Annotated in this window: 107 protein-coding genes, 2 tRNA genes, 2 other RNA genes, 8 pseudogenes, 3 riboswitches and 1 other annotated feature (1 of these 123 only partly in view); of the genes and pseudogenes, 11 read left to right on the forward strand and 108 right to left on the reverse strand. The window is 39.0% G+C overall.

Features of this window, described 5'->3' with window-relative positions; translation table 11 throughout:
* From KW850_RS06465 to KW850_RS06500, 8 genes are all read right to left on the reverse strand, one after another.
* Positions 1 to 316 carry the 5' end (the start) of an amino acid ABC transporter permease gene (locus KW850_RS06465; RefSeq protein ID WP_218346754.1) on the reverse strand. It extends 392 nt beyond the left edge of the window, so the window shows 316 of its 708 coding nt (coding positions 1-316); its start codon is at positions 314 to 316; the stop codon falls past the left edge of the window.
* A 35-nt stretch (positions 317 to 351) separates the two neighbouring features.
* Positions 352 to 1,182 carry a transporter substrate-binding domain-containing protein gene (locus KW850_RS06470; RefSeq protein ID WP_218346755.1) on the reverse strand — a complete coding sequence of 277 codons (831 nt, stop codon included), beginning with the start codon at positions 1,180 to 1,182 and terminating at the stop codon, positions 352 to 354.
* Positions 1,183 to 1,259: 77 nt separating this feature from the next.
* Positions 1,260 to 1,538: a glutaredoxin family protein gene (locus KW850_RS06475; RefSeq protein WP_218346756.1), complete on the reverse strand. Its 279-nt coding sequence runs from the start codon at positions 1,536 to 1,538 to the stop codon at positions 1,260 to 1,262.
* Between the two features lie 389 nt (positions 1,539 to 1,927).
* Positions 1,928 to 2,686 carry an alpha/beta hydrolase gene (locus KW850_RS06480; RefSeq protein ID WP_218346757.1) on the reverse strand — a complete coding sequence of 253 codons (759 nt, stop codon included), beginning with the start codon at positions 2,684 to 2,686 and terminating at the stop codon, positions 1,928 to 1,930.
* A 244-nt stretch (positions 2,687 to 2,930) separates the two neighbouring features.
* Positions 2,931 to 3,968 (reverse strand): LLM class flavin-dependent oxidoreductase, encoded by a 1,038-nt coding sequence (locus tag KW850_RS06485; protein ID WP_218346758.1) that lies wholly within the window; start codon positions 3,966 to 3,968, stop codon positions 2,931 to 2,933.
* Between the two features lie 175 nt (positions 3,969 to 4,143).
* Positions 4,144 to 4,506, reverse strand: a complete 363-nt coding sequence (locus tag KW850_RS06490; protein ID WP_218346759.1) for a hypothetical protein — start codon at positions 4,504 to 4,506, stop codon at positions 4,144 to 4,146.
* A gap of 183 nt (positions 4,507 to 4,689) precedes the next feature.
* Entirely contained in the window at positions 4,690 to 5,592 is a 903-nt protein-coding gene (locus KW850_RS06495; protein ID WP_218346760.1) for a LysR family transcriptional regulator, read from the reverse strand.
* Positions 5,593 to 6,051: 459 nt separating this feature from the next.
* Positions 6,052 to 6,714 carry a nitroreductase family protein gene (locus tag KW850_RS06500; protein ID WP_218346761.1) on the reverse strand — a complete coding sequence of 221 codons (663 nt, stop codon included), beginning with the start codon at positions 6,712 to 6,714 and terminating at the stop codon, positions 6,052 to 6,054.
* Between the two features lie 596 nt (positions 6,715 to 7,310).
* On the opposite strand from KW850_RS06500, the gene KW850_RS06505 reads away from it, so the two are divergent.
* Positions 7,311 to 7,928: an NUDIX hydrolase gene (locus tag KW850_RS06505; RefSeq protein WP_218346762.1), complete on the forward strand. Its 618-nt coding sequence runs from the start codon at positions 7,311 to 7,313 to the stop codon at positions 7,926 to 7,928.
* Between the two features lie 181 nt (positions 7,929 to 8,109).
* Here the strand turns inward: KW850_RS06505 and KW850_RS06510 are convergent, their stop codons facing one another.
* From KW850_RS06510 to KW850_RS06520, 3 genes are read right to left on the reverse strand one after another with little or no spacing between them, the layout of a single operon-like run.
* Positions 8,110 to 8,607 carry a peptidoglycan recognition protein family protein gene (locus KW850_RS06510; RefSeq protein WP_218346763.1) on the reverse strand — a complete coding sequence of 166 codons (498 nt, stop codon included), beginning with the start codon at positions 8,605 to 8,607 and terminating at the stop codon, positions 8,110 to 8,112.
* A gap of 15 nt (positions 8,608 to 8,622) precedes the next feature.
* Positions 8,623 to 9,435, reverse strand: coding sequence for a protein phosphatase 2C domain-containing protein (locus KW850_RS06515; RefSeq protein WP_218346764.1), 813 nt, complete (start codon positions 9,433 to 9,435; stop codon positions 8,623 to 8,625).
* A gap of 22 nt (positions 9,436 to 9,457) precedes the next feature.
* Positions 9,458 to 9,640, reverse strand: a complete 183-nt coding sequence (locus KW850_RS06520) for a hypothetical protein (RefSeq protein WP_256358121.1) — start codon at positions 9,638 to 9,640, stop codon at positions 9,458 to 9,460.
* Between the two features lie 392 nt (positions 9,641 to 10,032).
* Here KW850_RS06520 and KW850_RS06525 point away from each other — a divergent pair, with 392 nt between their 5' ends.
* The gene (locus KW850_RS06525; protein WP_218346857.1) at positions 10,033 to 10,536 is read left to right on the forward strand and encodes an acyl-CoA thioesterase; all 504 of its coding nucleotides are present in this window, start codon (positions 10,033 to 10,035) and stop codon (positions 10,534 to 10,536) included.
* Between the two features lie 182 nt (positions 10,537 to 10,718).
* Here the strand turns inward: KW850_RS06525 and KW850_RS06530 are convergent, their stop codons facing one another.
* The 61 genes and pseudogenes from KW850_RS06530 to KW850_RS06825 form a co-directional block, all read right to left on the reverse strand.
* On the reverse strand, positions 10,719 to 10,898 hold the full coding sequence (locus KW850_RS06530) for a hypothetical protein (protein WP_218346765.1): 180 nt from the start codon (positions 10,896 to 10,898) through the stop codon (positions 10,719 to 10,721).
* A 129-nt stretch (positions 10,899 to 11,027) separates the two neighbouring features.
* Positions 11,028 to 11,747, reverse strand: a complete 720-nt coding sequence (locus tag KW850_RS06535; RefSeq protein ID WP_218346766.1) for a hypothetical protein — start codon at positions 11,745 to 11,747, stop codon at positions 11,028 to 11,030.
* A 625-nt stretch (positions 11,748 to 12,372) separates the two neighbouring features.
* Positions 12,373 to 12,458: signal recognition particle sRNA small type (gene ffs, locus KW850_RS06540), an RNA gene on the reverse strand.
* Positions 12,458 to 12,529: transfer RNA gene (locus KW850_RS06545), tRNA-Asn, on the reverse strand. The genes ffs and KW850_RS06545 overlap by 1 nt, the downstream gene beginning before the upstream one ends.
* 60 nt (positions 12,530 to 12,589) lie before the next feature.
* Positions 12,590 to 12,951, reverse strand: a transfer-messenger RNA (tmRNA) gene (gene ssrA / locus KW850_RS06550).
* Positions 12,952 to 12,960: 9 nt separating this feature from the next.
* A tRNA-Ser gene (locus tag KW850_RS06555) sits at positions 12,961 to 13,051 on the reverse strand.
* A 216-nt stretch (positions 13,052 to 13,267) separates the two neighbouring features.
* Entirely contained in the window at positions 13,268 to 14,071 is an 804-nt protein-coding gene (fdhD, locus tag KW850_RS06560) for a formate dehydrogenase accessory sulfurtransferase FdhD (protein WP_374226282.1), read from the reverse strand.
* Between the two features lie 27 nt (positions 14,072 to 14,098).
* Positions 14,099 to 14,455, reverse strand: a complete 357-nt coding sequence (locus tag KW850_RS06565) for a Na-translocating system protein MpsC family protein (protein WP_218346768.1) — start codon at positions 14,453 to 14,455, stop codon at positions 14,099 to 14,101.
* A 93-nt stretch (positions 14,456 to 14,548) separates the two neighbouring features.
* Complete coding sequence (locus KW850_RS06570) at positions 14,549 to 15,028, reverse strand: helical membrane plugin domain-containing protein (RefSeq protein WP_218346769.1); 480 nt, start codon at positions 15,026 to 15,028, stop codon at positions 14,549 to 14,551.
* The gene (gene fdhF, locus KW850_RS06575) at positions 15,028 to 18,000 is read right to left on the reverse strand and encodes a formate dehydrogenase subunit alpha (protein WP_218346770.1); all 2,973 of its coding nucleotides are present in this window, start codon (positions 17,998 to 18,000) and stop codon (positions 15,028 to 15,030) included. Before fdhF ends, KW850_RS06570 begins: the two co-directional genes overlap by 1 nt.
* A gap of 153 nt (positions 18,001 to 18,153) precedes the next feature.
* Entirely contained in the window at positions 18,154 to 18,966 is an 813-nt protein-coding gene (locus tag KW850_RS06580; protein ID WP_218346771.1) for a formate/nitrite transporter family protein, read from the reverse strand.
* Positions 18,967 to 19,613: 647 nt separating this feature from the next.
* Positions 19,614 to 19,717: a sequence feature (23S ribosomal RNA rRNA prediction is too short), on the forward strand.
* Between the two features lie 437 nt (positions 19,718 to 20,154).
* Entirely contained in the window at positions 20,155 to 20,490 is a 336-nt protein-coding gene (locus tag KW850_RS06585; protein WP_218346772.1) for an IDEAL domain-containing protein, read from the reverse strand.
* A gap of 74 nt (positions 20,491 to 20,564) precedes the next feature.
* Positions 20,565 to 21,014 (reverse strand): RrF2 family transcriptional regulator, encoded by a 450-nt coding sequence (locus KW850_RS06590; RefSeq protein ID WP_218346773.1) that lies wholly within the window; start codon positions 21,012 to 21,014, stop codon positions 20,565 to 20,567.
* 157 nt (positions 21,015 to 21,171) lie between these two features.
* The gene (locus KW850_RS06595; protein ID WP_218346774.1) at positions 21,172 to 21,306 is read right to left on the reverse strand and encodes a BA3454 family stress response protein; all 135 of its coding nucleotides are present in this window, start codon (positions 21,304 to 21,306) and stop codon (positions 21,172 to 21,174) included.
* Between the two features lie 105 nt (positions 21,307 to 21,411).
* Positions 21,412 to 21,807 (reverse strand): transcriptional regulator SpxA, encoded by a 396-nt coding sequence (spxA, locus tag KW850_RS06600; RefSeq protein WP_218346775.1) that lies wholly within the window; start codon positions 21,805 to 21,807, stop codon positions 21,412 to 21,414.
* Between the two features lie 457 nt (positions 21,808 to 22,264).
* Positions 22,265 to 22,631: pseudogene (locus KW850_RS34020) on the reverse strand (putative zinc-binding protein).
* A 340-nt stretch (positions 22,632 to 22,971) separates the two neighbouring features.
* Entirely contained in the window at positions 22,972 to 23,640 is a 669-nt protein-coding gene (locus KW850_RS06610) for a lysoplasmalogenase (protein WP_308128761.1), read from the reverse strand.
* 134 nt (positions 23,641 to 23,774) lie between these two features.
* Positions 23,775 to 23,894, reverse strand: a complete 120-nt coding sequence (locus KW850_RS34220) for a VOC family protein (RefSeq protein ID WP_218346777.1) — start codon at positions 23,892 to 23,894, stop codon at positions 23,775 to 23,777.
* Positions 23,895 to 24,155: 261 nt separating this feature from the next.
* Positions 24,156 to 24,971: a class D beta-lactamase gene (gene blaOXA, locus KW850_RS06620; protein WP_218346778.1), complete on the reverse strand. Its 816-nt coding sequence runs from the start codon at positions 24,969 to 24,971 to the stop codon at positions 24,156 to 24,158.
* 296 nt (positions 24,972 to 25,267) lie between these two features.
* A pseudogene (locus KW850_RS33210) lies at positions 25,268 to 25,420 on the reverse strand (GNAT family N-acetyltransferase); the annotation flags it as partial.
* Between the two features lie 500 nt (positions 25,421 to 25,920).
* Complete coding sequence (locus KW850_RS06625; RefSeq protein WP_218346779.1) at positions 25,921 to 26,472, reverse strand: NADPH-dependent FMN reductase; 552 nt, start codon at positions 26,470 to 26,472, stop codon at positions 25,921 to 25,923.
* Positions 26,473 to 26,546: 74 nt separating this feature from the next.
* Complete coding sequence (locus KW850_RS06630) at positions 26,547 to 27,575, reverse strand: alpha/beta fold hydrolase (RefSeq protein ID WP_218346780.1); 1,029 nt, start codon at positions 27,573 to 27,575, stop codon at positions 26,547 to 26,549.
* A gap of 279 nt (positions 27,576 to 27,854) precedes the next feature.
* Complete coding sequence (locus KW850_RS06635; protein ID WP_218346781.1) at positions 27,855 to 28,757, reverse strand: RNA polymerase sigma-70 factor; 903 nt, start codon at positions 28,755 to 28,757, stop codon at positions 27,855 to 27,857.
* 17 nt (positions 28,758 to 28,774) lie between these two features.
* On the reverse strand, positions 28,775 to 30,058 hold the full coding sequence (locus tag KW850_RS06640) for a phytoene desaturase family protein (RefSeq protein ID WP_218346782.1): 1,284 nt from the start codon (positions 30,056 to 30,058) through the stop codon (positions 28,775 to 28,777).
* 306 nt (positions 30,059 to 30,364) lie between these two features.
* Positions 30,365 to 30,886: a DinB family protein gene (locus KW850_RS06645; protein ID WP_218346783.1), complete on the reverse strand. Its 522-nt coding sequence runs from the start codon at positions 30,884 to 30,886 to the stop codon at positions 30,365 to 30,367.
* A gap of 615 nt (positions 30,887 to 31,501) precedes the next feature.
* On the reverse strand, positions 31,502 to 32,269 hold the full coding sequence (locus tag KW850_RS06650; protein ID WP_218346784.1) for a TatD family hydrolase: 768 nt from the start codon (positions 32,267 to 32,269) through the stop codon (positions 31,502 to 31,504).
* A complete protein-coding gene (locus tag KW850_RS06655; RefSeq protein WP_218346785.1) occupies positions 32,266 to 33,006 on the reverse strand; it encodes an ABC transporter ATP-binding protein in 741 nt (246 codons plus the stop codon). The genes KW850_RS06650 and KW850_RS06655 overlap by 4 nt, the downstream gene beginning before the upstream one ends.
* Positions 33,003 to 33,770, reverse strand: a complete 768-nt coding sequence (locus tag KW850_RS06660) for an ABC transporter permease (RefSeq protein ID WP_218346786.1) — start codon at positions 33,768 to 33,770, stop codon at positions 33,003 to 33,005. Before KW850_RS06660 ends, KW850_RS06655 begins: the two co-directional genes overlap by 4 nt.
* The gene (locus tag KW850_RS06665) at positions 33,767 to 34,060 is read right to left on the reverse strand and encodes a thiamine-binding protein (protein ID WP_218346787.1); all 294 of its coding nucleotides are present in this window, start codon (positions 34,058 to 34,060) and stop codon (positions 33,767 to 33,769) included. The genes KW850_RS06660 and KW850_RS06665 overlap by 4 nt, the downstream gene beginning before the upstream one ends.
* 13 nt (positions 34,061 to 34,073) lie before the next feature.
* Complete coding sequence (locus KW850_RS06670) at positions 34,074 to 35,069, reverse strand: ABC transporter substrate-binding protein (protein ID WP_218346788.1); 996 nt, start codon at positions 35,067 to 35,069, stop codon at positions 34,074 to 34,076.
* 147 nt (positions 35,070 to 35,216) lie between these two features.
* Positions 35,217 to 35,326: riboswitch (TPP riboswitch) on the reverse strand.
* A gap of 422 nt (positions 35,327 to 35,748) precedes the next feature.
* A complete protein-coding gene (eat, locus tag KW850_RS06675; RefSeq protein ID WP_218346789.1) occupies positions 35,749 to 37,152 on the reverse strand; it encodes an ethanolamine permease in 1,404 nt (467 codons plus the stop codon).
* Between the two features lie 137 nt (positions 37,153 to 37,289).
* On the reverse strand, positions 37,290 to 38,234 hold the full coding sequence (mdh, locus tag KW850_RS06680) for a malate dehydrogenase (RefSeq protein ID WP_218346790.1): 945 nt from the start codon (positions 38,232 to 38,234) through the stop codon (positions 37,290 to 37,292).
* Positions 38,235 to 38,259: 25 nt separating this feature from the next.
* Positions 38,260 to 38,613: a BMC domain-containing protein gene (locus KW850_RS06685; protein WP_218346858.1), complete on the reverse strand. Its 354-nt coding sequence runs from the start codon at positions 38,611 to 38,613 to the stop codon at positions 38,260 to 38,262.
* 3 nt (positions 38,614 to 38,616) lie between these two features.
* Positions 38,617 to 38,892, reverse strand: coding sequence for a EutN/CcmL family microcompartment protein (locus KW850_RS06690; protein WP_214711712.1), 276 nt, complete (start codon positions 38,890 to 38,892; stop codon positions 38,617 to 38,619).
* Between the two features lie 17 nt (positions 38,893 to 38,909).
* A complete protein-coding gene (locus tag KW850_RS06695) occupies positions 38,910 to 39,764 on the reverse strand; it encodes a phosphate propanoyltransferase (RefSeq protein ID WP_218346791.1) in 855 nt (284 codons plus the stop codon).
* A 19-nt stretch (positions 39,765 to 39,783) separates the two neighbouring features.
* The gene (locus KW850_RS06700; RefSeq protein ID WP_026564963.1) at positions 39,784 to 40,077 is read right to left on the reverse strand and encodes a BMC domain-containing protein; all 294 of its coding nucleotides are present in this window, start codon (positions 40,075 to 40,077) and stop codon (positions 39,784 to 39,786) included.
* 15 nt (positions 40,078 to 40,092) lie between these two features.
* Positions 40,093 to 41,616, reverse strand: coding sequence for an aldehyde dehydrogenase family protein (locus KW850_RS06705; RefSeq protein ID WP_218346792.1), 1,524 nt, complete (start codon positions 41,614 to 41,616; stop codon positions 40,093 to 40,095).
* A 166-nt stretch (positions 41,617 to 41,782) separates the two neighbouring features.
* Positions 41,783 to 42,436: an ethanolamine utilization microcompartment protein EutL gene (eutL, locus tag KW850_RS06710; RefSeq protein WP_218346793.1), complete on the reverse strand. Its 654-nt coding sequence runs from the start codon at positions 42,434 to 42,436 to the stop codon at positions 41,783 to 41,785.
* Between the two features lie 15 nt (positions 42,437 to 42,451).
* Positions 42,452 to 43,423 (reverse strand): ethanolamine ammonia-lyase subunit EutC, encoded by a 972-nt coding sequence (gene eutC, locus KW850_RS06715; protein ID WP_218346794.1) that lies wholly within the window; start codon positions 43,421 to 43,423, stop codon positions 42,452 to 42,454.
* Between the two features lie 12 nt (positions 43,424 to 43,435).
* Positions 43,436 to 44,800: an ethanolamine ammonia-lyase subunit EutB gene (locus KW850_RS06720; protein WP_218346795.1), complete on the reverse strand. Its 1,365-nt coding sequence runs from the start codon at positions 44,798 to 44,800 to the stop codon at positions 43,436 to 43,438.
* A gap of 17 nt (positions 44,801 to 44,817) precedes the next feature.
* Positions 44,818 to 46,263: an ethanolamine ammonia-lyase reactivating factor EutA gene (locus KW850_RS06725; protein WP_218346796.1), complete on the reverse strand. Its 1,446-nt coding sequence runs from the start codon at positions 46,261 to 46,263 to the stop codon at positions 44,818 to 44,820.
* A 138-nt stretch (positions 46,264 to 46,401) separates the two neighbouring features.
* Positions 46,402 to 46,902, reverse strand: a complete 501-nt coding sequence (locus KW850_RS06730; RefSeq protein ID WP_218346797.1) for a EutP/PduV family microcompartment system protein — start codon at positions 46,900 to 46,902, stop codon at positions 46,402 to 46,404.
* Between the two features lie 39 nt (positions 46,903 to 46,941).
* Complete coding sequence (eutS, locus tag KW850_RS06735; protein ID WP_218346798.1) at positions 46,942 to 47,283, reverse strand: ethanolamine utilization microcompartment protein EutS; 342 nt, start codon at positions 47,281 to 47,283, stop codon at positions 46,942 to 46,944.
* A gap of 102 nt (positions 47,284 to 47,385) precedes the next feature.
* The gene (locus KW850_RS06740) at positions 47,386 to 47,958 is read right to left on the reverse strand and encodes an ANTAR domain-containing response regulator (RefSeq protein ID WP_218346799.1); all 573 of its coding nucleotides are present in this window, start codon (positions 47,956 to 47,958) and stop codon (positions 47,386 to 47,388) included.
* Positions 47,959 to 47,961: 3 nt separating this feature from the next.
* A complete protein-coding gene (locus KW850_RS06745; protein WP_218346800.1) occupies positions 47,962 to 49,395 on the reverse strand; it encodes a sensor histidine kinase in 1,434 nt (477 codons plus the stop codon).
* A 203-nt stretch (positions 49,396 to 49,598) separates the two neighbouring features.
* A complete protein-coding gene (locus KW850_RS06750; protein ID WP_218346801.1) occupies positions 49,599 to 51,125 on the reverse strand; it encodes an amidase in 1,527 nt (508 codons plus the stop codon).
* Positions 51,126 to 51,245: 120 nt separating this feature from the next.
* On the reverse strand, positions 51,246 to 52,223 hold the full coding sequence (locus KW850_RS06755) for a P1 family peptidase (protein ID WP_218346802.1): 978 nt from the start codon (positions 52,221 to 52,223) through the stop codon (positions 51,246 to 51,248).
* A 3-nt stretch (positions 52,224 to 52,226) separates the two neighbouring features.
* The gene (locus tag KW850_RS06760; protein ID WP_218346803.1) at positions 52,227 to 52,778 is read right to left on the reverse strand and encodes an ECF transporter S component; all 552 of its coding nucleotides are present in this window, start codon (positions 52,776 to 52,778) and stop codon (positions 52,227 to 52,229) included.
* Positions 52,779 to 52,809: 31 nt separating this feature from the next.
* Positions 52,810 to 53,652 carry an energy-coupling factor transporter transmembrane component T family protein gene (locus tag KW850_RS06765; protein WP_218346804.1) on the reverse strand — a complete coding sequence of 281 codons (843 nt, stop codon included), beginning with the start codon at positions 53,650 to 53,652 and terminating at the stop codon, positions 52,810 to 52,812.
* Positions 53,636 to 54,532 (reverse strand): energy-coupling factor transporter ATPase, encoded by an 897-nt coding sequence (locus KW850_RS06770; protein WP_218346805.1) that lies wholly within the window; start codon positions 54,530 to 54,532, stop codon positions 53,636 to 53,638. Before KW850_RS06770 ends, KW850_RS06765 begins: the two co-directional genes overlap by 17 nt.
* The gene (locus KW850_RS06775; protein WP_218346806.1) at positions 54,533 to 55,384 is read right to left on the reverse strand and encodes an energy-coupling factor transporter ATPase; all 852 of its coding nucleotides are present in this window, start codon (positions 55,382 to 55,384) and stop codon (positions 54,533 to 54,535) included.
* Between the two features lie 16 nt (positions 55,385 to 55,400).
* A complete protein-coding gene (locus tag KW850_RS06780) occupies positions 55,401 to 56,165 on the reverse strand; it encodes an SDR family NAD(P)-dependent oxidoreductase (protein WP_218346807.1) in 765 nt (254 codons plus the stop codon).
* A 27-nt stretch (positions 56,166 to 56,192) separates the two neighbouring features.
* Positions 56,193 to 57,281, reverse strand: coding sequence for a tartrate dehydrogenase (locus tag KW850_RS06785; RefSeq protein WP_218346859.1), 1,089 nt, complete (start codon positions 57,279 to 57,281; stop codon positions 56,193 to 56,195).
* Positions 57,282 to 57,315: 34 nt separating this feature from the next.
* A complete protein-coding gene (locus KW850_RS06790) occupies positions 57,316 to 58,770 on the reverse strand; it encodes an aldehyde dehydrogenase family protein (protein ID WP_218346808.1) in 1,455 nt (484 codons plus the stop codon).
* 171 nt (positions 58,771 to 58,941) lie between these two features.
* Positions 58,942 to 60,786 carry a sigma-54 interaction domain-containing protein gene (locus KW850_RS06795; protein WP_218346809.1) on the reverse strand — a complete coding sequence of 615 codons (1,845 nt, stop codon included), beginning with the start codon at positions 60,784 to 60,786 and terminating at the stop codon, positions 58,942 to 58,944.
* Between the two features lie 360 nt (positions 60,787 to 61,146).
* The gene (locus KW850_RS06800) at positions 61,147 to 62,145 is read right to left on the reverse strand and encodes an HAAS signaling domain-containing protein (protein WP_218346810.1); all 999 of its coding nucleotides are present in this window, start codon (positions 62,143 to 62,145) and stop codon (positions 61,147 to 61,149) included.
* Positions 62,132 to 62,479, reverse strand: coding sequence for a PadR family transcriptional regulator (locus KW850_RS06805; RefSeq protein WP_218346811.1), 348 nt, complete (start codon positions 62,477 to 62,479; stop codon positions 62,132 to 62,134). Before KW850_RS06805 ends, KW850_RS06800 begins: the two co-directional genes overlap by 14 nt.
* A 247-nt stretch (positions 62,480 to 62,726) precedes the next feature.
* On the reverse strand, positions 62,727 to 63,194 hold the full coding sequence (locus KW850_RS06810) for a DUF3291 domain-containing protein (RefSeq protein WP_218346812.1): 468 nt from the start codon (positions 63,192 to 63,194) through the stop codon (positions 62,727 to 62,729).
* Between the two features lie 175 nt (positions 63,195 to 63,369).
* The gene (locus KW850_RS06815) at positions 63,370 to 64,194 is read right to left on the reverse strand and encodes an MBL fold metallo-hydrolase (protein ID WP_218346813.1); all 825 of its coding nucleotides are present in this window, start codon (positions 64,192 to 64,194) and stop codon (positions 63,370 to 63,372) included.
* 227 nt (positions 64,195 to 64,421) lie between these two features.
* The gene (locus KW850_RS06820) at positions 64,422 to 64,973 is read right to left on the reverse strand and encodes an NADPH-dependent FMN reductase (RefSeq protein WP_218346814.1); all 552 of its coding nucleotides are present in this window, start codon (positions 64,971 to 64,973) and stop codon (positions 64,422 to 64,424) included.
* Between the two features lie 379 nt (positions 64,974 to 65,352).
* A complete protein-coding gene (locus tag KW850_RS06825) occupies positions 65,353 to 65,787 on the reverse strand; it encodes a DoxX family protein (protein WP_218346815.1) in 435 nt (144 codons plus the stop codon).
* A 116-nt stretch (positions 65,788 to 65,903) separates the two neighbouring features.
* Here KW850_RS06825 and KW850_RS06830 point away from each other — a divergent pair.
* Positions 65,904 to 66,077 (forward strand): annotated as a pseudogene (locus KW850_RS06830) (IS110 family transposase); the annotation flags it as partial.
* Between the two features lie 85 nt (positions 66,078 to 66,162).
* Here KW850_RS06830 and KW850_RS06835 read toward each other — a convergent pair.
* The 22 genes and pseudogenes from KW850_RS06835 to KW850_RS06940 form a co-directional block, all read right to left on the reverse strand.
* Positions 66,163 to 67,038, reverse strand: coding sequence for a GHMP family kinase ATP-binding protein (locus tag KW850_RS06835; RefSeq protein WP_218346816.1), 876 nt, complete (start codon positions 67,036 to 67,038; stop codon positions 66,163 to 66,165).
* An 84-nt stretch (positions 67,039 to 67,122) separates the two neighbouring features.
* Positions 67,123 to 67,611, reverse strand: a pseudogene (locus KW850_RS06840) (cob(I)yrinic acid a,c-diamide adenosyltransferase); the annotation flags it as partial.
* Between the two features lie 7 nt (positions 67,612 to 67,618).
* The gene (cobT, locus tag KW850_RS06845) at positions 67,619 to 68,659 is read right to left on the reverse strand and encodes a nicotinate-nucleotide--dimethylbenzimidazole phosphoribosyltransferase (protein ID WP_218346817.1); all 1,041 of its coding nucleotides are present in this window, start codon (positions 68,657 to 68,659) and stop codon (positions 67,619 to 67,621) included.
* Positions 68,656 to 70,173 (reverse strand): cobyric acid synthase, encoded by a 1,518-nt coding sequence (locus tag KW850_RS06850; protein WP_218346818.1) that lies wholly within the window; start codon positions 70,171 to 70,173, stop codon positions 68,656 to 68,658. The genes cobT and KW850_RS06850 overlap by 4 nt, the downstream gene beginning before the upstream one ends.
* 200 nt (positions 70,174 to 70,373) lie before the next feature.
* Positions 70,374 to 71,579, reverse strand: a complete 1,206-nt coding sequence (locus KW850_RS06855; RefSeq protein WP_218346819.1) for a CbiX/SirB N-terminal domain-containing protein — start codon at positions 71,577 to 71,579, stop codon at positions 70,374 to 70,376.
* A gap of 110 nt (positions 71,580 to 71,689) precedes the next feature.
* On the reverse strand, positions 71,690 to 72,529 hold the full coding sequence (locus tag KW850_RS06860; protein WP_218346820.1) for a methyltransferase domain-containing protein: 840 nt from the start codon (positions 72,527 to 72,529) through the stop codon (positions 71,690 to 71,692).
* Positions 72,530 to 72,623: 94 nt separating this feature from the next.
* Positions 72,624 to 73,163, reverse strand: a complete 540-nt coding sequence (locus KW850_RS06865) for a cob(I)yrinic acid a,c-diamide adenosyltransferase (protein ID WP_218346821.1) — start codon at positions 73,161 to 73,163, stop codon at positions 72,624 to 72,626.
* A gap of 12 nt (positions 73,164 to 73,175) precedes the next feature.
* A complete protein-coding gene (locus KW850_RS06870) occupies positions 73,176 to 73,730 on the reverse strand; it encodes a nitroreductase family protein (protein ID WP_218346822.1) in 555 nt (184 codons plus the stop codon).
* The gene (gene cobA, locus KW850_RS06875; RefSeq protein WP_218346823.1) at positions 73,724 to 74,485 is read right to left on the reverse strand and encodes a uroporphyrinogen-III C-methyltransferase; all 762 of its coding nucleotides are present in this window, start codon (positions 74,483 to 74,485) and stop codon (positions 73,724 to 73,726) included. Before cobA ends, KW850_RS06870 begins: the two co-directional genes overlap by 7 nt.
* Positions 74,482 to 75,111 (reverse strand): precorrin-2 dehydrogenase/sirohydrochlorin ferrochelatase family protein, encoded by a 630-nt coding sequence (locus KW850_RS06880; protein ID WP_218346824.1) that lies wholly within the window; start codon positions 75,109 to 75,111, stop codon positions 74,482 to 74,484. The genes cobA and KW850_RS06880 overlap by 4 nt, the downstream gene beginning before the upstream one ends.
* A complete protein-coding gene (locus tag KW850_RS06885; RefSeq protein WP_218346825.1) occupies positions 75,080 to 76,465 on the reverse strand; it encodes a cobyrinic acid a,c-diamide synthase CobB in 1,386 nt (461 codons plus the stop codon). The genes KW850_RS06880 and KW850_RS06885 overlap by 32 nt, the downstream gene beginning before the upstream one ends.
* The gene (locus KW850_RS06890; protein ID WP_218346826.1) at positions 76,462 to 77,598 is read right to left on the reverse strand and encodes a cobalt-precorrin 5A hydrolase; all 1,137 of its coding nucleotides are present in this window, start codon (positions 77,596 to 77,598) and stop codon (positions 76,462 to 76,464) included. The genes KW850_RS06885 and KW850_RS06890 overlap by 4 nt, the downstream gene beginning before the upstream one ends.
* Positions 77,591 to 78,373 carry a precorrin-4 C(11)-methyltransferase gene (gene cobM, locus KW850_RS06895; protein WP_218346827.1) on the reverse strand — a complete coding sequence of 261 codons (783 nt, stop codon included), beginning with the start codon at positions 78,371 to 78,373 and terminating at the stop codon, positions 77,591 to 77,593. Before cobM ends, KW850_RS06890 begins: the two co-directional genes overlap by 8 nt.
* Positions 78,373 to 79,077, reverse strand: a complete 705-nt coding sequence (cobI, locus tag KW850_RS06900) for a precorrin-2 C(20)-methyltransferase (RefSeq protein ID WP_218346828.1) — start codon at positions 79,075 to 79,077, stop codon at positions 78,373 to 78,375. The genes cobM and cobI overlap by 1 nt, the downstream gene beginning before the upstream one ends.
* Entirely contained in the window at positions 79,077 to 80,273 is a 1,197-nt protein-coding gene (gene cbiE, locus KW850_RS06905; RefSeq protein ID WP_218346862.1) for a precorrin-6y C5,15-methyltransferase (decarboxylating) subunit CbiE, read from the reverse strand. Before cbiE ends, cobI begins: the two co-directional genes overlap by 1 nt.
* The gene (locus KW850_RS06910) at positions 80,248 to 81,384 is read right to left on the reverse strand and encodes a cobalt-precorrin-5B (C(1))-methyltransferase (protein ID WP_218346861.1); all 1,137 of its coding nucleotides are present in this window, start codon (positions 81,382 to 81,384) and stop codon (positions 80,248 to 80,250) included. The genes cbiE and KW850_RS06910 overlap by 26 nt, the downstream gene beginning before the upstream one ends.
* Positions 81,359 to 82,033 (reverse strand): precorrin-8X methylmutase, encoded by a 675-nt coding sequence (locus KW850_RS06915; RefSeq protein ID WP_218346829.1) that lies wholly within the window; start codon positions 82,031 to 82,033, stop codon positions 81,359 to 81,361. Before KW850_RS06915 ends, KW850_RS06910 begins: the two co-directional genes overlap by 26 nt.
* Positions 82,014 to 82,790 carry a precorrin-6A reductase gene (cobK, locus tag KW850_RS06920; protein ID WP_218346830.1) on the reverse strand — a complete coding sequence of 259 codons (777 nt, stop codon included), beginning with the start codon at positions 82,788 to 82,790 and terminating at the stop codon, positions 82,014 to 82,016. The genes KW850_RS06915 and cobK overlap by 20 nt, the downstream gene beginning before the upstream one ends.
* A gap of 9 nt (positions 82,791 to 82,799) precedes the next feature.
* Positions 82,800 to 84,422 (reverse strand): precorrin-3B C(17)-methyltransferase, encoded by a 1,623-nt coding sequence (gene cobJ, locus KW850_RS06925; protein WP_218346831.1) that lies wholly within the window; start codon positions 84,420 to 84,422, stop codon positions 82,800 to 82,802.
* Between the two features lie 139 nt (positions 84,423 to 84,561).
* A riboswitch (cobalamin riboswitch) is annotated at positions 84,562 to 84,739 on the reverse strand.
* Between the two features lie 147 nt (positions 84,740 to 84,886).
* Complete coding sequence (locus KW850_RS06930; protein ID WP_218346832.1) at positions 84,887 to 85,189, reverse strand: hypothetical protein; 303 nt, start codon at positions 85,187 to 85,189, stop codon at positions 84,887 to 84,889.
* Positions 85,190 to 85,214: 25 nt separating this feature from the next.
* Positions 85,215 to 86,015: a HoxN/HupN/NixA family nickel/cobalt transporter gene (locus tag KW850_RS06935; RefSeq protein WP_218346833.1), complete on the reverse strand. Its 801-nt coding sequence runs from the start codon at positions 86,013 to 86,015 to the stop codon at positions 85,215 to 85,217.
* Positions 86,016 to 86,170: 155 nt separating this feature from the next.
* Positions 86,171 to 86,360, reverse strand: a riboswitch (cobalamin riboswitch).
* Positions 86,361 to 86,954: 594 nt separating this feature from the next.
* Complete coding sequence (locus KW850_RS06940; protein WP_218346834.1) at positions 86,955 to 87,869, reverse strand: VOC family protein; 915 nt, start codon at positions 87,867 to 87,869, stop codon at positions 86,955 to 86,957.
* Between the two features lie 549 nt (positions 87,870 to 88,418).
* Here KW850_RS06940 and KW850_RS06945 point away from each other — a divergent pair.
* Positions 88,419 to 88,745: a hypothetical protein gene (locus KW850_RS06945; RefSeq protein WP_218346835.1), complete on the forward strand. Its 327-nt coding sequence runs from the start codon at positions 88,419 to 88,421 to the stop codon at positions 88,743 to 88,745.
* A 106-nt stretch (positions 88,746 to 88,851) separates the two neighbouring features.
* On the opposite strand, the gene KW850_RS06950 is transcribed toward KW850_RS06945, so the two are convergent.
* The 3 genes from KW850_RS06950 to KW850_RS06960 form a co-directional block, all read right to left on the reverse strand.
* Positions 88,852 to 89,121 carry a zinc ribbon domain-containing protein gene (locus KW850_RS06950; RefSeq protein WP_218346836.1) on the reverse strand — a complete coding sequence of 90 codons (270 nt, stop codon included), beginning with the start codon at positions 89,119 to 89,121 and terminating at the stop codon, positions 88,852 to 88,854.
* A 492-nt stretch (positions 89,122 to 89,613) separates the two neighbouring features.
* Entirely contained in the window at positions 89,614 to 90,831 is a 1,218-nt protein-coding gene (locus KW850_RS06955) for an MFS transporter (protein ID WP_308128762.1), read from the reverse strand.
* A gap of 583 nt (positions 90,832 to 91,414) precedes the next feature.
* Positions 91,415 to 91,825 (reverse strand): hypothetical protein, encoded by a 411-nt coding sequence (locus KW850_RS06960; protein WP_218346838.1) that lies wholly within the window; start codon positions 91,823 to 91,825, stop codon positions 91,415 to 91,417.
* 345 nt (positions 91,826 to 92,170) lie between these two features.
* On the opposite strand from KW850_RS06960, the gene KW850_RS06965 reads away from it, so the two are divergent.
* Positions 92,171 to 92,590, forward strand: coding sequence for a hypothetical protein (locus tag KW850_RS06965; RefSeq protein ID WP_218346839.1), 420 nt, complete (start codon positions 92,171 to 92,173; stop codon positions 92,588 to 92,590).
* A gap of 256 nt (positions 92,591 to 92,846) precedes the next feature.
* On the opposite strand, the gene KW850_RS06970 is transcribed toward KW850_RS06965, so the two are convergent.
* Both KW850_RS06970 and KW850_RS33215 read right to left on the reverse strand, forming a co-directional pair.
* Positions 92,847 to 93,173, reverse strand: coding sequence for a YciI family protein (locus KW850_RS06970; RefSeq protein WP_218346840.1), 327 nt, complete (start codon positions 93,171 to 93,173; stop codon positions 92,847 to 92,849).
* Positions 93,174 to 93,352: 179 nt separating this feature from the next.
* Positions 93,353 to 93,526: pseudogene (locus KW850_RS33215) on the reverse strand (DUF6262 family protein); the annotation flags it as partial.
* Between KW850_RS33215 and KW850_RS06975 the strand changes: the two are divergent.
* Positions 93,526 to 93,651, forward strand: a pseudogene (locus KW850_RS06975) (tyrosine-type recombinase/integrase); the annotation flags it as partial. The pseudogenes KW850_RS33215 and KW850_RS06975 overlap by 1 nt on opposite strands.
* A gap of 259 nt (positions 93,652 to 93,910) precedes the next feature.
* On the opposite strand, the gene KW850_RS06980 reads toward KW850_RS06975, so the two are convergent.
* From KW850_RS06980 to KW850_RS06990, 3 genes are all read right to left on the reverse strand, one after another.
* Entirely contained in the window at positions 93,911 to 94,342 is a 432-nt protein-coding gene (locus KW850_RS06980) for a metallophosphoesterase (RefSeq protein ID WP_218346841.1), read from the reverse strand.
* A 309-nt stretch (positions 94,343 to 94,651) separates the two neighbouring features.
* The gene (locus KW850_RS06985) at positions 94,652 to 95,743 is read right to left on the reverse strand and encodes a DUF4179 domain-containing protein (RefSeq protein ID WP_218346842.1); all 1,092 of its coding nucleotides are present in this window, start codon (positions 95,741 to 95,743) and stop codon (positions 94,652 to 94,654) included.
* Positions 95,744 to 95,758: 15 nt separating this feature from the next.
* Positions 95,759 to 96,268: an RNA polymerase sigma factor gene (locus KW850_RS06990; RefSeq protein ID WP_218346843.1), complete on the reverse strand. Its 510-nt coding sequence runs from the start codon at positions 96,266 to 96,268 to the stop codon at positions 95,759 to 95,761.
* 354 nt (positions 96,269 to 96,622) lie between these two features.
* Between KW850_RS06990 and KW850_RS34225 the strand changes: the two are divergent.
* Positions 96,623 to 96,975: pseudogene (locus tag KW850_RS34225) on the forward strand (transposase).
* A gap of 331 nt (positions 96,976 to 97,306) precedes the next feature.
* On the opposite strand, the gene KW850_RS07000 reads toward KW850_RS34225, so the two are convergent.
* A complete protein-coding gene (locus tag KW850_RS07000) occupies positions 97,307 to 98,746 on the reverse strand; it encodes a flavin monoamine oxidase family protein (RefSeq protein WP_218346863.1) in 1,440 nt (479 codons plus the stop codon).
* Between the two features lie 237 nt (positions 98,747 to 98,983).
* On the opposite strand from KW850_RS07000, the gene KW850_RS07005 reads away from it, so the two are divergent.
* The gene (locus KW850_RS07005; RefSeq protein WP_026564780.1) at positions 98,984 to 99,196 is read left to right on the forward strand and encodes a hypothetical protein; all 213 of its coding nucleotides are present in this window, start codon (positions 98,984 to 98,986) and stop codon (positions 99,194 to 99,196) included.
* A 300-nt stretch (positions 99,197 to 99,496) separates the two neighbouring features.
* Here the strand turns inward: KW850_RS07005 and KW850_RS07010 are convergent, their stop codons facing one another.
* Entirely contained in the window at positions 99,497 to 99,778 is a 282-nt protein-coding gene (locus KW850_RS07010) for a hypothetical protein (protein ID WP_035445281.1), read from the reverse strand.
* A gap of 629 nt (positions 99,779 to 100,407) precedes the next feature.
* Between KW850_RS07010 and KW850_RS07015 the strand changes: the two genes are divergently transcribed.
* A complete protein-coding gene (locus KW850_RS07015; protein WP_218346844.1) occupies positions 100,408 to 101,412 on the forward strand; it encodes a DUF3231 family protein in 1,005 nt (334 codons plus the stop codon).
* An 810-nt stretch (positions 101,413 to 102,222) separates the two neighbouring features.
* Here the strand turns inward: KW850_RS07015 and KW850_RS07020 are convergent.
* Positions 102,223 to 103,044 (reverse strand): squalene/phytoene synthase family protein, encoded by an 822-nt coding sequence (locus KW850_RS07020; protein ID WP_374226280.1) that lies wholly within the window; start codon positions 103,042 to 103,044, stop codon positions 102,223 to 102,225.
* A gap of 478 nt (positions 103,045 to 103,522) precedes the next feature.
* On the reverse strand, positions 103,523 to 106,138 hold the full coding sequence (ppsA, locus tag KW850_RS07025; protein ID WP_218346845.1) for a phosphoenolpyruvate synthase: 2,616 nt from the start codon (positions 106,136 to 106,138) through the stop codon (positions 103,523 to 103,525).
* 556 nt (positions 106,139 to 106,694) lie between these two features.
* On the opposite strand from ppsA, the gene KW850_RS07030 reads away from it, so the two are divergent.
* Complete coding sequence (locus KW850_RS07030) at positions 106,695 to 106,955, forward strand: hypothetical protein (protein ID WP_218346866.1); 261 nt, start codon at positions 106,695 to 106,697, stop codon at positions 106,953 to 106,955.
* Between the two features lie 156 nt (positions 106,956 to 107,111).
* Here KW850_RS07030 and KW850_RS07035 read toward each other — a convergent pair whose 3' ends face one another.
* Together KW850_RS07035 and KW850_RS07040 are read right to left on the reverse strand one after the other, a co-directional pair.
* Positions 107,112 to 107,450 (reverse strand): hypothetical protein, encoded by a 339-nt coding sequence (locus KW850_RS07035; RefSeq protein WP_218346846.1) that lies wholly within the window; start codon positions 107,448 to 107,450, stop codon positions 107,112 to 107,114.
* Between the two features lie 282 nt (positions 107,451 to 107,732).
* Positions 107,733 to 108,080, reverse strand: a complete 348-nt coding sequence (locus KW850_RS07040) for a hypothetical protein (protein WP_218346847.1) — start codon at positions 108,078 to 108,080, stop codon at positions 107,733 to 107,735.
* Positions 108,081 to 108,293: 213 nt separating this feature from the next.
* Between KW850_RS07040 and KW850_RS07045 the strand changes: the two are divergent.
* Positions 108,294 to 108,501, forward strand: a pseudogene (locus tag KW850_RS07045) (IS110 family RNA-guided transposase); the annotation flags it as partial.

The following is a 108,501-nucleotide window of genomic DNA, read 5'->3' on the forward strand; positions in this document are numbered from 1 at the left end:
TGGCATAAGTAACAATGACAAAATAAATAGCATCAAGCTTTGAAATATCAATATTGAAAATCATGAGTACAGCAGGTAAGCCATAAAAAACAAGGAATAATTGGATTAATATTGGTGTCCCTCGAACAAAAGAAACATATAAAATGACCAATTGATTTAGTAAAGGTATTTTAAATATCCTCGGTATAGCGGCTGCTATACCGAGAATAAGTCCTAGAATAATAGATGCTCCTAAAATTTGAAGAGTTATCCCTAAGTATTGAATTAGTGTGGGAATAAACTCGATTATTAACTTAAGATCAAAGGCTTTCCCCATTTTTACTACAACCTCCAAATGAATAATCCAATCTATTAAAAGTTAACTGTGTAGTCTGCTCCTAACCATTTTTTACTCAATTCACTCACAACACCTTCTTTTTTCAATTCAACAATGGCTTCGTCAATTCTCTTTTGTAGGGGGGGTTCATCTTTTCTAAGCAGGAAAAAAACCTTTGAATTCAGGAGCGGCTCACCTACTACTTTTTGCTGCGCATCTACAGCGTCATTATTAAAGTCAACAGAAAATGGAGTCGTGATGGTTGCATCCGCTCGACCTGTTTTAATTTGATTTATCGTCGAATCAGGTCCGTTACCTGCATAAACAATATCAATACCGGCGTTATTTTCTTTGTTATATTTTTCAAGAAATACAGCGGAATTACTAGTTGCACTTACAATTGCCTTTTTCCCTTTTAAGTCTTTTATAGAATGAATATCATTGTTATTTTTATTGATCGTTACATGAAGAGGAAAGACATTATATGGTTCTTCATTAAAAAGAAACTTCTTTTGCCGTTCTTCATTCACTTCCATTTGATGGGCAATAAAATCAATTTTATTAGTTTCTAAACTTAATAACAGATTCGAAAATTCCATTGTTTTAAACTCAAATTCGTATTCTGGCAGCTTTTCATCGATTTTCCTTACTAATTCCACATCATATCCAGTTAACTTTCCATCCTTGTCAATAAAGCATACATTGGGGAATTGTGTTCCTGTTCCGACTATTATTTTTTGTACTTTCGACTCCCCTTTAGCAGTTTCGGAGCTTGCCTTTGAAGTTGTTTTTGTTTCTTGAGAAGAGCATGCTCCCACCACTAAAGCAAGTAGTAATGTCATAAAAATAACTAATGTTTTCTTCATTAGATATCCACCTTATCCTTTTTATTTATTAGCAATCTGTACTTGAATTTCAATTAAACTCATTAAATTAGTCGGAATTAACCAAATATTTTATGCTTATTAAATTTATCAAGTACTTTCTCCAGATGTTCAAGTCCTACTTGTGTTACTGCCTCATACACTTCACCATGACCTATTTCAACGACTGGTACATGACGGATCCCATATTTGGTATTTAAAATCTCTCGAAATTCATCATGATTTGTGACATCGACTATTTTGTAATTTATCTCTTTTTCTTGTAAATACTGTTTTACCTCTCCACAATAGTGACAACCTTCTTTGGCCCACACGACCACTGATAATTCATTTCCCATTTCTGTTTTCCTCCTTAGTTTTGTTAATAAAAAAGACTCCCCATTCAAGATTAAACATCTCAAATCGAGAGCCTCTAGTCGCCTAGTCGGCACAAACACCACTTACTATGAAAATATTTAGTTTCAAGCTTCATCCTTTGATAACCTCTTTCGAGTAACGATTTACTGGATAAGGTAATCCTTGATTAGGCATCAAGAATCCTCTTTTTTAAATTCGCAGTTATTAGATAGGAATACTATTAATATTATTGTGCTTTATCCTATCACTTACAGAATAGAAATTCTATACATTAACTGATAGAAACATTTATTGAATTCATTGATAAAATCTATCAAATAAATAGTAGTTCCCACTTATCTGGACGATCCAAAAAGAACCAACTCTAAGGCTAAATCACTCCAGAGCCAACTTGCTGCTGTACGAATCGATGGCACCCCTTTACAATTTGCTCTTTGTCATTATCCATAGATGCTACATGAAAAGAATTTTTCAGAACAACCACTTCCTTTAAATCAGACCCTATGTGTTCAATAATATAATCCGTATTTTCTGGTGGTACGACATGATCCTCAGCTGACTTAAAGCCTAATATAGGACAATGAATTTCCGGTAATATAGGAGGTGTAATGTCCATTAGCGTTTGCAATTGATGAACGGCTTTTATCGGTACTTTTTGATAAGCTATTTCATAGGCATCTTTTGCTTTAATATCGGGCTTTCCTTCATCAAGAAATCTCGGTATGGATTTACCTTTTAAATGTTCAAAAGCCGGAAGAGTTAAAGCAGCATTAATTATGATAATGCCTCGTATATCCCGATATCTATGAGCAAGCCAAAGTGCCAGTGTTCCACCCATTGACTGACCCAATACAAAAATACTTGTACACGTCTGTTTTAATTCCTGATAACCCCTTTCCAATGACTCAAACCATTCTTCATGAGTGCACTTCTCTAAATCATAATAATGGGTACCATGCCCTTTTAATCTTGTAGCCATAACAGAATACCCATATTGCTCAAGTCTTTCACCTAGGTAGCGTACGCTTTGCGGAGTACCAACAAATCCATGTGAAATAAGAATCCCAATTTTGTTTCCCTTAAAATAAAATTTTTCTGCCCCCTTTATAACAGGAAACTTTTCCTCCATCTTTATCTTCCTCCTTTTCTCAATCTAACTTTATTTCCAAATACCAAGCTATCTTTTATTATCCTTTTATATCTAATAATTAAATCCTACTAAACCTATTATACAAGTAGGAATTATAACTATAAAAAAAACTTCAAAAAAATAATTAATGAAGATCCTATATCGTGACTGATAGTTCCCTGCTTTCATTGTCTTTTTTTAGACATCACAATTCCTACCCTGGTCTCCTCATTAAATAAAATTTTTATTTTGTGATAAATTCTTCATTTTCTGTTATCCTTCTCCCAATCTCCCCCTTAGAATAAAGTGGACTTAAGAGGTGAAATGATTGAAACCTTTCTTCTTCTTTTTCAATTGGTGTATGTAAAATAAATTCATCCACCTGATGAGTTTTTTGAAGTTTCCCTAAAACTTCCTTCACATAATTAGGGGTTCCCGCAATAATATCTGCTTCTTGTTCTGTTATTTCATAAGGTTCACTTGCTTGCTTTCCAAACGCTTCTGCTTGCTCAAGTGATTGTAAAGTCACCGATCTTCCACTCTGAAGATGGACTTTGACTATTTTTCTTTCTCCTGCCAGTTCTTCTGCTTCTATTTGAGTAGGAGCGGCAATAACACCCAATGAGATGATAAATTTTCCATTTGGAAAACTATCCCGATATACATTTGCCGCTTCTTCTAGTACCCTATCATCACTATTGATAAATTTAGCAAACACAAATGATATTCTTAATTTAGCAGCAAGCTGTGCACTTTTTGGACTTGCTCCAAGCAGGAAAATTCCAGGTTTTTTCTGAGGAATTGGTGTTGCTTGAATACCTGCAAGAGGATGATCGTTACCGACCGAATTTTCAACTAATTCCAATAAAAAAGAGAGACGTTCTGAAAAGTCCTTCCCATCATTGACGGTTCCATACTGTAGCGCCTTTGTTGATAATGGAAGACCTCCTGGGGCTTTCCCAACCCCAAGATCTACTCTTCCATTACCAAGGGTTGATAAGACATGAAAGTTTTCTGCCACCTTATAAGGACTATAATGCTGAAGCATCACGCCTCCTGAGCCAACTTGAATCGTGCTAGTTCGAGCCAATAAGTATGAAATTAATACCTCAGGCGAGGACCCTGCCAATTGATCAGTATGGTGATGCTCTGATACCCAAAAACGTGTATAACCCCATTCTTCTGCTTTTTGAGCCAGTAGAACGGTTTTCTGTAACGCATTTGAAGCAGTGGATCCAGGAAAAATGGGACTCTGATCTAAAATACTTAGCTTATAGCTCACTTAATTTTCCTCCATTTTTAATCCGACTTAACTTATCAGAAAAATATGTTTTGTTTTATTGATTTTTATCCTATCACTGAAAATATTGAACTTGCAATACTTTCGCTGATAGGAAAATATACGATATTGATTAAAATAATCTTTCAAGAAAAAACTCTAATTCATTAATTTTTCTTCATTTCTTCAGCTGTATTACATTTCTCCTTTGTCGACCATCATTCAGAAATTCATTCAGCCTCTTTGTTAGACCTCCATGACCAAATCGGATAAATTTTTGTTTATCTTGCTCGATCCTCTCACCTTTGACAAATTCTAAGAAAGCCAAAAGCTGAATCCTACGGTAATGAATATTGACAATCCCATACTCGTAAAACCATTGATCAATCGTATTATAAACACCTCTATTGACCTGATACTGTTGATTGCACCAATTAAAAAACTGTAAATCTGGCAAATTTAGATATTTACTTGTTTTGAAGGAATTTTGTTTTTTTGTTTTTGAAAAGTGCCCCACAGAATTCATATTTTGTGTTTGCATATTTATCATCCTCCTTTTATATCCAACAATACACACTTGAATAGTCGGAATTAAAACTTAGCTTTTCCCTATTACACTGAGAAATGAATGCTTATTATTTTATTGAGATTAATCCTATCACCGAGAAGGTTGTAATGGCAATACATTAGCTGATAGAAAAATTTAATCTTTACATCAGAAAATTTAATCAATCAACATAATACTTTTCTTCTCAAATTCTTTAATGGATAAAAGAATATCATTCCAAAGCTTTGGGGACACAAAACCATTATTTAAGTGTGTCGCAAAAATATGCTGGTTTATTTGGAGAATATGAGAAACATCTATTTCAATCAGATTGCCTCGTTCAAGCTCTTCCTTAATGCACAGGTATGGTAAAAATCCTATGCCATTTTTGCTAAGAATAATAGATTTTGCTACTTCAAGATGGTCGACTAAAAATTCTATGCGAGGATTAACATTTGCCACTTCAAATAATTTATGGACCCGATTCCAATTAAAAGCGCCGCATTCAAAAAATACCATGGGTTCAATGGCTAATTGCTGAACAGATACATTCTCTTGAAATTGAAATGAATGTCCAGGATAAACAACCAACCTGACAGAATTATTTAGAAGCTCATGTTTTTGAACTCCACGGTGAGTAATATCCTTCATAAAGGCGATATCCACCTGCTTCTGAAGAAGTTTATCGAGCAATACTTCGTTTGGCGCTGAAAAAAATTTAAATCGCAATTGAGGGTTTTCTTTCTTCAAGAAAGGAAGGGCAAAAGGAATAAAGTATTGTGAAGTAATAATATTAGCCCCAATAACAATTTCTTCAGGATTATCTTCCTTCTTCAATAGTTTCTTCCCTTGATGATAGGTAAATAAAATTTTCTCTGCGTATGGGATAAAAGCTTTTCCTTCCTCAGATAATCTCAAACTCCTTCCCTTGCGTAAAAATAATTCGATGCCAAGATCACGTTCTAACGTTTTAATTCTCGCAGTAACGGTTGGCTGAGATAAATACAGAGCTTCAGCTGCTTTATGAATACTTTCCAAATGAACTACATACATAAAAGCTTCAAGATAATCAATATTCATTTTCCACCACAACTTTCCTGATTTAATATAAAGACGTATTTAACCAATGAAGTCAATAGACTCTGGGTTTGAGGGTACCTTTCAAGAAGCGTTTTTTCTACCTTAAGCAAATTCGCAGACTAATATAACATGATCAACATTTTTTTATTACAAAGACTAACAAAAAGGCTCCTGAACGTATAATACGTTCAGGAGCTTTTGGTCGACCAATCAGCTACTTTCCACTTTTTATCAATTTTCTAAAGTTTACTCCAATTAATCCAATAAGTAAAGTATGAATTAAACGAAATCCAGACAATTGACGCTCTCCCCTTTTTTAAAAACGAATGAACCAAGCTAACGCCATTTGTGCTAGACTTTGATGGTAAAACCTCAACACATAATAACCCCGTTCTAAGAAAGAACGGGGTTAAACTAAAGTTTTTTATTTTTGATTTTAAATACTTCGTTTCTTTTGTATTATTTCGATGGCAATTCGTTAAAGAACGCTACATCCTCCATAGGAAGACGTGTAGTAGGATGTCCTGGTTTTGTTGCTTTCCCGATAGCAATGAGCATAACCGGCACAAACTGTTCGGAAATTCCGAAAGCTTCGACGAACTTCGCTTTATCGTACCCTCCCATTGGAACAGTGTCGTAACCTTTGGATCGGGCGACAAGCATGAGCTGCATCGAGATTAGGCCTCCATCCGTATATACGATTTGGCGAGCCACTTCAGGCGGCAAGTTTGAGTACATGCCAACTGTTCGTTCGATGAATGATTTAGCCGTATCAGCCGGCATAAAGCCTGCTTCCACTGCCTGCCCATAAATTTTTTCGGCTTTCTTGTAGCTTTCCACATCGCCAAGCACAGCAATAACGGCAGAAGCTTCAACTACTTGTTGTTGGTTAAACGCGATTGGCAAAAGCTTTTTCTTCAACTCCGGTTTATCGATGACTAGAAACCGCCATGGTTGCAGGTTCGAAGACGAAGGAGCCAACGTTGCTAGCTCCAGCATTTCGGTCATTTCTTCGCGTGAAATCTGCACTGTTGGATCATATGAACGAACAGATCGACGTTCACGGATAACATCTACGAACATTGGCTGTTCGACCCTATCTATAGTTTGAGTGTTTGACATAATAATTCCTCCTAGTAATGATAGTTTACTTCATCTCTACTACGAACATTTTAAGGAAAATTCATATATAGTAAGAGTTTTTAACCCTATCATGATTAATGTGATAAAAGATACTTTCTACACTTTAGTTTGCATCTTACTAAGTTAATTTACTCACATTGAACCGATTTGTCAAAAATAATGCAATCGTAGCTTTAACCATTAACCCTGATAATACTCTTTAATTTGGGAGGAAAAAGCCGATTTACACTACGCAAAGGGGGGAGCATAAGGAAAATGCGGATTTACAACGTTAAGGAAATTCTAAAATAAATAGCCCAATTTCTCAGCATTAAAATGGAGAAATTAGGATTTTCGTTACTCGATAAACCCGCCCGGTTGCAAAAAAATCTATACCTCTCGCTTATCGAAAAATGAAAGCATTTAAGCAATCCATTTATATCTAATAAAAGCGAATATTCCTTCCTTAATAAATGGAGAGTACCATTCGCTGATATTTTTTAGACCCTTGTTAGTACAGGAGTTGTAGCAAATTTTTGCTTGATGAATAAATATAGTTATAGTTAATATTATTAGACTAGCTGGAGATGATGATATTGGAACCTAAATGGCTGGATTGGGCGAAACAACTTCAATCCATTGCGCAGGCGGGATTAACGTATTCAAAAGATGTTTATGACTTGGAGAGATTTGAATTAATAAGAAATATAAGCGTTGACATTTTAGCACAATACACAGATATGGACAGGCCTGTAATCAAAGATTTATTTGCAGGTGAAACTGGTTATGCAACTCCTAAGGTTGATATTAGGGCAGTAGTCTTTAAGGATGATAAAATACTAATGGTCAAGGAAAATACCGATGGTAACTGGGCATTACCTGGCGGCTGGGCTGACATTGGACATACTCCAAGTGAAGTCGCTGTTAAGGAAGTTAAAGAAGAATCGGGATTTAATGTAAAACCGATCAAAGTATTAGCTGTAACCGATAAAAAGTGTCACCCACATCCTCCTTCTGCTTTTCATGTTTATAAACTATTTATTCAATGTGAAATAATTGGCGGGCAGCCAACTAAAGGAATTGAAACAAGTGAAGTGAAGTTCTTTGCTGAAAACGAACTGCCTCCTCTGTCAACTGCTCGGAATACAAAAACACAAATTGAGATGGCTTTTAAATACTTAAAAAATCCCCATAAAGCCGTTTATTTTGATTAGGTTTAATTTAGAAAGGTACTTCCTTTTTTAATCACTAAATTTTTAAAACCAAGATATATTTGGAATCTCTCAAAATACATCTTGGTTTTGAATTTCTATTTTCTTTAAAGCCCCGAATCTTTTTACATAAAAATTTATACTCATATTTTTCAAGAACTTTATCATGTGTCTTGTTTGAACTTCACTCTTTATCTTTATATTTTGGCCACTGAATCTTAATAGATTCTCTGAATTGGCCCATATTAAAGTTTTTACCTGGACAACTTTTTGCGACCCCTTTTAATTCACGATGTCCCAGAATGTGAGTAGTTGATAAATTATATTGATGCAATAGGAAAATACATAGTTTACTCAATGACTTTAGCTGCTCTATTGATGGAGTATGAAGATCAAAATTACCAGCTAAACAAATACCTATTGATTTTTCATTATATGAGTAGGCATGTGCTCCAACATGGTATCCTCTTCCTTTCATAATTTCACCATTTTCCTCAATAAAAAAATTGTATCCTATTCCACTCCATCCACGATGTTCCTGATGAAACCTATGCGTCTTAGTAATATCCCAACCTATTTCTTCTGTATGGTGTACAATGATGTACATGACATCTTTTAAAGCATTAAGCGGTTTTTTAAACGATAAATTACTATCTTTAATCCATCCCGGTTCTACTTTCATGTAGACCTCCCCTCATCACCTAAGCTTAATCATGATCCCCGTCTTATCATCTGAGCGAAGATTATTCCTTTTCTCATATTGGTCTAATTCCATAGAATATACTTGTAAACCGATTGTATGTATCTTTCTAAATGTTTCTTCAATTGAATAGTTTGAATGAAAAAGGCCATCTGTTATCATTAATATTGTTTTGATTTCACTGCTATTTACTTGACCCTGCTGAATAAAATTGAAAACTTCTTTTTTTCCATTAGCCACAGTGTAACCATATTCCTTATTAGCTAAGGAACGATTAAAGATAAGCTGTTGAGTACGATCCTGATAATACTCCTCATCTGGAATTTTAACTCCTTGCTTTCTTTGTTCCTCACGCCATGCCTTTGCTCTATTATTTATATCTTTTACCGTATCTCTTGTTAAGGCTTTTATGGTTCCATTTTGATACTCAGCAATGATCATACAATCACCAAGCTGAGCATAAGAAATCTTTCCGTCTTTTTCAATCTTTATTATTGCAGCACATGTTGACCAAAGATTTTCATATTTTTCCTGATTCACCTTGTATTTTTCCATGTGTGCTCTCAACATTCTATTAGCAGCCATGATTCCTTCAACTAATGAAAGGTTACTTCGGTAGAGTCTAAAGAAATAATCTTTAAATATATTTGATGCTAAATAGGCACCGTTCATTCCGTTTTCATCTTTGAATGGCATTAATGGAGTTGCCCCATCAAAAACCCCATAGACATTTATCTTTTCATTTAATACGATTGAATCTTCACTTACACTTTTATGAGGGGCAGTACTTAAAAAATACTCAACTTTCATTGGTTGTCCACCTTCTTCTTTATCAAGGTTCTGTTAAACTTGCCTGTTGATTTCCGCTCCAGGCGCGTGCGGTTCGCGGGCGGTCCGGGGAGCCTCCTCGTCGCTGCGCTCCTGCGGGGTCTCCCCTGCCCCGTCCTCCCGCAGGAGTCTTCGCGCCTTCCGCTCCAATCAACAGGGTGCCAAAATCAACAATAGGCTTCAACATAGCTTTTATCAAAATTAACAGAAAATCGATTAATTTTATAAAGACATTTTATGATTTAATGAGAAATTTTATGGTTACTTATTTTCTGTTTCTTTAATTAAGGTGATGCATCCTTCACTAACACAGTTAAAGACTATCTAGAGTTTATTACAATGGAACAATTTAAATTACTGTTACGAAAAACACCCCTTGTATCATATAGTTATCTAATACGATACAAGGAGTGCTTTTTTCTTGTTTTAATTTTTCTAGGTCTCTTCTTATCTTTTTATATAGAAAATTTATTTTCTCAATCTTTTTAGATGTTTACTTTTATTTTATCCTTTGCGATAGGGTTCTTTCTTCCATTTCTGGTATGATAGAAAAAACACAATCAGTGAAAGTAGGAACGTATATCCATGAAAAAATCTTGCAGTGAATCGAGAACCATTCAAACCGACGGCGTCCTGCCAAATGACACAAACCCGCACCAGACTCTTTTCGGAGGTGCTCTGATGAGCCGAATTGACCGCGTTGCTGGCATTGCAGCGGTCAAACACTGCAGAAAACCTACAGTGACCGCAAGCACCGATTCAGTCGATTTTTTGCATCCAATCACCCTTCAGGATGTAGTCACATTAGAAGCGTTTGTCACTTGGACCGGGAACACCTCGATGGAAGTATTTGTAAGAGTGACAGCAGACAACTTATTTACAGGGGAAAGCCGAGTGGCGGCGACATCGTTTTTAACCTTTGTCTCGTTAAATGAAGAAGGGCATCCAGCTCCAGTGCCATCTGTCTATCCCGAAACGGAAGAGGAGCACTATTTATTTAATACTGGAAAAGAACGATCCATTGCTCGAAAGCTCCGAAGAGAACAAAGCAAGCATCTCGCCAAAACGTTTGGCCGGAAATAACAATACAATTTACCTTTAGCGCGTTCGGTTTTGAAGTACAAAATTGCAATTAACAAGTAAAACCCCAACAGAATTTGCACCTTTATTAACAGGCTAATAAGAAACATTGATGGTACAGAAAAATGCTCAGGGCATATAAAGCTCTGAGCATACTTTTTAACCAATCTAATAATATTAAGTGTTCATTTATAAATGACCAAGAAACGATTTCTAAAAACAATCTCATTAATAATAACCATGGATTTAAATTTAATATCTATTATCTTTACATCCTTTGTTTCTTTTAACCAATCATATAATTCCTCTAACTCTTCAAATACTTCCACTTGAATAGATGAAGCACAAGCATTAAATAAACCCATCAAAATCCTCCAAATAGATACTTAACAAAACCCTTAGCTAAAAAAACCCCTAATGAAATATTTTCATCTTGGGGTGTGAGTCAGCGAATCATGTGAGTTTCTTATTTAAATGTAATTTTATATGATTTATTATCTATTTGTACTAACAAGTACTTTTGTGCTTTCTTTAAAAAGATTTACTAGCATTTTATGATTGTTTTTTGCTATTTTCACATATTCATTGCTTACTTCTTGCAAGCCTCTGCGGCCCTCACGTGAGTAGTGGATATAGGTTTCACAACTCTCTTCAACGTTCTTTTCTAAACGTTCGATTAGGTCAACAGTTAATTTGATCGGCGTTACAGCCAATTCCTCTAAACGTTCGGAAACTTCTTCTACTTGATTTGTAAGCTGAGCCGATTCTTGATTCAATAGGTCATTTTTTGCAAAATTGCTGGATACACCTTTAACGATTTCTCTATTAATCTTTCTTGTTCCTGTATATAAATTAGCAATTGAATTTCTATATTCTTTATTGAACTTAATGACATCTTTTACAGTCTTAAGATAAGCGTCTTCACTACTATCGTGGAACTTTCTTGCTCGATCCAATATTTGCTCGTATTGGTTCCAAAGTGATTCTACATATGTATTAGATAGAACTACTTCTTCTTGAACTTCGGTATTCATTTGTGTTTTTGTTTCTACAAATGGAGTAGATTCAATTACTTCTTCCTGAGCTTCTGCTTTCATTTGTATTTTTGTTTCTTCTAATGGATTAGATTCCATTACTTCTTCTTGATGTTCCCCTTCCATTTGTGTTTTTACTTCTTGAACTTTTTTACTTTTCTTTGTCGTGATTGCATTCATTTTCGTTCCTCCTCATTATCTACATTCGTTTCTCTATGGAATCCTTCTTTTGAAATGAAGGGATATAGAGCTCAAGTATACTGAAACACTTCGCTGTCTTTTTTTTAGCTTATATCTTTCATTTAATTATATATGTATTTTACACCTATAGGTTAAATTTTGTCAATCGCTGAATCTTTTGACAAATCAAAATTTGTTAAGTGCAAATTTTCAGAATGCGGGCCTACCCCATATACACCTTTAAAAAATCACCAAAAAACTCTTCAACATAAAATAAGAAAAAGGCTGTTGCAGCCTTTTTCTCTCTTTTTTCCTGTATCACAAATTTATTACGATCGTTTTTCATTCGCTTCTAAACTAGAAAGATCTTTATCTTTTTTTGTACTATACCAGATCCAGATAACCTAACAATATCCCCCATGTAACACCACACGGTAATGCGAACTACGCCCGTAAATCCTCAGAATTAAAAACAAAGAGTAACAGCACACCAACAATTAGTAATAGTGATACTGCTCGCGGTATTACTTTTACACTAGTAGATAAAATTCTTAGAAGTATAAAAAATCACATCCGATAATTGGATGTGATTTTTAAGGTATTTTTTAGCGTTTTTGTTTCGTCTTATGTAATAGCCCACACAATTTCACTAGTTATGGCTGCTGCGTTCCCGCCCTGACCAGTTTCCTAGCTTCCTTGTTGGACTATAACTCCGCAGGTAGGACTCGAACCTACGACCGATCGGTTAACAGCCGATAGCTCTACCACTGAGCTACTGCGGAAAAATGGTAAGTTATTTTGCTATTGCAAAAAACTTTGGTGCCAGCTATGTTTTTTGGTTTTAGTGGAAATGACGGGAGTTGAACCCGTGTGCAAAGATATTGGCACTTATACATCTACGAGTGTAGTCAGTAGAATTCATTTCGCTTACTTCTTTAGCCTACTGACAGGCGTTGAAGCAGCTAGTCTGGTTAGTCTCTTCCTTCATCCTCAGACGGTGGAATTCGGCGTAGTCCACTTAACATGAGTCCCTTACCCTACCACATGGACGATGGAGGGAGGAACCGCTATCGTCTGTTATTAGGCAGCGAAAGCGAAGTTGTTGTTTGGTTTGCCAGTTATAGGCTTTATCGTTTTAACGAGGCCGAATCCCTCGACTCGCAATATAAGCTCAAACGATCCCTGTCGATACCAAGACATTCCCATAATATAATGGCAGAGAAGAAGGGATTTGAACCCTCGCGTCAGTTACCCGACCTACACCCTTAGCAGGGGCGCCTCTTCAGCCTCTTGAGTACTTCTCTGTAATGAAAGCTTACGCGTATGTCCGTTAAGAACTTACAAGAGAAATATATCATGTCTGCAAAATGGAAGATAGCTGTAAAATTTGGTAGTCCAAAAGTCCTGGTTATTTCATTAAAACTTTATGGATAACTTCTATCACGTTTTGCCGATTCCTCACGCAAAATATCATTATTTTGATAAATAAATGCCGCTTCAATGGCTGAAACGGCACTTCTTTACGTAAATGATTGAACACCCTGTATCTTAATACGTTCGGGTCTTGTATAGATATTTAAAGAATGATTGCGGAGAAAACCAACGGTCGTAATATGAAGCTCTTCTGCCAGCCTGAGGGCCAATTCGGTGGGTGCAGATTTTGACAGAACCATGCCACATCCTATTTTGGCTACTTTTAGTAATACCTCTGAGGATATACGACCACTAAACACGATAATTTTGTCTGGAAGGGATATAGAATTCTGCAAGCAGTGACCATAAATTTTATCCAGTGCATTGTGTCGTCCTATGTCCATTCTGTCTACAATGATGCCATTACTGTCACAAAGGGCTGCATTGTGTACGCCGCCTGTATCTTGGAAGATCACGGACGAATCCTGCATTAGTCGCATCAAATGAAAGCATTGGTCTATGGACACCGTCACATCAACTTTTTCAAGCGGTTTAACCGTCCTCGCATCGTTATAAAAATAGAAGCTTTGCCGACTTTTCCCACAGCACGATGTTACCACTCGTTTGGAATGGAACAACTCATTCAGTTTGTTGACCTTATGCGTCTTCACAATCGCTCGGCCTGTTGCTTCTATGATGGTAAGCTCTTTAATTTCTTTATAACTGTTGATGATCCCTTCCGACGCCAAAAAGCCAACTACTAACTCTTCTATGTGCTCAGGGCTGCAAACAAGTGTGGCGAATTCTTGCTCGTTTAATATAATTGTGATGGGATATTCAGTTACGATTGTATCCGTTACTTTGTGTATGGCTCCTGCCTCATACCGCCATACATTGCTTTCCATTTTCATTGGCTGATCCATGACTCTCACTCCTAGTTACTTTCCCTCGATATTCTGGTTAAATACGAAAACAGTCATGGCAATATCTTCATCAATATTAATATCAGAAAATAGCCGCAGGACCTTTGCCCCCATCAAGTTTTCAAACCGTAAAAGAACCTCCGGCTTCTTATAGATTTCCTTTACAAATCTTGTTCTCGTTTCATGTACCATCTGTTCCCCTTGTTCTGAATGAATCATGAACTTTTCTACATTTGTCAGGTTCCCCTTCATTTCGCTGATCACCCAGGAACCATTAAATTTAGTGGTGATTTCCTTCGGTCCATTTCCCACATATTCTTTTCTTATTTCACGAACAAGCATACTAAATTGATGTTCCAGATTCTTTGTCATTGACGTCCCTCCCTATCCATACCACTTAGTTTGATTCTAAAGAGGAAACCCATTCATGGCTTAAACGAATGGGTTTGCTTTTTGTATTTCAAATTACTTTTTTAATCCCTCACCCATGCCTTTTAACAGGTTAAATCCAAAGCCTAATGCACGATTAATATCTGGATCCTTGATGGCCTTCATTAAGTCAAAGAGCCCAATCTTGGAATCCGCCTCTAATCCCTGCCCAGCCTTTTTTAATCCGGCCGTTAAACTTTTAGCGAGCTTACTAGTTGTTTCCGGGTCTAGCTCAGTCAGAATTCCGCCTGCAGCCATCGCATTATTGATCATGTTTGTCACAGGTTTTCGCGTAAGTTGACCGACAGCGATTTTTGCTGCGCTCTCTTTCGCTTTTAGAAGACTGCCTAACGCATCCATAATCCCGCTATTATGCAATTCCTGCAGCAATTCCAATGTTTCAAGAAGTGAATCTTTATTGTCTGCAACCCCGGAGATTAAGTTCTCCAAGGATTGCATTTTCATTTGTTCTTCTGTTAGCTCTGTCTTTTGAATGACCTGAATTGGTTTTGCCATTACGCATTCCTCCTGTCATAGAAACCAGGGTTAATATGCTCGTTCACACTTGCAATCGGAACATAATCACCGCGTTCCCACTTACGGTAAATTTCAAGGCCCATTTGTGGTGTACGGATCGCATTACGTGGATTGTACCTTGGAAGCGGATTTTCTCCGTTAAGTTCAAGGACTTCCATCCGCACCTTCACTTGTTTGTATGCTGGTGTACGTGTCACCACATCTACTGCCCCTCCTGTAAGCAGGTTAATCGCACTCTCATGGCTAGAGGAATGCATTGGCACATAGATCGTTTTTCCTGTCACACGATCTGTCACTAGAACTGGCAGGCGAATCGCCCCATATGGTGATACAAGACGTACAAGTGACCCATCTTTTACGCCGCGCTCTTCTGCAAGTTCAGGGGAGACCTCAACGAAAACTTTCGGGAATTTATAGTTAAGTCCTTCTGATTTCTGTGTTAAGTTTCCTTCATGGAAGTGCTCCAACAGACGTCCGTTATCTAATGATAGATCGAATTCTTGCGGGAACTCCATTGGCGGCACATAATCAAACAAACCGAACCGCGCTTTTTTATCTGGGAAATTAAAGCCGTCTTGGTAAAGCAGCGGTGTGTTCGTTCCATCAGGAGAACCCCAGTGGAAGCTGTTCCACCCTTCTAGCACATCGTAATTACATTGGCTGAAGAAAGGTGTTAAGCTTGCCATTTCCGCAAAAATCTCACTAGGATGTGTATAATTCCAATCAAAGCCCATATGCTTCGCAAGCTCTGAAAGGATCCACCAGTCAGGCTTACTATTCCCTAGAGGCTCTAATGCTTGATACAAGCGCTGCACGCGACGTTCCGTATTGGTAAACGTACCATCTTTTTCAAGTGACGGCGCACCTGGCAAAATAACATCTGCAAATTGGGCTGTTGTGCTTAAGAAGATTTCTTGTACGACAAGGAAATCAAGCTTAGCGAGCATTGCCTGCGTATGATTCGAATCAGCATCGACCCATGCCATATCCTCCCCGGCGATGAATATCGCCTTCATCTCGCCTTTATCAATAGCTTCGAGCATTTGAATATTGTCAAGTCCAGGAGTGCCAGGAAGATCTACCCCATACGCCTTCTCAAATTTTGTGCGTATTTGGTCATCTGTTACCGATTGATAACCTGGGAAGATATTTGGCATCGTTCCCATGTCAGCTGCACCTTGTACGTTATTATGTCCACGTAACGGGTACGCACCTGCGTTTGGACGCATCATGTTTCCAGTAGCAAGAAGCAGGTTGGCAATGGCAATAGATGTATGTGAACCCGCGATATTTTGCGTTACACCCATACCCCAGCAAATCACTGTCCCATCCGCATCACGAATCATTTCCGCCATTTGGATTAATGTTTCTTTATAGATACCCGTAATCTTTTCTGCCTCTTCAAGACTATAAGGTTCAATCATTTTGAAAAACTCATCATAATGATTGACATGTTCTGTGATAAATTTCACATCATGCCAGCCTTGGTCAATGATATACTTCGTAATAGCGGAAAGCCATACATAGTCTGTTCCTTGTTTTGGACGAACGAACAAGTCTGCACGGTCACCCATTTCATGTCTGCGCACATCAACGGTAATTAATTTTTGGCCGTGAAGTTTTTGAGAACGTTTGATACGTGTGGCAAGTACAGGATGTCCTTCTGCAGGGGCACATCCAACTAGGATGACAAGACCCGCACCCGCTATATCCTTAATTGTTCCACTGTCGCCGCCGATGCCTCCAGTTTGTTGTAACCCCCACGAAGCAGGTGACTGGCAATAACGAGAGCAATTGTCCACATTATTGGTTCCAAACACTTGACGAGCCAACTTTTGGATTAGATAGTTTTCCTCGTTCGTAATTTTAGATGACGAAATAAAACCGATGGCATCGCTGCCGTACGTTTCTTTCATACCGCCGAGTTTCTTCGCAACGAGAGAAAGTGCCTCATCCCAACTTGCTTCAACAAACACATCCCCTTTACGAATTAAAGGTGTCGTAATCCGTTCTTCGGAATTTACATAATCCCATCCAAATTTCCCTTTTACACAGGTGGAAACGCTGTTTACAGGGGCGTTTTCAGATGGTTCAATTTTAAGAATTTCACGATCTTTTGTCCAAACTTCAAATGAGCAGCCTACGCCGCAGAATGTACAAACGGTTTTTGTTTTCTCAATGCGAGTCTCACGCATCGCTGCTTCTACTTCTGAAACTGCCATGATTGTTTGATAATCAGGCTCTACTGCTTTGACAATATCAATCATTGGTGTAAGCAAGTCATCTGAAATGCTTGTCATAAATCCAGCATTTCCAAGCATGGACTTTTCCATTAAGGCATTACAAGGGCAAACTGTTACACACTGACCGCAGGATACACAGGAGGATTCATTAATACTTTTTCCTCCGTCCCATAAAACACGAGGCTGACCGCTTTTCCAGTCAATCGTTAACGTTTCATTCACTTGAAGATCCTGACATGTCTCTACACAGCGGCCGCACAAGATACATTGATCGGGATCGTACCGATAAAACGGGTGAGACATATCTACTTCATAGCCCTTAGAGCGATGAGGGCGTGTTTGGTGTTCGACCCCCATCATTTCTGCTGTATTATGGACACGACAATTGCCATTGTTATTGTCACAAACGGTGCAGTATAATAGATGGTTTTCTAGAATACGGTCCATTGCTTCCTCCTGTGCTTGCTTTGCGAGCTCTGATGAGGTCAAAATGTCCATACCGTCTTCAATCGTTGTGGAACATGCGCGCATAATGTTTCCATTAACTTCACACATACACGTATCACAGCTCTGAACCGGACCTAAAACTTCAGAATAGCATATGTGCGGATGCTCCATTTCCTGTTGTAGTAAATAATCTAAAATACGAGTTCCTTTTTCTACCTCATGTGCTGTTCCATTTATTAGAACATTCACTTTTTCTTTCACTGTAAGTCCTCCTTAGATAAAAGCAGAGAAAATCTATTGATCTTCTAAAAAACAATTCACTAGTATACCCAGTTATTCTTCCTTACCTAAAACAAACTTGCTTTTTCTATCAAACTATGAAAATGCATTAATCAAGAATCATCCTAATAGTCGTTATACAGCTTTTCTGATACTTGGCTTTGCTTTAGACTGTGTTTGGAGGGAATCCTTATGGACCATCCAATAGATCAAGGCTACAAAAATACCGCCACCGATTGCATTTCCAATTACTACTGGGACAAAATTAGCTATATAATCTACCCATGTGAAGTTCCCTGAGAAGATAGCGGCAGGGATTACGAACATGTTGGCAACAACGTTCTGAAAACCAATAGCTACAAATCCCATGATCGGGAACCAAATGGCAAGTATTTTTCCACGGATATCATCTGCACCAAAAGCGAGCCAAACGCCTAAACAAACGAGCCAGTTACAGCCGACAGCGGAAATTACGCTTTGAATAAATGTTTCCTCAATTTTAGCTTCTGCGATTGCAACGGTTTTGGTTAGGAAGGGACCTGTTTCTGTTAAACCCAGTACATGACCAAAGAAATAAGCGACGAGGATTGCACCAATAAAGTTGCCGACTAAAACTAAGAGCCAATTTTTTAGTAGTTGTCCTACCGTAGCACGCTTTACTAGAACGGCAATCGGAAGCGCCATCATGTTCCCTGTTAACAATTCTCCACCTGCAATAATGATTAACATTAGTCCTACGGGGAAAACAGCTCCGCCTAAAAGTGAGCTGAAGGAACCCCATTCCTTCGGTAAATCTGCAATTACTCGAATATCTAAAAGAAAACCAAGTGCTATAAAGGCTCCGCCTAAAAAGCCTAATAAAAGTACATGTTCTGGCCGCATCGATGCCTTTTTGGAACCAGCCTCAACTGCTAATTCCGCGATGCGCTGGGAACTATGAAACGCCATATTTTTTCCTCCAGTTAGATGAATTTAATGACCTTTTGTTAAGACAATGGGACAATAGCCGGTCTCTTTGCCCATTGCTTTTAAAGTTAGTACGTTAAATAGATAGCCTGTACGAATCAAAACGCAAAAAAGCCCACCATAAATCGGTTCACATGCAAATGCATGTACCGTTTTACAGTGGGCTGACAACTGAGCATTTTCTCATACTAGCAATCCATCCCGCTATAGACACTATGTCAAGAACAGGATGTACAGTCAATTTTTATTAACTGGCATCAATGAACTTTCCATACTCTATAAACCTTTCTAATAGTAACATGGATTCATAGATTTGTGAACTTTTTATGATTTTTTTTTGTTCTCTTTTGCACGAGCCACTATCATTTTGTCTGGTGAGAACCATTCTAAATCAAGGTCCCCTTTTGTATTTTTTTCTTCGTCCACGGGCACTGTGAACCTTCCAGAGGGACCCTTTTGTATTTTTTCCTTCGTCCACGGGCACTGTGAACCTTTCAGAGGGACCGTTTTGTATTTTTTTCTTCGTCCACGGGCACTGTGAACCTTTCAGAGTGACCCTTTTGTATTTTTTTCTTCGTTCACGGGCACTGTGAACCTTTCAGATTGACCAACGGGAAGGTTTGGCACCCTGTCGGACCAATGCATCCTGGGGCTGCAGTCGGTCCCAAAGGGTTGGGCTGTTCGCCTATTAAAGCGGTACGTGAGCTGGGTTCAGAACGTCGTAAGAAAGTTCGGTCCCTATCCATCGTGGGCAAAGGAAATTTGAGAGGAGCTGTCCGTCCGCACAAAGCTACCCAGCATGCTCTTGGCAGAACAACTGGTACACTAGAGGTGCTTCCTTCACGGTCCCTCTCGTACTAAACACCACAAACATTGGTATATCAACGTTTATGAGTGTTTTGACGTACTAAAATAAAAGCGATTTTTACTAAAGATACCGGTGGTCGGGGTCAACCATCTCTCATTACTAAATAAAAGTTTGAGTGGCATACGTATCCTAATGAAGCATTTTTATGATACATCGTCACAAGGAACCGATCTTCGGTTTACCAATGAAAGCGCAGCTTCTGTATTTTAGAAACTTCTTGTCTGTCTTAGTCTTCCTCCATTCAAGGAACTTCTGCTCCATCATTTTTACTTGTCACAGTAATCGGAATTCGACGTGTAAGATTAATGTACTCCATTAACAAGCTGCTTCATTGCGTTTAACTCCGAAGAAAGTGCCAAAAACCATTCCTTATCCCCAGTTGATAAAGCCAAGTCCAGGAGAAATTCAATTTGTGCCTTGTTGGTTACATTAGAAACAGGTAGCTTTTTAACCCGTCTACTTAAAATTGGTATTGTTTTGCCAATTGTATGATTATTGTCACTTGTAACAACGGTTACCTTTACTACTCCTTCTAGACTAGACAGTGAATCAATATACCCAATGATTAATTCGCCATCCCCTGATTCTGCCTTAATCCAATCACCTGTTTTTAAAATCGTATTATTAGTGGAGAACATAGTTTTTTCACCTTCTTATTTTTTTCGTTTCATCTTAGAATATGCCAGCTTTAATTAATCTGTAATCTTTTTTATTACATTTTACTTAAAAAAGTCTCAGACATATTCTGTTTATTGCCCCTATTAACAAGATTTACAACCTCTTTGATTGTATAATTCTTTAAATATTCTCCCATATGTTCTTCCGCACCGAAGAAAATGCCGCATAGGACTCTTTGCATATTCGCCCCTACAATACACTTTTCATTTGATTCAGGACACTTGGGCTGCAGAGCACCTTCTGAGGTTATCTTATATATATCCCAAAGATTCACTTCACTTAGATCTAGCGCAAAAATAAATCCGCCGCCAGTTCCCTCTTTGGATTTAATAAATCCATGTTTCTTTAACAAACTTAGCACTTTTCGAATGCGTACCGGATGGACGCCAGCACTTTCTGAAATGGCCTCGCTAGTTGACATGCGGTCAGGCTGTAGAGCAAGAAAAGATAAACTATGAATGGCAAGGGTAAAATCACTATTCATGACTTGCCTCCTAAGCAATAAAACTTCTCATATATTTTTACTAGTACATGTATTTTCTGCATCTTTTTAAAATTAATAACGCACTGTAATAGTAAATATTACAGATTATTTACTCAAGTATTTATCTTTATTAAGGACGCTAGATAAGCAAGTTTTTTTATATATCCCATTGTTTTTTGACTTGTTCTTCTGCTATCCGTTTAATTTTTTCCCATCCCATATCTTTTTTCACAATGACATTGGTATGGTAATTTCTATCTTTATAATTTACTGTCACAAATACTTCAATCATCCGTTATTCCTCCTTTTAAAATAAACATTAAAGGTAATCCTTCTTTTCCGTTCCATGGTGTAGTTTTAATTGTAAAGATTTAGCATTTTGTTCTTATTATTGATTTTAATTGGCCTCTTTTTGCAATTCATTGTACAAATATGTTCTGATTCTACGGGGAAGAAAACTACGAATTTCGTCCTCGTTATATCCTACTTGTAATCTTTTTTCGTCCAGGATAATGGGCCGGCGCACCATTTTGGGATGCTCCATTATTAATTTGTACAATTCATTAAGCGGAAGAGATTCAATATTTATGTTTAATTCTTTGAACGACTTTGAATTCGTTGAAATAATTTCGCTAGTCCCCTCTTCTGTCAAGCGAAGAATTGATTTAATCTCATCCACTGTAAGAGGATTAGATAAGATGTTTCTTTCCATATAATCAATTTGATATTCCTCAAGCCAAGCTTTTGCTTTTCGGCATGAACCACAGCTTGGTGTCGTATACAGAGTCACCATATTTATACACTCTCCTAACAAATATGTTGGCAAACATAATTTAATGTAATAAAAAAAATTACAGTTAACATACTGTAAATTTACTCGTTACAGTTCATTTTGTCAATTGTAAAGTTTTGGTTTAAATATCATATGTATATAAGAGACATTTTGTCAAACCCATGTTTAAAAAACTAGTTAACCTTATAATACGAACCTCACCGGTTATAACAAGAAAAGAGCTGCCGCAGCAACCCTTTTTTACACTAAATCACCCATTCCTTTAAGTTCATCTTTTCACAAGATTGATTTCGAATCAGAAAAAAGGAGCACAGTAATAAAGGACCAGATAATAAAAATTCCTACAAAAGAATATTTTATTTATTTATAAGATTAACTAACAATTAAATAAGGGCAATGCCTAAATAGCGATGCAGTTCTCTCTTGACCCAAAGTTGTTCAGAAATAAAATCAATGATTAAGAATGATTATTAATGAGTTCCAAAATACGTTTGTATGCACTTATATAAAGGTTAGGGTCTGGATCCTTACCATTTATTTTAGGTACATCAAAGTCAGAAAGTACAAAATGATATTTGGGCTGAACCTCATGTCTAGCTAAAGAACTTTTTGCAACAGGATAAGAGACAACCATCAATTGCAATGATATCTCTTCCTGATTTTGCTGTTTTGACAAGTGGTTGGACATCACCCCCAACACCAGCGATACAGGACATTTCAGCTAATTTTTCTCGATCCATCTTAATAGCAATGATGTTAGCCGTTTGTGCAGCTGATGAACATCCAGAGCATGAATATACAATAGGTAGGTCTTTTTTTTTCACCGTTCTATCCCCCTATACGTCTTTTGATTAACTAAAATATGTTTTTTTTATGAAAAAACCTTAGTTGAATAACTAAAATTCATTTTAATTTATTTGTAACTTTAATTCCGTGAATAATATCACTTTTCTATTAATTCAAAAAATAGGAAAGGAGAAGAATTTCCCTTCTCCTTTGACCCATTCTTTATTCCATTAACCTGCTTCATTACTTGAATAAGAAAATTGCCTTACTCTAGTCACCCTATAGTTTAAGTCAGATGGGTGGATGTTGTCTTTTTAGAGCTGCGACAAGTGCCGTAATTGCTACAGAAAACATAAAAGGCGAGACAATAAATCTCGCCTATTTTTTACCCGAAGAATAGCTTGCAAAACTAGGAAAGAAGCGCAAGCTGTGTGCAATGAAAAATTGCGCTATATAATAGGTTGTCATAATCAGGATATCGGAATGAGGAATCTCTGAAACAAACATATTCCACGACAGAATTGAGTCTGAGAGGACAAATAAAATACTTCCTATTATTGCCCATCTATTATGGGACAAAAATCCAGTCCAACTCATCAGGGATATAATCACAATATACATAAGTACGGGAACTACTAAGGTATCAAGATGATTCTGAAGCAATGCAGCGATTACGTGATATCCCATAACAAAGCCATATAATGCAATAGGTAGAATCATAAGAAGTGAAAGCTTAGTAAAACGCCAATAACGGGAAAACCCTGCAATATAAAACAGATGACCAATGAGGAAGGCTGCTAAGCCGATAACGAACCATCTAATTAGCCCATCACCTAGCATACAGATAAATAATCCGCACCATATAATCCAATGAGGGCGTGATTTTTTATCAGGTATTTGTTTATAAGCATAGAAAAGAATTAGCCACATTGGGATTAATTTAAATAGCAATTTGATGGCTTCTGGTTTGCTGGGAATGGCAAATATGTATATAAGGCTCATAAGTAAAATGAAAATGGGTAATCGATAAGTTTTCAATATATTCACCTCTTTGTAACAGTTTCATTTCTCCTTGTTTAATAGCTAACAGCTTCACCTTATAGCATTTTAATAATCTACTATTTTCTTTATAACTAAACGTTTTCCTTCCTAAACTGACCTGTTCCTTTAGTGCAATAACTTCATCCTTCCCATCCTTCAAGATCACGCACTCTTAATCCAAGTTGTTTTGTATAGAAATCAATAGTCTTTTCAATATTTTTAACCCTTATAAAAACTCCACTAATATTATATACGGACATTCTTATACTTCTTAATATAAATATTTATAATAATTTCCTTTGATATATGAATAAATCCTGCTTTTAAATTTATCAATCCGTTTTACAATAAAGATAGATTTTACTTAACAAATAAAATAAACCCCACAATTCGTTATACTACAATCTGGCTCAAATACGAAAAGGACGTGTTCTTATATAAACGCGCCCGATTACGTATCAACAAGAATAACATATTTCTTTTTTCTGCTACTTTACATAACAAGTACTGAAACTTCATTTTTATTCTGTAATTAAGTGGTACTTCTTTAATATATCCAATGTGATGTTTTTAGCTTTTGTACCTGTACTATCTATGTTTGTTACAAATACATAAGAACGATTCTCCACTGTTATAAATCCAACAAACCATCCTAAACCTAAATCAGACAATCTTGTCCCCGTTTTTCCATAAAGTGTGTAGTGATCCCCTTCCACCTGGATCATCATTCGTTTAACAGTTTTCATTACAAGTCTATCAAACGGAAGTTCTTCTTTATACAACTTCTCCATAAAATCAACCTGTTCAAGCGGACTGATTTTCAAAGAGCTGCTTAACCAGAAATGATCGATTCCTCCACTAATATCCTCATTTCCATAAGAGATTTTTTTTACCCAATCACTCATGCGTTGCTCTCCAATATCCCTAGCCATTGCCTGGTAATACCATATTGCTGATTCACGCATAGCTGACCCAAGGGTATGGTCACGGTTCCATGTATCAAATTCATGTTTGACTCCGTCCCATCGTTTTACATCATATTCGTCTCGAACAGCTTTGACTTGTAATCCAATTAATGCATTTGGGACCTTAAAGGTAGATTCCGGGGTTTGTCTTGTGTTAGCTCTTTCCTGGTTGTAGACAAAGGTTTTTCTAGTTTTAACATCACGTAATATAAACGTTCCATTATGGTCAGAGAAAAATTCAGCGACGTCTAATTTTTTAACGTTAAGTTTTTCTTTAGAAGTAACTTCTTTACTTGGTGTTTGAGCTTGAGCTGTAAATCCTATTATCCCTGTAAACAATAAAAAAATGGAAAGGTAAATCAATTTTCTCAATTCAGTCACCTCATAATATTAGTTAACAGGTATATTCTATTATTAGATTTCAGAAAATTCAATAATAAAGGAAAGATAACTCAGATGATAAAATCAAAAAATTCATATTACCTTCTGTTTTTAACATGTATTTACTTAGTGAAAGTTTATTGCATAATGTATATATTAAGTTAACATAATTCATCCTAACATAAGTTCCTCATCAATAAACTTTGGAACCAACTAGGTTCAACTCGTCACAATTTATTGTTTAAACCTCCTTGAATATCAATGTCCTTCGTCACAATGATCCACTAGTCAAATCCTTTAGTGCCATTGTTTTTGATCAGGAGCTCCAGAAAGTAAGGTAATGCTTCAAAAAAATCGTGGCCTGGCCATTCGCCGTTGTTTTTGTATCCCAAGGCTTCGAATGCGTGTGTATCACGCTGGGATGCCGCCTCGACTAGAATAAGATTATCTCAGATTAAAGTAGACCTGTGGATAGTAACTAATGGATGGATGTTGAACTATACTGTTCCGTTACAAAATTTCAAAAACTATATTCAATTTAAAGCAACAAATATGTAGAATGAGTGACAATTTACAACAATATCCAAACAAAAAAATACCTTTGATCTATAGAATCAAAGGTCAAAGTTGAACTTAGTGGTCTAAGCTAAGTCCATTTTAGGAGGTCTAAACTCAGAAGAATTTAAACTATTATTATATTAACATAAAATGAATATTTATTCAATAATTTAAATAATTATACATTCGCTATCTTTGGTTGTTTTTCCATTAACTTAATGCAACCCTTTTGTATTCAAGCATACGTTAGTTTAAGTGCAACAGTTCACAAGCCTTTTTGAGAACACTCTGGAAAATGTTCATAATTGACTAGATTTAAAAAAATATCAGACACTTTTTTTAGCGTTTGATATTCGGGGCACAGTCCACTTATCCAATTTAATTATTTTCTCAAGGTTTTTAATGCACCACTCCAGGCTAAAACTTGGTCAAGCATTAAATTGACATTTTTATGATGTAATACAGCTGGTTTAAAGGTAGTAAAGTTTTCAAAATCAGTAAATAAAGATAATGTTGGATGAACCTTCACATCCGCTATTAATAATTCTGCACAGATTCCACGTAAATGTTCAGCTGCACGAGCTCCACCAGTTCCCCCATAGCTTACGATACCTGCCGCCTTGTTATTCCAGGCTTCACGAGCAAAATCAAGTGCATTTTTAAGTGCTCCTGTAATACTGTGATTGTATTCTTGAACGATGAATACGAATCCGTCCAAGCTGAAAAGCTTTTTATTCCAAGCTGCAATTCCAGGTTCAGTTCCATCGGTTGTTCCTAAAAACGGTAATTGGAAATCAGAAATATCCACGATTTCATAATTTGCATCTCCACGTTTGTCAGCAATTCCTTTTACCCATTCTCCTACTTGAGGACTAACTCGACCTTGACGAGTGCTTCCTAAGATAATTCCGATATTTAATTTTTCATTTGTCATTATTTATTCCTCCTTAATAGATGTTCCATTTAATTTGTATGAAAAGGTTTATGCACAAATTCCACCATTAATATTTAGGTGATAATTAGTGGAAGCACCCTTTCAGTAAGTTCATCAAGAAACTGATTAGGTTGAGCAAAACAGGCTAGATGGCCTGCATTTTTGATTGGAACAAATTCCTTATAAGGTGCTGATATTTCATCAAAATAGTCTTTTGCCAATTCAGTAGGAGTTATAATATCTGTATCTCCTTGAAAAATAAAAAATGGTAATTCAAAACTTCTTCCTATTTTATTAAAGTCAAAGGGAACTAATTCTTTGTAAAGGTGATCAAGGGAAAATGACAATCCTTTAAAATAGTCAAATATATCATTTACTTTATGTTCAGGGGAAGTAACTAATGAAGGCAATATTAAATCCGTAATCATATTAGGAACACCTCTAATAGCTTTGACAAGAAATCGGTTCCTTTTTTCATAATCTGTTCGGGTCCATTCGGAAGGAATTGATCCCATCTTTTCAACCAATTTAACACCTTTTGAAACACTTGCTTTTTTAAGGGCATCCAGTGTTAATATATATAAACGACCGTTAAGATCGGGGGCATTCTGGTCTGTGCTAACATAGGCCCAAAAAAGGTCTGGTCTTTGTTTTGCCATCTTTAAACCAATCAAACTACCAACTGAGCTGCCAATCAAGATCACCTTTGGTTGACCGACTCTCATACACAAATATTCTGTCACTTCAATACCATCTTGAGTAAGTCTTTCGAATGTGATCGATCCACTAGCTTCTTTACCGTTTTTCCGAATCGTCTTTCCTGCACCTCGTTGATCCCACTGTACAACTGTAAAGAATTTCTCCCACGAACGCAACAATGGGGTGAAAATGGAATAGGTACTACCTGGTCCCCCGTGAACAAATAACAGGATTGGATTGTTATAATCCTCACCACGTATAGTTATCCATTGATCTATTCCTCCGATTACTACGTAACAACTTTCAACAATTTTATTTGGATTATCAATTTGAAGTATCTTTGCTTTCTTTTTTCGATATTGCCCTCTCATAACAAGGTCTTTCAAGAGATTATTTGACCCCATAATTCACCTCTTTTCATTCATATTGCTTACATTAATATGGAATTAGCCTATATAAAATATGATGAACCCCTTTTACTTATTACCTTTTTAAAATGCTTTCAAAATGAGTTAAATGACCTTTATTTGAATAAGAAAAAAAAGGCTGCCAAAGCAGCCGTTTATATTGAGCTCAAAGCACCTCTTACTTGAATAAAAAAATTAAAGGACGATTTTATCCGTCCATTCTGTCAAGTAAGTCCCTGATCGCCTGTAGAAGTAGACTACAAGGTTGACCCAACATCATTTTTTATTGATGTTTTGGGTAGCCCCTTGGATATTTTCGTTTAAACGGCTAAGCTTATCAGGATTCGCCACCATGTAAATGGAATTGATTTTCCCTTCTTTAAACTCAAATGAAGCTACGTAGGCGAGGTAACCGTTAATCATAACAACAATTCCTGGTCCACCGTTAACCTTTTTAAATTTGAACACTGCACCTTCTGGTAACTTTTTAATAACATTCAAGAATAGGTGTGTAATTCGATCCGCAGTATAAATTGGTTTAAGTGCAGTTGTAACTTTCCCGCCACCATCTGCATAAAAGATTGCGTCTTTCTGCAGCATTTTAATCATTTCTGAAATTTCACCGTTTTGCAATGCCGCAGTGAACCTTTCTACATAGCTACTAATTTGCTGATAATCTTGTTGGTAAACATTCGGTTCATATACAAGGCTTTTCTTTGCTCGATGAAATATTTGCCGACAATTTGTGCTGCTTTTATCCACTATAGAGGCGATCTCATCATATTCGTATTGAAAGACTTCTCGTAAAAGAAACACCGCTCTTTCAACTTCGGATAACTGTTGCAGCAACATTATATAGGCGGTGGAAATAGATTCTTTCATAAAATATGAATGAGCCGGGTCATTATGGTAATCTTCCACAATCGGTTCTGGAAGCCATGTGCCCACATAAGTTTCTCTCTTATGGGCAGCAGACCTTAAGTGATCAATACAACGATTGGTCGTAATTTTACACAAATAGGCTTTTACGCTTGTTATGGACTTGGAATCTTTAAGTTTTTCAAAAGTAACGAACGATTCATGAACAATATCTTCTGCATCCATTACACTCCCTAGCATTCGATATGCGAGAGAAAAAAGCAGTGGCTTATAATCTTGATAAATTTGTTCTAATTCCATCTTCTTTTTCTCCTGATTCATACTAACACCCGATCCTTTTTCAATATGTGTAACGCTGCCCGTTTCGCGCTTGCAACAGCAGCATCGACCAATAATTCCTCGTCTCCTGCCCAATCACCTGCTATATAAAGGCCCTTTATTTCCGGTACAGCTGGACCTGGTTTTTCCGTTCTACTAGTATGAGGAAAATTATGCACAACGGTTATTTTTGGTAAATATTGCTGTTCGACCACTTCTTTTTGCCAGCCTGGATGAAGCAAATCCATTGTACGTTCTAATTGTTGTTTATCTGTTCGAGAATCTATCGAACTTCTATTCAAATCATGATATTTAACCAAGCAAACTACGGATGTTCCGTCATTACTAAGCTTCGCGGCCCTAGATTGATTTGTAAAGAAGACTGGTTGGTCCAGCCCCAGCACAAATTGATGATTTAAATTAGGTATCGTTTTTAATCCTAGATCGTAGCAGGATGCGGTTACAGGAATTGCTTCCTCCTTCCAACGATACAGGGAGGTTTTTTCAACATGGGGTACAAGACGGCATGCTTCGTTAGGAGGTGTTGCAATAATCACACTTTCCACATCAAACGATTCTCCATCAGTACAACACACTCGTTCAACTTGGCCATTGTGGTCAATACTATTAACATTCATAGATTCAAGAAGTTTAACACCGACACTGACAGCTTTAGACCTTAATTCGGTTACAATAGATTCCCAACCATGATCAACATAGAGAACACCTTCTTTCATAACCCTCTGGATCTGCCTTACAACTGGACGAGCTAGCTGTAAACTTGGAGCATAGGTTAGAGTGGTTGTTCTACAAAGTGCATAAAAGAAGTGGCGTACCATTGGATCAATGACTACCCTTTCTGCCCAAGCTTGCAGGCTTTCATTTGAAACCGAATTCACATCCATTTTACTGAGATGAAACATAAGCTTTGCAAGACGGACCTTCCCTAAACCATTAAGAAATTGCTTCGAAAATAAGGAACGTAAACCCAGCGGTACTTGATAAACCTCATTTTTCCAAATAGCATGTGCATCCGTAGACGGTTCATTTCCCTTGATTGTAATCCCGAGTTCATCAAATATCTTCATTGCTTCACCGCCTTTATAAAGGGCATGAGCACCTAGGTTCATGAGAACGCCATTTTTATTAATGGTCATCGACCGCCCACCGAAACGGTCTGATTTCTCAAGAACCACTACCTTCTTACCTTCCTTTGCTAGAAAAAGAGCAGCTGTTAATCCAGCAAACCCACCACCAATAATGGCCACATCAAATTTATTCATTTAAATCCCTCCTATTCTTTTCATTAATCAAGACGGATAGAGGGTTCCAATTGTGACAAAAAAACTAAATTTATGAAAGCCTTTTTCTTTAGCCGAATATACGAACCAGCTTACCTTTGGGCTATATTCATTATTGGACATAGGGTGGCACCATTTACAGATGGTACCTTTACTGGCAGTACCCCTTATGTAAACAGTTATTTCACAATCTTGCCCAATTTATAAAGAAGAGCGCATTTCATGCTAAAGAAACGCGCCAAAATGTGGAAAGGCATATTTCTTTTTCTGCATATTTTCTACTCTTGCCTATTTAGGATGAATAACATTTTCTGAATACCAATAAAAAGCATAATCAGTCATAACTGAAGAATCACCCAACTGATGCAACATAGCTGAAATATTCCCTCTATGATAGGTTCCATGATTCACAACGTGTAAGACCATTTCAGATAGGCTTGTTTCTCTTAATCCTGCATATGGATTATCCAGCATAATTTTCTTTTCTATATCTTCCTGTCTGTTCAAAAAGGATTTAAACTGAGTCGTTAACGTGTGAAATTTCGTTTCTAAGTCTTCAATGGATAGTTTCTCAATCTTTTCCTGAAGTTGAAGTGAAGATTCCAACGCTTCATTCATACTTTGACCTTCGAGGATATTAAGCCATAAATAATCCACCAAATAGATATGAGAAAAAGCCTTTGAAACAGAAGAAAAGACACTTTTTATTTCCTTTTGATATTTCTCAGGAGAAAGTGTCTTAAGATGATCAATAATCCGTTGATTTGCCCATACATGATAATGATATAAATTTTCTACATGATTAATCATTCAATCCCCCCCTTATCATTACATTTTTTAATATTCTTTATCAGAATGTACTATTCCTTTAATTATTACTTAGCTGATAAGTTCTTCAACTAAATGGCCCGATTGCTGAACAATCAAACGCTTCGCTTAAACTGCATATGTCAGAACAAAAAGGGGAATGGATTTCACCATTCCCTTGATGACAAGTCAATCATATTTGACGTTTTCTAAACACTAAATTTTTGTTTTATGTTAATGGATAAGCTTGCTCTTTTTACTGAGTAGTGAATTTTGAGTACCGAGTTTTTCTTTTATTCCTTCATTTCTTTCCAAAGTATAAAAGGATCCTTATTTTGAGGATGTTTGTCCAGCTTTATCAATGGAATGTCTCGCTGTTCTTTTAGAAGTCCAATTTGTTTATAAACGTATTTCGTTCCTAACCCATATTCTTCTTCCTCATCAGAAGTATAGGCATAATACACATGCTTCAAATTTGCCTAGTAAATGGCGCTTAAACACATCGGGCAAGGTCATTTACTCTTTATTAAACACTTGTTGGGGTTTCATATCACGGCAATCAGGGAAGATAAAAAACTTTTACAAATAAAGAAAGCTGCCAATGTTTGATCGGCAGCTTCAAGATGTTAATTGATAAAACCCTTTTGTGTTTTGGTGTAAGACATCTGAAACTTCCGCAGCGGAAAGCTTCTTGAGCAGTGCGATTTTCCTTATGGATTCCTCCATCATATTCGGATGGGTCATTTTTCCTGCAAATGCACCTTCAAATGGCCAAGGACCATCGGTTTCAACCATCATGAGCTCGAGAGGATAGACGCTGACAAGCTGCTGGATTTCTTGTTCATACACCACATCCGGGGTAATAGAAATATGGTAGCCGTTTCTTATCATTCGGTCTATTGTTTTCTGATCCCCTTTAAACCAATGAAAATGCGCTTTGGAAACAGAATATTTTTCGAGAAGGTCACAAACGAGAGGCGCATCATCGTAAACAGCATGAAGAACAATCGGTTTGTCCCATATTTTCGCCTTACTTATAAACACTTCTAATACTTCAAGATAAGGAGCAATCGAAATCCCCTGCTCTTGCCTTAAGTAGTATGGCAGCCCCACTTCTCCTACAGCAATCATTTCCTCACGGTGGTCGTCCATCCAATTTAGCAGCCCCTTCAGCTCGTTTTCAGAAGGCAATGCTTGTTCTGGATGGTAGCCAAATGCAGGTTTTACCTTTTGATATTTTTGTGCAAGCAAAAGGTTTCTTTTACTGGAATCCAAATGAAAGGATACAGAAATCAAGGCTTCGATATGGGCAGAATCCAATACAATTCGTTTGATTTCCTCATCTTGATAGCGATCCAAATGTATATGAGCATCAATCATCTTCATTTGACTTCACCTACTAATTGGTAATATACATCCCTTTTGCATTGAATAAAGCGTTCATCTAACAGTATACTTTCGTGCCGTGGCCTTTCAAATGGGACCTCTATGGTTGAAACGACCTTTGCCTTTTTAGCAGACAGCATCATCACACGATCGGATAGAAACAGTGCTTCCTCTATATTGTGAGTAATAAAAAGAATAGTCCTTCGATGTGATTCCCACATGTCCACTAACCATTTCTGCATTTCAAACCGGGTTAGCTCATCTAAAGCGGAAAAAGGCTCATCAAGACAGATCACCTCTTGCGGGCTCAATAAGGTACGGATAAAAGCAGCCCGTTGCTTCATTCCTCCAGATAGCATGTGAGGATAGGCGTTTTCATAATCAGAGAGTCCTGCAATCGCCAACATCTCGCGTGCTGCCTTTACGTCTTTTTTTCCCTGAAGCTCTTGGCCAAGAAGGACATTTTCAAGGATCGTCCTCCACGGGAAAAGAGAAGAAGTTTGAGGCATATAACTAATAAAACCACGCTTGCCATTAATGCACTGGCCGTCTAATAGGATCTCTCCTTCATCTGGTGAAAGAATTCCTCCTATTAAATTGAAAATGGTGCTTTTCCCACTTCCTGAAGGGCCAATAATAGAAACAAATTCATCTTTATTAATGGAAAAATCAAGGTCTTTAAGTACTTCATTTTGCCCGAAACGTTTGGTAACGTTTTGAAAACGAAGATAGCTCATTTTTTCTCATCCCCTTTCGGCTGCCAGCGAACCACTCTTCGTTCCATAAAAACGATGAAAAAGAAAAATAAGAGGCTTAAAAACATGATGGTAAAAATAGCAACGAACACCCGGTCCGTTCGAAAAGACGACGATGCGAATGTCATAAAGACACCGATCCCCTGCTTCGCACCAAGCCATTCAGAAATAACGGCACCCATTACACTATACGTGGCAGAAACCTTAAAGCCTGAAAAAATCGAGGGCATTGATGACGGCAGCTCCAATTTCCAAAAAAGCTGTGTTTTGGATGCACCTGCCATCCTCATATAATGCTTCAACTCTGAAGGGGTTTGGCTAAATCCATCCAAGGCGGCCACTGTAATGGGAAAGAAACAAACAAGGGTGATGACAATCATTTTGGGCAATAAGCCAAACCCAAACCAAATCACCAACAGTGGAGCCAGAACGATAATGGGAACATTTTGCGATAAAATCAACAATGGATAAAAAGAATCCCTTAAAACAGGCACCAGATGGAATAAAATGGCGACTGCCAGTCCAATGAATGCTCCAACTACAAATCCAAATAGTGAAATTTTAACCGTTGAAAACACATCTGGATAAAAATCACGCCAACCGGCAATGGCCTCTGTGAAAATCTTTGATGGCGGCGGAAGAAGCCATTCCGGCACTTCTGCTAATTTAACGACAATCTCCCAAATGACAAACAAAAGGAGGAGAACCAAAATCGGTCTCCACCCTTTTACAAGATTCTTCCTCATGATCGATATTTTCCCGTTAGGTCATCCATTGAAATGCCTGTTGGCTGATAAAGGATTTTCACTTGAGAAATGACATTTTTGCTTCCCATTTCAATCATTCGTTCATTCATTTTTGAAATCACCGTAAATAATTCGTGGAGTTCGCCTTCCATGGTTGTTTCTAACGGGTGTACCTCATATTTCACACCAGATTCAGCAATGACTTTAATGGCTTCATCAACGTATGGAATGACGTCTTCTCCACCCTTTGTTTTCGGGATGATTTGAATGCTGATTAATGAATTCGCCATATTTTTCTCCCCCCTATTGTTTTGGTAAAAATTCATTTGTAAATGCCTTTTTCGCATCTAATTTCTTGTCAAGAAGCTTATTCTCATACATCCATTGGGCATAATTTTCCCAAATCTCTTGCTTTTGAATTCCCCATTCCTTTGCATCATCCTGATATTTTGGAGACAACCATTCTTGACTCTTCTTGACAAGCTTTGGATCTAAATCCGGTGCTGCTTGAATCAGGATATCTGCAGCTTGATCAGGGTTTTTAATGGCAAATTCATACCCCTCGGCAGCCGCCTTTACGAATGCCTTAACCGTTTCAGGGTTTTCTTTGATCATTTTTTCGTTGGTTTCTAAAACAGGTGTATAGTAGTCCAGTTTATCAGAATAATCGGTTAAGTAAACCATATTAATTTTTTCATTACGAAGCTCTGCTTCTACACCAGTCCACCCATAGTAAATCCAAGCGAAATCGATGTCTCGTTTCACAGCCGTAAAAAAGTCCGTATCCCCCATGTTCACGATTTTCACCTTATTGGCATCGGCGTTTTCCTTTTTCATTAGTGAAGTGATGACAGATTTTTCGACTGGCGATCCCCATCCACCGTATGTTTTTCCTTCAAAATCATTCGGAGATTGAATCTTTTTGCCAACAGGTGAAGCGAATCCAGATGTATTGTGCTGAATCACTGCAGCGATCGATACGAGCGGCACCCCTTGTATCCGTGCCTGGGTAATCGCTTCTTGGTAACCTACACCAAACTGCGCCTTGCCAGGAGCGACTAGTTGGTCAGCACCGGTTTCACCCGGCATGATAATATCCACATCCAAGCCTTCTTTTTTAAAGAATCCTTTTTCTTTTGCTACATATAATCCAGTATGATTGGTATTTGGCGTCCAATCCAGTACAATCGAGACCTTTTTAAGCGGCTGTTTTTTTTCTTTTGCGTTTTCTGTTTCTTTTTTGCTGCTGCATCCAGTCACTAGTAGGACTGAAAGGACTAGTACAAGCCATTTCTTCATGTAGAATCCCCCATAAGTAAAAATAATATCTAAAGTGAATTTAATGAAATAGGCTGAAACCTCCGTGTTGGTTAGAAGGCAAAAACTTGCTTAAACAAAATAAAGCACCCAGGCATAGAAACCTGAGTGCATATCAGCAAACAATTAATTGTTTAAGAATATGTTCCCTCCGCCGGTATCAACCAGATCAGGTTCCAAGGGTCATCGTCTTACGGACTAAATCTCAACCGGCAACACCGGTTCCCCCACATTTCATCGTATTCCACTTAATAATTTACTATTATATCAGTCAAGGCATACATTGCCAACTTTTTTCATTTATAATTCCTGCATCGGACTACCAGAAACAATTGCAAATCCCAATTTAATATAAGGAAAGATCTTTCAAATAAAGCTGTTGAGTAATCCTTATATAAAAATCGGTTCTCCCTTTAAAAAGGGTAGAACCAAAGATTGGGTTAATTTCTATCCTAACCTAAAATTTAAAGTAAATGTAGTTTGTAAGATAGATGAAGCTGGCATAGTGGAATAAAATTAGTTTGTTTTCAAAAGAAACCAAATAACCTTAGCCCTATAGAGTTCAGGGCTAAGGTTGCTTATATAGTGCACCTTTTTATATACTGTCTCCTTGACGGGGGTTAGACCACACCCCAATGGGAACATCTTTTTCTATTTAACGTTATCCTATTCTCTCCTCTGTCCCTGTTTCTCCAGTAGTCACATCCTCAATTGAAACAAACTCCTCCGACATTGGACGAAGGTTCTTGGATCCTACTAAGAAATAGTAGACAATCGCCACACCAAAAATCGTCAGAATCACACCCGCCAAAGGCAGCTCCACTCCAAACAAAGGAAGAGTTGTCGTTAACACGCTGTATTTTACCACGCAGAAGAAAGAGAAAACACCCAATACTAATGCAATTGCCGGTACAACAGGGTAGCTCACCTTAAATGGTCTTTCCAAATTCGGCTCCTTTTTACGCAGCACAAACAACGAAACCATACTTAAGCAGTACATCGTAATCGCACCAAAAACGGATAGGATAATCAACGCATTGGCAAAGTTTGCTGAGCCTGCTGCGATCACTCCAATCGCTCCAGGAACAATCAATCCCCAATGCGGCACCCCGCGTTTCGAAAGATTAGACAAAAACTTAGGAAGGTATCCTGCACGAGCCAGGGCAAATGTTTGACGGGAATAACCAATAATAATACCGTGCAAGCTGGCAATTAAACCAAATAAACCGATAATGGCAACTGATTTTGGAATAAAGCTACCCTCTCCATAAATACTTGCCAATGCTTGTGGAAGTGGATAATCCGCCGGTTTACCGGTACCGCCGCCAAGTCCTGCCGTTACGACTAGGGTTAAAATCGTTGCCACACCAAGCGTTAAAATACCGGAAATAAAGCCCTTTGGAATATCCTTCTTCGGGTCGCGCACCTCTTCTGCTGCCATCGCTCCCCCCTCAATCGCAAGGAAGAACCAAATGGCAAATGGAATTGCTGCCAAAACACCGGACCAGCCATGACTAAAAGCCATATCATTAAATATATTGGATGATTGAACATGAGGTAAACCGGCCACATAATAAATCGCGAGACCGATTAGTGCCAATACCGTTGCCACTAACTCAATGATAGCGGCACCTTTTACACCGATGAGGTTGACCAAAATAAATAAAATAAACATTCCGACCGTTGCATAAACGGCATTAATACTTGGAATTAAGAAATTGATATACGCGCCAACAGAAACCGCAATCGCTGGAGGAGCAAACACGAATTCCAGTAAACAGGCTAAACCGGTTATAAAGCCCATAAACGGCCCCATTGCCTTTCGGGCGTAGGCAGACGGCCCGCCGGCATGAGGGATGGAAGTTGAAAGCTCTGAATAACTAAAAATAAAAGTCGTATAAAAGACAATAATAATCAGTGCGGCAATGCCGAGGCCGATGGTGCCGCCTGATTCAAAACCATAATTCCAGCCAAAATATTGGCCGGATATGACCATCCCTACGGCAATACCCCAGAGATGGATTGGTTTAAGCGCTTTTTGTAAATGGTTGTTTCCCTGCTCCATATACCCTTCCCCTTTCAAAGTAAATCTCCTGGAAATATTAAAGTAAACCATAACCCATACACGACTATTTCCAAAACTAGTTGTTACTAGTTTAATATAGAATTGTAGAAGGATTCACAGGTTATATTATGCAAATATTATAGTGTCTTCAAAATCGACATGACATTCCGAACAGATTGGGCTGATTGATCAAGGGCTGTTTTTTCTTCTGGTGTTAACGCAATTTCAATGACCGTTTCAATCCCATCGCCGCCAAGGATCGTTGGAACCCCCAGATATAAATCCTGATAGCCATATTCTCCTTCCAGATAGGCAATACATGGCAAGATTCGTTTTTTGTCCTTTAATATGGCTTCAGCCATTTGGACCATCGAAGCTGCCGGGGCATAGTAGGCACTGCCTTGACCTAGCAAACTGACAATCTCGCCTCCGCCTTTACGGGTTCTTTCCACAATCGCTTCAATTCGGTGAGCCGGGATAATTTTATCAAGCGGGATTCCGCCGGCATAAGAGAATCGAACCAATGGGACCATATCATCACCATGCCCGCCAAGGACAAAACCCGAAATATCTTCCACTGACACATTCAATTCCTGTGCGACAAAAGTGTTGAAACGAGCAGTGTCTAAGACACCGGACTGACCGATAACCCTATTTTTAGGAAACCCTGTTGTTTTATAGCAAACATAGGTCATCGCATCAACGGGATTACTTAAAACGATAATGTAGCTATTCGGCGCATATTTTTTAATATTTTCCGAGACTTGCTCGATAATTTTTGCATTGGTAGAAACCAAATCATCCCGGCTCATCCCCGGTTTCCGCGGCAGCCCTGCCGTGATTAACACCAAATCAGCATCCTGTATATCCGCATAATCTGAGGTACCCGTTATTTTTGCATTAAAGCCCTGGACAGGGCTGGCTTCCAGCATATCCAGTGCCTTCCCTTTGGTCGGATCGTTTTGAGACGGGATATCAACCAGAACGACATCTCCTAATTCTTTTTGCGCAATCATTAGCGCTGCTGTTGCACCAGTAAATCCTGCACCAATCACTGCAATTTTTTTACGTTTGAAAGCCATGTTTCTTCCTCCATTCTTTTAAAAATTATTCTGTTTGTGCTGGAGGCTCATCTTGTTTTGCTCTTTGACCCCTTTTTGCAGGTTTTGGTTTCTCCTCGCCCTTTTTCGGCGTCTGTGCCAACATTTGTCCTACTCCCTCATCCGGACGCGGGATAACATGCGCGGTTACCAGCACGCCGACACTTTGAGCAGCATACTTGCCAGCATCGACCGCTGCCTGGACAGCCCCGACATCTCCTTCTACTAAAATTGAAACGAGTCCGGCGTCCACTTTTTCTTTTTTAACTAATCGTACATCCGCTGCTTTAACCATTGCATCTGCGGCAACGATCGAGGCAATCAGCCCTCTTGTTTCAATCATTCCTAAGGCTTTTGACATCATTTACGCACCTCCTTCTACATCAATTGAATCGATAATTCCGATAATGACAGCATCAATCGGCATTCTATGGTCACCGATAATATTTGCCGCCGCACTTCCCGTTGTGACCATCACTTTATCTCCGACTCCGGCACCAATTCGATCCACCGCAATAAACGGTGAAAGGATAGGCGCCCCGGATGGAAGCTCCGGCTGGACGAATAAATATTTTAATCCTATTAGATTTTCTTCCTTCCTTGTCGCCCACACATTTCCAATCACCGTTCCAACTAACAAAAAATCATCCCCTTAAACTAATCCATAACCTGGATGCTTTTTTTCAACTCTCTTGCAGCATCTCGTGCCAATGGAGTCACCATTGTGCCTTTCCGAACCGAAATCATCTCGTACTGCCATGCCTGCACATCTCTTTTGGTTAAGAGATTTTTTTGAAAATGAACTTCTTTTGGTTCGTTTTGTTCAGGTGATACCTGATTGGTCACAGGCTGGGGTTTTACGAAAGGCTCCCCATCCTTAACAAGGAAACCAGCCTGACCGCTTGTAATGAACCCGGCATTAGCTTCATCGGTATCGATATGCATCTCAAGCTGATATCTCGGTGAAACCCTTATCAATACTTTTTCGAACGAAACCGGGCGTTCCCCTTCTGTTCGGATTCGTACATACTCGCCGTTTTCTACGCCAAAATAAGCGGCATCCTCTGGGTGCATATGAATATGCGCCTGAGCAACGATCAGTCCTTCATTTTTATAAATACTTCCTTTTGGCCCTGCCAGAGTAATCGGTGCAGATCCAGCAATATTGCCCGATTCCCTTACGGGCGGTTTCAACCCAAGCTTTACTGCATCTGTACTGCTGACTTCCACTTGTGTTAAAGAACGAGCCGGACCGAGGATTCGCACTTTTTCAATGCTTCCTCTTGGTCCGACAATGACCACCGTTTCATTAGCCGCAAATTGACCGGGCTGAGACAAGTCCGCTTTTTTCGTTAACTCATACCCTTTGCCAAAAAGCGTTTCTAAATCAGCTTGACTTAAGTGGCAATGGCGTGCAGAGACAGCCATCGGGATTGTATTGGGTCTGGAGTCCTTTTTTAACAATTGCTGAATCACTTCTTCAACAACCGTTCGAATGGCTTGTTCATTCATCGAATTGGCTCCTTACTTCTTACACTTCTACTTCTAATTTTGGTAAAATGCTCTCCAATTCGTTGTGCGGACGTGGGATGACATGAACAGATAATAGTTCACCAACACGTTCTGCTGCTGCCGCACCTGCTTCAGTTGCCGCTTTAACCGCACCTACATCTCCGCGGACAAGAACCGTTACAAGCCCGCCGCCAACATGAACTTTACCGATTAAATGTACGTTTGCTGCCTTTACCATTGCATCTGCTGCTTCCACGGATGCTACCAAACCTTTTGTTTCCACCATTCCTAATGCTGTTAATTCTCTAGCCATTGTAAATTCCTCCTATTAATTCATTTGATATTTTTTTAATACTTGATTTACCAATTCAGAAATTACCTGCGAATCTAGCTGGCCCGATACATTCACATTGCTTAAAACCTGATTCACAATCTCGTCTACATGGGTGCTGGCACCCCATTGTGGGGCAGGACTTTTGCTGGATGGTTTTGGAACATTAACTTCTTTTGTTCCATAGGCCATCCTTTTGATATTGATTAAATGGCGGGCCGATAGATTGTCTGAAGTAATATTACCGCCAAATGATCCACACCCAAGTGTCAGCGATGGCATCAATTCCGTTGTGGCTCCAACCGCACCAATGGAAGAAAGCGTATTCACCATTAGTCGTGATACTGGCATTGCTAACGCAAATTCACGGGCTACATTATCATCATTGGTGTGAAGGGATAAGCTATGTCCCATCCCACCTAAATTTAAGATTTTCACACACAGCTCTTTTGCACTTTCATAGCTTTCAGCTGTATAAATCGGAAAGATCGGCGACAGTTTTTCAATGGAAAAAGGAACGTCCTTCCCTATCCGCGTTTCTTCCGCAATTAAAATCGTTGTGTCGGCTGGAACGGAAATACCCGCCAATTCCGCAATCTTGACAGCACTTTGACCAACAATTGCCGGATTCAGCTTTCCTGGCAATGGTGAAATCACCATTTCTAAAAGTGATTTCTCCTGCTCATTTAAGAAATAGGCGCCATTATTTTTAAGCTCCCTTACGGCCATTTCTTTGACATTCTGGTCAACCACAATGGCTTGTTCCGTTGCACAAATCGTGCCGTTATCAAACGTTTTGCTTTGGACAATCATTTTGACCGCTTTTTCGATATTGGCGGTTTTTTCGATATAGACGGGCACGTTTCCAGGACCGACACCATATGCCGGCTTACCTGAACTGTAGGCAGCACGGACTAAATCTTTTCCGCCAGTTGCTAAAATCAAATTAATATCACGATGGTGCATTAATTCAGTGGTTGCTGCCATTGTTGGTTTTGAGATCCAGCCGATCATTCCGTCCGGCGCTCCCGCATCAACGGCTGCCTCTAAACAAATCTTTAAAGCGGCGACTGAGCATTTCACTGCCCGTGGGTGCGGACTAAAAACGATTCCATTTCTTGTTTTTAGGGCGATTAATGCTTTAAAAATCGCACTCGAGGTTGGATTTGTCGTTGGAATGATCCCGGCAATCACCCCAAAAGGGGAGGCGACTTCGACTATTTTCTTTGTACGGTCCTCGTTAATGATTCCAACTGTCTTCTCGTTTTTAATAGATTCATAGACAGCAAGTGAACCGACGTCATTTTTCATTTTTTTATGTTCGACCACACCCATTCCGGTTTCTTCGACCGCCAACTGGGCTAATTCAAGTGATTTGGCAGCAGCCGCTTCGGCAGCCCGTTTCACAATTTTGTCGACTTGTTCTTGGGAAAACGCCAAGTACTTTTGCTGTGCTTCTTTCGCTTTCTGAACTGCATCCCGCATTTCCTGAATGGATTGTAGATCTAAATCAAATGGCAACAGGGACACTCCTTTCTTTTTTAGGTGTGAAATTTTGATTTTCCCAAAGGGGGGGTGCTTTTAATTGCGAATCTTGGCTACTTATTTGCGAATTTATAAGTTTTATTTGCGGATCGAAGCATTTTATTTGCGAATTTACCTATTTTATTTGCGAATCTATCTTCATCTAAAATTGTTTCGGATTTCTCGCAATCTCGATAATCACAGCACGAAAAGCATCTGCTGCCGCCTGGCATGCCGATTGCGACCCGGTCAATAGCCCACCTCCAAAGTTTGTTTCCGAAGGCGGTCCAAAAAACTTAACCAGCTCTACATCCGCTGCCTTTAACGCCGCATCCATTCCATACACCGCCTCAAGCGGCGGGGCAATCAAATAGGCTAGTGCTTCTCCTTGATTAATCCCTGCCTCAGCTGATAGATAAGAACCGGTTCTTGCCACGACATGGGCATACAATGCATGGCTTTTTTCCTCATTGATTGCCTCAAAATACGCTTCATTTTCTGCGGTTTGAATCACCGCATCTATCCCGCTTTTCACTTCATCTGGACTTGGACCGGCCAACACGCCGATCATTTCACCAGACAATGGCCCTGATGCATGCGCGGAACCTGCGTAGAAGGACTTTGCATAGACAACATCAACATCTGCGCGTTTCGTTGCTTCATCAAGAGCTGTATAGCCGACATCGTCAATCGTTGAGGTAAAAATCGCTAAACTCCTTTGATGGGGTTTTAACTGAAACTGATCTGCTAAGGCAGGGTCAACGTTTGGAATAATCCGAACAGCCAAGATATTTGCATGAATTCGTTCTAATGCCATTTATTAACCCTCCCCTTATTGCTCTTTTTGTACTAGCGAAACACCGCTGGCTTCATATTTTAATATTTTTTGCACGACCGTTCCGATATAGGCGCCGGCCTCCACCGGTGGAATGCCGCCCTTATGAATATTGGAGATGACCATCCGGTCGGCCTCAATGGTGCCGTGGCGTGGTTCGTAACATAGATACGCACTTAACGATTCCGCACTCACGAGACCAGGACGTTCACCAATCAAGTAAACAATCACTTTCGGTTTTAGGATCTCCCCAACATCATCCATTGCCGCCACCCGGCCTTTTTCGATAAAAAATGGTGTTCCGACATCGAGCCCTAAGCTTTGAAGCGATTGATTAAGAGATAAATAGACATCCTCTAAATTTTCATCGACCGCTTTCGAACTTAAGCCGTCAGAAACAATAATTTGAACCGTCGGAGACTTTTTACATTTTTGATCAATTAATTGTTTTGCCTCATCAGAGAGCTTTCGGCCGAAGTCAGGACGGCGGACATAGACCTCTTTGTCGGAAACCTTCGTGTTAACTTTTAATAAGGATAAGCTTTCAAGTATTTTCGGATCGACATCACCATAAACGGCATCGACTGCTGCCGCATGGTCAAAGCGAAACTTCAGCCAAGTGTCCGTTTTGGGCCTTAATCCCGCACGGCCGACGCCAATTCTAGCCGGTGTTTTGCTAATTAAAAGATCCAGCTCTTCCTTATTCATCGGATTTTCAAGTCCTACAGGCGGCTTTGGTTCAAGAAATATTTCTTTTTCATGGGCTGTTTCCGTGCAGCCCGGACCTTGATTGCACTCTGTTTCAACATGATTCGTCCGGTGGTTCCAAAATTTCACTTCCACTTTTGCCGATGAATCATCGTTCATCTTTTTCTTCACCGCTTCCACCGCCGCACCGCCAGAAGCGGTCTTCGTCTGCAATTTTTCAACTACCATTTTCGTGATTTGTTCCACTAACTCAGGATTCACTCTTTACACCTCCTATCGCGAAAAAATCGTCGGGTCCCCTGCATATTTACTTAATTTCCCGTTTTCAAAAATCCCCATTTTCTCCAGCCATGCTTCAAATGATGGTGCCGGCCGTTTATTCAGCGTCTGTCTTAATGTCGCAACATCGTGATAACTTAAGCTCTGGTAATTGAGCATACAATCATCACCCATTGGCGCAGCGATAATAAAATTCACCCCTGCCGCGGAAAGCAGCACGCCAAGATCTTCAATGTCATTCTGGTCTGCTTTAATATGGTTCGTATAGCAAATATCAACGCCCATTGGAATGCCATGCATTTTTCCCATAAAATGATCTTCAAGACCGGCTCGAATCACTTGTTTGTTGTTGTACAAGTACTCTGGTCCGATAAAGCCGACTACCGTATTGACAATATACGGGTCATAGTAGCGGGCAAAGCCATAATTCCGGGCTTCCATTGTCAATTGGTCGATATCATAATGAGCTTCGGCGGATAATTCCGAGCCTTGACCTGTCTCAAAATACAAACGTTGTGGACCAGTTCCTGTACCGTATACTTTCGCCATTTCATTGGCTTCCTCCAAGAGGGAAGCGGTAATCCCGAAAGAACGATTCGCCGCTTCGGTTCCGGCAATACTCTGGAAAATCATATCTGCCGGTGCCCCCTGCTGGACCGCTTTCATTTGAGCTGTCACATGGGCAAGCACACAGTTTTGCGTTGGAATTTCCCATTTTTGAATAAAGTCATGTGTCGCATGCAATAACCGTTTTACACTTTCAACGGAGTCATCTACTGGGTTTATTCCAATTACTGCATCTCCAATCCCATACGCAAGCCCTTCTTTCATGGAGGCCATCATCCCGTCGACATTATCCGTCGGATGGTTGGGCTGCAGCCTAGAGGCTAACACTCCTTTTTGACCAATCGTAATATTGCATTTGGATAAAACTTCAATTTTATTGGCGGCATGGATTAGATCGAGGTTGGACATGATCTTTGCCACCGCTGCAATCATTTCACTATTCAGACCTCGACTGAGGCGTTTCAAGTCTTCACCGGTAGTTGAATCGTTCAGGATATACTCGCGAAGCTCCGAAACAGACCAATTTTTAATCGATTGATAGATGGGTTCGTTGATCTGACCCTCGATAATCCTTGAAACCTCATCCTCTTCAGGAGATAGCATTGGATTTTCCCTAATATCTTGTAGTGTTAAGTAGCTCAACACTTGTTTTGCTGCAATTCTTTCCTGAACGGTCTCAGCAGCAATCCCTGCTAAGCGGTCGCCGGATTTTTCTTCATTTGCTTTCGCAAATAAATCCTTTAGTGAGGAAAATTGATAAACAGTACCTAAATAGGTGGACTTTAATCTCATAAGAATGCCCCCTTTCGTCATTTCTGGAATGTTAATGTTTTTATGATGACAGGAACAACATCGGTTTCGAGCACTTGGCCTATATCCAAATAGTCCCCATTTTCAACTTTAATTTGATCAATACAAATGACGGATTGCACCGGAGCCTTCCGCTTGAGTGTTTGCCCGAGAACTTTTGCATAATCCCGGTCAAGCACAAGGACCAATTCTTGAGTTTGATTCGGTTTTTGTTTCATTGCTTTGAGGATGGATTCAGCAAATTCATCGATTTCACGGAATTTTAAGTAAGGCAGTTCTGAAAAATAAACCGCAAAATTCTGTCCGTCACGCTGTGGGTCATAGAGATCGAGTGCTTCCTCAATCCGCTTGGATAATTGGTTTATTTCCGTTTTAAAATCATCTTCGAATCGAATCTGGTAAACCGGCAAGTTCTTCATCGGCAATTTACGATGATCAACTTCAATGGTTGCGCCGCTGATTTCAGTCGTTTGCATTCCGGCGCCCAGCACTGTGGCCCGAACCGTTTCCTGCGGCTTTACCCAAGTCCATTGAGCAAGACTTGAGCTTTCCTTTAAGGAGGCGGCTAACATCAACCCGATATCATCGTATTTGGCCGACTGTACGGTTCCGGTCTCATGCTGATAAATGCATTCACTTATCCCGCCTGAGAACATAATCGCCTCAATATCTTCCACCCAGTTAGGTTCATGCCCTAGCAGCAACGTTAGATCCTCGTTTGTGAGTGCCTTTTTTAACATCCGCGCAATGACATCTGCCATAAAATCGGTTACTTGTTTTATAGCGGATGGATTTTGGGTTTGCCCCTCCACCATCCTTGAATCCCATTGTCTCAGTAAATTCTTAACTGGCGGAGAAATACTCTGGATTTTATTTTCGTTACATTCAATTAATCTGCCGCCTACATGAAGCGTACAGGTTCCACAAAGTCTGCCAGATTTATAAACGGCCACATTGGCGGTACCCCCGCCGATATCGATATTGGCGATAACCTTCCCCGTATCTTTCGAATATTCATAGGCGCCCGATCCCTTAGCGGCAATCATTCCTTCTAAGTCAGGACCAGCTGTTGCAACTAGAAACTCTCCAGCCTGGTCAGACAGCTGATGCAGCATTTCTTCTGCATTTGACTTTGTGGCTGTTTCACCCGTAATGATCACTGCCCCCGTTTGAATATCCTTCGGCTCAATACCTGCTTTCTGATATTCCTTTCTGACAAGGTCTTCAATTTTTCCAATATCAATCGTGGTTGGTGAAAGCAGCGGTGTCCGGTAAATCGGGCTGCGATGGATGACCTGTTTGTCAATGATTTCAATTCGCGGCACATGTGCCCCGCCAGCCATATTCATTAACGTGAACCGGCTGATTACAAGCTTTGTTGTACTTGTTCCTATATCGATCCCCGCACTGATCATTTCTTCTTTTTGCGGGCCTTTGAAATTCATCTCAACTCCCCCAAAAAAACAAAAAGCGCCCCTTGTAAACTATCCCAAATTAGATAGTTTAAAAGAGGCGCCATTGCCATTAAATTCATTTGTTATTCATAATATAAATTATTTTCTGGATATTGTAAAGGCTTTCATTTAAAAAATAACAAATGGGGATGGATTTCCTTCAAGATGCTTCTTCATTTCCTGTGTCGAACGGAAGTTTACCAGATTCCGAATCTCCTCTATTCCTTCCTTTTTTAGGGAAGAGGTAATGACAATCGGACCTTTGGTTACGATTACCTTTTTTAACAAAGAAATAGCTAGTTCAACGTCAGCCTGGTCTGAATCACTTTTTGTGACGACCCCTATGGGGATTTTATTGATTCCGCTGCTGAATCCTGGCGGGAAAATCATTTTCTTCTTGGTCGCATCCTGTAAAAACAAGACATGGGTCACTTCTAATGCCGTTGCCATGATATTTTTATAGTAGAACGGGTTTTCACAATATTCTCCTGGGGTATCAACAATCCAATCATAGTAATTCAGCGACTGCGTTTTCACAGCAGGTACGTCCCGGCCAAGCAATGCATTCGTTAACGTCGATTTTCCAGCCCCAATGGAACCGATCAGCATGGCTCGGTTCTTTTTCATCATCCTAATTCCTCCTTTCTTGAAAAATTCTATTTTCTGATTCTATGACTTCGTGATTTCCGCCGGGGTATATTTCAGCGTAGCCTGCAAGAAACGGTTAATTTCCTGCATCGCCATTTCCACCTCTGAAACATTGCCGACAATCACAAGACTTCCGGTAAAGCGATCCAAAAATCCTAACTTGACATTCGCCGATTTGGTGGCTAAATCTCCGGCAATAATCACCGTCTCACTTGGGGTCAGCGTCAAAATCCCTAATGCCCCAGCCTCCTGTATCCCCAGTTTTTCAAACATATCCGGGTCCGGATTGGCAATAATATGGCTTAAAGTGACCTGTTTTCCTGGGACAAACTCCTGTATAAACCTCTTTTTCTCTTCGTTCACGACAAACCCACCTCTCAAATTAATAAAAAAATGCCTAATAGACTTTATTTTTATAAAAAATAAAACCTACTAAGCACCATTGCTTCATCTATTCACTTGTAACTAACTTGGGTACTTCAAAATAATGTACTTTGCCACTTTTTCCAATGGCATTTGTTTTTTCATGCTGAGGTCTCTAATCTTATTGTAAGCCGTTTCCTCCGGTAAATTCAATTGTTTCATTAAAATTCCTTTAGCTTTTTCAACAATCTTTCGGTTTTTCAGTTCCCGATTCATTTCTTCTACTTTTTCTTTGTAAAGAATTGCATTTTCTGCCTGCTTCAAAGCAATTTCAACTGCAGGAATCAAGTTAGCCTCCGAAATCGGCTTTACAAGATACCCTAAAATATTTGCCTTCTTCGCTTTTTCTATATATTCCTTTTGACTATAGGCCGTTAACAGCAAAATCGGAATATTGAATTTGTTGGAAATAATCTCACTGGCCTTTAATCCGTTCAGCTTCGGCATTTTAATATCCATGATCATTAAGTCAGGCTTATGGCTGTAGGCCAATTCAACTGCTTTCTCGCCATCAGCTGCTTGTGCAACAACATCATAGCCAGCATCTTTTAACATGAGGGAAACATCCAATCGGACGATGGACTCATCTTCTACTACGATAATTCGCTTTTTCATTCCTTAACCCTCCCTCGCAAAGGGAAATTCGACGGTTACTTCCGTTCCTTCACTAGTTCCTTCAATGGAAAAATGGCCCGTTAAATCGTGTTCAATCATCATTTTAACTATATCAAGTCCTAATGAAGGCTTCATGGAAGGAGTATAGCCAATTCCATTATCCATTACGAGGACTCTTACTGCAGAAGCCTCTTCCTGGATGACTACATCAATTTGGCCCTCTGTCATCTCCGAAAATGCATGCTTCACACAATTTTGAATTAATTCATTTATAACCAGAGCAACGGAAACAGCTAGATTCGATTTAATAAAGATCTTTGGGCCCGAATAGACGATCGAAATCAATTTTCCTTCATGATCTTCACTAAAGACCAGCATATTCCCGATTTTTTCTATTAAACTAACAAGTTCTACATCATCCTGATTTTCAGAATTGGATAAGATGATTTCATAGACAGAGGCAATACTTACAATTCGGTTAAGGCTCTTGATAAAATGAAACTTGCTTTCTTCGGGGACCCCTCTTCGCATCTGCAGCCGAAGAAGACTCGCTACCGTTTGCAAGTTATTTTTTACGCGATGATGGATTTCCCGGATGGCCACGGTCTTTACGGTAAGCTCCCTCTCTTTTTCGCGCAGCTCTGTTAAGTCACGAAAAATGATAAATGATCCGCTATTTTTCTCATGCTGCACAAGAGCAATTTTTTTCATTTGAAAGACTTTATTTTGAATGATGATTTCTTGGATCACAAGTTCATCCGGCAGCCTGCACATTTCTGCAAGGTTAGGAAAATAGGAAGTAAAAAGTTTGCCGCTTTTACATTCCTTCGAACACATTTCTAATACAAGATTCATCGCAGCAGGATTCGAATATTGAATCCGTAAATCCTCGTCAATGATGAATAGAGCTTCCTCTATCACTTCTGGGATAAAAGGGCGATTTTCAGCCATTCCCAGTAAGAGTTCGCTAAGCGTCTCATTCGCCTCTGTTAACGCTTTCAGTTTATTTTGATTTTGGAGCTTATCACTGTTGTCTTTCTCCATGATCAACGTGCCAATCACCCGGTTATGGATTCCAACAATCGGAACAACGCTTTGTTCGACTTTTTTCCCTTCCTGGGTTAAGGCATGATTGAGAAAAAGCGGCTTACCCGTCCGAAACGCATAAAAAACAGCAGGCTCAAACGTTTCGTAGGCAAACTTTCCGACCACCGGATTTTTATAGACAGAATTAGCCGTTCCAGGTGCTGCTTCTGCCACCACAATAGCATGCTTTTTTTCCCTTGTTTGACAATCGACAAACACATTCGCTTGATTTAAATCGGCAATTAATTGCAGGTTTTGAACCACTTCTTGGATCTTTTGTATGTCTTGTTCCGATAGGTCTGTGTGAAGCTGACATAGAGTTACTACGGTGTTCATCTCAGTTTTAATCATGTCTTAGCTCCAATCTTTAATCTTCAAATATATAAAAATATTTTATATATCATTTATATTAGTGTCAATCTTCTGTTTTTTTACAAAAAATGATATAAAAACAGAAGGACAATTAAAAACTTCCCCAAATGGGGATAAAATAAACAAAATAAAGCAGCCGTTTCGGCTGCTCTCCTTTTGTCTTTTATTCTTTTGGTCCTTTCCTACAGTCGTCTCCTGGATTCTTTATAAGGAGAAAGTAGTTGCGGCACTGCATCAATCGATGTTACATGTGCACCAGGTCGCTGCCCGTGGTTCCATTTTCCATTAAGTGCACGCTCGATTTGGGCTCCCAGTTGAAGTAGCAATCCATCATCGCCTTGCCGTGTGAGCGCGTGAATACCAAACGGCAGCCCGTTCTCAAGCTCAGCCATCGGCAACGAGATGCCTGGAAGGCCACAGAGATTGGCGATCGAAGTATAAGAGAATATGCGCCAGAGGTTTTCGAACCAGTCGTATACGGATGGATTATCACTTATTGTCAGATACTCATTCGTTCCAACCAAAGGCGTGGGTAGGGCCATGGTCGGGGTTAGGATGATGTCCCAGTCTTCAAAGAAGGCGGCTAGCCTACGGGAAGTGTTATTGAACACGGACTGCATGTTGGCGCGTTGCGTATAGGAGGCGAAACGGCCTTCTTCCCAGACCCGAATGCACATCGGTTCAATAAGATCGGCAGGCGGCCGTTCCATGTCTTTTTGCTCCAATAGACCCGAAATTGTTTGTGAAAAATTCATGATATAGCACTCGGTTTGAGCCGCGTAGGCGGCATGAAAGTCAATATCCGGGATAATCCACTCGACGTGATGGCCAAGTTCCTCGAGGAAGCCAGCCGCCCGCTCCAATTCGGCAACAATGTGCGGTGTGGCCTGGTAATCACCCCATTCATGTGAAACGGCAATACGAAGTCTATCCGGATCTCGTCGTATTAGTTCGGAGTAAGGCTGCTGCGGCATCCAATAGGGCATGAACTCGCCAGGTGCTCCACCTCTACAATTGTCCACAAAGGCTGCGGTGTCACGTATTGTGCGTGAGTGACAGCCCTGAACGGAGACTACACCCATCAAGTCCGAACTGTATGGAGCTACTGAAAAGACACCACGGGACGGCTTCAAACCGATGTTGCCGTTCACACCCGCGGGAATTCGAATCGAGCCACCGCCATCAGTCGCATGTGAGATTGGAATGATTCCGGCCGCAACCGAAGCTGCCGTGCCAGCAGAAGAGCCGCAGGTTGTATAGTCAAGATTCCAAGGATTTCGCGTAATATAGACGTCTGGATTCTCGGCTGAACTGCAGAGCCCAAACTCTGGTGTTGTCGTTCGCCCGATGATGTTGAGACCTGCTTGGCGGATGCGCTTGGTAAGGAAGCTATCGGCTGAAGAACGATTTCCTCGCATCAAAAGAGAACCCATTTCCTGTAGGCGCCCTTTAAGAGTGGGTCCTAAATCCTTCATCAGAAAGGGTATTCCTGCAAAAACCCCGGCAGGATTCGTTCCATCCTTCATGGGGTCAATGACCGCATCATCGAAGACCTCAATGATGGAGTTGATCGCAGGATTTAATGCATCTATGGCAAGGACAACCTGTTGGGCCACCTCTCGCGGGGTAATCTGACCTTTCCGTACCAAATCGGCGAGTCCGATAGCATCAAGCTTAGACCATTCATTCCAGCTCATAACTGATTTCAAAGAGTCTCACTCCTTCACATTTGTTCAGATTGGATATTTATCATTTCAATCTTAACTTTTCATTCCAGTATAAAAACGTTCTATTAAATCCTGATCATCCACAAAGTTATATACAGCCACTTATAACCGGTCCGTTTTATGATTATTAAATAAATCTTTATGAGCGATAATTCCTTCAACACTTTCTGCTGATTTAACCGCGTTTATTATCGCCAGCTCCATGACCTTTGCTGCAAGCCCGCCAATCACATCTACTGGAACCCTTTCTCCACCGGTGGACACAGCAAAAATGGTGTCACCATCAAACATGGTATGAGCTGGATAAATCGTTCTTGCATACCCATCCTGAGCCATTTGTGCTACTTTCGTTGCCTCAGCCTTCGTTAAATCTGCATTTACAGCAATCACTCCAATGGTGGTATTAGACCCCGCAGGTATGGTAGGTTGATAGTTTTGTTCAAGCAGCTTGATACTATCAACTAGAATTCCCTCCTGATACGGCCCTGCCAAAATTTCTCCCGTGGAAGGGTCACGGACATCCCCGGCAGGATTGACAGCTACAATTGCCCCAATCACCACACCATTTTCTAGTCGGAGCGATGCACTTCCGAGACCTCCCTTCATACAAAAGCCTGGACCGGCCAATTTACCAACGGTAGCTCCACAGCCGGCTCCAGAATTTCCAGTGTCAAACTTCTCAGTTATGGCCGCTTTCGCTGCTTCATAACCCATCTGTTTATCAGGCCTGACCTTTGGGTTGCCGAATGGAAGGTCGAACAAAACCGCTGCCGGGACAATTGGCACCTTGGCCACACCCACATCTAATCCAATATCTTCTTCCTCTAAAAATTGCATCACGCCAGAAGCGGCATCCAAACCAAACGCACTTCCGCCGCTTAAACAAATCGCATGCACTTTATCAACTAAATTAACGGGGTTCAAAAGGTCCGTTTCCCGGGTACCGGGAGCGGACCCTCTTACGTCCACTCCTGCTACCGCACCACCTTCAAAAAGGATCGCTGTACAACCGGTCAATGCTTGTTGATTTTCTTTATTGCCGACTTTTACTCCTGGTACATCGGTAATTTGATTATTCATTCCTTATAGATCCTTAGAAATTTTTGATTTTTGTGTTTTGCCAATCTGTTTCCAAGCTAATACAACCGCTACCGTCACAATCGTCCCTACAATGGCTTCAGGAATTCCGTTTGTAATTCCGACTGTCCAGGCGACTCCCGCGGTTAAATAATGACGGACTACAGCCATCGTTAATACAAGTACAGTATTTGCCAATGTCCCGATAAATGCAGCGGCACCAACTGCGAAGTATTCACTTTTGCGGCGGAGTCCTACATACACAAGCCATGCCACCACGCCGATAAAAAGCCGAGGTAAAATCGCAACTAATGGATCCTTAAAGAGTGGAACCGTTGCGTTAAGGAAGGAAGAGATCCCAAAAATCGCTCCAACAATTAAGCCGACAATCGGCCCCTGCATAATACCACCGATAATCGCAGGAATGTGCATAATGGTCGCATTCCCTGCTGCTGTTGGAACAGGAATATAACCCAGCCTTGTGACCCCCAATAAAATGGCTACTGCCCCAAGCACTCCAGCAATGACAATATCCCGAACCGTTAATGATCTTTTCATTCAAATTCTCCCCTTTGTTTTCGTTTTTTTATTAAAAAGGAAACGGATATAAAAGCAGTAGTAATGAGAATAAAAGTCCAACTAGTAATACAAGATAATCCTTCGCGATTGCTTTATACACGGAGTAGGAACTCCTTTCGCCACCTGGTGTATAGCAGCGTGATTCCATTGCAAGAATCAAATCCTCGGCCCTTGCCAAGGCGATATTAAATAAAGGGATAATGATTGGAAACGTTTCTTTTGTTCTTTGAATGATTCTCCACCATCCGCCGCTACCAAAGTCAGCTCCCCTTGAGGCTTGTGCTTTCATCATTTTTTCCATCTCGATGGCAAATGTTGGGACAAATCGAATCGCAATCGTTGTAATCAGTGAGATTTCATGGACCGGGAACTTTATTTTCTTTAACGGACTCAGTAAGCTTTGTATGGAATGAGTTAATTCTGTGGTGGAAGTAGATAAGGTAAGAACACTGCTTAAGAAGATAATTTCAATAAATCGAACAGCTGAAACCACTACCAATCGAATGCTTTCACTAGTGATGAAGATAAAGCCATAATCCACATACACTCTGCCATCTGAAAAGAGCTGTCCTTGAAAAAGCAACTGCAATATCGCTAAGATGATAATAAAGGGAATGGCTGGTTTCACACCTGATAACCCGTAGCTGATTGGGATTTTAGATGCCCAGAATAAATAAAGAGATAAAACTAAACCAATCGCATTTCCGAGATAACTCGTATTAAGGGCGATGGCCACCACGAGAATGACAAAAACAAGAAGCTTTATTCTTGGGTCTAATCGATGAACAAATGAGGCTGTTGGTACGTATTGACCGATTGTAATACTTCGGGATATTTCAAATTCGCTGGACATTTCGCGAACCCTCCTTCTTGCCGGTAAGAACCTTTTTGATTTCCTCTGCTGCTTCCGTGATGGAAAAGGCATCCGTATTTACTTGGTATCCAAGATCGGTTAATCGATAAAGAACCTTTACCGTTTCAGGGGTCCCGATTTGATGCCGCTGCAGTTTTTCTTTATCCGTAAAAATTTCTTGTGGGGTGCCTGTTAACACGTCTGTTCCACCTGCCATCACATAGACACGGTCTGCTAACATGGCGACCTCCTCCATGTTGTGTGACACAAAAACGACCGTTAATTTTTCTTCCTTGTTTAACCGTTTAATTTTATCAAGCAATTCCTTCCTTGACCTGGGATCCAGACCCGCTGTCGGTTCATCTAGAACTAAAATCTTGGGTTTTAAGGCAAGGATCCCCGCTAAGGCGACCTTCCGTTTCTGTCCGCCGCTTAACGCAAAGGTCTGTCTGTCCTTCATTGCCTCAAAATCCAAGCCAACAACTGACATCGCCCATTTAACGCGCTCCCTCACCTCCTTTAGTGGAAGACCTAATTTGAATGGCCCATAGGCAATATCATCGCCTATGATTTTTTCAAAAATCTGATCCTCCGGGTTTTGAAAAACAAGACCCACTTTTTGCCTAAGTGTTTTCAAATTTACCTTTTTCTTTGATAAGTCTTCCCCATCAATGATGACTTTTCCAGTTTCTGGACGCATCAGTCCATTGAAGTGCTGGATTAAGGTTGACTTTCCTGACCCGGTATGGCCAATGATGGCTATGCATTCCCCTTCTTCTGCATACAGGTTGGCTCCTTTTAGGGCAACATGCTCCATCGGGGTCCCTTTCATATACGTATGGGATAGATTTTCTATTTCGATAATCGGCCTGCTTGACATTTAAACCACCTCCTCTTTAGAGAATTTCTCCACTTCCTCAATAAACTCATTTTCTTGAATGATGTCCGTTGAAAATTCGGCAAATTGGCTGTGAATCACCTCGGCCATTTGGCTTACTGCTGGGACTTCTAATTGGAGATTCTCTAATTCCTGCTTATGTTTAAAAATTTCTCGCGGTGGACCGTCCATGACAATCTGCCCGCCTTCGATGACGATAATCCGGTCAGCCTCCGCTGCCTCTGACATATGGTGGGTAACGGTAATCATCGTCATCCCCGTATTGTTCATTTTTCTCATCACTTGAAGAACTTCTTTTCGACCAAAGCTATCCAGCATACTGGTTGCTTCATCAAAAACGATACACTCCGGCTGCATGGCCAGCACACCGGCAATCGCCACCCTTTGCTTCTGGCCTCCGGAGAGGTGATGCGGCGGCCTGTGGCGATACTGAGACATTTTGACCACATTTAATGCTTCATCGACTCTCTTTTTCATTTCTTCCCTTTGGACACCAATATTCTCCAGTCCAAATGCGACATCTTCCTCCACGATGGTCGCAACAATTTGGTTATCTGGATGCTGAAAGACCGTGCCGACAGCTTGACGAATCTCCCGTCTCTTTTCAATTTCCTTCGTGTTATGACCGTGAACCCAGACATCACCATTATCCGGGGTTAAAATCCCGTTCAGGTGCTTGGATAAGGTAGATTTTCCTGAACCGTTATGGCCGATGATGGCAACATATTCTCCAGGGAAGACAGAAAAGGAGATATTATTGAGAACGGATACTTTCGTTTTTTCATTAATTTTGTAGGAAAACGATACATTTTCTAAGCGAATAATCGGCTCCATTTTATGCTCCTCTCGTTTAAATACCGCGGCCACCGTCAATATTCAGAACCTCTCCGGTTACAATCTTCGACAGATCCGAGGCTAAGTAAAGTGCACCCTGGGCAATATCTTCCGGTTGAATTAAGGTTCCTAATGGAACGCTGTCCTGGAAGATTTTTTTCATTCCCTCTTCCTTTTGTGCGTCATCCCCTACCAGGAATTTACCAATCATCGGTGTATCGGCCGGGCCGGGATTGATGGCATTGACTCTAATTTTATAAGGAGCTAACTCAATCGCTAATGCTTTGGTCAGCATGATGGCTGCCCCTTTTGAGGCACAATACGCGTTTAATCCTGGTCTCGCTCTAATACCGGCGATGGAAGCAATATTCACAATACTTCCTCCCTTTTGCTGCTTCATGAACGGCACAGCATACTTAGACGTTAAAAAAATCGATTTTGTATTCACGTTCATAATTAAATCCCATTGTTCCAAGGTTAATTCTTCAATCGCGGTGAAGGATTGGGGAACACCAGCACAGTTAATGACAATATCCAATCCGTCATACGCTTCCACTGTTTGATTCACAAGATTTGCCACATCTGCATCCCTCGTTACATCAGCTTGAATGGCTTGCACTCGATTTAGACCAGTTGAACCTGCGGCTGCTTTTGCCGATTCGTAATTTAAATCCGCAAACGTTACATTCGCTCCTTCCTTGGCGAAAGCTTGAGCAATCGCTTTCCCCATTCCCGAGCCGGCTCCTGTTATAATGGCCGTTTTTCCGTTTAATAAACTCATAGATTGGACACCTCCAATAATGTGATTTTAGATTTTCGGGCTGAGACTTAATTGAACCATTTTAGAAACGATTGCATCGCCCATTTCAGTGGTTTTTGATGTGCCTCCAAGGTCAGGTGTTTTTATTTTTCCATCGATTAATACCTCTTCAATGGAATCGAGGATCAGTTTCCCTGCTTCAGGGAGTTCGAGATGGTCCATCATCAGACTAAGGCTCCAAATCGAGGCAATTGGATTAGCAATCCCTTTTCCTGCAATATCGGGTGCGGAACCATGAATCGGTTCAAACATGGAAGGGTAGATCCGTTCCGGATTGATGTTTCCAGATGGGGCCAGCCCTAATCCTCCAACGATGGCTGCGCCTAAATCTGTTAATATATCACCAAACAAATTACTACCCACAACCACATCCATTGTCTCTGGTCTTGAAATAAAATAAGCTGCTAGTGCATCAATATGATAGATTTGTGTGCTTACATCAGGATAGCTATTACCTATTTCTTTTACGATCTCGTCCCAAAAAGGCATGGTAAAGTTAATCGCATTTGATTTTGTTGCCACTGTTAGGTTTTTCTTGGCCCTTTTTTCTGCCAAGGAAAAAGCATAGTTTACTATTCTTTCCGAACCGTATCTTGTAAAAATATTATTTTGAACAGCTAATTCATAGGGGGTTCCCTCATGAACGCGCCCGCCGCTATTGGTATACTCTCCCTCGGTATTTTCCCTTACAACCACAAAGTCAAGGTCTTTATGGGATTTATACCGCAACGGGCTTTCTAACCCTTGAAGAAGTTTAATCGGCCGTAAATTCACATACTGCTGAAATTTACGGCGAATGGGCAGGATTAGCTCCCAAACGGATATATGATCCGGTACCGATTTTGCACCAACAGCCCCAAAGAGAATAACATCAAAATCTTTTAATAGATCTAACCCATTCTCGGGCATCATTCTCCCATTTTGAAGATAATAATCACACCCCCAATCAAAAGATTCACAAGAAAAAGTGATACCGCCGTGTATTTCTTCCGCTTTTTTTAATACCTTTATGGCCTCATTTATCACTTCTGGGCCAATTCCGTCCCCAGGAATTAAAGCAATGGAAAAGTGCTGCAAATCTGTCACTCCTTTCACTTAAATTTCTTCGAAACTACTTTTCATCCGCACTTTTTATTTTGATCGCGATATTTTTCAATTGCGTATAATTTTGTAGCGCTTCTACTCCTTTTTCACGGCCAATTCCACTTTTTTTATAACCCCCAAATGGAAGTTCAACGCCCCCGGCCGCACCATAGTCATTAATAAAGACCTGACCGCTTTTCACTTTACTCGCTACTCTGTGAGCCCGGGATAGATCATTTGTCCAAATCCCGGTAACAAGACCATAGGATGTTCCATTTGCTAATTGAATCGCTTCTTCTTCGGTTGAAAATTCAAATACAGTCAATACCGGTCCAAATACTTCCTCTTGAGCCATTTCACTGGCTGGAGAAACGTGATCAATAATGGTTGGTTCAAAATAATAACCTTCACCCGGCTCCTCTACTTTTGCTTGCTTTCCACCAATTATGACCCGTGCACCTTGGTCTTTTGCTCTTTCAACCATTGCTAGTATTCTGTCAAACTGCCTTTTTGAAATAATGGGACCTAGCTCGCAGTCATTAACACCGGGACCAATTTTAATGTTTTTCATTCGCTCCGTTAACTTCTCGATTATTTCCTCTTTGACTTTGGAGTGAACTAGCAGCCTGGAACCGGCTGAACAGGTTTGACCTGCATTCTGAATAATCGAACGAGTCACCCATGTCACCGTTTCATCGATATCACAGTCCGGAAATACAATATGTGGTGACTTCCCTCCCAGCTCGAGTGTGACAGGAACAATATTTTGCGCCGCAGAGATCATCACGCTTGTACCGGTGCCAACGGAACCCGTAAAAGTGATATGATTGACATCCGGGTGATTCACCAGTGCTGCACCTGCTTCAGGCCCATAACCTGTTACAACTTGAAGAACATCTTTAAGGACTTCTATCTCAGCAAATATTTCTGCCAGCTTTAATGCTGACAGAGGGGTATCTTCGGCAGGTTTTACAACCACAGTATTTCCAACCGCTATGGCAGCTGCCACACCCCTTGATGTAATCTGAAGGGGGTAGTTCCAAGGGATAATTTGCGCACAAACCCCCATTGGTTCTCGTACCGTGTAGTCAATAACATTTGGCGCTACCGGGATTGTTTCTCCAAACATTTTATCTGCAACACCTGCATAATACTCAAAATAGCGTGCACTGCTTTCTACATCGCTTCTTGCTTGGGTGAGAGGCTTCCCCGTGTCTAAGGTTTCAATCAGTGCCAGTTCTTCCGCTCTTTCACGTATTCTTCGTGCTACTTCATAAAGGGCATTTCCTCTTATACTAGGTTTTAATGATTGCCATTCAATTGTTTCAAAAACCGTTTTCGCTGCTGCAACGGCCAGATCGACATCTTCCTTTCCGCCCCTGGGAACTGTGCCGATCACTTCTTGATTGGCAGGATTGTACGATGAAAAAAACTCCCCTGAAACGGATGTTACCCATTCACCATTGATATACATTCTTTCCATTGTGAACCTCCATTTTGTCAAGGCTATAATTCTTACCCTATATATTTGCAATTTTTGTGCCAAGATTGAAAATTTAGAAAAATCGGAAATATCAAATAAAAACAGGGATATAATATCCCTGTTAAAAAAAATGATGTTTTAATCTGCAACATCGTATTGTATTTTGAAACATCAAATATCATATTCTTTGATTTTTCTCCAAAGAGTGGAGCGATCAATTCCAAGTGATTGAGCCGCTAACGTTTTGTTGTTTCCGAATTTTTCCAATGTCGTAAAGATGAGTTCTTTTTCCTTGTTTTTAATACTTTGTCTTTTTGTCGTTTCTTCTGAATCCTTCCGTCTCCTTATTTTATCAGAAAGAAACTTTGCCCCCTGTAGTCTTAAACTAGGACTCTCTTCAAGAACGACCAACCGTTCAATGGTATTCCTTAATTCGCGTATATTTCCAGGCCAGTCATATTTCTGGAATAAACCAATTAGTTCTTCTTGAACGTTGATGATTTTATTTTTTCTCTTTTCATTAAACTCATTTAGAAAAGCCTCTACCAGTTTTGGTATATCCGCTAAACGCTCGCGAAGAGGAGGCAATTCCAGAGATAGTACATTCAGACGATAATATAAATCAGATCGGAATTGTTTCCGATCCACCTCCTCCTCTAAATTTCGATTCGTTGCGGTAATGATTCGGACATCCACTGGTATAATTCGCTCCCCGCCCACGCGCCTAATGGTTCTTTCCTGTAGAACCCTTAATAGGAGAGCCTGAATTCGTAAAGGGATCTCACCAATTTCATCTAAAAATAGTGTGCCTCCATGAGCAAGTTCAAATAAGCCTGGTTTTCCTTCTTTTAGACCGCCTGTGAATGTGCCTTTCTCATATCCAAATATCTCACTTTCTAGTAGATTCTCTGGCAGCACTGCGCAATTGACCGCGACAAATGGACCAACTGATCGATGACTGGCGGAATGAATACCTTGAGCAAATAATTCTTTTCCAGTTCCAGACTCACCAGTGATTGATACAGTAGATTCTGTTTCAGCAAATTTCCTTGCTAGATCTTTTGCCTCCAGTATTTCCTGTGTTTCCCCAATAATATCACTTAACCGATATTTTGCCTCCAAGCCATTTTGATGAAGTTTCTTCCGCAGTTGTAATTCTACTTTTTGAATATCTGTAATTTCCTTGAAATTTGACACGGCTCCGACAATTTTTCCTTTGACGATGACAGGAGATCGGTTAATGACAATTTGTCGGCCTCCGATAGTCGCAATATCACCTCTTTCGATCTTCCCCGCTTTCAATACTCGGATCATATCAGATTGTGGGATGAACTCTGTGATGTTTCTCCCCTTCATTACCTTATCAACACCTAAGATTGTTTTTGCATGTTCATTAACCAGTCTAATGGTTCCGCTTCTGTCAATCGCAATCACTCCATCATGCGTTGAGTGGACGATTGCATCAACTTGATACCTTTCTTTTGTGATTTCCTCAACTAAATTCACTAATGATCCTGCGATCTTTAAAAAAGAAATCACAGAAGTAAAGGCGGGTTTAATAAAATGTAAATTTTTATTCCTTGGGTTAGAAATTAACCCTTTCATCCATATTGGGGCTAGATAAACGTGATTCGGCTTAAGTAGTCCTGCTTGTTTTTCGGTTAAAAAAGAAAGTTGAATCTCATCCTTCGTAACCTGTTCGGCGTTTTCTTTTCTCAACCACTCTATTTCTTTGGTTGAAGCAATTATTGAATACTCTCTTTTTTCTGGGATATCGAACAATCCCTTTATGCACTTTTTTACATCTTCTATATGTACTGAGATAGGGATAATTGGAAAAGAAAGACCGGCTAATTCTTTCTCGAAATTCACCGGTGTAATAATAACCATTGGATTCATGATCTGATCTAATATGGAATTAATGGAATAAAAACTCGCTGTTGAGTATCCCATTTCTTTTAATAAATGTGTAATTTGGTCTTCATATAAATCATTCATTTTAAAAAGTGCTATCATCCGTATCCCCCCTGAAAAAAGCTATGTAAATAGAATTGACTTTGAAAAAATATGTTAATTTTTGTATTTTTAAAATATTCTATATTTATCTTAAAATTCTATCTTTAAACTTTCAAGTGCAACTGAGTGATAGAATTTACCTGTTTTTGCTGACTTTTTTTCAATTGCCATATATTTTTTAAGAACAGAAGTAACAAAACTCAATTCCCCCTTCGTTATTCGGGCAATAAAAAGCAGCTACTTTTACATAGCTGCTAAAAGTTGGTGGGTATTGTTAGAGCTCCCTCCTATAAATCTTTGGTTGCCGCTGCAACCCCAATTTTAATTTCTTATATCTGATATTTTAATAGGAAAGACTTATTAACGAATTCTAGCCTTGCGAAAGCCATCAACTACATTGATAGCTGTCGATACTATAAAGATGAAAATTCCACCGCCAACGATCCAGGTCTTAAATTGATTAGCGGTAATGGAAAATAAATCCACCATATACGTAATAAAATCTTTGCTTAGTAGATTCGGATTTATTACTATTACTATAAATACAATAGTTTGAATTATCTGAAGGACAGCATTGGATATTGCCATCCGTTTCGTCCATTGTCCCTTTATCAATTTATAAAGGGATAATGCTATTTCGAATGCGATCATCATAACAACGATTGGCCAATACTGAAGCAAAACCTCTTGATTGAAAGTTGGAGTCACAAATATAAGAGCGTCTTTACCTCCTTCGTATACACCTACAAGGTGACTCGCGTAAAAATAAAATGTCGCCCAGATCGCAGTCCACATTAATCCTCCAAATACTTCGAACTTGGAAATAGCTTTTTTCTTAGGGATATACGGGATATTTTTCAAATCATCTGGAGTCCATTTTTTAAGGCTTGCTGTTAGAGGCAGCTCATCTTTTCCTTTATCTGTTCTTTCTAAAATCGCAAACACAATGGTTAGCCAAAAGAATACTTGGATCCCTATTTCAATGATTCTCCAAATTCCTTCACCAAAAAGTCTTAAAACAACATTTATTACCGCTTCTTCCCCGCCATATCCGATAAAGTATTCGGCAATCATCGAGATTAACGAAATAACAGCGGCAATCGGTAAAATCATTTTCAACAGCGTCACATATACATCAAAATAGCGAGGACCAATAAGATACATGGGCCGATCTCGATAACCACCAGCCAAATTCACTGGACTCCCTAATTGTTCAAGAACAGCCTTTATATCTTTTTCACTGTAATCATCAGGCAGCATATCCTCTATGGTTGACCGTAATTCAAGTGCAATATCCTCACGATTTATTTCAGGCAGCCTTCGAGTAACTTCCTGAATATAAATCTCAATTAGATTCATCCTCTTCCTCTCCCTTTAATAAGTTATAAAGCTCTTTTGAATTCTTAATCCATTCCTTTTTTATCTGTAAAAATATCTCTAACCCATATTCACTTAAAACATAGTACTTACGGGGTCTACTCTCAGATGTATCCCAACTACTCGATACCAGCTCCTGTTTTTCTAATCGGCGAAGCAAAGGATATAGGGTACTTTGATCAATGGCAATTCCTGATCCCTCCAATAATTGAACAAGTGAATATCCATACTGGGGGGTTCGTAATTGACTTAAAACCGCTAATGTCAACGTTCCTCTCCTAAGTTCTGTCGTTAATGAATCCAATAAATGACTCATTCACCCACCTCATTTTTTATTACTATATGTCATACAGTATTTGATTTATACTATGTATCATACACTATTGTTGTGACGAAAACAATTAAAATTTGGAAATATTTACAAATATCAAAAAGGCGCCTCTTTTTAAGAAAAGCGCCCTAATGTGGAAGATTAAAATCTCTCCTATTTGTTTCAATAGATATTTCAAGAAAGAAGAAAAGTGATGTTTCTCTGTTTCCTAAACTTAAACAAGAGCCCCCTGCTACTTAATCAAGCACGTCTCCCCTTTTTCATCAAACAGGTGCTTAAAGTCAAACGCAAAAGGAGTCGACCCATGCTGAATATAATAGTTGTATCTTTTGAAAGCCTCCACCCATGAGACATCCTTCACCTTTTCTGTCCACCACACTACATATGAAAGATGTTTCTCTTGATAAGGCTCCATCCATTTGCTCCTATCTCGCAACGCTTGCTTATGCTGACCTGAATAGGTAAAACGATAAAGGGATTGAAGGTTTTTCCATACCGTTAGTGTAAGAATAGGAAAACCTTCCCCTTTAATGTCTTTTACAGGAAAAGACACTCCATTTGATGAAAACGCCTCTATAAGATGTCCAGATTTTAATGCCTGCTGAAATACTTCATTTCCAACTTCAAAAAATTCACGAGAGGCAAGGTGGTCATAGGGGTGATTTAGCCTGCCAACAGTATAGATTGATACTAAAGCCATAAACAGCCCTCCATTTACAGTCTTTACCTAGATATATTCAAGTAAGATGGGATCTTATAACTTCTAGTTACCACGTACAAAATCGCGGATGCAGGGCAGGAAAATTATAGAGGTAGTAACGTCTCTTGGTTATTAGTTTGAGACGTTTTTTTGTATTGCTATATAAATTAGTAAATTAAGTATTAAATAATGTTCCATTTAGTGCTTCAATGTACCTTTTCGCTGATCTGTTAACGACCAAATCGGCTTCATCTTTAATAATGCGATGAAATGCGTCGTATAATCGATTAAATGTAAATTTATTTACCCTATCCGCGATTCTTTCAACTGTTACACTGGGCAGAGGAATGAAGTTAGGATAACTATACATAAAACTCACCCACTTACAATCAGCTGCCACGCGTATAATATCTCCACTCAATAAAATTCCATTTTGACTTCTTCCATTTTTCCACTCTAAAACAGTACCGCCTTTATAATGTCCTCCGATTCTATGAAGGATAAGACCTTCCTGTAATTCTATCGATTCTCCAAACCAAAAAATGATTTTCTCGCTGGGTCTTGTCACCCATTCTTTATCATCTTCGTGAATATAAATTGGAGCATCGAATGCTTCAGCCCATTCTACTTGACTAGAGTAATAATGGGGATGTGATAAAGCAATAGCATCAATTCCGCCTAATTTGTTAATATGTGAAATGGTTGATGGATCAATAAATGTAATACAATCCCACAATAAGTTGTAATGTCTTTCTTTTACAAGATAAGCTGACTGTCCAATTCCAAAACTTGGATTAGTCTTTATGCTATATAATCCTTCTTCTTGGAGCTCAATGATATTACTATATGTACCGACCTCTATCAGCTTTTCTAATGTGGTCCACACCTGTCCTTTGGAACCAACAAATTGTCTTTCTTCCTCGCAAATCAAACATTGTTTTGGTGCTTCGATTGAACTTGAATACTGAACTCCACAAGTTTCACATATATATTTTTTCAAAAACACCTCTCCTTTACTTTTTCACTACTCACTTCTAAATTCTCCATAAAAATCCAATAATCCTTCTTCAAGTAATGCCGCCCCGTTAGTTTAAGTGCAACGGTTCACAATCATTTTTTGTAGAGAGCATTTTGGAAAATCAACATTTTCACTAGATAAAATAAGAATATCAGACACTCTAATTTTAGCATCTGATATTCGAGTCACAGTTCATTTATCTATATTGACTATTTTCTCAAGGTTTTTAGTGCACCACTCCAAGCTATAACTTGGTCAACCATTAAATTGACATTTTTAAGATGTAATTCAGCTGGTTTAAAAGTAGTAAAGTTTTCGAAATCTGTAAATAAAGATAATGTTGGGTGAACCTTCACATCGGCTATGAGTAATTCAGCACAAATTCCACGTAAATGCTCAGCTGCACGTGCTCCACCCGTTGAACCATAACTTACAATACCTGCTGCTTTGTTATTCCAGGCTTCACGAGCAAAATCAAGTGCATTTTTTAATGCTCCTGTGATACTGTGATTGTATTCTTGAACAATAAATACGAATCCATCCAAGCTAAAGATCTTTTCATTCCAAGCCGCAATTCCAGGTTCTGTTCCATCGGTTGTTCCTAAAAAAGGTAATTGAAAATCAGAAATATCAACAATTTCATAATTTGCATCTCCACGTTTGTCAGCAATTTTTTTTACCCATTCTCCAACTTGAGGACTAACTCGACCCTTACGAGTGCTTCCTAAGATAATTCCGATATTTAATTTATCATATGTCATTATTTCTTCCTCCTTAATGGATTCTCCGTTTAAATTGTCTAAAAAAACGAATTGTTCTGATTTAGCTTCTACGAATATAATAAACTCTACTATCAATATTCAAAAGTAGGCACATTTATGTGTCATAGTGTACAAAAAGATACCTTAAAGGGAGGAAGTAAAATATCTGGCGAATGTATAAATATTGAAACTGCTCTTGATATTCTTGTTGTTAATTAAGAATAGCCAAAGCTATAGAGCCTTAGCTATCTTAATAGACAATCTATATTTAAAACATACAAACTTTATTTTAATAGACAGTGTTTTTTTTAAAGTTTCATTCGAGGAAGTTAATATCTTCTGGTTTATAACGTAGTTTTATAAAAAACTGTTAAAAACCTTATCCAGCCAAAATAACAGCTGTCAAAAATATGATTTGTAAGATAGTTCGAAGAAATAAAGGAGTAGTAGGCTTTCCGGCAATTGTGATACCTTTTCTTGAAGCAAAGATATTAGCTGGAAACATAATAATAAGTAGCAATGCCAAACCAATTGAAGCAATATTTGAAGTAAACGGAATCAGTAAACCTATAGCACCAATAATCTCAAGTATCCCCGTAATTGTCACCATGAGCCCTGGGTTTGGCACATTCGGAGGTACCATTTTGATAAGATCAGGACGTCTCTTTCCCCAATGAGCTGTCGCCGTAAATAAGAACATCAGAGCAACAGCACCCCGTAAAGAAGTTTCCCACCCGTCAAAATAAGATATTCCTAAAACACCAATAATGCGCAAAATAAAAAATGATACGATAAGGATGATAAATGGAGCCATTTATATTTCCTCCTCTTAACAAACAAATTACCTATTGATGCTACTTGATTTTTATATGTATATTCTATTCATACCGAGTTATCACAATGAATCTTACAAGAAATGAACCAAAGTGTACCAGTGTTTATTGGAAACCTATCGTTATCTTATTAGAGGCCGAAGGAATCGAGTTTTTAGTCGTAAACGCTCAACATATGAAGGCCCTTCCGGGACGTAAAACGGATGTTAAAGATGCCGAGTGGATAGCTCAACTTCTTCGCCACGGACTACTGAAAGCAAGTTTCATCCCCGATCGGAATCAATTCATCCAAACATACGTACCAGCCGGCCAGGCATTTCATCCTGAATATTGACGAATAGATGTTGATGATTTCATCATACTAGTATTTTTTCATAGCTATCATATTGAAAAAGTCTTAGATTCGAGTTCATGAAAGGGATCGATATTTCCCGTAATATATGTGATACCACCTTATCGTGATTTGGGATATTACGATCTAGTAAAATACCCGCGACCGTTCCACTATGGGCAACAACGGTTCCTCCCTGATAGGTATCAGCTACTTTTTCTAAATGATGAAAAATAGGCTTAGGCAAGATTTTTTGATTCACTCGTGCACTTATCGTAGCTGCCTTGCAAATATCAGCAAAATTTCTTTCCTTACAGCCTCTTTTCACCAGATGATAGGCTTCTAAGAATTGCTTTTGATCCTCTCGGCTATAGGCTTTTCGAACTTGATTAAATTCGATAGTATCGATGGTACCTCCTAGGTCGATCCCAATGAGGATAAAGGGGGGTAAGTCTCCAAAGCTTTCCAAAAGCTGACCATGAATATGATCATAGGCGACAACTTTTTCATACATCACCCCATCCGTCGGATCAACCTGTGCGGCAATGGTGGAAATCATTTCATTCGTAAGAGGTAGAGAATAACTGTCAGAAATGGCTCTTAATGCGGCTGTGATATCAGCGGAGCTGCTGGCCAGCCCCTTGCCAGCTGGGATATTGGAGTGTAACTCAAGATGCCCTCCTACCTTTATATGAAATCGTTTGAGTAACAATTCCCCTGCTCTCATGGCTTTTGTCTTTGAATCTGCTACTCTTATTTTGGAAATGGAGGGGTCTGGGGTAAAGCTAGCCTCGCTTCTTAAACTTGGGATTGGCAGAGTGATTAAAAAAGGGCGGTCACCGATGACCCCTTGTACAAGTTCTCCAAACGTTCCATGACAGCTTCCTTTACCAAGTTTCATTTTTAATCTCCTCTCCGACTATTCCATCCCCAGTTCAACCACGAAGAAGATCGCTTCCGTGTCCATACTTTTGAATGTAGGACATTAAAACTCAATTCCCTTCACAGCAGGAATTGCTTCATTATAATAATGCTTTACAGGCTTCATTTCCGTTACTAAATCAGCGCAAGCGATAATTTCATCATGTACAGACCGTCCGGTAATCACAAGATGCATCCCCTTAGGACGGTGCTGGATCAAATCAAGGACTTCCTTCAATGGAAGGATATCCTCAATCGGAAATTTTTCGATTGCCAGGGCATTATTCAATTCATCTAAAATCACAACATCATAACCGCCAAAAAGCACCTTTTCTTTCGTAAAAGCCCACGCTGTTTTTAAGGCCGCCCTATGTTCCTCCGGTGTTTTGGTCCAGGTAAAGCCCACTCCCATTTGAACGATTTCAATCCCTAATTTTTCGAAGGTGATTTTTTCCCCATAGGTTCGTTCGGGAGATTTAATAAATTGAATCATGAACACACGTTTCCCCCGTCCTGCTGCGCGAATAGCGAACCCTAGGACAGCGGTTGTTTTCTTTACGCTACTCTATTAAAATACCTGCCGATTCAAACGTGGCCATTTCCTTCAGCATTAATGTGGCCGCCTGTAAGATTGGGAAGGCAATCGCTGCCCCGCTTCCTTCCCCTAAACGCAAATCCAGATCAACAAGCGGCTTCTTTCTTAATAACTGAAGTGCTATTTCGTGTCCCGGTTCCACGGACTGATGTCCCGCAATCATATAATCACTTGCAGTCTCGCAAATTTCCTTTGCCAGTAGTGCTGAAACGGTGCAGATAAACCCGTCGACCAAAATCGGAATCCTGTTTGCCGCTGCCGCTAGCATTGCACCCGTCATTCCCGCAATTTCCAAGCCGCCTATTTTCATTAAAATATCGATCGGATCGTTCCGATCAGGCTTTCTTTCCATTAGTGCTCTGGAAATAACATCTTGCTTATGGCTGATTTTTTCAGGTGCAATCCCTGTTCCCCGACCCACAAGCGTACTGATGTCCTGACCGCTTAAAACGGCTAGTATGGCACTGCTTGGTGTCGTATTGCCGATTCCCATTTCACCAAGAATTAAACATTTGCATCCATGCTTAATCATATGTTCAGCCCGTTCATAGCCAACAGTGATCGCTTTTTCCACTTCTTCTCTTGTCATCGCAATGTGCTTGCAAAAATTCCTTGTTCCGTATCGAATCTTCCGTTGCACGACACCGTCTACCTCGATATTAGCGGCGACACCAATATCGACTACCTCAAACATCGCTCCAATTTGTCTGCTAAAGACATTAATCGCAGCGCCGCCGTTTAAAAAGTTCATTACCATTTGCACAGTCACTTCCTGAGGGTAAGCGGATACCCCCTCTTCGGCCACTCCATGATCCGCGGCAAACACAATTACACCAGGAGGTGACACGACAGGAAAGGATTCGGAAGTCATTTCCGCCAGTTGTATCGCCAATTCTTCCAATCTGCCTAAACTGCCTGGAGGTTTGGTTAAAATATCGATATACTCACGGACCTTTTGACCCATTTCTGCATCCAGAGGTGGAATCGTCGTTTTTAGACCATTCATTGTGTAATCCCCCTTTTTTGAAATTCCTTCATTTTTTGTTCCATCAAATCAAGTTTTACGTGCTCCCTTACATGATCCGCTAACAGATCAAACGCTTCTTCACGCAGATGGTTAAAAGATACACGCTGATCAATCGGTGCCAATCCCTTTGTTTGGCGAATCTGATTCAATAGCTCCTTACGAAATTCATCATTATGAAAAATCCCGTGAAAGTAAGTGCCAATGATTCTTTCATCTGCGGTTTTACAGCCATCTGATCGGCCTTGTGTATCAATTAGTCCCCGGGATTCTCGGGTCGTCCACGTTTCTCCCATATGAATCTCATAACCTGACACGTTGAAATGTTTGCCGTTAAGGTGTAAGAGTCCGTTTGATGACACGGTCGTCTTGTCTTTTGTAATGGTAGTCCTGATGGGCAGTAAGCGGAGACCTTCGATTTCTTGGTGAAGTGACTCAATGGCAAACGGATCCTCGATTTTTTCACCGAGCATTTGATAGCCGCCGCAGATCCCAAATAGAAGGGATTCGTGCTTTTGCTGCAATTCCACGATTTTCTCGGCGATACCACTTTTTCTTAAAAACAGCAAATCCTCGATCGTATTCTTGCTCCCAGGAAGAATCACTAAATCTGGGCTGTGTAATTGGTCTGCTCTTGTAATAAACCGGACATGGCAATCAGGTTCGGCAAAAAAAGGATCGACATCGGTGAAATTGGAGATTTTCGGATACTGAATCACCGCAATATCAAGTTCTTTTTCGGTATTTCGGACCGATGTATATTGATTTAATATCACGGAATCCTCGGCATCGATGTTTAAATTCTCCAAATAAGGAATCACTCCCAGAACCGGTTTTCCTGTATATTCCTCAAACCATGTTAATCCAGATTCCAAAAGCCGTATATCACCGCGGAATTTATTGATGATGACTCCGATGATTCGGTCACGGTCATTAGGGTCCATGAGCTGAAGGGTTCCAACTAAACTGGCAAAAACTCCGCCTTTTTCGATATCCCCAATCAAAATCACAGGGGCGCCAGCCATTCTTGCGACCCGCATATTGACCATTTCCCTGTCATTCAGATTAATCTCGGCAGGACTGCCCGCCCCTTCAATGACAATCCGTTCATACTTTTCTGACAGAACAGCAAGCGATTCTTTAATAAGCTCAATACCCGTTTGAAAGAATTCCTTGCGATACGCACTGGCTTCCATATTTTTATACGGTTTTCCATGGACCACAATTTGGGATTGGTTATCCCGATTCGGCTTGAGCAGAATCGGATTCATATCAGTTGTCGCCTGAATCCCTGCTGCTTCAGCTTGGACCCCTTGTGCTCTTCCTATTTCTTTTCCATCCACTGTGATATAAGAGTTTAACGCCATATTTTGTGACTTAAAAGGAACCGTTTTATATCCGTCCTGGGCGAATATACGGCAAAAGGCCGTCACGACGACACTTTTGCCGACATCCGAATTGGTACCTTGAAACATCAATTTAAGAGCCTTAGCCATCTTCTTTGTACTCCTTACATTTCCTGATTTAATTTCCGACTAGCCCAGGGCACCATTAACTCCCCCGATATGTCTTGTCATGGGTCACATACTAGGTTGATGGAACTCGTTACCGTATGCCACTCGAACTTTTCTTGGCAAACAATAACCATAATACTAAGAAAAACCGGACTATAAAACAAAATCTGGTTGTCTATCCTCTAATTATGGTGATGGTGATGATGATGTTCATACCCATGTTCTTCCGCATATTTACGAAAATTTTCTAAATCTTGCATTCCAGTGGATGTACCGTTTATGGCCTGATTCATACGTTCTAACAGTACTGTTCTTAACTTTGGATGATAGCCAAAATACTGAGCAATATCAATTGTTACATGCGGATAAGTCTCTTTAAACTGTTCGGCCATTTTATTCATTCTTTCCATTAAAATTCCCGTAAATAAAAAATACGGGAGCATGATAATTTTTTTTGCGCCTAATTTAATGCAGCGTTCCATCCCATCCTCCACAGTTGGCGTCGTTACCCCCATAAAGGCACTTTCAACGATAGGTACATTTAATTTCTCCCACAATAATCTGCTGATTTTATAAAAATCACCATTAGCATATGGATCGCTGCCGCCACGTCCAATTAATAAAATGGCCGTATCCTCATGCTTTTGATCTACATCAAAACCTGCTTCAGCAAGTCTTGTTTTTAAAATTTCAAAAACTTCCTCATGAACACCTATCGTTTGGCCATAAGTAAATCGAACATCTGGGAAATGCTCTTTAGCATGTTCGATCTCTGCAGGAATGTGCAGTTTTGAGTGTCCTGCATGTAATAATATGATGGGAATTACATGGATTTCATCCGCACCTTTTTCAACACACAACTGAATCCCATCCTCAATATTTGGTGATGCAAATTCTAAAAAACATGTTTCTACTAAAAGGGCTGGATCAATGTATTCTTTCATTTGCCCGACAAATTCGCGAACTTCTATATTCCCTGCCTCAAGCCTGCTGCCATGTCCAACAAATAATACAGCTTTTTTCATCGGTCCATTACCTTTCTTGTATTTTTCAATTCCTTTTATGCGATCTTCGCTGCGTTTCCGCACACCCTGCTCCATTGAATATATGATCGCATCTTCTTTAACTTCTTCATGAACAACATCACGTGCAGTTTCTTCATGTTGAACCGAATACCATGTCCCTTTTGGGTAATCAATTACGACGCATTTATCTTTACAGCGGCCGTTACATCGTGTACGCGATGTATGAATATGCTCATCTAAACGGTTTTTCCGGATTTCGTCTCGAATTTGCTGCGTGACCTCCTCAGCTCCTGCTCCCATACAGGTTGCCCCATTGCAAATGAGTAAGTGACGCTGCATTTGCGTTAAATTCCATGTTGTCATAAAGTGACCTCCCCCTCTCCCATCATTTTTTAACCACTATTTCTATTTGTTATATCAACAGTTCCCCCGATTTAAGCCCCAATTAGTAATGTCAAAAGTCAAAACGAAACTTAGTCATGTAACTTCAAAGGCTCCCAACTAATGATCGCAGCATAGAATGGGTAACGGTATACATGCTGGCCATCCTCCATTGCTATAAAGCGTTCGAGTGATGCTTTCACATGTACCATATCAAACCGAGGTGATAAGATTTTTTTGCTTTGTGCTTCATATAATTGCTGTAATGTAACATAACGATACTCACGCTCCAGCTTAAGCATTTCACAATTTGCATGAATCCCTAACTGATACAGCATATTGACGATGGTAATATAATCACGTCGAGGATATTTAATGTCATAGCCAAACTGCTCATTTAAAATAACGTAATGCGGTTGAATAGGTCCTGTTGTTAAACCAATGATGGCGCGCTTTTTGGCAAGACTGTTCATTTTTTTCAGCGCCGCATTCATTTCATACATCCGATAAAAGCAGTTCACTCCAATAACAACATCATGCTGCTCAATTTGCGCTTCTTCCCATTTACTATGAACGAACTGAACATTTGTATTGTTTTCAAAGTATTGTTTTAAATAATCAAGCACACTTTCAGAACCATCCACTAAAGTTAAACATTTGACATCTTGACGGAGTTGGAAGGTATAGTTGCCCCATCCCGGACCAATTTCAATACAAGTTGAATTTTGGGGGATATGTTGTTTCATTTTTTCGTAAATTTTTTTTGCATAGTTATCTGTTTGCTTGTATGATTTTTTCTTCATGGACTGAGCCCAAAATTCTTCTTCCAGCAAATCATCGATCATTCTTTCTGGCATCTTGCCATGCCAGTCTAACATGCCTTCTTTCCACAGCTTTTCAAAATCAAATTGTAAAGGGGAACCTTTTATCATTGAATTTTCTCCTCAATCTCGACAACATAAATGGACAATCCTTCTCTGGTGAATTGGGTGCCAGTTTGTGATTTAACCATGGCGGCCTGGGTACTTAAAACTCAAGCCCCTTCATCGCTTTGACATCCTGATCAGCATAATAATGTTTTGTGGCATCAATCGTTGACACTAAATCAGCTAAAGCGAGTAGAGATGGATGTGCAGAACGGCCTGTGATGACAAGGTGCATCGTTTTAGGACGGTTTTGTATGGCCGCTAACACCTCTTGTAATGGCAATACATCATCGATTGGAAAACGTGTGATGGCTAACGCATTATTCAACTCATCCAGCACTAAAACATCTGTTGTTTCATCATTTATCTCTTCTTTTACTGTCTGCCAGGCTTTCGCAAGTGCTTCGCGATGCTCCTCCGGTGTTTTCGTCCATGTAAAACCGACACCTAATTGCACTGTTTTAACACCAAGTTTTCGCAGGGCAATTTGTTCACCATATGTACGTTCAGGTGATTTAATAAATTGAAAGTATTTCACCTTCATGCCGCGGCCAATTGCGCGTAATACGACACCAAGTGAAGCAGTTGTTTTTCCTTTGCCTTCTCCTGTATAAACTAACAGCATCCCCTGTCGTGCCATGTACAAGCCTCCCTAAAGCCAAGTTGTTTTTTCTGCAAATGGTGTACGCTTTTTCGCGGAAGTGATTTCTTCTGCAGGGTAACCAATGCATAACGTCCCTACTAATTGCTCTCCATCCGGTGCACCAATAAAATCATGTAATACTGTATCATGCACTAAGCCAACACCGCGTGTACGCCATACCATGCCTAAACCCAGCTGTTCGGCCATTAACCACATCGACATAATCGCACTGCTGACTGCAAAGGTATTATCTTTGGTTGCACCTTCATCTCCAACCACAATGGCAGATGTCACAACAATGACAAGCGGTGTTTTTGTGATGGCTTCCATTGAGCTTTCCACTAAATGTGGTTTTGTTGGGAAACGTTTTTGTAAATAATCAAGCGCCACCTGCTCATAACGGTTTAAGCTGTCACCCTGTAATACATAGAAATGCCATGGCTCACGCATACGGTCATTTGGTGCATACGTTGCTGCTTCTAATAACGTCTCAATTTTGTCACGTTCCACTTCGCTCGTTTCAAATTGGCGAATCGCACGGCGTTTTTTTAATGCATCTAACATAATTCATGCTCCTTTTCTATAAACCAGGTAATTTGATCCCGTACACTAACCACCTCGCCAACTAAAATCATGGATGGATTAGAGATACGATGGATTTGAATATCTTGTGCAATCGTGGAGAGATTGCCTGTAATCGTACGCTGATTTTTGGTTGTGCCCCATTCAATAACGGCAACAGGGGTTGTTTCACTTTTACCATAGGATATTAAGCTTTTCGTAATATGCTCGATATTGCCAATGCTCATATAAAAGGCCACCGTATCAATTTGAGCAAGCGCGGACCAATTTAAAAAGTCCTGCTCCTTTTCCGGGCGGCCATGACCTGTAACGATCGCAAAGCTTGCAGCATGATCACGATGTGTTACAGGAATCCCTGCATAAGCAGGCGCCGCAATCCCCGCTGTAATACCCGGCACGATTTCAAATGAAATATCGGCTTGCCGTAAAATCGCGGCTTCTTCTGCACCACGTCCAAAGACAAATGGGTCACCGCCTTTTAAGCGGAGGACCTGCTTGCCAAGATTAGCTTGCTCCACTAGTACACGATGAATTTCATCTTGAATCAGTCCATGCCTGCCTGGTTCTTTTCCACAATAAATCAGCTCGGCGTTTGCTTTCGCATGTTTTAATAATTCAACATTCACCAGACGGTCATATAAAATCACATCTGCTTGCTGAATGCACTCTAATCCCCGAATCGTCAATAGTTTTGGGTCACCAGGACCAGCTCCTACAATATATACAAATCCGCTCACCGTTTTTCTCCTATACGCTGCTGCAGCCACGCTTCACATTTTTGTTTTTCACCTTGCTCCATCCATTGTAATAACTGTGGATCCAGGAGCTCTGCTAATAGCTGTTTTTTCCCATCGCCCGTAAACACTTGTAAAATTCGCTGACGCGCTTCCTTTAAAAATGAAACATACTGCGCGTAATGTACTCCAAATTGCTCTTCTAAATCCGTCTTTACTTGGCGTGTCAGACCTGGACTAGCTCCTGACGTCGATACAGTCAATACGAAATCACCACGGCGAACGACTGCTGGATTGATGAAATCAACACGTCCTTTTGCATCCGCACGGCTGAGTAATTGCCAATGCTGTGCCGCTTCTTCCACTGCATTATTTACCTCTTCGTCATTTGTAACGGCGAAAATCAGTGCTGCATCATCTAAATCAGAAGGTACAAATGCTTTTTCTTTCCATATCACAAGCCCTTCATTGATGTAGTGCTGCAATTTTTCGGTTACAGCTGGGCTTATCACTGTCACTAGTGCCTTTGTTGGCAGCAGAGCTTCTACCTTTTGACGAGCTACATGTCCGCCACCAACAATAACAACCTTTTTATAGTCAATATTCATTAATAGTGGGAAATAATTCATTGTTTACCTCCAAACATGCTGTCAGCCAATTTTTCACAAGCTGTGGATTCGAAGCAAAATGAAAGTGTGTATAGCCAGCAACAATATTTTTATGTAGATAACCTTCCTCCTGAGCACGAAAACGGCCTTTACTAAAATAAGCTGGTGATGTATGCTCCCCCTCATACGTTGAGTAATGGAACTCATGCCCTTTTGCCTGCTCCTCTTCATTGATTAGAAAGTTGCCTGGAACACCTGTAATTTCCCGGTATCCAAGTGCCGCTAATTTATCTTGCATCCGCACACGTCCTGGAATGATCCCGAGCATCGGGAATACCTGTCCTTGACGATTCACAATTTCCTCTGTTAAATACATAAAACCGCCGCATTCAGCTAATGTTGGCACCCCTCGCTCAAGCGCGGCTATTATTGATTGCTTCGTTTCCTCATTTTTCGCCAATGTTTCAGCAAACTCTTCTGGGAAACCGCCGCCGATATACAGCCCCTGAGCTTTTTCTGGAACTTCTTCATTTTGTAATGGAGAGAAGTAATGTAATGTGGCACCATATGTACGGAGTAATTCTAGATTTTCTTCATAATAGAAGTTAAAGGCGGCATCCTTTGCAACTGCAATATGTATTTCTTGTATTTGCGGCTGTGCATCAAAGATAGATTCAGATACGTCCAATGATTGTGTTTTTGTAATTTCCAGAAGTTGTTCAATATCCACTGTTTCTTCGATTGCTTCTGCAAGACTATCAAAATATGAATCTAAATCACCACGTTCAATGGCTGGCACTAAACCCAGATGACGGCTTGGCATCAAAGGGACAGCTCCTTTTGGCAAATAGCCAATGACAGGAATTCCACATTCTTGTTCAATTGCTGATTTGACAATTTCAAAATGGCTTTTACTTCCTAATTGATTGGCAATAACACCAACAATATTGGAGCTTTCATCTAACATTTGAAATCCTTTGACAATCGCAGCCGCACTTCTTGCCATACTTGCTGCATTGACAATTAAAATGACGGGACTCTTTGTAATCTCACTAATATGAGCAGCAGATCCTTCATTTGATAACGGAGATTTGCCATCATAAAAGCCCATCACTCCTTCAATAACAGCTGCATCTGCATCTTGACTCGCTCTTGCGACAATGGCACGAACTGTATCATGGGACATCATGAAACTATCAATATTACGAGAAGGGCGTTGTGTGACAGCTGTATGATACGTTGGGTCAATATAGTCCGGGCCGCATTTAAAGCCCTGGACTGTTAATCCACGCTTCATAAGCGTACGCATGATGCCGATTGTGAAAGTTGTTTTTCCAACGCCGCTTCCTGTGCCGGCTAGTACAAATCGATTCATCGTACTTCCTCCTCAAAGTTGACACGTGCAATGGATATAGTCACATTTCCGCTTTTCTTTTTCTCCAGCAGTAACTCTTTCGCATTCGCATAATGCAATGCGGCCGGCTCACTGACCCCATATGCACCTGTATATTTAAAGACTGTTTCGGATGGGTTTTGTATCGGTATTTCATTTAGCTGGTCAGGTGTGTAAGTTACAAATGGCCAGTTATGTTTAGCGGTTAATTCAAGCAGGCCTGTTTCGTTTTTCTTTAAGTCGATGGTCGCAACTGCTTTGACACTTTTTTTACTTAAACACAGCTCAGCTAATGTTTCATCTATGACTTGTTCAATTTCTGCCATTGCCGTACCACGATTACAGCCAATGCCAAGTACAATTGATTTTGGACGATACAAAACTCCGTTCTCGAGCAGTACCTTTTCATGTGCCTCAATTAAACGATCTGTAATAAGCAGTGCCGCTTGTGGCTTTGCCATGATCGCTTCATCTATCGTTGGATAAATTTTTAAATTGTCAGGCATTGAGCGATCGTACATCCACCAATTTTTTTCACCCGTTTCCTGCACGATCGCAACATGCTCTTCATTGACAACCGATGCACTAACAGGTGTTAATTTTTCTTCACTATCCCACATCCACCCAAATTGGGCGCCAAATAAATCCACAGGAATCGTTTTTTGAACATCTGAAGCTGTTGTTACAACTGGTGCAGCACCAATCGCTTTTGCAAATTCATGGGTTAAGGCATTGGCACCGCCAATATGCCCCGATAATACGCTGACGACATACTGACCTTTATCATCCACCACTAACACTGCAGGATCTTTCTTTTTATCAATCAAAAGCGGAGCAATCATGCGAACGACAGCACCGAGGGAAATGATGCAAATAATTCCTTTATACTGCTGGAACAAAGCGGGCAATAATAGTCGAACCGTACCATCAAATAACTGAATTTGGCGCGTTTCTTCGTCGCCCTGCTCGAATTTCTTCATATAATAAAGGTCCGCATACGGAAATTTTTCCGTGTAGCTTCTTGCATGTGCCACCCCATGTTTCGTTATGGCGACGAGGGCATATGGTTTGCGCTTTACAATAACAGGAATTTCACCTTCATGTAACCTAATCATTTGCCTTCACACCTTTACGGAAGCCATGAGTAAAGGTTTTGTCATAGAGCTTCGAACGATAATTTTTTTCATGAATATGCGGGTCTAATGCCCAGCCTGCTAGAATCATCGCATGCTTGCGAATGCCGTTGACACGCATTGCTTCATCTAATTCAGCCAGTGTTGTCCGCACAATTTTTTGGTCAGGCCACGAAGCACGTTGCACAACAGCAACTGGTGTATCATCTGCCCAGCCTGCTGCCTGCAATTCTTTGGTAATTTTCTTTGTTAATGTCGCACTTAAAAACATGGCTATCGTACAGTGATGGCTTGCTAGAGCCTGTAATTTTTCTAGCTCTGGCACAGGTGTACGTCCTTCAGCCCGCGTTAAAATGAGGGTTTGAGTTAGATCAGGAATCGTCAGCTCTGCACCAACTGCTGCTGCAGATGCAAAAACAGAACTTACACCTGGAACAACTTCATAGCTAATATCATGCTGCTTCAGTAGTGCCACTTGCTCCATCGTTGCACCGTACATCGCCGGGTCGCCTGTATGTAAACGTACAACCTTTTTGCCTGCATTGACACGCTCGATAATACATTCCACCATTTCCTGAAGATGCATCCCTGCTGTGCGGATAATTTCTGCCGACTCCTTCGCTTCCGCTACTAACGTTTCGCTTACGAGAGAATCAGTATACATCACAACATCCGCTTCTTTTAATAGCTTTAAGCCTTTCACTGTGATTAAATCCGGATCTCCCGGACCTGCTCCAATAATCCAAATTTTCTTCATTATTTACGCACCACCATACATGACAAGTAGTTTAATTCTGTACCCCGTAGTTCATTGATCTTCCAAATTACCTCTTCATCAGATGTAACTTTTGTAACGACATGTGCTTTTTCTAATAAATTCATATCCTTCAGTAAATCGAGCATTGCGTCTATAACTTTTGCTACTTTGATAAAGACGATCGCATCGTGGTTTTCAATTACTCGGCGCATTTCTTCCATGTCCTCCGTAGCGGGTATCATGGCGACATGGTCATCACCATCAGCCAATGCAATCCCTAAGCGATTAACAGAACCATTAAACGACGAAATGCCTGCTACCGTTTCAATCGGAACATCAGGGTACATCGATTTCATTAAGTTCATTAAATGTATAAATGTGCTAAACAGCATCGGATCCCCTTCAGTCACAAAAGCTACATCTTTTCCTTGAACTAAATAGCTATAAATAGTTTCTACAGATTTTGTCCACTCAGTACGCAGGGTATCTTCATCTTTTGTCATGGGGAATACCAAACCAAGCATCTCTTTTTCTGCCGGGTTAATATACACTTCAACAATACGATGGGCATAAGATTTACTGCCCTTTAATTTTTTGGGATAAGCAATGACTGGGCTTTCCTGCAATCTGCGAAATGCTTTTACTGTGATTAATTCTGGATCTCCCGGCCCAACACCTAATCCAAATAAGGTTCCCATTCTCATTATTCTTTTCCTCCTTTCTTTGCTGTCACTATATAGATTGGATTTAACGGTTCAAAACGTGTTAAATTTAAGATTGGCTTACTTTTTGAAATTTGTGCCTGTAATATCGATACTTCACAGCCTAATATTTTTAGATGTTGCAGCGCTTCTGCCAGATTTTCGATCGTTGCAATATTCATAACAAGGCGTCCATTTGGCTGTAAGCGTGAAATACATGTTTGCAATAAATGCTCCATATTTCCACCGTTACCGCCAATAAAAATCGCATGTGGATCTGGAAATTCATCCAGACGGTCAGGTGCCTTCCCCAGCACTGCAACAAAATCTGTACGATGTTTTAATTGATTTTCCAGGCAGTTTTCAAGGTCACCATCATTTTTTTCAATTGCATACACGGCACCTTCCCGAGCCATTTTAGCTGCTTCAATCGCAACTGAACCTGTGCAGGTTCCTATATCCCAAACAATGCTATTTTCCTTAAGCCCTAACTCTTGCAGACAAAGCGTCCGAATTTCTCTTTTAGTAATTAATCCTTTATCTGGCTTTCGCTGAAGAAATGCATCATCCGGAATTCCAAGAGAAGAACGTTCCACTACCTCACGCTGTTTTAAAATCACAACATTCAATGGAAAAAAGGAGGTTTGCTCCATTTCGTCCAATGTGAAACAGCGGCAGCGCTCGTTCTCACCTTGTAGATTTTCAGCAACGAAGGCATCATATTCAGTCATGCCGAATCGCTTTAAATAGGTTGCAATTGCCTGCGGAGAATTCGTTTCATCAGTTAAAATAGCAATTTTTTTACGCCCATCAATTCTTTGTGCTAACCCTTTTATGGAACGGCCGTGCAAGCTGACAATATACGCATCCTGCCAGCTTTCCTGCATTTTAGAAAAAGCGAGCTGTACCGAGCTGGCATAAGGATAAATCGTTAATGGAAGCTTCTTCACAAGTACACCGCCAAGTCCATAAAATAGCGGATCACCTGACACTAAAATAACGACATTTCGTGTTTCTTGCTGTAATTCAGCTGTTAATGCTGACAAACCGCCTTTGATTACTTTTTTCTCTTTTTTAAATTCCGGGAAAAATTGTAAATGACGCTCCCCGCCTACAAGTACATCACATTCATTGATCCACTCAGCATATTGGGGGAGCAATCCTTCCGCGCCATTATCCCCTATACCAATCATCTTCATCCAATTTGTCAATATTCTCAGCCTTTCCTAAACAGTCTCCATTCATGGCATACAAGGTTGTCGACACTTTGATATCAGTATTCATATGATTCAAAGCATAATAGCAGCAGTTTTTGCAAAGTGCTGCTATGAATGCCTCGTTTCCCTGAAGCATATCTCCAACCTGTGAAGCTGTATTCGCCTGTAAAATTTCTCGCTGCGTCTCCTCATCAACACCTACTTTATTGGCAATACCTGCTAAAAACTCAAAGCTTATAGGTGCACTTTTTGAGTGAACCATCATAACGCCTTGGGCAACTTTTGAGAACTTCCCCATCATCCCTACTAACGAGACTCTCGGAATCTTCTTCTGTGCAATATTTTTTAACGTAAAACCAACAAAATCGCCCATTTCTATAAATGCTTCTTCTGGTAAATGAGGATATTGCTGCATAGCATATTTTTCACTGCGTCCACCTGTTGTAATGACTAAATGCTCACATCCTGATTCTTTTGCTACATTGATCGCTTGTACGATACTTGCCATATAAGCAGAACTTGAAAATGGAACCACTGTTCCCCGTGTACCTAATATCGAAATTCCGCCGATAATGCCTAAACGCCCATTCAATGTTTTTTCAGCAATCTCTTCACCATCTGGTACGGAAATGACCACTTCAATTCCACAATCCAATTTATATTTTTCAATTGCTTCTTGTACAACACCACATATCATTTTACGCGGTACAGGGTTTATCGCTGCTTGACCCACTGGTACTGGTAGTCCCGCTTTTGTCACACGCCCTACACCAACCCCGCCATCTAAATGGATACCTTTTTCTTTTGAATAATGAACGGTACTCTGAATTCGTGCTTGATGCGTAGCATCAGGGTCGTCACCGGCATCTTTGATCGTTTCACACATTACCCTGCTATCTGACACTTCAAATGCGGTTACTTTAAATGTTGCATACTGGCCAACCGGTAAATAAATCGTGACTTCATCTGGTACCTTTCCCACGACAAGAGCTTGCAGTGCTGCCTTTGTCATCGCTGTTGCACAAGCTCCTGTCGTGTAGCCGTGACGCATTTGTGAAGGATCTTTTTTATTTCGTTTCTTTTGCTCGTTCATCCGCCATAATCGAAATGGCATTAAGTGCAGCGACCGTCACTGTACTGCCACCCTTTCTCCCTGCGTTCGTAATAAATGGAATCCCTTCCAGCACTGCTAACTCCGCTTTCGACTCTGCTGCTGATACAAAGCCGACTGGCATTCCAATAATTAAATCCGGTTTTGCCACACCGTCTTTTATTAAACGTATTAACTCCAGCAGCGCGGTTGGCGCATTGCCAATGGCATAAATTCCTCCTTCATGTAAACGCGTTGCTTTTTGCATGGAAATAATAGCCCGTGTTGTTCCTTGAGCCTTTGCTTCCTTTGAGACATCTTCATCCGCAATATAACAATGCAAGTCCCCGCCATGCTTTTGGAATCGCTTCCGACCTGAACCACTTTCAATCATTTGTACATCCGCCACTACATGACGGCCCGCTAAAATGGATTGAATCCCTGCCTCAATGGCATCTGGCGTAAAAATCATGCTGCGGCCTAACTCAAAATCTGCTGAAGCGTGAATCACCCGCCGAACAACTAACCATTGCTCATCTGTAAATGAATGTTCGCCCATCTCTTCTTTGATAATGGCGAAACTGTGATCATAAATCTTGTCTGGATCGACCGTTACAGGAATAAATTTTGTATTAAAGTTCATGTTTGCCATGAATAAAACCTCCCAATAGTTGAGTTACTTCTTCGAAAGAAGTACCAAAATTTTTATATTCTATCGCTGGCCGCTTTATTATAATTACAGGAATCCCTAATTGCAGAGCAGCTGTCATTTTTTCATCTACAGATCCCACTTTGCCGCTTTCTTTTGTAATCAATAGAGTCACATTATATTGCTCACATAGTGCTTTATTTAATGATTCCGAAAATGGACCCTGCAGCGCAATAATGTCCTTTTGTTTAATGCCTAACCTTTGGCACTTTTCCATGTTCCCTATATTTGGAAGCATTCTACAAATAAGCCGAATTTCATCACACATTAAATATTTCGTAAATATTTCCAACGTTTTGCTGCCTGTTGTCAGCATAATCGTTCCTTTATGAGATTGAGCTAATTTAGCTGCTTCTTCATAACTTTCAACTTCTGTAATTAGTGGAGAAATAAACTGTTCTTCTGGCCTTTCATAACGAATATAGGGAATATCACATGCTTGTGCTGCTGCCATTGCGGTTTTCGACGCTTCTTCCGCATATGGATGGCTGGCATCGATGACACAGGTCATCTTTTGCTTCTGAATAAGCGCCATCATGTCATCAACTGATAACCGCCCTACTTGATAAGGAATATGGTGGGCATATAAACTTTCGGCTGCAGATTCTGTGACAACTGTTGCTAATAAAGGATAGCCTTGATTTTGCAATTGAATGGCTAATGCTCTCGCATCACTTGTGCCTGCTAAAAATAAAATCATGTCTTCCTCCTAATCTCCACATGGTGCCGGCTCGACTTCAATTTTGGAGCTCATATCCTGATAGTTAAAATACTGAATTTTTTTCACTCTTTTAAAATATTTAAAAAGGCGTTCATTTGGATGGGCATTTTGTTTGTACTCTTCTATAATTTTCGTTAATAACGGCAGCAGCTGATCTGGTTCAATTCCTTCTGCTACTGGCTGTGCAGCATGGGCTGTACGGCCAACAGGCTTTGCGCCAATAAATAAATCAAATTTTTTCTTGCGGTAAACGATCCCGATATCATCGAATACTGCCCGATAACAGGCCATACCGCAGCCGTTGAAACCAATATGTAATTCTTTTGGAAGCTTTAAGCCCCTTAATTTTGCTGCTATTTCTTCTGCATATGGAATCGATTCTGCTTTTTCACCGTAGCAAAAATCACAAGCTTTTACATTTAATACATCGCCCACAGGCATGACAATTAAATGATTTTGTTCAAGTTTTTCAACAATCGATTCAGGCTGATCTGTTGGAATCTTTAGTAAAAAACGATGATCCGGTGTATATTCCATGGTGCCTGTCTCGCCAATGGTTTCTGCCAATACGCGCATTTGCTCTGGCTTAATAAATTTATTAGCAACACCAGGTGAAACAGCAAATTCAAATATATTTTCGATCGGCTGCTGAACCAAATGCGGATGTTCTATTTCCGATTTTGACACCATAGATAAAGCCTTTAAGGCCAAATCTAATGAGCTTACTTTCTGTTTATTTCTTTCAATTTGCTCATAACCAGCTTGCGATTCCCCTGTTTCTTGATTTAATGCCCATGGTTCGGCTTCCGTTTTCAAACGCTGATGCGGTTTTAAGCTTTGCTTTTCTTCACCTAACGTATATTTACGCTGATAACCTCGAGGGGTAATGATTTTATTGTCATAAAAGAAAGTAGAAGAATTCCCGATAATAACCGTTGTCAGCATTCCGATATCATGTTCAAGCATTTCAGCCAGTGTTGTCAGCACTACATTTTGATTTTCACGATAGGCACTTTTCACAAGTCCCACCGGTGTTTCAGGCGAACGATATTTTAATAGAATATTTTGTGCCTCTACTATTTGGCGTGTCCGTCTACCGCTTTTCGGATTATATAAAGCTATAACGAAGTCCGCCATCGCAGCTGCTTCAATGCGCTTTTCTATTACAGTCCAAGGCGTCAAATGATCACTTAGGCTGATCGTGCAGGAATCATGCATGACTGGCGCACCCAATAAACTCGCACAAGAATTTATGGCTGAAATACCTGGAACAATTTCTACCGCAATTCCTTCTTTTTCAGTCCAGCCCTTTTCAATCAGCACTTCATACACTAATCCAGCCATACCATAAACGCCTGAATCTCCGCTGGAAATGACTGAGACAATATGGCCAGCTTCAGCTTTCTTAACTGCATCCTGTGCACGTGACACTTCTTCTGTCATACCCGTACTGACAATGGATTTTGCTGTTACGAAAGGTTCAATTAGCTCCACGTATGTTTTATAGCCAATAATACAATCACTTTGCTGCAAGGCAACTACAGCTCGATTTGTAATATGCTCACGATCACCGGGACCGAAGCCAACAACAAAAATTTTTCCCTTTTTCATAGGCTTACCTCCAAATAAAAAATGCCTGCACTCCTTTTAAAAGGAATACAGGCATGTGAAATGGCAGTATAAAAAAAGCATACTGAAACACAAAAACAATAGGTATAATTGTCCCGCCTATACTTCTCCCTCCGAAAAGCAAGTGTCGTTTAAATAAGCAGGTTTCCTGACTTAAGCTTCTTTTTACTCTTACACCTTCCCGATTTCTCAGTGGCATTGTAATTTCATCAGCTCTTACAGTAGCGGGGGCTGTACTAGACTTTCACTAGTTTCCCTATTATCTCACAAATGTGAGCACTTATTTAAAGTATTTATTAAATTTTTTATAACTATACCATATAATCTCGGAAGTTAACATACTATTTTTTTTTTTGAAAATTTAATATAAGCTCCTTCTTAGGTTGAAATGGTGCTTTTAAAAAATTATGCATCGATAAAACCGGATTACTCGTCAGAGTTCCATCTTAAACTTGAATGCTGGGCCCATTAAAACATGATTCCATCATTTCAAACAGTTCTGCTTTCGAACTCGGATACTTTTTATTGGATAAATTCGTTCTTTGTAATCTTTCAAACACTTCCATAATCCAAGGTTTTTGTAAATGGCTTTTTTCAAGAATTTCTCTTTTATTAAAAACCTCAACGGCTGTTCCTTGAGCTAACAAATGCCCATTGTTTAAGATGATGACCTCCTCTGCCCACTCATAAGCTAGATCTACATTATGTGTAGACAATAGAATTGATAGGTGAAAAAAGAGCTCTGACACAATAAAATTGTCAGAGCTTTTTTAATTAATTCGTAGTATTTATTTCATGATTTTGTCTCTTAGAGCGAAAGCTTATAAAGATAAATGAAGCGACTAAGAAAATGAAAAGAATGATTCCCACGATTTCGAAATCTAGTTCTGCCCAAGGGTTAAAGAAAGTAAATGCCAGATAGAAGGAAACTCCGTATGCTAAGAAGACAATCACCCAACCCATTAGTCTTGACGCAGCTTGACCGATTTTGCTGGACTGATTCACCATTTTATAAACAATCATGGAATCAATTGTATCTGTAATCATCATGCCAAACATAAAAACTAATCCTAAAAATAAAGGTGTGTATTTACCTGAGTTACTTGCTGCCATGGACCAGACAGCTGTTTGACTTACCGTCTCGGCAGCTAAGGCAAACAAAGCCCCTACTAAAATGATAAGAAAGGGATTTGTTGTTCCCTTCGCAACTTTCGGAATAAACTTTCCCTTTAATCCACTAAGTTGAAATTCATCATTATTATTTTTAGTGCGTAACAGATTGTAAGTATTTATTGTGCCAATGAGGAATAAAGAAATAATGGATACCCATGATGCAAAATTATCAAAATAAGCTGGGAATGAAAAATTCTTTATCACCATTCCCAAAATCCCAGCCGTCATCGCTACCATTCCTCCATGACCAAATGAAAATAACGTACCAACCCAACGTGCAAATGGACTTCCCATTCTCCAGTTATAACGGGTTTGTCCATCAATAAAGGCAAGATGATCCGCATCTAACCCATGTCGAAGTCCCAATACAAAAACAAGTAAAAACAGTGATACAGTTTCCAATTAAAATTTCCTCCCTTTTATAAACAAAATACAACATAAAAAATCCTCAACCTTTGACAGATTGAGGATTTATGGGTACGTGCAAATAGACGACAAACTGGCAGAATACAATTGTCGTTTCATCTTCGTACACCTCTCCTTTCCGCGAAGGCTGTTTTGGTGTTACAACCTAGGTAGGTCTCCTGGCTTTTGAATCATCACGCTCTATCGTCTTCCCCAACTACATAGTTGAGTGACATAATGAAAGAGAGCTCCTCAATTACAGTGGCGGGACCACTCGGGATTTTCACCCGATTCCCTGTTACCCCATGTTTTCACACGGGCACCTAGTTTGCTTACAATTTAAAGTTCTAACTTGATTATACTTGTAATCTTCAACATCTACCATCAAAATTTTATTAATGTATATATGAAGTTGTATTAACTAAAAAATAAAAATGTTTCTTGTTCAACAAACCTGCACCTTTAGTTGAATAACACGGATGGAGTGAAATGTGGTACCCAACCCACGCATATCAGTTTGTATACCACCGTCAGCGTTTTTGCCTTCGTGCCAAGTTTTTAAGGTTATCCTTTTTCAACTTTTAGGATTGTATCCATTTCGGATTTAGCTTATCAAGGGAAAGTGCGCCCTTGACAAGCTAAATCCGAAAGATATTTGGTCTATAAGTTAAACAAGGAATAGCTCTATTCATACTGAATAAAACACCATTTTAAAACATTTGGGTGTGGTGGGTTGACAGTTTCGTTCATATCAGTTGTAGAACAAAAAATCCGGCTATGTAGCCGGATCTTAAACTCTTGCACCAGATTGTTCAAATAACATTTCTATGTAAAATTATCATTCATCAAGGGAAAATTTAGTTTCAATTAAGCATTTCTCTGAACTCTTCCGTCATTTGTTCGACTACCTCAGATCTTCCATAAGTTGTATTCTCATTATCCCTTGTATGCTTTCTCTAATTTCAAAAGATCAAATTTCTTCATTTTAAGAAATGCTTTTGTTAGGCGCGCAAGTTGCTCCGGGGTGCCCTTGCTCATCATCTCGTCCATCTCAGTTGGCACAATCTGCCAGGATAAGCCATACTTATCTTTCAGCCAGCCGCATTGCTCGGCTTCAGGAACTGCAGAGAGCCTTTCCCAGTAGTAATCAATCTCTTCTTGTGTGTCGCAGTACACCATAAATGAGAATGCCTCGTTAAAACTGAATTTGTGCTCATGCGCGCTATCCATTGCGGCAAACCACTGATTTTCAAGCATGAAATCAGAGAACATGATGGTTCCTTCTTGGTCAGGTTCCATGCCTTTTGGGTAGCGGGCGATAAGTCCCTGCTTTGCATTTTTAAATACAGATAAATAAAAATTAATCGCCTCTTCCGCGTTGCCGCAATTATCGCCGACAAACAAAAGTGACGGTACTAATGAAGGCCGCTCTTCACCTTCTGGATTGGTAAGGATTAACTGCCAGGAAAAACCATACTTATCCTGAATCCAGCCATACTTCTCACTGAACGGATACTGATCAAGTGGCATTAACACGGTGCCACCTTCGGACAATTTGTTCCAAACCTCATTTATTTTTTCTCCCGCGTCTTTTTCTCGCGATGGGTCAAAATTTACGATGAAAGATACCGACGGATTGAGCTTGAAAAAGGGCCCTGCACTGATTGCCATGAACTTCTGCCCCCAAAGTTCAAACGAGACAATATCGGAGTCGCCTGATGGAGTATCGTGGATTGTTTTTACACCCGTAATTTTTGAGTCAGGGAAAATGGAAGTGTAAAACTCGACTGCTTCTTTTGCCTCCTTGTCATACCACAAATGCGGAACGATTTTTTGATTTGTTTTTGACATCGTTATTCCTCCTTAATTTTTAATTGACAAGAATGTGACCAAAATTCCAGTGTAAAGAAATTAACTATCTCCAATTTATATTACCATTTTCATACTGATTTAATTTATTATAGTTTGCTGAATGCATCTGCTCTTCTTTTATTGAAGTATTCTGCCCGCTAGGTCATTACAAAAAAGGGATCGCCACCGCAACCCCATCTTCAACTCTTGCACCCGATAGTTTAAGTACAGCTTTCACAATCTTGCTATCAGAATAAGAAACTAAGCAATTCATCAAATTTTTTCTCCTTATTCAAATCACTGTTATCAAAACCTTTTCCGGTTCACCTATATAGTTCTGCATTACGTTTAAAATACCTTTTTACCTGCTTGTTAACTAACCTATCAATTAGTTGAATAAGGAAAGGAGCAATTATTAAATAATGATTTCTATACGTTCCTTATTTGAAATACCCCGAAATCAAAATGTAACTATTCTGACACTGTAATAAAGTTGAAGTTAGCAATTTGAAAGTATAAACTTTACTTATTATTTGAGGAGTGATTAGAGTGAAAACAGTAACCGTGGATAAGCTAACATTCAAGAAAAGTTTATCGATGATTGAGCAATTTGCAATCAAAGATTTCCTGTTTAAATGGGTTGGTCGACCAACAGAAGGATTAGATGATTTTCTACCACTTGAGTACACAGAAAGTGTCTTTGCGAAGATGGAGGCAAAACAGGTAACAGCTTTACTAATTAATGGGGATAAACATTTCAGATATGCCACAATAACAGAAGACAATCAAATTGTCATAGGTGTTTTAGATTCGAATGAAGAGTTAACTCATAGAATCATTTCTCTGGATGAGGTTTTAATAGGTAAGCACTTGTAAGGTGCTTGCCTCTAAACTTTTCTCTGCCCAATTTGTATACTTCCCCATAATGTTTTGACATAATTCTGATTTCGTTTTCACATTCATCACCTACAAATTTTGTCTTTTAGCGCCAGCGCTCTAATTTTTTTAAGAACTTTTTTGTATACATTTTATTGAGAAAAAATTTTTCAATCCGATTCATATCTGATTCCTGAAACTTTTTTAAACTGAATGTATAAAATTCATCGAATGTTAAATCAGGCTGCTTCCATTCACCATTTTCGTAACAATAGTGACAGTATTTTTCTGACGGTGTCCCATCCTTTTCAGTTCCAAAGTCACTTGACACTTTCATGGGCATGCCACAGCTTTGACACAGGTTTGGTTTTGCCATTTTTATTCCTCCGATTTTGTTAAGTTTTAAATTTGTCATCATTCAACATTTACGAGTTTAAACTGATTCGCCGATGCACATCCATCATATTCATTTCGTATAGGAACTCGAGTAAATGGCCCTTATTGGGGATTCCATTTACAGGTAATTCAACTAATTATATAGAGGATTCATATCAGTTGCAATGGTTGCCAATTGGTCAAACCGATCAGCGATTAGACACTTCTACTAGTTTAGGAGGATCTGCGAATTATATCTTGAAATGTATCTTCGGTTAATTTATTAGTCATTATTAGTACCTCCAATTAGAACTCTCAACCCTTACCTTGCATAATAATTCTAACCTTTTTAACACTTCTAATTCGGTAATACTTTTTTCAGAATTAAATATTTGATGGATATAAGTAATTACCTTTTTAATCTTCAACTAAACTCCCCTTTAGTTGAAGAAGAAAGAGGAATTGTAAACAATTCCTCTCTTGGTTCAAGAACCTATCCTCGATAACTTGTTTTCATAAATAATTGTCTTTTTTTGTATGCAATTACAAAAACAATTGAAAGTAAAACTCCTGAAAGAACAAAAACACTCCGAACACCAAGATAATCCGATAATACTCCCATTATTAGTGAAGAAATACCGAATGTACCTGTTGAAATGGTACCAAAAGACGTATAAACAGTTGCTAATTGGTCTTTTGTAATGCTTGTTTGGATTATTGTTTGTTGAGGAATATTTTTCAACTGCCCAAAAAGACCGATCAGGGCTGATAAAATTAAAGCAATAAAAGGAAAACTCGTTATGCCGAATAGAATTGTTAAAACACACGTCAAAAGGGTCCCAGTCATAATAAAAACATATCCTTTTTGTTCTACAAATTGAGACAACTTAACACATACTATACTTCCGATAATTAATCCGATGAAAAACGAACTATTTATAAATCCCCACCATTGTTCCTCTGCATGTAATGCCTCTTTTACATAGACAATTAATATAGCTGCTATCCACACGGTGCTGGCGATAGATTCAAAAAACTCCATTTTAGCCATACTTTTTAATATAGGTGTAGCATTTATCGTTTGCCAACCTTGTGTTAATTGAGCCCACTTTTTTTCTTGTTTTTCTGCTTTATGTTCAACATTTTTCAACAAACTTAATATAAAGCTGGATAAAACAAATAGTACAGCAACAAGCCAAATTAGTTGGTTTGCATTGAACACAATTAATAACAAGCTCCCCAAAAACCAGGTACCCATTTGAATGGATTGTGTAATTGTTTCTGCTATTCCATTTGCTTGTATTAGGAGTTCCTTTTCCACATAATAAGGAATTAATGTCAGCCTAATTGGGTTTGCACATCCATCTAGGGTAGCAATACCTGCTATGATAAAAAAAACAAAGTAATAGTTTGTTAATTCTAATCCTGTCATCATTACAAAACTTAAAACAAATAAAATAATTGTCTTTCCTATTTGTGAACCAACTAACAGCTTTTTTAAATTAAATTTTCCAATTAGTAGCGGTGTAAAGATGCTTGAAGTAAACATACCAAAAGTAATGATAAATGGAACGAACGCTGATGCGGTAGCTGACTCGGTTATTTTATAAATAAAACTAATAACACCGACAATGTAAAACACATCGCCTGCATTAGCCAGTGACTGACCAAGCATTAGAAAAAGAAAATTACGATTTGTTTTCAAGTTCATCCCCCATTTTTATTAATTATTTATTAGAAATGAGGGACAGCTTAAATCGGATTACTAAACATAGTATTTAGCTCCTTTGTAAAAATGCAATAAGATAAGTCTTAGGGGGAAAACAAGATATATCTTAGTTGCATCAGAATATATGCCTTTTATAATGTTAACAACTGAAAACTAAGTTGAACCCATTCACTTTACTCCACCTAAATTATACCAGTTTTTTAAGAAGGGCTTAATAATTTTTTTCACTAATCTACCCGGAGCTCAAACCCAAAAAAGACTGTCTATTTACAGTCTTCTTAAATCAATCAATTAGTTGAATAATATTATTATTGAAGGTAAATGGATACCTTCTCTCAATTGCATAAAATTGTCGTACCACGCAATAACATTAACGCTAAATTGTTCGAATTTTCCCAATCTGAAAGAAAATAAATTCTTCCACAATTGCAAGTCCAGTCATAATTACCAATATAATTGAATTACTTTTTCATAAACACATCTGTAACTTGTAACAGTATTGCGGCACATATTTTCCTTACTTCGCTAAATGTTCACTTTTTTTACAAATGTCCTATCATTTTCGTCATGGAACTATGCGAGGAATTTTGTCTGTTTCCTCTTCAAGTACATGAATTCCTCCGATTACTTCATAAGCTGAACCAATTGACACAAGCAAATCTCCTGTGATGGCGAGTTTTTGTTCTTGCAGCAGTTTAATTAAATCTGTTTCTCCTATTTGACTTGAGACAGAAATAGCCTCTAATATTTGTCCAATCGTCTTAATCCAAACACCAGTTAGTATTTGTTCTTCACCTATTGTATTTGCATCTTCCTCAATATGCAAAAGCCCTGATAAACCTTTAATTTCAATGATTTGACCTATTACTTGAATCCAAAGCCCTAATGCAACCTCTTTTTCCAGTCCTAAAATTTTATTACTTTTATTCTCGCTGAAAACTTTTCTGTTATTGCTCATATTTTTTGGAAGTTCCATTATTCCCAACTCCAAAACTAAAATTTGCTTTATTTTATGTGAATCAAATGGTTTTGGTAGCCTATTTTGCTCATTCTACGCACTTGCATTTTTCTACCGTCTTGAATAACAATGGATAAATCTCCAAGGTTACTTACAATCCACTGAGTTGCTAAAGTATATTTTAAAAATTTTGAATGTCATCTATTTTGCAATTTAGGATTGATATTTCAGAACTTGGTTATTTAAAAAGAATGAATTGATAATGCTCTATAATTTTTGCCACATCTTTCGGTAAAGTAGGGATTTCATAAGCCACCATTAATTGTTGAATTATAATGATAAACAGAAAGGCGTGAAATAAATATGAAATATATAATCGCTTGTCTTATTATTATCGTTTTAGTAGGTACTATCTATATGTTTAACAAAAATAACAATGTAAACAACAATGAAGCACCATTGGCCGCAGGAATGAATTTTGACCTTGAAAATGTACAACCTTTTTTAAAAGAATTATCCTCGATCTTAGACTCTGGCTTTACTGATGATGAAATCAATGCGATTCAATCTGAAATAGAAAAATTGAAACAGTATAATGGAGTAAAAGAAATAGGAAGCTTTAATGTTATTTATAAAGGAGAACAAGCTAAAATACGCATTGAAGCTGAAATTCATATTGAAGATGACTTAAAAGAAGTTGTTTTATTTATGTATAGTAATCAAGTATTGGTTGAAACCATAGAAGAAGAAATGATGAAGTTTGTAGATGAAAGGGATATGTAAGCAAAAATAGATGTTAGAATCAATATCACTTTTTGCACTAACCTGACCGTTACTTTAAGTGAAATTCTTCATAATAACAATTAAGAAACGAAAAACAGCAACCCACAAAAGAGTTACTGTTTTTAATTCTTGCATCCGTTAGTTTCACCGAAGCCAATTGAAATAACCACATTTCTCTTTTTGTCTAGCCTGTTTTCAATCATCGCTAGTCCGCTTATGATTAGGCTTTCACTAACGATAGCATCATCAAAGGGTGTTATTTAGGTAATGTTGCCATCATCGGATAAAATTCTGTTGTCATTACTCCTGCAATAACGGCGGGATCTTCTGCGATGAGTTTTGGGACTTGAGCTTCATTCTCAACTTCGATGATTGCAAGTCCATGTGGGGCTTTAGGATTTAAAACCGGTCCAAAAACCAAAGCAATCCCCTGATTCTGCTTGTCTGTCCAATAGTCGATGTGTTGCAGCATGATGTTCCTTTCTTCTTCGGTCATGTCCTGAGGAAAAGTTGCTCTCGGCGAAGTAGCCTTTAACATGAAGTGTATTTTTCCCGGAGTATTGTTTGAGATGTTGTTCGACATTGCGAATCCCTCCACCAGTCTAAATTTGTATTTCCAACGACACTATACTGAACTTCCATTATGTCATAAATTCCTTCCGTATCAAATCATCACGAATGAATTCGATTGACCTTTAATAAAACCCTGCAATCCCCCACAATCTGTCCCTTTAGGTGAAGATAGGAGGGAACGGTGTTCCTTCAGATTTTTTTATATACTTCTGCGTAAGTCACTTTCAATTGTTCTCTTAGTTCTTTGTTTTCACAATCTAGCTTCTTAATGCGGCGGCGTAAGGAAGCAATCCAGGCATCTTTGTTATTATCATCCATCTCTCGTTTGATTTGCTTCGATGTAGGGGCCTGGGCTTGTTGCTTTGAATAATGGAGCACCTTTAGATGTTATTCAAAGCCTATTAGGTCATGAAAAAAGTGAAACCACCCGGATATATGCCCAGTTAAGCGGAAGCATCAGGCAGGAATTATATTGGAAGTTTTTTTAGAAATAAATAAGCAACGCATCTCACGATAGCGTTGCTTTATTTTACTCTTGCACCCGTTAGCTTAAGTTGGAATAGTTCTGGTCGATGAGACAACAGAATCTTAAAACTTTCCCTTTTTTTCATCTTATATAGAGTGCTATTTATCTCTTCTTTAACGATTTCAATTACAGAAATTCCATCGAATTGTATTGCAGGATCATCTATGCCCATTATATACATTTCATCTTGTCCCATTTGAATTTTTCGTAACTATTTCTCATCACTTAATACCAATATTATTTAAACTTTTTTCAAGTGAACTAAAGTTTCCGGACCAGCATTCGTGGTTTCCAGTCACAAAATAAACAGGGGCAATTTTATTAATCTCCCTCATTAACATTAGGCTTGCTTCTTCGTTATAATTTTTTTGATCAACAAGATCTCCCGTAAATACGATTAAATCGGGTTTTAACAATTTCACTTTTTGGTATAAAACCTTTTGGTTTTCTCTAAATACCTTACTATGCAGATCAGACAATTGAACTATTGTATACCCATCAAATTTTGATGGTATTTTTTTTGAGATATAATCCATTTCATTAATTTCAAGTGAGTTGTTTTGATAATAAAAGTATTTAGGTTTTGCCTGAACTTTATTTACATCATATAAAAAAAAGGAAATAATCATTATCAAAAAACATAACTGTCTCATAATTCACCTCTGAATTATTCTCCGCTTTTGGTTATATCTATATAACATTAAGCTGCTTCGTTAGTGGAACAAGAAAAAAGGCTGCCGTAGCAACCCAAATCTTCAACTCTAGCACCCTTTACTTTAAGTACATTATTTCACAATCTTTAAGAGATAATTATCAAAAAAACGCTTAGGCTTGAACCTAAACGTTTTATAGGGGATTTTCGACCGTTGTCCGGCAACTTTTTTGCAATCCCTGATAATTCGCATAACATCGATACATTTACCAAAAAAACTGCCCCAAAAACTTTGAGACAGCTTCCCATTTTATCTTAAGTTAATTTTTAAATCGCCCACTTGAAGGACGCAGTTTTGGCGGTCTTTGACTGGGGCGAAGTAGAGGACGTATTGGTCACGCGGTCCGTCTGCCTCCGCCTTGCTGAAGATTGGGTCGGCCATTTTGCCGGCCGAATTTAAGAATACACCAGACTTGTTGTAATCGACAGTATACCCTTTTTCTTTATCAACTTTTCTGGCATTTAAGAATTGCAGTTGGAGTTTGCTGAACACATCGTAGGCAACACCGTTTTCAATATGTGGTTTAATGTCCGTGCCAGTGACGACCACCCTTGTTTCAAGTGGCGAAAATTCCACTCGCTTTACTTGATAGGTTTCATTTTTAAATGTAAATTCTTTACTCACATCAAATGTTTCGCGACCACCAACCGCTTCTTTCGAGAGCTTGAAATCAAGTGGCCAAACGGTTTCCACACGGTTTGCCCCATTTTCCCCATGAATGGTCAAGTCTTTCAATTTTAAATGGACTTCATCCCCTTGGAACGTGCTGATGGATTCGAACGAGAGCGCTTCTGCCACTTTGTTCGCCTTCTCATCGTAATAACGGCTGCCCCAGCCGATATTTTTCAATTTCTTTAACTCATTGCCTACCACTAAGTTCATGGAAGTATAGCCTTCAAAAAGATCAAGGTAATAGTTTTTCAAATTAGTTTTCTTGCTTTCATAGGTAACCAAAAGCTTGGCTTCCTTGTCATCCATCAGGATACTATTAAAATGAACGGTAATATCGTGATCTTTATCATAGTAGATTTTGTTGATTTCCTGGCCCATTCCATTTGTAAGGGCGGATTTTAATCCACTATCATCGATATGTTCGCTTGAGAAAATTTTATCGTAAACGTTTTGGATCGCCGCTCTTACTGGTGAAAAAGTCAGGGAAGATGCCGCAATCAAACAGGCTGCAGCCGTAAGTAATATCCTTCTTGAAAAAGATTTTTTCTCTCTTATGATCATAGAATTGTCCCCTAACTGATCGATTTTTTTATTCAACTCATCCCATACATCTGGGACCTGCTTTTCCAAAGCATTGTCTAAATGCTTCATGATTTTTTCATTTCCCATCCAAAAATTTCCTCCTTACTCCAGACCTTTTTTTAGTTTTTTCAAGGCCATTCGGTATTTCCAGAGAACAGTTCCCAAAGGCATCTCCATAATTTTGGCGATTTCTTTATGCTTTAGCCCCGAGATATCCTTCATGATGACGATCTGCCTCTCTCCACTATCCAGGAGTGCTAGGTATTTGGATAACACTATTTTGTCGACAGGGTCTTCGGATATGTACTCCAGACGTTCAAAATATTGGTCGTCAAACCCGGTCAATTCGCGCTTTTTTTTCCGGTAAAGGTCGAGTGCCGTGTTGCGCGTTACCCGAATCAGCCATGCTCTCACATTGGTCACTTGATTATACTTTGAATGTCGGTAAAGTTTGATATACACTTCTTGCAGTACATCCTCGGCCAATTCAAAATCTCTTAAAATCGATAACGCCATCGCGAAAACATGCTTTTTATGGTCAATATATAATTGTTTAAATTCATCCCGGGGATCCACCGAGGTCTTTAATTGCTGCAAACCAGTTTGAGTCATCTTTGGCCTCCTTTCATATAGTAGACGGCCGACTTTTGTTTTTTATTGGTAAAAAATTTATTTTTTTCTCTAATAAAAAATAAAATACGTGCCAATACAAATAAAAATATCTCAGGAGCAATCGCAGAAAAGAAAGCAATTGCACTAATTGAAGCATCCCATCAGTCCTATCCAGCTGTTTCTTCGTCAGATGTATTGTGCGAACAACTACGGACATACGCTAGACGTTACCAAGACCTTCTCCAACAGAAAGAACAATGTATCAAGGATATGGTCCAATTAGCGAAAGAGCGCAGCGAATACAAGGTGATATTGAGCTTTCCAGGAATTGGCCCCAATACAGCCGTACGCTTAATGGCAGAAATCGGAGACATCCATCGTTTCGAAAATAACAAACAATTGAATGCTTATGCAGGTATGATATTCGCCGATTCCAATCGGGAAAAACCTTTTTTAGGGACAAAATCAACAAGCGTGGTAATAAACATTTACGAAAACTGCTCTTCCTAATCATTCAGAACATGATTAAGCAAAGGCGTTTCGGGCACAATCACATCGTCGAGTATTATGACAAATTAAAAACGCAACCCTATAACAAATGTCATAAAGTTGCGTCCATCGCCTGTGTGAATAAGCTTTTGAAGAACATCTTCTATCTTACTACACACAATATGAACTATGATTACGGGTTGGCCTCCAAATCATAGTTTTTTTATAATAACATATTCAAATGACCTAGTAAAAAAAATCCAAGTAAGCTGGGTCTATTTGGCATATCTAAATTTAAAAATTCGTCCCTAAATTATTATTAGGTAACCACTAAACTCCGTACATATTATAACTAATAAATTTACTAAAAAAGATATTGACTAATCGTAAGAAAAGACCGCCGAAGCAGTCGATCGTTATTGAACTAACGCATGCGCTAGTTGAATAAGAAAATCCTTTATATTCAGTAATCTGTTTAAATAACTACTCTAATTATCAATAAAAGATGACCTTTTTGTGGAAGTTCATCTTTTGATATTTAAATAAAACTTACCTATTACTAACTTCATATGCTGTTCTAACTCCTGCTTCAATCGCGCCTTGAATCCAACCTGGTGTAGTAGATGAATGTGATCCTGCGAAATGAATTCTCCCTTCTGGTGTACTAATATATTGACCTAATTCTTTTATTTGGTCGGGTTTAAACATGACAAATGCTCCTCCATAATAAGGAAATTTAGACCAATTATGTGAATATCCTATTAAAAACTCCGTAAACACTTGATTTCCAAATATATACGAAAGATTATTTAAAGCAATTTTTATACGTTCTTGTTGTGTCATATTATCCCAAATACTAGAATCGTCTTCCCATGTGTAGCTAGCTAACATAATCCCTGTACTGTCCGATGCCTCTTGACCATGACTAGGAAAATATGCAAACTTGATTGGTAAATCGGTTGTTATTTTCCCACCATATAACCCATATTCTTCCCAAAATCTGGTTTTAAATTGAAGTCCTATTTTAGTTGAATTTGCATAATGTATCTTTCTAATAACTTTCCTCTTGTCATATGAAATAGACTCAAAGGGAAGTAAATCTACGAAATTCAATAAAGAAAAAGGAATTGTTGAAATAACAAAGTCGCTTGTAAGTTGATGCTCAGTATTAAGTATTTGATTTTCTGTATAAATTGTTACGTTTGATTCTTGTTGCATAATTTTTTTTACTCTTTGATTAGTAATAATATCGTCTTTTAATTGTGGTAAAAATCCATTAATAAGATGATCAGTACCCCCTGAAATTTCATAAAGTTTTAGGTTCTTTGTAAGGAGTACTAAAACTTCTCTTAATATTGCAGTAAATGCAAGTTCAGAAAACCCTTCTAATCCGACCATCGTTTCAATCATATCGATTGCTTCAGCTGATAAGGATACACCCACAGGGTTATATTTTAAAAAGTTAGCCATTGAAAAATGATCATACATATTAATAACTATATCCCAATTTTTTTCGGGATCTTGGTTTATAAAATCAATAACTGGACCAACTGCTAATAATAGTAACTCTGTTGCAGTCTTTCCTTTTTCACTTGGGTAGACTTTAAACCTTAATTGGTCTGGATTTGTTCCATAATTTTTTTCATTTGTTAATATATTATTGATGTAAATCAGATCATTAGGGGTGCTATTAATAAATTCATTGACTTGTAAATTGAATTTTTTTATATATTCAAAAACTAAATGGTGAAATGAAGGTATACGCATTGCCCCAAGATCTATATATTGATTATTAATAAAAGGTTCCCTTTTTGTGTAAATTCTTCCGCCAATTCTGTTATTTGCTTCAATAATGGTAACCCGATGTCCAGCTTCTTTTAAGAGTGAAGCAGCAACTAAACCAGATATCCCTGCACCTATAATGGTTACATCCTTTGGTGAATTCGTTTTTTGTAACCCATTTTGAATTATGTAAATCATTTGCTCCATTGAAAGCAGTAATTTTTGTATCAAAGATATCACCTCTACTTCCCAAAAAATAACTACAATAAAATGTTATTCGATAGAAAATCGAAGTAGAATATTAACTAGAATTAAATTCATTAATCATACTAAATGATGGACGTTTAACCGATCCCTTCTTTTACTAACCTGCCACGTTTGTGAAATAACTCAAAGGAAAGTACCTCCTTTATGTCGAATACAATAGGTAAAGGGGATGACCCAATGAATAAAGTTGAATTATTAAAAAAACTACACAATGCCAGTCGAGGTAATTTGTTTTCAACAGAGATTCCTAAAGCTACAAATGAAGATGTAAAAAAGATTGAAGAATTGGTTGGAGAATTAGTAAGTGAAGGAAAAATCAAGTTAAGAGAATGTGTACTACGAGAATACTCAGTTTATTTACACGGAATAATTAAGTATGCATCCGAATAATCGGGTGCTTTTTTATTGGGGTGAAACACAAGCTGTCTTCAAGGTATTTAATTTTTCAACCCTGCTGTCGCAACATCCTTACTTTACCCCTTGGTTCAATAAAACCCTAAGATTAATTAGGTCATTTTTGAGTCACCTTTACCACACCGATAGCTAAAATTTCCCAAGATATCTTAAACTAACTCGACCTTTATTTCTTTACATTCAACTAACCTGCATCTCTAGTTCAATAAGAAAAAGCCGCCAAGTATGGCAGCTGACTATCTGTTCTTTTATATTAAAGCATCTTCGTACTCAGAATTAATGATTATTTTTCATTCCTATAATCAGAGTTTCAATCTGTTCTTGTGAAAGTTGCTCCCGTTCAATCTCCACATCTTTGCCTCCGCCAATCCAAACTAGATCATCATGATTTGATAAAGGTTTTCTTCCTCTTGGTACAGATTCTGTGTATTTTTCCCACACATCATTAATCTTAGCGAGTGATACATCACCTCTTTTCATCGTCAAACCACCTATACTTTTCGGCATCATCAAACCACTTATAAATTGTTTTTTTGAGAAATAAAAATCTTCTTCCATTTATTCATCTCCTTAATAGTTAATAGTATATGTAAATTACGTCATTTAATCATTTATGAATTTACATCGTTCTTGTTTAACTAACCTGCTTCGTTAGCTCCATATCAAAAAAGGATCGCAGCAGCAATCCCGTTCTTCAACTCTTGCACCCGTTAGCCATCCATGCAGTGCAAAAACGGCACTGCACCACAGAGAATGAAAATGGTCCGGCAGACTATACTGTTTTTATGCTGGCGAAGAAGGTCTTTGAACTATGGTGCCTTAGAGCCCATCCGTTAGTCTGACTCCGACGACCACGGTGCACCACCGACTGTCGCGCCCATTAAGGGTAGCACTCATGGGAGATTAATCCTTTTTCTGGTTGTTGCGCCGGCTAAACCTAATTTATTCTATGTTGAGAGGTTCCGACTCGTATTCAATAAACAATTTCAATTTAAACAGATCACTAAAGGCTTAGCCTTTTTTTAAAAACTGGTTTTGCTGGGTCTATTTTTGTATACCTTTTTTCAGTTTTTATTTTCATGGGAGTTCAACCTGCAACTGCTCAACTGTTATCATCTAAAAGGTAAAAGTCCGAAGAACTGCATATCTATTTCTGAACTAGTAAAAAATACGTAAGAGGTGAGAAAATGGAAAATGATAATTTAAAACTTACATCTTCCGAAATAGGAACACTATGGGGGGAGTATGTAAACGGAACAATGACCAATATAGTAAATAGGTATATGTTTTCTATTTTGGAAGACGAATCAATAAAAAAGGTTTTTGAAATAGCCCTTGCGACATGGGAAAAGCAAAAGAAGCAGCTTGTTTCCTTCATTGAGAAAGAGGGATTTCCAGTTCCCATTGGATTTACTGAGTCCGACCTTAATAAAAGTGCAAAGAGATTGTTTTCTGATACATTCTGTTTGAATTATTTGTATATTATGAGTATACATGGTTTGTTGGGTCATACAACTGCTCTAGGTGTTTCTGTCAGAAAGGACTTACGTGAATTTTACAATTCATGTGATAATGATGCAAAAAATATGTATGATTTAACCATTGAGTTATTGCTTAAAAAAGGAAAATTCCAAAGAGACCCCTATTTCTATCCTAACGAGAGCCCTGAATTTATTTCTACCAAAGATTTTAGTGATGGATTCTTCGGAAAAGGGAGAGTTTTATCTGCTACAGAAATGATCAGTATTTCTCTTAACATAAAAAAGAGCATAATGGCTAAAGCTCTTTCTATCGGATTCAGTCAAGTCGCTGAATCGAAAGAGGTAAGAAAGTTTTTAGAGGATTCTGAAAAAACGGCTGATGAACAGATACAAACCTTCTCAAAAATTATGCACAAGGATAATTTACCAGTTCCAATGTCGTGGGAATCAGAAGTTACAATGTCAAAAGACTCTCCTTTTTCGGATAAATTAATGTTGTATCATATTGGTTTCTTGGCTCAAGCTGCACAAGTATATCACGGGACAGGACTAGCATCAGCCATGCGAACAGACCTAGCTGTAGCATATGAAACAGCCGTTCTTAAAAATCTTTCAGTAACCAAAAACTGGTTTGATATTATGGTGAAATACAAGTGGTTAGAACAACCTCCACTCGCTCCTATTAGAAAAGAAATCGCAAAAGAAAAATAATAACTATTATGTCCTTCCTCATACGGATGGGCATTTTTAATTTCTAAGAAAAATCTTATTGAACTAACTGCCCCGTCAGTTGAACAAGCACCATTTCAAGTATTGCACATTATCCTCTAAAGACGACATGCTGATGTCCTATTTTATTGTCCTTATTAATGAGGACATTAACTTAAAATTGTAAAAGAAAAATTTAATATTAAATTCAACCTAAAAACAATAAAGACACACTCATTTAAATTCTTAAAGTAATAAAATATAAAAAACAGACGAAAGTTGGGAACAAAATGTACCAAATTAATACTGGTATCAATGGAGTGGGCTATTATGGTTTTACTCCTTTAACTTGGGGAGCTTGGGCACAGCCAATTCATAGTATATACCCTCACCAATATTATTCATTTGGTGGTAGTCAATTTAACATAAGTCCAGTTTCAACAACTCCACATATGTCTGGTCACCTATCTTCAGGTCCGGCTGTTCCATTTCGAAATATTCCTTATTTTTTCAAAATTTAAACTCTTACTAATCTTTATATAAGATTAATCAACACTAAAATGGTAAAAACCTCACTTATAGGAAGCGTTCATAGGACGCTTCTTTTTCATCTTTTTTACATAAAATCTATTCACTCCACAACCACCTCTTATCGTCGTCTTTTATCTCAAATGCGACATTAATAATCAAATTACTTCTTCAACTAAACTGCATACGTTAGTGCAATAAAAAGGGGATCGCCGCAGCTATCCCAATCTTTAACTCTTGCACCCGTTAGTGAAACAACAAGGTATCAATATTAATTTTGCAATTTTATTTTCTATAAACTACTCGACTTACTATTTCAGTGACGTCAGTTCTACTCATTTTTTTCTTCCCCTCTGTTAAAGCATCAAGAGTACCATGAGCGAGAGCTAACGGGATTTTACAAAAATTAAGGATCGGACCGGGTTTAATATCCTTCAAATAAACGTCAGCCAATGCTAGGTTACGTCGAGCGTACATAAACATATCTTCTAACTCCCAACCATCGGGAAAAAAATCCACACCACGTTCTAAATCCTCAGCACGATTGCGAAGAATGTTGACTGATTGCAAGCCACGCCCAAAGGCTATAGCTAGATCCTTGTCCGTTTCAACGGAATCGTACCACTTCCAAATATCTGTGAGCATGACTCCTACCAAACCTGCAACGTAGAATGTGTATTCATTTAAACCTTCTTCATTCTGAATCTGCCACTCTTTTAAAGACCAGTCAGCCATTCCCTTCGCCATAGTAGATATGGCATTCAAAATGTTCTCTACAATTGTGGGTGGACAAAGCTTTATCCAATCGCCAAATCGTAAGGTAACCTCCGGTAGGAGGGAGTTGTATGGGTGTAATAAAGCCATTAACTCTTTATTATTGAAGGGCTTTTTCAAGAGCAGGCTGATCGAACTTAAAAGATTATGTTTTGATTCCAATCGGAGTTGGGGGTGATCTTCAATCTCGTCAATAGCTCTCATGCATAAGTAGGCGGATGTAACAGCTTCTTGTAATCCTGACGGTAGATGACTAATAGGAATAAAGAAGGTCCGGCTTGTCGCCATTAACATGTTTCTCGCACTTCTATGTAAATTAATTGCTTCACTCAACTGGCATTGTCTCCTTTTTTGAATATGCTAAATTTCTTTAATTTTAAATTTTATTATCCCCACTATATAAAAAATTTAATAATAAAGATCTAACACAAAATTTAAGCCCTTGTAACTCAATAAACCTGCCCTTTAACTGATTAGACACTAAGAAAAATGAACTGCTGAAACAGTGCATCGTTGTTCAATTCTTGCGCCAGATTGTGGAAGATCCTTGCAAAGCCTTATTGAACAAAACCAGCTAATGGGATGTCAATAAATCTTATATTCTTCTATTTCTCCTGCAAGGGGTTCAGATTTAATTATTAGCACCGCTCCAGTAGTTACCAGAGCGGTGTCTTACAATCTTTCCATTGGGCAAAAAGTTGAAGTCAACTTTATCGGTGGTGCATACTTACAAATTGATAGTTACCGATCCAACTCCACTCAATACATCCATATGACCGACTTTCCAAATGTGAAGATGAGTATTCAGCAATTACAATATTTCGATATACCCTTCTGTTCCATGCACGCGAATTCGTTGCCCATCCTTTATCAGTTTGGTAGCATTTTCTACCCCTACAACTGCTGGTAAGCCATATTCACGTGCGATAACTGCTCCATGGGTCATCAGTCCACCAACTTCGGTGACTAGGCCTTTTATGGATACAAACAATGGTGTCCAGCTAGGGTCAGTAAAGGAGGTGACTAATATATCTCCAGCTTCTAGATCAGCATCTTCCATGTTTAAGATGACACGTGCTCTTCCCTCTATAACTCCTGAAGAAACAGGTAGACCTACAATAGCGTCCGCTGGGAGATTTTCTCGTTTGTACTCACCTGCTATGATTTCACCATCAGACGTGATAACACGTGGTGGAGTTAGTTTTTCATATAATTTGTACTCGTCTTTTCGTTTGCTGATGATCTGGTAATCCAGTTTATTTGTGCGTACGACTTCGTGAAGTTCTTCAAATGTTAAATAGTATATATCTTCTTTTTCATGAATAACGCCCGCTTGTACGAGTTGTTCGGCTTCTTTCAGTAAAGCCTGCTTATAAACGAAGTATCGACTAACCATTCCGTATTTTGGATATTCTCGGTAACCGATGAAATTCCTGATTAAGTCGATCATGCGTTTTGTTTCTTTGGCTTTTTGTTCACCATCGGGTAATTGCTTCAATCGCGCTAATATCTCTTGTTCTTTTTTCAAAGCTTCCTGAAGTCCTTGCTCAAATTTCCGATTGCTGGCATTAGGCTCCAAGTTTTTGATGTTACTAAGAATCATGGGGACAAGTATAGCTGGTTTTTCACTCCAACGAGTTTTAGTAATATCGATTTCTCCGACACATCGCATTCCGTATTTGTTAAGATAAGCATATATAGCGTTTTGGGTTTCCTGTCCACCATCAAACTTAACCAGTTCACCCAAAAAGTTATCATCTTTTACATGTTGTAAATAATCAATTACTTCTGGATATGGACGAATCATATCTGCCACATCCAATAGCGCCAAACCCATTTCCGAAGTAATATTGTTTGGTACAGATTGAGAAAGTGTGTCTGCTACGTTTTTTTCACCTAACCACTTATTTATTTTTTCATTGATCCAGGATGAAGCATCCATAGCTGCCATAAATACACGCGAACTCTGTGGGTTAAATAATATCTTCTTTAATTCCTGGATATCTTCTAGAATAAAATTAAATAAATCCAATCCTGATTTCGTTTGGATGTTTTGTTTTAACTCTTCTATCGATGTTTGAGTACTCTTGATCAAATCAGAAACGATTGTCGGGTCGTTTTCGATTTGTGCTTGAGAATCCGCAGACGACACACTTTTATTGCTTTTATTGGAACTCTGTTCGTGCTTATCATTTGGTAAAGATTTTATGAAATCTCCTCGCTCTATTATGGCAATGAGTGCTTCTTTCATGAGCGGATCGTGTTGTCCCATGGCATCTAATAACATTTTTCTGCTGTCAGGTGAAACCAGCCTAGGTGTGACATCAACAAACAACCTTCCACCAGCTTTAAACCTGGGTCCAAAAGACGTTAACTGGAATAAAGACAATCCCAATGGTTTCATGGGATCGGTCATCATTTGTTGATGTCCAACAGATAAATAGACGTGATTTTCTTGATCATTCGCTTCAGGGATGGGGTATAAAGTCGTGATTGGACGACTCTGGACAATATAAAATGTATCATCAACCAAACACCATTCGATATCTTGTGGGTAGCCAAAATAAGCTTCGATCTGTCTTCCAATGTGTGATAGTTGTAAAATCTGTTGATCAGTAAGTGTTTGTGTCTTTTGCTGATTCTGATCGATCTGTTGTGTCTCTGTTCCGCCTTCTCTTCGTCCATAGATAGCCAATTTCTTGGTGGCTATCCTCTTATCGACGATTTTAACTTCCTGTACTTTATAACAATCGGCAGAGACCAAGCCTGACACAAGTGCCTCACCCAGTCCAAAACTGGCATCGATGGATAGCAGCTTTCGGTTAGAAGTAATCGGATCAGCGGTAAATAATATCCCTGATGCCTGAGGGAAAATCATCCGTTGAATGATAACGGATAAATACACTTGGCTGTGGTCAAATCCGTTTTGCATACGGTAAATCACGGCACGATCCGTAAATAAGGAAGCCCAACATTTGCTGATGTGCCGCAAAATGGCTTCTTCTCCGATGATATTCAAATAGGTATCTTGCTGACCGGCAAAAGAGGCATGTGGTAAATCTTCAGCCGTTGCACTGGAACGCACTGCGTAAGCATGTTCATCGCCAAACTGGGAGAGATAGTGAGCAACAGCTTTCACAACATCGGAAGGAATCTCTACATCCATAATGATTTTCCGAATCTTCCTGCTGATTTCACCAATTTGATCTCGATCTTCTACTTTTAGCTTTGTTAGTAGATCCAACAAGGCTTGAAACGTTTCGTTTTGTTCGATAGCTTTTTGATATCCCACTGTTGTAACACAAAATCCCTCTGGTACTTGTATTCCTTGAATTTTTGATAATTCCCCTAAATTTACCCCTTTTCCGCCAACGAGCAAAAGCTGTGTTTTTTCCATTTCCTGAAAACCGAGAACCAAAGAACTCATTCCACATCTCCCCTAACCATTAATGTTCTATTGATTTTAGCAGTAGTAAATGAGAATAAAAAGTCTATATTAACCATTTTTTAAATGTTATAATTAAATTAGGAAGAATTCAAAAAAAATAGCTAGACCTTACCATAAAGTAAGCTGATGCCCCGGTTCATCCCCTCGAAAGCAGCTCATATACCTTTTAACCAAACCTAACCATTCATTAAAATTACTACCAATAAGCGAATATCCAAAATGATCACGATTTTATCCCAAACTTTTGTAAAAGGGGTTAACACAATTAAATCCTTTAAATTAACCATACAAAAAGACCTCCAACCATCTACTGAATAAATAAAGTCACACCGTAGCAATCCCCATTCTTCCACTCTTGCACCCGTTAATTGATGAAGGTGGATTGTTAGGTTTTAGGGTGAAGTCGATTATCAAACATTCCGTATTTTACTATAACAAATCATAATGTTTTTAATTTTTTACACAACTTTAACATTAATAATCATACGATTAATGGTATAATTATTGAAAAGGCTTACAATCGTTGGAGTTTGAGGTGAAAAAAATGGATTTCTATGAAAAGTTACCTGAAGAGTTATTAATTCGTTTTTACTATGAAATTATTAATAATATTGAAAAAGGTATTCTTACGAAAAATATGTATTATGAAATAGGTGTAATTATTTCTGTTGCTAATCGGAGAGGAATTTCCTTAGCCCACCCTTCTGATTTTAATGAAGTGATTAATCAGCAAGCCTTAAATGATTTATTACAATCAAAACAAGTTGGTACAAGGTGTAATTCTCAGATTGCCTAGCCCTTATTTGTTTAATGTTATAATTTAATTAATTTTATTTCCATAAATAAAAACTGACTTTTAATTATAAAAATGGGTGCTGCCAGATAAGGTAACACCTTTTTTTGCCCATCTTTTGTTAAAGCACTCCGTTATTTGAACAAGCAAGGTCACCATTTACCTCTCGTTTAATCGTTTTAACCACTGTATATAACAATCTTGAGGTAAAGTTACCTTTGATAAATCTAAATTCTGCAACTCTTCTAATGGATAGGAATTAATCAAGAATAAATCCCACTGGCATTCTATGTCACGTGCGACAATATATGCATTTTCATCCATTGGGGATAGTTCATTTTCATCAAAGATCATTGTAAAATTATCGCACCAGAGAGCAAATTCATAATGAGAGAAATCATTCTTATTAAGTAATATTTTGCTCAATAAGCCCAATAAACTTTCATATGAGTATTGTAAATCTATTAAGGTATTATTTAAGTTCCAAGAAGAAGTCACATTCATACCCCCTTTTAAAGAAACGCACTCCATTACTTTAAGTACATATTTTCACAAACTACCCGTTATTATGGTATTTATCTGGTAAACCACCAAATTATAAACAATGAAACTGCTATTAATGTCCAAACCAATGCTTGTAAATTTTTCTTTTTCTTTTTGTTCATTAAGAATCCCTCTAATCCAAAATATCTCTATGTTATGACATCTTACTTCACTATCGCACATCGTTAGCTTAATAAGAGGGTAAATAAATCCTATCTGTATCAGTATCGATAATTTTTAGTTCTTTACTGTTGGTTCTTTCCACAGTTTTAAAATTAATTTTAACACCCAATAAAAGAAGAAAAAGTTAAATATAAACCCGAAAGAGACAAAAGTTAAATCCCATCCACCCCGATAAACAAAACCTTCAGCAGGAAAACAAAGGTTAAACTCCCACAAATCTTTATCAACTCGATTAACAATTGTAGGAATGAAAGTGAAAATAAAAGTTGAAATAAGACTTAAGATAGATAACCGTTTTTTATGTGGGTTTATTTTTCCATTGAGGCTTAATAATGCCAATATTATTAATGCGTTCAAACCAATCCTAAATAAAAAGGCTAGCACTTTTTCCATCTCATACATTTAAAACGCCTTGTTTCAAATATGGTTATTTTCTCCATATTAGCTTATTTCTGTATTATTTAAAATAGTTTGTTTTAAATAATTTCTTATTCAACCTGCCCCGTTAGAATTCCTGTAGGCAGCTAATTTTCAACTTTGAAAAAAAATAGGTCCCTCAGTAAGATATGAGTATAGACACCACTCTAACTCAAAACCTTAAGGAGGAACCCTTATGTGAATTTTAAGATGCAAGACAAACAAAATCAACTAATTGAGAGAATTTCAGATAAACACCTTGTGGTTGGTGTAGATATCGCCCAAGAACTCCACGTAGCTAGAGCTGTAAATTTCCGTGGAATAATAGTTGGTGATTCTCTTACATTTGAAAATAATGAAGAGGGTTTTGCTAGTTTACTACAATGGATTAACCAGTTAAAAACCT

The organism is Bacillus sp. sid0103, from assembly GCF_019219025.1.

Coding starts and splice junctions, on each gene's coding strand:
- KW850_RS06470 (WP_218346755.1), bottom strand. CDS start 1,182: ATGAAGAAAACATTAGTTATTTTTATGACATTACTACTTGCTTTAGTG.
- KW850_RS06475 (WP_218346756.1), bottom strand. CDS start 1,538: ATGGGAAATGAATTATCAGTGGTCGTGTGGGCCAAAGAAGGTTGTCAC.
- KW850_RS06480 (WP_218346757.1), bottom strand. CDS start 2,686: ATGGAGGAAAAGTTTCCTGTTATAAAGGGGGCAGAAAAATTTTATTTT.
- KW850_RS06490 (WP_218346759.1), bottom strand. CDS start 4,506: ATGCAAACACAAAATATGAATTCTGTGGGGCACTTTTCAAAAACAAAA.
- KW850_RS06495 (WP_218346760.1), bottom strand. CDS start 5,592: ATGAATATTGATTATCTTGAAGCTTTTATGTATGTAGTTCATTTGGAA.
- KW850_RS06500 (WP_218346761.1), bottom strand. CDS start 6,714: ATGTCAAACACTCAAACTATAGATAGGGTCGAACAGCCAATGTTCGTA.
- KW850_RS06510 (WP_218346763.1), bottom strand. CDS start 8,607: ATGAAAGTAGAACCGGGATGGATTAAAGATAGTAATTTATCGTTTAAA.
- KW850_RS06515 (WP_218346764.1), bottom strand. CDS start 9,435: ATGAAAGTTGAGTATTTTTTAAGTACTGCCCCTCATAAAAGTGTAAGT.
- KW850_RS06520 (WP_256358121.1), bottom strand. CDS start 9,640: ATGTTGAAGCCTATTGTTGATTTTGGCACCCTGTTGATTGGAGCGGAA.
- KW850_RS06530 (WP_218346765.1), bottom strand. CDS start 10,898: ATGGGTTTATTTAATGCTTGTGCTTCATCTATTCAAGTGGAAGTATTT.
- KW850_RS06535 (WP_218346766.1), bottom strand. CDS start 11,747: ATGAATGCAATCACGACAAAGAAAAGTAAAAAAGTTCAAGAAGTAAAA.
- fdhD (WP_374226282.1), bottom strand. CDS start 14,071: ATGAAAATGGAAAGCAATGTATGGCGGTATGAGGCAGGAGCCATACAC.
- KW850_RS06565 (WP_218346768.1), bottom strand. CDS start 14,455: ATGACAAAGAATCTGGAACATCAATTTAGTATGCTTGTTCGTGAAATA.
- KW850_RS06570 (WP_218346769.1), bottom strand. CDS start 15,028: ATGGCAAAACCAATTCAGGTCATTCAAAAGACAGAGCTAACAGAAGAA.
- KW850_RS06580 (WP_218346771.1), bottom strand. CDS start 18,966: ATGGCGTTTCATAGTTCCCAGCGCATCGCGGAATTAGCAGTTGAGGCT.
- KW850_RS06585 (WP_218346772.1), bottom strand. CDS start 20,490: ATGTTCTCCACTAATAATACGATTTTAAAAACAGGTGATTGGATTAAG.
- KW850_RS06590 (WP_218346773.1), bottom strand. CDS start 21,014: ATGAATAGTGATTTTACCCTTGCCATTCATAGTTTATCTTTTCTTGCT.
- KW850_RS06595 (WP_218346774.1), bottom strand. CDS start 21,306: ATGATTGAAGTATTTGTGACAGTAAATTATAAAGATAGAAATTACCAT.
- spxA (WP_218346775.1), bottom strand. CDS start 21,807: ATGGTGACTCTGTATACGACACCAAGCTGTGGTTCATGCCGAAAAGCA.
- KW850_RS34220 (WP_218346777.1), bottom strand. CDS start 23,894: ATGTCCGTATATAATATTAGTGGAGTTTTTATAAGGGTTAAAAATATT.
- KW850_RS06625 (WP_218346779.1), bottom strand. CDS start 26,472: ATGACAAATGAAAAATTAAATATCGGAATTATCTTAGGAAGCACTCGT.
- KW850_RS06630 (WP_218346780.1), bottom strand. CDS start 27,575: ATGGGGTCAAATAATCTCTTGAAAGACCTTGTTATGAGAGGGCAATAT.
- KW850_RS06635 (WP_218346781.1), bottom strand. CDS start 28,757: ATGGAATTAGAACAAATTTATCAAGATTATAAGCCACTGCTTTTTTCT.
- KW850_RS06640 (WP_218346782.1), bottom strand. CDS start 30,058: ATGAATAAATTTGATGTGGCCATTATTGGTGGTGGGTTTGCTGGATTA.
- KW850_RS06645 (WP_218346783.1), bottom strand. CDS start 30,886: ATGATTAATCATGTAGAAAATTTATATCATTATCATGTATGGGCAAAT.
- KW850_RS06650 (WP_218346784.1), bottom strand. CDS start 32,269: ATGAAGATGATTGATGCTCATATACATTTGGATCGCTATCAAGATGAG.
- KW850_RS06655 (WP_218346785.1), bottom strand. CDS start 33,006: ATGAGCTATCTTCGTTTTCAAAACGTTACCAAACGTTTCGGGCAAAAT.
- KW850_RS06660 (WP_218346786.1), bottom strand. CDS start 33,770: ATGAGGAAGAATCTTGTAAAAGGGTGGAGACCGATTTTGGTTCTCCTC.
- KW850_RS06665 (WP_218346787.1), bottom strand. CDS start 34,060: ATGGCGAATTCATTAATCAGCATTCAAATCATCCCGAAAACAAAGGGT.
- KW850_RS06670 (WP_218346788.1), bottom strand. CDS start 35,069: ATGAAGAAATGGCTTGTACTAGTCCTTTCAGTCCTACTAGTGACTGGA.
- eat (WP_218346789.1), bottom strand. CDS start 37,152: ATGGAGCAGGGAAACAACCATTTACAAAAAGCGCTTAAACCAATCCAT.
- mdh (WP_218346790.1), bottom strand. CDS start 38,234: ATGGCTTTCAAACGTAAAAAAATTGCAGTGATTGGTGCAGGATTTACT.
- KW850_RS06685 (WP_218346858.1), bottom strand. CDS start 38,613: ATGTCAAAAGCCTTAGGAATGATTGAAACAAGAGGGCTGATTGCCTCG.
- KW850_RS06695 (WP_218346791.1), bottom strand. CDS start 39,764: ATGAATGAACAAGCCATTCGAACGGTTGTTGAAGAAGTGATTCAGCAA.
- KW850_RS06700 (WP_026564963.1), bottom strand. CDS start 40,077: ATGGCTAGAGAATTAACAGCATTAGGAATGGTGGAAACAAAAGGTTTG.
- eutL (WP_218346793.1), bottom strand. CDS start 42,436: ATGGCATTAGAACGAATTCATGCAAATATCTTGGCTGTTCGGATTATT.
- KW850_RS06720 (WP_218346795.1), bottom strand. CDS start 44,800: ATGAGATTAAAGTCCACCTATTTAGGTACTGTTTATCAATTTTCCTCA.
- KW850_RS06725 (WP_218346796.1), bottom strand. CDS start 46,263: ATGAATTTCAAAGGCCCGCAAAAAGAAGAAATGATCAGTGCGGGGATC.
- KW850_RS06730 (WP_218346797.1), bottom strand. CDS start 46,902: ATGATGAAAAAGAACCGAGCCATGCTGATCGGTTCCATTGGGGCTGGA.
- KW850_RS06740 (WP_218346799.1), bottom strand. CDS start 47,958: ATGAAAAAGCGAATTATCGTAGTAGAAGATGAGTCCATCGTCCGATTG.
- KW850_RS06745 (WP_218346800.1), bottom strand. CDS start 49,395: ATGATTAAAACTGAGATGAACACCGTAGTAACTCTATGTCAGCTTCAC.
- KW850_RS06755 (WP_218346802.1), bottom strand. CDS start 52,223: ATGAATAATCAAATTACCGATGTACCAGGAGTAAAAGTCGGCAATAAA.
- KW850_RS06760 (WP_218346803.1), bottom strand. CDS start 52,778: ATGAAAAGATCATTAACGGTTCGGGATATTGTCATTGCTGGAGTGCTT.
- KW850_RS06765 (WP_218346804.1), bottom strand. CDS start 53,652: ATGTCCAGCGAATTTGAAATATCCCGAAGTATTACAATCGGTCAATAC.
- KW850_RS06770 (WP_218346805.1), bottom strand. CDS start 54,532: ATGTCAAGCAGGCCGATTATCGAAATAGAAAATCTATCCCATACGTAT.
- KW850_RS06775 (WP_218346806.1), bottom strand. CDS start 55,384: ATGGAGCCGATTATTCGCTTAGAAAATGTATCGTTTTCCTACAAAATT.
- KW850_RS06780 (WP_218346807.1), bottom strand. CDS start 56,165: ATGAGTTTATTAAACGGAAAAACGGCCATTATAACAGGAGCCGGCTCG.
- KW850_RS06790 (WP_218346808.1), bottom strand. CDS start 58,770: ATGGAAAGAATGTATATCAATGGTGAATGGGTAACATCCGTTTCAGGG.
- KW850_RS06795 (WP_218346809.1), bottom strand. CDS start 60,786: ATGATAGCACTTTTTAAAATGAATGATTTATATGAAGACCAAATTACA.
- KW850_RS06800 (WP_218346810.1), bottom strand. CDS start 62,145: ATGAATCTAATTGAGATTTATATTCAGGAAGTTACTCGAAGGCTGCCT.
- KW850_RS06805 (WP_218346811.1), bottom strand. CDS start 62,479: ATGAGTCATTTATTGGATTCATTAACGACAGAACTTAGGAGAGGAACG.
- KW850_RS06810 (WP_218346812.1), bottom strand. CDS start 63,194: ATGGCTTTAGTATCAATCTATACTGTTGGCAGGCTAAATCACCCCTAT.
- KW850_RS06820 (WP_218346814.1), bottom strand. CDS start 64,973: ATGACATATGATAAATTAAATATCGGAATTATCTTAGGAAGCACTCGT.
- KW850_RS06825 (WP_218346815.1), bottom strand. CDS start 65,787: ATGGCTCCATTTATCATCCTTATCGTATCATTTTTTATTTTGCGCATT.
- KW850_RS06835 (WP_218346816.1), bottom strand. CDS start 67,038: ATGAAACTTGGTAAAGGAAGCTGTCATGGAACGTTTGGAGAACTTGTA.
- cobT (WP_218346817.1), bottom strand. CDS start 68,659: ATGAATGGTCTAAAAACGACGATTCCACCTCTGGATGCAGAAATGGGT.
- KW850_RS06850 (WP_218346818.1), bottom strand. CDS start 70,173: ATGGCTAAGGCTCTTAAATTGATGTTTCAAGGTACCAATTCGGATGTC.
- KW850_RS06855 (WP_218346819.1), bottom strand. CDS start 71,579: ATGACAACATGGAATTTAACGCAAATGCAGCGTCACTTACTCATTTGC.
- KW850_RS06860 (WP_218346820.1), bottom strand. CDS start 72,529: ATGATAAAAGGTTCCCCTTTACAATTTGATTTTGAAAAGCTGTGGAAA.
- KW850_RS06865 (WP_218346821.1), bottom strand. CDS start 73,163: ATGGCACGACAGGGGATGCTGTTAGTTTATACAGGAGAAGGCAAAGGA.
- KW850_RS06870 (WP_218346822.1), bottom strand. CDS start 73,730: ATGTTAGATGCATTAAAAAAACGCCGTGCGATTCGCCAATTTGAAACG.
- KW850_RS06880 (WP_218346824.1), bottom strand. CDS start 75,111: ATGAATTATTTCCCACTATTAATGAATATTGACTATAAAAAGGTTGTT.
- KW850_RS06885 (WP_218346825.1), bottom strand. CDS start 76,465: ATGAATCGATTTGTACTAGCCGGCACAGGAAGCGGCGTTGGAAAAACA.
- KW850_RS06890 (WP_218346826.1), bottom strand. CDS start 77,598: ATGATTAGGTTACATGAAGGTGAAATTCCTGTTATTGTAAAGCGCAAA.
- cobM (WP_218346827.1), bottom strand. CDS start 78,373: ATGAAGAAAATTTGGATTATTGGAGCAGGTCCGGGAGATCCGGATTTA.
- cobI (WP_218346828.1), bottom strand. CDS start 79,077: ATGAGAATGGGAACCTTATTTGGATTAGGTGTTGGGCCGGGAGATCCA.
- cbiE (WP_218346862.1), bottom strand. CDS start 80,273: ATGAAGATGATTGGTATAGGGGATAATGGCGCGGAAGGATTGCTCCCC.
- KW850_RS06910 (WP_218346861.1), bottom strand. CDS start 81,384: ATGAACGAGCAAAAGAAACGAAATAAAAAAGATCCTTCACAAATGCGT.
- KW850_RS06915 (WP_218346829.1), bottom strand. CDS start 82,033: ATGGCAAACATGAACTTTAATACAAAATTTATTCCTGTAACGGTCGAT.
- cobK (WP_218346830.1), bottom strand. CDS start 82,790: ATGATTTTATTTTTAGCAGGCACAAGTGATGCGAGAGCATTAGCCATT.
- cobJ (WP_218346831.1), bottom strand. CDS start 84,422: ATGAAAAAGGGAAAAATTTTTGTTGTTGGCTTCGGTCCCGGTGATCGT.
- KW850_RS06940 (WP_218346834.1), bottom strand. CDS start 87,869: ATGTCAAAAACAAATCAAAAAATCGTTCCGCATTTGTGGTATGACAAG.
- KW850_RS06950 (WP_218346836.1), bottom strand. CDS start 89,121: ATGGCAAAACCAAACCTGTGTCAAAGCTGTGGCATGCCCATGAAAGTG.
- KW850_RS06955 (WP_308128762.1), bottom strand. CDS start 90,831: ATGAACTTGAAAACAAATCGTAATTTTCTTTTTCTAATGCTTGGTCAG.
- KW850_RS06960 (WP_218346838.1), bottom strand. CDS start 91,825: ATGGAACTTCCAAAAAATATGAGCAATAACAGAAAAGTTTTCAGCGAG.
- KW850_RS06965 (WP_218346839.1), top strand. CDS start 92,171: ATGAAATATATAATCGCTTGTCTTATTATTATCGTTTTAGTAGGTACT.
- KW850_RS06970 (WP_218346840.1), bottom strand. CDS start 93,173: ATGTCGAACAACATCTCAAACAATACTCCGGGAAAAATACACTTCATG.
- KW850_RS06980 (WP_218346841.1), bottom strand. CDS start 94,342: ATGAGACAGTTATGTTTTTTGATAATGATTATTTCCTTTTTTTTATAT.
- KW850_RS06985 (WP_218346842.1), bottom strand. CDS start 95,743: ATGGGAAATGAAAAAATCATGAAGCATTTAGACAATGCTTTGGAAAAG.
- KW850_RS06990 (WP_218346843.1), bottom strand. CDS start 96,268: ATGACTCAAACTGGTTTGCAGCAATTAAAGACCTCGGTGGATCCCCGG.
- KW850_RS07000 (WP_218346863.1), bottom strand. CDS start 98,746: ATGGAGCAAATGATTTACATAATTCAAAATGGGTTACAAAAAACGAAT.
- KW850_RS07005 (WP_026564780.1), top strand. CDS start 98,984: ATGAATAAAGTTGAATTATTAAAAAAACTACACAATGCCAGTCGAGGT.
- KW850_RS07010 (WP_035445281.1), bottom strand. CDS start 99,778: ATGGAAGAAGATTTTTATTTCTCAAAAAAACAATTTATAAGTGGTTTG.
- KW850_RS07015 (WP_218346844.1), top strand. CDS start 100,408: ATGGAAAATGATAATTTAAAACTTACATCTTCCGAAATAGGAACACTA.
- ppsA (WP_218346845.1), bottom strand. CDS start 106,138: ATGAGTTCTTTGGTTCTCGGTTTTCAGGAAATGGAAAAAACACAGCTT.
- KW850_RS07040 (WP_218346847.1), bottom strand. CDS start 108,080: ATGTATGAGATGGAAAAAGTGCTAGCCTTTTTATTTAGGATTGGTTTG.